The sequence below is a fragment of the Gluconacetobacter azotocaptans genome, assembly GCF_014174355.1.
Lineage (GTDB): Bacteria > Pseudomonadota > Alphaproteobacteria > Acetobacterales > Acetobacteraceae > Gluconacetobacter > Gluconacetobacter azotocaptans.
On record NZ_JABEQF010000008.1, the window covers coordinates 1 to 115,343 of the forward strand.

Sequence of the window (115,343 nt, forward strand, 5' to 3'; positions counted from 1 at the left end):
CATCCAGGATCGCGCGCGTCAGGCCCTGCGTCCGTTCGACCGGCTGGTACGGGTCGGTATTGGTCCCCAGCGCGATGGGGCGGGGCTGGTAGGACGGACGCCGCAATTCCTGTTCCAGCAGCTTCGCCGCGTCGGGCTTGCAGGTCAGGCGGGTCTCGAAATCCAGCCCGGGAGACAGGCCGATCCACGCATGGGTGGGCCGGGCGTAGCAATAGATGCACCCGTGTTCGCACCCCCGATAGGCGTTGATCGAGCGGTCGAACCCGACATCGGGGCTGGTGTTGCGCGTGATGATGGTCCGCGCGGCTTCGAACGCCAGTTCGGTGCGTGTTTCCGCCGGATCCTGCCCCAGTGTGTCCCACCCGTCGTCGAAGGGCGAGGGCGCATGCGCGGCATGGCGGTCGGGCGGCGAGATCGTCGCCCCGCGACCGTGCACGATGCCGGCGACCGTCGTCGATCCGTCGCGCAGGGTCCGCGATGCCAGGCGCGTGGGCTGTCCCCGGCCGATCCGGATAGGGGGCTGGTCTGTCATGCTGCGTTCCGGCTGAAGAGGGGGCAATGGGCGGAATGGTTCCAGAAGCGGCCCCGAAAAACAAGAACAAATTAGGAACGTATCCGGCGGAGCGGGGCGCGGTCCCGTTTGGGTTCCGGCGGGGCCTCTGGTCGTTCCGTCGCGGGTGCTCTAACCCTGCGTCATCGCGGACGCGGAGAGAGGGCGATGGCAGGGCTTTTCGGTGGCGGAACAGGACGAGGGCCGGCGGCGGGGCCGGATGAGGGACGCCGCTTGCGCGTCGGTGTGATCGGCGCCGGTCATTTCGGACGGTTTCACGCGCTGAAAATCGCCGGATCGCGGCGGGAAACCCTGGTCGGCATCCATGACCCGGACCACGAGCGGGCGGCTGCGGTGGGGGCCGAGGCCGGCGGTGCGCCGGCTCTGGCGCTGGACGACCTGCTGGCGCGCTGCGACGCCGCGGTGGTGGCGGCCCCGGCGGAACATCATTTCGCCCTGGCCGAACGCGCCTTGCTGGCCGGCCGCCATGTTCTGGTGGAAAAGCCGATCGCCTCGACCCTGGCGCAGGCCGATCGCCTGGCGGCGCTGGCGACGGAAACCGGGCTGGTGCTGCAGGTGGGGCACCTGTTGCGCTATTCGGCGGAACATCGCGCGATCACCGAACGGATCAGCCGGCCGCTGTATATCGAGGCGACGCGCATCGCGCCGTTCAAGGCGCGCGGCACCGACGTGTCGGTCATCCTGGACCTGATGATCCACGATCTGGACCTGGTGCTGGCGATCGTCGATAGCGAGATCGAGGATGTCGATGCGCTGGGTGCGGCGGTCAGCTCGCAGCACGAGGACATCGCCAATGCCCGGGTGCGCTTCGCCAACGGCTGCGTCGCCACCATCACCGCCAGCCGGATCTCGCTGAAGACCGAGCGCCGGATGCGGCTGTTTTCCGAGGAAGGCTACCTGTCGGCCGATTTCGTCAAACGCGAACTGACCATGATCGGCCGCGACAAGGGCCTGCCGTTGCCCGGCACCGGCGGGTTCCGGCGCGAGGCCGTGACGTGGACCGACCACGATACCCTGATGGCCGAGCATGAAGCCTTCGCCGCTGCCTGCCTGGACGGCGCGCCGGTGCTGGTCGATGCCCAGGCGGGCCGCCGCGCGCTGGCGGCGGCGCTGGCGGTCACGGGCGGCATCGCGGCCGCGCGCGCGCGTATGGAGCAATCGGGTCTGGTTCACCGATCCTGAGTCATGCCGTGAGACCTTCGGCGGGGCACTGCCCCGCACCCCGCCAAAGGCAATCGCCTTTGGAAACCAGTCATTTCAAATGAATCGGGGTCCAGGGCCTCAGGCCCTGGTGGGTTTGGGCAAAGCCCAAAAATAACGATCCCTTAGTGGGGCAGTGTCTCGATCCGCGCCGCCATGATGAAGTCGTTGCGATGCAGCCCGCCGATGGAATGGGTTTGCAACGCAAGGCGGACATAGCCCCAGCCGAACGAGATGTCGGGATGATGATCGGCGGCCTCGGCCAGGGCTGCGATGCGCTCGACCAGGGCATAGGCCGAGGCGAAATCGGGCAGTACGAAATCCCGTAGCAGCGTGGTGCCGTCGGGGGACAGCGTCCAGTTGGGGGCCTGGGGCAGCAGGCTTTCGGCCTCGGCCCGGTCAAGGGCCGGGGTCTTGCGCGGGCAGGGGGCGATTACTTCCCGCGCCAGGTCGGAGGTAGGGCAGTGCGGCATCGTTTTTCCCCTTTTCCGCCGCGCCCCTGGCCCCGGCTCTGCTAGGGGGCTTCCAGCGTCTCGCGCAGCATTTCCAGTTCCAGCCACCGTTCCTCGGCGGCCGTCAGTTCGGCCTCGGCACGTTCCAGCTTCCCCGTTGCCGCCGTGAAGGCCCCCGGGTCGCGGGCATAGAGGCCGCCATCCGACAGGATCGTGCGCAGGCGGCCGATTTCCGTCTCCAGCGCCGCGATCTCGCCGGGAAGGCGATCCAGCGCGTGCCGGTCCTTGTAGGACAGTTTCCGTGCGGGGCCTTTTTCCGGCCGTTTCTGCGCGGCCGGGGCATCCGTGCCGGCGCGCCGCTCCCGGCCGGCCGGGGCGTCGCCGCGCTGGGCCAGCATGTCGCTATAGCCGCCGGCATATTCAACCCATCGCCCGCCCCCTTCGGCCGTCAGCACAGAGGTGGCGACCCGGTCTAGGAAGTCACGGTCGTGGCTGACCAGCAGGACGGTCCCGGAATAGGCGTCCAGCATCTCCTGCAACAGGTCCAGCGTTTCAAGGTCCAGATCGTTCGTCGGTTCATCCAGGACCAGAAGGTTGGAGGGGCGGGCCATCGCGCAGGCCAGCATCAGCCGTCCGCGCTCGCCGCCCGACAGGACGCCGACGGGGGTGCGCGCCTGTTCCGGCCGGAACAGGAAATCCTTCATGTAACCGATGACGTGGCGCTTCTCGCTGCCGACCAGCACCATGTCGCCCCCGCCGCCGGTCAGGGTATCGGCAAGGGTGCGGGTGGGGTCCAGCGCGCGGCGCTGCTGGTCCAGCGTGACGGTGGACAGGGCGCTGCCGATGCGGATGTCGCCGGAATCCGGGCGGTCCTGGCCTGTCAGAAGCCGCAGAAGGGTGCTCTTGCCCGCGCCGTTGGCGCCGACGATGCCCAGGCGGTCGCCGCGCAGCACGCGCAAATCCAGCCGGTCGACGACGACATGCGGGCCGTAGGCCTTGCTGGCCTGTTCGGCGACCGCCACCAGCTTGCCGGACAGGTCGCCCTCGCTGGCCTCGATCTTCAGGCCGGTCGGGGTGCGAACGGCCTCGCGACGGGCCTGGCGCATGGCGGCGAGTTCGCCCACGCGGCGCACGTTGCGCTTGCGCCGGGCGGTCACGCCATAGCGCATCCAGTCTTCCTCGCGCGCGATCTGGCGATCCAGCTTGTGGGCGTCGCGGACCTCCTGCTCCAGAACCTCCTCGCGCCAGGATTCGAAGCGGGCGAAGCCCTGGTCCAGCCGGCGGGTGACGCCGCGATCCAGCCAGACGACGGCGCGCGACAGCGTTTCCAGCAGGCGGCGGTCATGGCTGATGATGACCATCGCCGAGGACAGCGACAGCAGTTCGCGTTCCAGCCATTCGATGGTGGGCATGTCCAGATGGTTGGTCGGCTCGTCCAGCAGCAGCAGGTCGGGTTCCGGCGCCAGGGCCCGGGCCAGCGCGCAGCGCCGGGCTTCGCCGCCCGACAGGGTGGCGGGGTCCTCGGCCCCCGTCATGCCCAGTTCACCCAGCAGCAGGGCGGCGCGATGTTCGGGGTCGCCCGGCCCCATGCCCGCGCGGACATAGTCCAGCGTAGTCGCGAAGCCCGACAGGTCGGGTTCCTGCGGCAGGTAGCGCACCGATGTGCCGGGTTGCAGGAAGCGCGTGCCGTCGTCGGGCAGCAGCTCGCCCGCGGCGATCCGCAGCAGCGTCGATTTGCCGCTGCCGTTGCGGCCGACCAGACAGAGTCGTTCGCCGGCCGAGACGCCGAATCCGGCGCCGTCCAGCAGGGGCGAACCGCCCAGCGTCAGCGTGATGTCCTGAAGCAGGAGAAGAGGAGGCGACATGGTCCGGTTTCTCGCCCAGCCGCAGGCCCAGCGCAAGGAAGATCCGCCGTGCCGGACGAGCGGGCGTCCGCCTCTCGATTCGCTATCCGATCCGCGGCCCGCCGGTGACGGCCTGATAGGTCGCGATGGCCAGGGTCATAGGCTCGAACGGCTTCGTGATGACGAAGGCGGGTTCGACCGTCTCGCCGGTCAGCAGCCGTTCGGGATAGGCGGTGACGAAGATGACGGGGGTGTCGTGGTGACGCAGGATGCTGGCCACCGCCCGCATGCCGTCGCCGCCGGCGCCCAGATTGATGTCGGCCAGGATCAGGCCGGGGCGGGTCCGGGTGGCCAGGGCCACGGCATCGGCCTCGGTCGCCGCGACACCGGCAACCTGATGGCCGCAACGACGGACCAGATCCTCGATATCCATGGCGATGATCGGCTCGTCCTCGATGATGAGGATGTTGGTCTCGGCCACCGTGCGCAGGCTGGCGTGGGCCCGGGACAGGATATCGGTGGCCTGCCGCGGGTCGATATCAAGGGTGCGGGCCGCGTCGGCGAGCGGCACTTCCTCAAGCGACGTCAGCAGCAGCAGCTTGCGTTCGGTCGCGCCCATGCTGCCGCCCCGGTCGGTCGGGGCGGCAGCCTCGGCCGGCATGGCGGTGGCGTCGAAATGGCGGGAAATCCAGCGGTACAGGCTCAGTCGGGCCGGCAAGGCCCCGGTGTCCACCACCGCCAGTTCACGAAGGCTTTCGGCGACCAGCAGGTCGCCGCGGGATTGGCTGCCGGTCAGGGCGCGCGCATATCGCCTGGCATAGGGAAGGGCACGGATCAGATCCTGCCGCCGCGAGAAAGGCATCGGGCGTTCAACTCCCAGAGGAATATGTTACGGTCTGGATCATGACAGTGTTGAAGCTGTCCGCAAGGGTGAAGGGGAAACAAGCTGGCGCCTCCCATCGGTTCGGCAAAGCACCTGACGGTATCGCAACTTCGGCACGAGATCATGTCTCTTTTGCCGGACCTGCGGGGTTTCGCCCGTTTTCTGACCCGCGATGCCTCGTCATCGGACGACCTTGTGCAGGAAACCGTCATGCGGGCGCTGGGCGCGCTGGACCAGTTCCAGGGCGATACGAACCTGAAGGCGTGGCTGTTCACCATCGAGCGCAATATTTTCTTCGAGCAGAAACGGCGGAGGAAGCGCGAACATGAAATCATGACCGATTACGCCGCCCAGTCGTACAGCCAGACCGAAAGCCGGCCCGCCAGTTCCGGTGACGACGTGCGGGATCTCGAAAGTGTGTTCTGGCTTCTGTCCCCGTTGCTGCGCGAGGCCCTGATCCTGGTTGGCGCGCAGGAGATGACGCATGAGGAAGCCGCCGTGATCTGCGGCGTGCCGGTGGGCACGATGAAGGCGCGGGTGTCGCGGGCGCGTGTCCGCCTGGCCGAACTGGTCGCCCATGCGCGGGGTGACGATGTGCCGGCGGACGGCGACTGACGGGCGCGCCGTTCTGCAGGGCGCGGACCGGCAAAATGCATCACCTCACGCTCTCGTTATATCAACTACGCAACCCTGCCATTCGACCGTTCATTGGTGTCGTGTGATGAGGGAAACAAATACCATGACAAGCAACTTCCATGACCAGGTTGTGACCATCCTTCCGCGCCTCCGGGTTCAGGCGCTGGCGCTGACGCGCAACAGAACGATGGCCGAGGATCTGGTGCAGGATGCCGTGTGCAACGCACTGGCCGCCCAGGACAGTTTTATCCCCGGCACAAATTTTTCGGCCTGGATGCATCGCATCCTGCGCAACCGTTTCATTTCCGACCTGCGCAAGCGGCGCGAGACGACGGATATCGAGGACGTGCCGGCGGCGGCGCTGGCCACCGCGGCCGCGCACGAGGACCGGCTGGCGCTGAAGGACCTTGCCGAGGCGTTGGATCGCCTGCCCGAGGATCAGCGCGAAGCCCTGATCATGGTCGTCATCCATGGCATGAGCTATGAGGCGCTGGCCGAAGCAACGGGCTGCGCGGTCGGAACGGCCAAAAGCCGGGTGTTCCGGGCGCGCCGTCAGTTGGAAGCCTGGATGACCGGCGACAGCCATGCCAATGCCGCCCTGCAGGCGCGGGTCGCGCGCGTGAAGGGTATTCTGGCCGAACGCGGTATCGCCGCGGGCCCGGGGATGGCCGAACAGCGGCCTTTATGACCGTGCGGCCCCGGTGATTCCGGCAAATATTTAATTTACATATCGTTAAGATAATGGGAGGCGTCGTCTGGACGGGTCCGCGGGAGGGATTTACTATTACTGCCTTAACGCGATGCAACCGGAGCGCAGGTCCGGGAGTTTGTGGCAGGGTAGTAGTGGACCTCAGGGATCAATGATGACGCCGCCTAAGGATTCTCGTTCCTCAAGGCTGTCGAAAAACAATAAGAAAAACCGACAAGATGACCCGTTCGAGTTGTGGCTCAAGCGAGGATTGCATCAGCTTTTCGATGAGGTGGCGCGCGAGCCGGTTCCGGAGGAGCTGCTGCGCCTGATCGAGGACGACCGCAAGACCAGGGAATAAATGGACCGTCAAACAGGGCACGACCGCCGTCGCGCGTTGCGTGCGGCGTTTTACGCCATGCGTGTCTGGCGCATGTTCGATACGGTCAGTGCCCGCATGATTGTCATCATCCTGCTGTCGGCCGGCCCGATGGCGATGATTGGTGGGCTGCAGGCCTGGTACAGCTATCGCCATACGCTCGCGGCGCCGGCGTTTCGCGCCGACATGGCCGTCGGCCGCATCAATCTGGAAATCCGGCATGACGTCGATCATCTCAGCGCCCTGCTGAACGCGATCAATCTTATGTCGCTGGACGAGCAGGCCATAGGCCGGACCCTGCAACTGGCGCAATCGCTGACCGGGCATTTCTATCCGCAACTGGCGCTGCTGGATGACCGCGGCAACGTCATCGTCGCGGTCGACAACGGCCATACCCTGTCATCGGGCGGCAACGTGCCGGCCGAAGGGCTGCCCCGCTTCAGTGGCGACGTGCGCGTCGAGCCGCTCGACCTGTCGGGCCCGGAACGGGACGGCCGTTCCTATGTCCGGATTTCGATCCAGACGGCGATCGCCGACACGGGTGGCAATGCGGTGCGGCAGGGCTTTTTGACGGCGATCATGCCCCTGGTCTGGAGCCGCCATCATCTGCAGATCGGCGATCCGCGCCTGGATTTCATGCAGAAGGATGGGGCGATCGACGCCTGGATCGTCGGCCGCGATCACAATATCGCCCCGCTCTGCGAGGATTGCTGGGGCATGCGCGTGCCGCCGCCGCAGGTTCTGCAATGGATACACACCCTGTCGCCGGACAGCACCACCCACGCGACCATGAGCATGGGCGATGCCTCCTTCGCCTACGGCCCGGTCGAAGGGGGCGTCGGCGCCCTGACCATGACCCGCCGTAACGTCGCGGAAACCCATGCGCTGGTCATGTTCATCATCTGGCTGTTCGTGATCGTCTCGTTGCTGGGCTGCGGGCTGATCGGCGTGACCAAGAGCGCGAACCTGCTGCTTATCGCCCCGTTGCGGCGACTGACGACGTCGGTCGCCCAGTGGCAGACCAGCGGGGGCGGATTCGACGCGCACTCCACCTGGTCGATGCCGGCCGAGATCCGGCGGCTGGCCAATGCCTTCGCCACGGCCACGCGCACCCTGGCGCGCCACGAGCAACGGCTGGCCCGCGCGTCGGTGCGCCAGGAACTGCTGCTGAAGGAGATGCATCACAGGGTTAAGAACAACCTGCAAATCGTTGCCTCGCTGTTGAATCTTCAGGCCAACCGCATCCGCCAGCCCGAAGCGCGCGAGGAATTTACCCAGGCGCGGGACAGGGTGCGGGCGCTGGCCACCCTGCATCGCTACCTCTATGCCGATGGCGAACTGTTCAGCCTGAACATGGAACATTTCGTCAGCGAACTGTGCGGCCAGATCTTCCAGGCGGTGGGCGAGGGCACCGGTACCCGGATCGCCCTGCAGATCAATGCCGAACGGCTGGAGATGGTGCCGGACCAGGCCGTGCCCCTGGCTCTGATCCTGACCGAGGTCGTCAGCAACGCCATCAAATACGCCTTCCCCGAGGGCCGGCACGGCACGATTTCCGTCGGTCTGGTAAAGGAGGACGGACACATGGCGCGGCTGTGGATCACCGATGACGGGATCGGCCTGTCGGCGGGGCGCCGGCGCGACGCGGAAGATCGTACCGGCATTGGCCTGCAACTGATCCGGGGGTTTGCGCGCCAGCTTGGCGGGACGCTGGAGATCGTCGAGGATGGCGGGACCCGTTTCGAAATGGTCTTCCCCCTGCAGGCACGCGACGATCCGAACGAGAGTCGCCAGACCTCATGACCACGCATAACAGGGATTGCCGGCACGGATAGGCATTCGGGCGGGAACGGGTGTCGCTTGCCCGACGCATCCATTATAGAACGCGGACATGAGCGGTGACAAAACAGTGATGAAGGCCTGGACGCGGGCACAATCGCGTCTTGGCCGTCGGCAGGCGATGCCGATCGTGGGCCTCGGCATGCTGTCCAGCCTGATCGCGGTAGGGCAGGCGTGGTGCATGGCGGCGATCCTGGCCCGGGTTCTGGTGGGGGCTGGTCCGGGGGCGGCCGGCCTGCTGGGCGCGCTGGCGGTCCTGGCCCTGGCGCGCGGGCTGTGCCTGACGCTGGGCGACATTGCCGCCGCGCGGGCCGGGCGGGCGGCCCGGCTGCGGCTGCGCGACGGCGTGCTGTCGGCCATCCTGCGTGGCGGCCCGGCCCTGCTGCGCCAGCAGCACAGTGCGGAACTGACCGCGCTGGCGGTCGACAGGGTCGAGGCGCTGGACGGGTTTTTCGCACGCTGGATTCCGGCGTCGATCCTCTGGATCGCAGCACCCGGGCTGATCGCCGTGCTGGCCGCGTTCGTCCAGCCCGGGTCGGCCGCGATCATGGCGGCCTGCGGGCTGGCGGTGCCGGTCGGGCAGGCCCTGTTCGGCATCGGGGCGGCCGTTGCCTCGCGCAACCAGTTCCTGGCGATGACGCGATTGCAGGCCCGGTTTCTGGACCGGGTGCGCGGCATCGCCACCATCGTCCTGGCCGGCCGGACCGAGGACGAGGCTCATCGCCTGGCCGCTGCCGCCGACGAACTGCGCCGCCGCACGATGAAAATCCTGCGGGTTGCATTCCTGTCATCGGCATCCATCGACTGTGCCATGGTCCTTGCCCTGGTGCTGATCGCGCTGCGCAACGGCGGGGTGGTACTGGGCCTGCATCAGGGCGACATGCCCCCGACCACAATCGCCGACGCGACGATGCGCGGGCTGTTCGTCCTGCTGCTGGTGCCCGAATTCTTCGTGCCGCTCCGCGGGCTTGCGCTGGCCTATCAGGACCGCGCGCATGCCGCGGGGGCTGCATCGGCGATGGCGGTCCTGCCCGACGGGGACACGCGGGCGGCGGGCAATGCGACGGTGCAGGCCGGAGCCGACGGCGTGTCCGTCGCCTTCGAGCACGTCACCTTCGCCTGGGATGCCGCGCGGGGGCCGGTGCTGGACGATCTCAGCTTCGTCGTCCCGGCAGGCCAGACCCTGATCCTGGTCGGTGCTTCGGGATCGGGGAAGTCGACGATCATCGAGATGCTGCTGGGCTTTGTCGTGCCGGGCGGCGGCCGCGTCACCATCGGGGGGGTGGATCTTGCGGCGCTGGCGCCATCCACCCTGTCAGGCCTGGTCTCGTGGATCGGACAGAAGCCGGTGCTGTTCGCCGGCACGCTGCGCGAGAACATCCTGTTCGCCCGGCCGGACGCCAGCGCCGAAGATGTGGGGCATGCCCTGCGCGCGGCGGCGGTCGACACATTTCTGGCGGATCTGCCCGAAGGGCTGGAGACGCGGATCGGCGAGGGCGGGTTCGGTCTTTCGGGCGGGCAGGCGCAGCGGATCGCCATCGCGCGGGCCTATCTGAAGAACGCGCCGCTGCTGCTGCTGGACGAGCCGACGGCGCATCTCGACCCCTCGACCGAGGCCGACATCCTGGCCAGCCTGCGTGGGCTGGCCCGCGGGCGGACGGTGATCCTGGCCAGCCATTCGGCGTCGGTGCATGAATTTACGGGCCAGCGCCTCGATCTCGGCCGCCGCCATCCGGCGCCCGTTCAGGGGGAGCATGAACATGTCGGATAAAACCGAGGGGGGGCTGGCTCCCGTCCTGCGGATCCTGTCCCTGTGGCGGGCGCGGGCGCCCCTTCTGATCGTGGGCGGGACATTGTCGTTGCTGGCCGTGCTGGCAGGGCTGGTGCTGATGCAGGGCGCGGGCATGCGGCTGGCCGGCACGGCATCCGGCGCGCTGGTCGTCGGCGTACTGCTGCTGCGGGTGTCGGGCATCGGCCGCGTGGTCCTGCGTTATGTCGAACGCCTGGTGACGCACGACGCGATGTTCCGGGCCCTGGCGGACGTGCGGGTGTGGTTTTTCCGCCATCTGGCGGGCGGGGCTGCGGCCGGGCTGGGGTTTCGCCGCGCCGGCGACCTGCTGTCGCGCCTGGTTTCGGATGTCGAGGCGCTGGATGCGCTGTATCTGAGGATTCTGGTGCCCCTGGCCGGGGCGTGCCTGATCCTGCCGTTCTTGGTCCTGGCCGTCCTGCCCGTCGATCCGGCGCTGGCGATGGTCGTCGGCGGATTGTTCGTGACGGGCGCGTTCGTCCTGCCGCTGGGCGCCGCCCTGCTGGGCCGGCGGCAGGCAGGTGCGCTGACGCATCGCCTGGCCGGGCTGCGGATCGGGGTGCTGGACCTGGTCAGCGGCCTGCGCGAAATCCGCGCCTTCGGGGCCGAGGGGCGGGTCCTGTCCCAGGTCCGCGAACGCGATGCCCGTCTGTTCGATGCGCAGGCGCAGCAGGCGCGCCTGCTGGCGATGGTGGGTGGGGCGTCCTACCTTTGCGGGCAGGCGGCGATGCTGGCGGTGCTGGCGGCGGCGCTGGGCGTAGGGTTCGGGCCGATCCCGCCGGTGCGCGCCGCCGGACTGCTGTTTCTGGTCGTCGCGGGGTTCGAAGGGATCGGCGGGCTGACACGGGCCGGCGCGCTGGCCGGAGGCGTCAGCCGGGCAGCGGCTCGTGTCATCTCGGTCGGCGGGCAGGAAGGACCGGCGGTGCCGGTCGGCACGCTGCCGGCACCGGCCGACACCCATCTGCGGTTCGAGCAGGTCGGATTTCGCTGGCGCGCCGACCGTGCGCCGGTGTTCGACGGGCTGACCCTCGATATTCCGGCCGGATCGCGTGTGGCGGTGCTGGGGCCGTCGGGAATTGGAAAATCGACGCTGGCCGCACTGCTGCTGAAGGTCGCGGCGCCGACCTCGGGCAGGATCATGCTGGGCGGGCAGGATCTGGCGGACCTCGATAGCGCGTCCGTGCGCCGTCGCGTGGCCTGGCTGTCGCAGGTGACGCATCTGTTCGCCGACACCATTCGCGCCAACCTGCTGCTGGGCCGGCCCGACGCGACCGAGGCCGAACTGTGGGCGGCACTGGAACGTGCGCAGATCGGCGATCTGGTCCGGTCCATGCCCGACGGGCTGGACAGCTGGCTGGGGGAAGGGGGCACCACGGTCTCGGGCGGGCAGGGCCGACGGATCGCCCTGGCCCGGACGCTGCTGTCGGATGCGCCGATCCTGATCCTGGACGAGCCGGCGACGGGCCTCGACGCCGAGACCGAGCGGGATTTCCTGCTGACGCTCAACACCGTCACCGCGGGCCGCACGGTCATCCTGATCGCGCATCGCCTGGTGGGCGTGGAAAGGCTGGACCGGATCTGGCGCCTGTCGGACGGCCGGGCGAATGCCGTCGCGGCATAGGTACGTCATCCGTCGGAAAGGTTGACGGGGAACGGGCCAACAGGCACCAAGGCGACATAAACCTTGGTGCTGAACACTCATGTCGCCGGCGTGTCCGCGGTATCGGCGGCCGATTCATCCATCAGCCGAATGTAAAAAAAAGGGATCTGCCGATGCGTCGCCTGTCACTGGTTCTGGGTCTTTGCCTGCTGGCAGGCTGCGCGACCGGACCGTCCCGGAAGTATATCGTCTTCTTTACCCGGGATTCGACGGTGCTTGACGATCCCGCGCGGCTGGTCGTGGCGCATGCGGCCGAACAGGCGGCGCAATATCCGAATTCGGTCGTCAATGTCGAAGGCTACGCCGCCGCCCATGGCGATCTGTCCGCCGATGCGCTGCTGGCGATCGACCGGGCCAAGCGTGTGTCGGCCCAATTGACGACGGATGGTGTGGTCGGCGGGCGTATTCGCCAGAAGCCGCGTGCCCCCTCGAACGAGGATGGCGCCGTCGGGTCCCGCCGGGTCGAAATCGAGATCACCGCGGGCTGATCGGCGGGCGGGCGATTTCCGGCCATGGCGGCATCCATCATGACGGATAGCGGTCTCGACACGTCCCCGCGTGCCGTCCTGTCCCGTGTCTTCGGCTTTCCCGATTTTCGCGGATTGCAGGAACAGGCGGTGGGCGAGGTCATGGCCGGGCGCGACTGCCTGGTGTTGATGCCCACCGGCGGGGGCAAGAGCATCTGCTATCAGGTGCCCGCACTCAGCCGTCCCGGAACCGGGCTGGTGGTGTCGCCGCTGATCGCGCTGATGGACGACCAGGTGGCGGCGCTGCGCCAGGTCGGCGTCAATGCCGGGGCCCTGCATTCGGAACTGGAACCGGAAGACGCCGCCCGGGTAAGGTCGGACCTGATGGCGGGCCGGCTGGACGTGCTCTATGTCTCGCCCGAGCGCCTGCTGTCGCCCGGCATGCTCGACCGGCTGTCCCGGCTGCCGCTGTCGGTCATCGCGATCGACGAGGCCCATTGCATTTCCGCCTGGGGGCACGAATTCCGTCCGGAATATCGCGCCCTGGCCAGCCTGCCGGACCATTTCCCCGGCGTGCCGCGCATCGCCCTGACGGCGACGGCCGACCCACGGACCCAGGCGGACATCCTGGACGCCCTGGCCATGCCGGACGCCACGGTCCTGCGCGCCAGCTTTCATCGCCCCAACCTGGATATCGCCGTCCGGCCCAAGATTTCGGAATCGCGGCAGTTGCTGGATGTACTGGGCCGGTATCCGGGCGAAGCCGCCATCGTCTATTGCGGCAGCCGCAACAAGACTGAGCGCGTCGCCCGCGCGCTGCGTGAGCGCGACTGGCCCGCCCTGCCGTTCCATGCCGGCCTGCCGCCGATCGAGAAGCGCGCGGCGCTGGCCCGGTTCCGGTCCGGCGAGCCGGTGGTGATCGTGGCGACCATCGCCTTCGGCATGGGGATCGACCGTCCGGACGTGCGCACGGTCGTGCATCTGGACATGCCGTCCTCGCCCGAAGGCTATTACCAGCAGATCGGCCGCGCCGGCCGCGATGGCGAGAAGTCGGAGACCGTCCTGCTGTACGGCGGCGACGATATCGCGCGCGCGCGGCACTGGCTGGAACAATCCAGCGCGCCCGAGGCCCAGCAGCGGATCATGAGTGCGCGGTTGGAAGCCATGATTGCGCTGACCGAAACGACCGGCTGCCGCACGCAGGCGCTGCTGTCCTGTTTCGGCGAGACGCTGGCCGGCCCGTGCGGGCATTGCGACAATTGCCGCAACCCCGTTGCCTCGTTCGACGGCACGGTCGAGGCCCAGAAGGTTCTGTCCGCGATCTATCGGATCGGCCAGAAATTCGGGGCGGTGCATGTCGCCTCGGTCCTGCGCGGCAAGGACAGCGAGATGGCCAGCCGCCACGGCCATGACCGGCTGGGCGTCTTCGGCGTCGGCAAGGACCGGCCCGAGCTGTTCTGGCGCGGGGTGATCCGGCAGCTGATCGCCCGGGGCGCCATTCGCGTCACCGGCGATTACAATGCGCTGGCCCTGAATCAGGAAGTCGCGCGCCCCATCCTGCGCGGCGAGCAGAAGCTGATGCTGCGCGAGGACGCGACCGACGACCTGAAAGCCGGCGGGGCGCGCGCGGCCCGGGCGCCCAGTGGCACACGGCCGGCCGTATCCCTGCCGCCCGAGGCCGAGGCCCCGTTCGCCGCCCTGCGCGCCTGGCGTCTGGGCGAGGCGCGGGAGCAGGAAATTCCGCCGTATGTGATCTTCCACGACGTCGTGCTGCATGACATCGCAATGGAACGTCCGGCGACGCTGGACGCGCTGGGGCGAATCAAGGGGGTGGGCGCGTCGAAGCTGGACCGGTACGGCGCCGCCGTGCTGCAGGTCCTGGCGAAGGCGGGCGAATAGGGCGCCCGGTGCGTGCTCAGGGCGCGGTGTCGGCGGTATCCGGCGCAGGGCGGACCTCAAAGGCCACGGTCCGTGTCGTGCCCCCCAGGAAGTGAAAGATCACGGGAATGCTCCGCCCCGGCTGGAGTGTTCCGTCATAGCCCCGGCAGATCAGGTGATACCCGCCGGGCGGAAACACCAGCGTGGTCTGTGCGGGCAGGGCCATGTGGGTGAACAGCGTGGCGGTTTCGCTGGTGCTTTCCTGTTCGGTATGATGGGCGAACATGTCGCGGCAGGCGGTAGCGGTCACGCCGGTCAGCATATGGGCGTCGGTGCCCCGGTTCTCGATCGTGAAATATCCGCCGGCAATCTGTCGTTCGGGACGGATGATCTGCAACCATGCATCGCGGACCTCGATGTCGCCGGCGGCGCTGGCCTGTCCGGGAATCGACGTCGGCGCCCCGGCCGCCCGGGCCGGCAGGATCGCGCGTGGTCCGGCCAGCAGGGTCAAGGGCAGGAACAGGGCCAGAGCGGGCAGTTGGCCGAACAGTCGGGGCAACCGGCCGTGTCGCGTCATGATGGGTCTCCTTGCCGGTATGTTTTCGCCAAGGGTATCAGCAAGCCCTGGTCGGGCGAAACCCGTGGATCGCACGGCTGGATCGCGGGGGCGGGCTTGCGTCCTGCCGATTTCATGCGCATCTCGGGGCAGGACGAACGCCGGTCAGGATTGCCGTACGCATGCGATGCCCTTTTTGTGGACACGACGACACCCAGGTCAAGGACAGCCGCCCGCACGAGGACGGTGCCGCCATCCGCAGGCGGCGGATCTGCGCGTCGTGCAGCCAGCGTTTCACCACGATCGAGCGGGTGCAGCTTCGCGACCTGTTCGTCGTGAAGGTCGATGGCCGCCGCGTACCCTTCGAGCGTGACAAACTGGCGCGGTCCGTCCGCGTGGCGCTGCGCAAGCGCCCAGTGGACGACGAGCGGATCGAACGGATCGTCAACGGGCTGGTCCGCCAGCTGGAGGCGTCGGGCGAGACCGATATTCCGTCCCGTGATATCGGCAAGCTGGTCATGGACACGCTGCGCGAGGTCGACGTGGTGGCCTACATCCGCTTTGCCAGCGTGCATTGGGATTTTCGTGAAACCAAGGATTTCGCTGCCATTCTGGAGTCGATTCCCGGCACCCTGGTCCGGGACGCTCCGGCCGCCGACGGCACGGCCCTTCGTCCCGTCGTGGCCGGCGGCTATGGACCTGGCGACGTAAAGAGGCGATGAAGCCGCCATTGGCGGAATCGCGGCATGCAGGAGACACGCGTATGAACGGCGCACAGGACGAAGACACGACCCGGCAGAAGCCCCGGTCCCGCACCGCATCGCGCGTCGCGGTCGTGCAGGCGCTGTTCCAGATCGAACAGGGGGGCGACGCCCCCGAGACCGTGATCGCGCAGTTCGTGCGGCACCGCCTCAGCACTGCGCCCGGGACGGCGGAATATGAAGACGGGCAGGTGCCCCAGGCCGACGTGCAATTGTTCGAGCAGGTCATCCGCGCGGCGGTGGCGCGGCAGGAACAGGTCGATGCCCTGATCGTTGATCTGCTGCCGCTCACATGGCCGGTTGCGCGGCTGGACCCGGTCCTGCGCGCCGTGCTGCGCGCCGCCGGGGCGGAACTGGCCGCGGTCGAGGGCGTGCCCACCCGGGTGATCCTCAACGAATATCTCGACATCGCGCACGGGTTCTTCTCGGGCGATGAACCGAAGATGGTCAACGGCGTGCTGGACGCCATGGCCCGCCGCCTGCGTGAGGTACCGGCCGCCCCGGTCCCCGAGACCGACGAGGCCTGATACCAGGGGGTGGCCGATGCCTTCCGACCCTGCCGGGACGCCGGACGCCCCGCTTCCGCCTGAATTCGGGTTCATCCGGCGGCATTTCCAGCCGCTGGCCGGCGAAGGTGCGCTGGGCCTTGCGGATGACGCGGCGCTTGTGCGGCCGCCGGCCGGGCGGGATCTGGTGATCGCCCTCGACACCATGGTGGAAGGGGTCCATTTCCTGCCGGACGACCCGGCGGACACGGTGGGGCGCAAACTGCTGCGCTGCAACCTGTCCGATCTGGCGGCGATGGATGCGACCCCCCTGGGCTATCTGCTGTCGGTCTCGCGGCCGCCCGGCCGGGACGACAACTGGTTCGCAGGATTCGCCGCCGGCCTGCATGACGACCAGGCCCGGTACGGCGTGACCCTGCTGGGCGGGGATACGACCGGCACGGCCGGGCCGTTGGTCCTGTCGCTGACCATCCTGGGCCATGTGGCGCGTGGGCGGGCATTGCGGCGCAACGGCGCCCGCGATGGCGACGGCGTGTGGGTGACCGGCACCATCGGGGACGGGGCGCTGGGTCTGCGGGCGCTGCGGGGCGAACTGGATGATCCGGCGGGCGTGCTGGCCCACCGCTATCGCCTGCCGGAACCCCGGCTGGGCCTGGGACTGGGCGGCATCGCCTCGGCGGCCATGGATATCTCCGACGGGCTGGTGCAGGATCTGGGGCATCTGGCGCGGGAAAGCGGGATCGGGGCAAGGATCGACGCATCGCTGGTGCCGCTGTCCCAGGCGGCCCGTCAGGCCGGGGCGGCGTGGCTGCCGGTCTGCCTGGGGGGCGGCGACGATTATGAGCTGCTGCTGGCGGTGCCCCCGTCGCATGAGGCTGCGTTGCTGCGCGCCGCGGCCGCGCGTGGCGTTCCGGTCACCCGGATCGGGCAGTTCGAGGCCGGCACGCAGGGCGTGGCGGTCCATGACGCATCGGGGCGGCCGCTGACCCTGGATCGGACCGGATGGAGCCATTTCTGATGGGTCTCAGGCCCGGCGGGTCGATCTTCGTGCCCCGAAAAAGCCGACATCCTGCGCCATGTGAGGCCTGCCGGACCTGAAGCAGGCGCGGCCGTGGTCGCCATGGCCGCATATCCCGACGTAATGGAAAGCAGCGAAGGAAGGGGTCCCGATGGCCAGAGCGCGCCCGAACGGCGAAACACGATTCGATCCCACGACGGTCCTCATTACCGGGGCGTCCAGCGGGATTGGCGCTGAACTGGCCCGCTTCTACGCCCGGTCGGATCGGACGCTGATCCTATGGGGACGGGACGCCCACCGTCTGGAGCAGGTGGCCCGCGATTGCCGCGCCCTCGGCGCGGGCGCGCGGACGCGGGTGCTGGACCTGCGCGATGGCGGGGGGGCGATCGCGGCGTTCAGGGCCGACGATGACCGCCACCCGGTCGATCTGCTGGTGCTGGCGGCCGGCCTGGGCGACATGCGCCAGAACGCGGCGCGCACCGAGGATGCCGAGACCGTGCTGGAACTCGGCCTGGTCAATTACGCCACGCCCTCGGCCATCGCCACGGCGGGGGCCGAGCGCATGGTCTCGCGCGGCGGGGGGCATATCGCCATGCTGGGCTCGGTCGCCGCGTTTCATGCCCTGCCGTTCGCCCCGGCCTATTCGGGGTCCAAGGCGGGGCTGATGCGCTTTGCCGAGGCGCTGCGGAACGGCTTGTCGGGCTATGGGGTCGGGGTGACGCTGGTGTCGCCCGGCTTCGTCGATACGCCCATGAGCCGCCGGGTCAGCAGCGCCAAGCCCTTCCTGCAGACCGCGCCGGCGTCGGCGCGGCTGATCGCGCGCGCGATCGAGGAAAACCGGGCTCATCTGGTTTTCCCGCGGCTGTTCTCGGTGCTGCGTTTTCTCGATATCATCATGCCGCGCCCGATCCGCGACGGCATTCTGCGCCGGCTGAAGGCCGATCAGGCGCCGCGTCCGGCATCCTGACACCCCGGCGGCCGCGCCCGGCTGATTCGATTCCGGACTTGACGGCGCGGGACGGGAATCGGACACGGAACGAATAACAATAATGTGCACCGGGCGGCTGCGGCGAAAGGCTGCGCGTCCGACAGAATGATGCCACGGAGCCTGTGAAGACATGAGAGAGATCGTAGCGGTCGATATCGGCGGGACCCACGCGCGTTTCGCCATCGCCACGGTGGATTGCGGGCGGGTGGTCAGCCTGGGCGAGGCCACGACCCTGAGATGTGCCGAGCACGCCAGCCTGCAACTGGCGTGGGAGGCCTTCGCCCGCCAGATCGGCCAGAGCCTGCCGCGCGCGGCGGGGATCGCCGTCGCCTGCCCGGTGCAGGGCGATATTCTGAAGCTGACCAACAATCCGTGGATCATCCAGCCCGCGCAGCTCGGTGCGAAGCTGGGTGTCGACGAACACGTGCTGGTCAACGATTTCGGCGCGGTCGGCCACGCCGTGGCCCAGGTGGATGCCTCGCATCTGCGTCATCTCTGCGGCCCCGATCGTCCGTTCGCGGAATCGGGCGTGACCACGATCGTAGGGCCGGGGACGGGCCTGGGGTCGGCCTATGTCGTGCGGCGGGACGGGCGCTACCTGGTGTGCGAGACCGAGGGCGGGCATGTCGATTTCTCGCCGCTCGACCAGGTGGAAGACCAGATCCTGCAGCGCCTGCGGCGGCGCTATCGCCGGGTGTCGGCCGAGCGCATCGTATCCGGACCGGGGCTGGTCAATCTGTACGAGGCGATTGCCGAGATCGAAGGCCAGTCGGTGCATACGCGCGACGACAAGGAATTGTGGACCCGCGCGTTGGAAGGCCGCGACCACATGGCGTCCGCGGCGCTGGAGCGGTTCTGCCTGGCCCTGGGGGCCGTTGCGGGCGATCTGGCCCTGGCCCAGGGCGGAAGCAGCGTCGTCATCGCCGGCGGGCTGGGCCTGCGGCTGGCGGACCATCTGCCCAATTCCGGATTCGCCGAGCGATTCGTGGCCAAGGGGCGTTTCGAATCGCTGATGGCGGACATGCCGGTGAAACTGATCACCCATCCGCAGCCGGGATTGTTCGGGGCGGCGGCGGCATTCGCCGAACGCTTCGCCTGACGCACGCCGGCAGGGCGTTCGGCGTCGGTGCCAGCGGCCACTCGCTCGGATTCGAATTGAGGGCGCCCTTCGGCGGACTATATTATTTTTTGTGGCGGCGTTGCGTTCTTGGCCGTGTGGCCGGGCCCCGCCTTGCATGTGCGGGCAGGAACCGGGCGTCGCCACGAAGATCCCTCGATCGCGGTGTGTTTCAGCGCGTAGTCGCGCGCGTTCAGGGAACATGATGAATGCGGAAAAAACCCGGGAAACCAGGCTTTCGTCACTATATGCGATGATCTGGGAAGATCGCTTGGAGGTCCGGGCGGGAATCGAACCCACATTCGCGGATTTGCAGTCCGCTGCATCACCATTCTGCCACCGGACCTGACCGGGCGCGTTGGCTATATCCACTCTCTCTTCGGCGCGGTCAAGCCGTTGTGTGCGCACGGCCTGCTAGGCAGACGGGCCGAGCGGCCATAAAACTGTCTTCGCCGGGGAACCTTCGGCCAGGGACGTCGCGCGCGCATGCCGGCGCCGTCGGGACAGCAGTGAAGGGAGTGTCATGAACCAGTCCGCGCTTGAAGAATTCGCCCTCGATTACGACGCCGCGCGGCAGAGGATGGTGGATGCCCAGATCCGCCCGGTCCAGATCAACGATCCGCGGATCATCGCCATCATGCGCGACCTGCCGCGCGAACGCTGCATGCCCGCTCCGCTGCGCCCCTTCGCCTATGCCGACCAGAGCCTGGAAATCGGGGGCGGGCGCGTCCTGACCGAACCGCGGATCGTCGGCCGGATGGTGCAGATCGCGGCCCCGCAACCGGGCCAGCGCGCGTTGGTCGTCGGCGCGGGGACGGGGTACGTGCCGGCCCTGCTGGCCCGGCTCGGCCTTCATGTGGTGGCCCTCGAATCGGATTCGGCCCTTAGCACCATCGGCAAGGCCTTCTGTGCGGCCGAGGCGCCGCAGGTGGTCTGGCGCGACGGCGCCCTGGCATCGGGCGATGCGGCCGGCGCGCCGTTCGATGTGATCCTGATTGACGGCGCGGTGCGCGACATCCCGCCGGCCCTGCCGGCCCAACTGGCGGACAAGGGCCGTATCGTCTGCGTGATCTGGCCCGAGGGCGGGGTCGCCTCGGCCAGCGTCGCCGAACGCACGGCGCACGGCGTAGGCGTCCGGCCGGTCTTCGACGTGGCGCTGCCGTTGCTGCCGGAACTGGTGCCGGCCCCCGTCTTCGCCTTCTGAACTGCCGTATCGCGCGACGATCATGCAAATCCTTTTCCGTGTATCGAAATGTCGTCTACAACCTTGGGTAGCGTAATGGGTGGCGATGGTCGGGACACTGGGAGGGGACGATGAAGCGAACCTGCGGGATCGGGGCCGGAATGGCCGCCCTGCTGTGCGGCGGCACCGCCCTGGCCCAGCGCTATGACGGCAGCGGGTCGCCGACCTTCGTGCCCCATACGTTGCAGGAAGCGCTGGCTGCCGCCTATCTGACCAACCCGACCCTGCAGCGGGAACGCGCGACCCTGCGTGCGACCGACGAGCAGGTGCCGACCGCGCTGGCCGGCTGGCGGCCCACGGTCACCGGCAACATGAACCTGACCTATTTCACCGGCACCAACTCGGTGGCGCGGCAGGAGGGGTATGCCGGATACGATCGCCGCTTCGACGTGCCGGGCTACAACGGCGGGGTCACCATTTCCCAGCCGCTCTATTCGGGCGGCCGTACAACGGCCAGCACCCACAAGGCCGTCAATCAGGTGATGGCCGAGCGGGCGAACCTGATCGCAACCGAGCAGCAGGTCTTCACCGATGTGGTCAGCGCCTATGTGGGCGTGATCGAGGACGAACAGCTTCTGCAGCTGAACATCAACAACGAGAAGGTGCTTCAGGAACAGCTTCGCGCCACCAGCGAGCGTTTTCGCGTCGGCGAGATCACGCGCACCGACGTGGCCCAGGCCGAGGCCGCGCTGGCCAGCGCCCGCGCCGCCCGGCAGGAAGCCGAGGGAACGTTGCAGACCGCGCAGGCGACCTATATGCAGATCGTGGGCATGGCGCCGCCGTCCAACCTGGTGCCGCCGCAACCCCTGGTGCTACCGGTGAAATCGCAGAACGAGGCGATCGCGCAGGCGGTCCAGAACAATCCCAACGTGGTCAATGCGCTGTTTACCGAGGCCTCGCAGAAGGATGCGGTGTCCGTCGCCCTGGCCGCCATCCTGCCCAAGGTGACGGCCGAGGCCGCCTACACGCACGGCAGCAACCAGAGCAGCGGCCGGTCCCTGAACGACGAGAAATACGCGCTGCTGAATTTCCAGGTCCCGATCTATCAGGGCGGATCGGAATATGCGGCCGTTCGCCAGGCACGCCAGCAGGCCACCGAGGCGCATCGCGCCGTCGATATCCAGCGGCGCGCGGCGTTGCAGCTCGCGTCGTCCAACTGGCAGAAGCTGGTGGCCTACAAGGCCTCGATCGACAGCAACCGTACCGCCATCTCATCGAACATCGTCGCCCTGGATGGGGTGGAGCGCCAGGCCATCGTCGGCACCAGCACGACGCTGGAGGTCCTGCAGCAGCAGCAGACGCTGCTCCAGGCCCAGGTGGCGCTGGTGCAGAGCCTGAGCAACCTCGTCACCGCGTCGTACGGCGTGGCGGCGGCCATCGGGCGCCTGACGTCGGTCGATCTGAAACTGGACGTCCCGCGCTATGACGAGACCGCCTATTACAAGGCGGTCAAGGACCGGCTGTGGGGCATCAGCGACCACGCGACGGATCAGCCCGGGCGCTGAGAGTCCGTTTGTGAATCCGGTCTGGCGGCGATCCGACGCGCGTTTTCTGCGCTTCGATGCTCACGGCCAGCAAGGCCGCTCCGCTTCGATGCTCGAAAACACACGACGGACGCGCCCTTTTCAGGGCGCTCTCGCGCCAGACCGGATTCACAAATGGACTCCGAATCCTCCGACCGCCCCGACGATGGCCGGAAAGCCGCGATCGTTTCTTTCGGTCCGGTTTTCGGTATAAGCGGCGGACACGGGGCGTATCCCGCCGGCTATTCATCAAGTTAGGTCTGGCTTTCGCGATGCTGAACAAGTCTTTCTCGCCCGGCGAGATCGAACCGACATTATATGCGCTCTGGGAACGGAATGGCGCGTTCGCCGCCGATCCGGGCAGCGACGCCCAGCCCTATACGATCATGATCCCGCCGCCGAACGTGACCGGCACGCTGCATGTCGGCCACGCGCTGACCATGACGTTGCAGGACACGTTGATCCGCTGGCGGCGCATGCAGGGGCGCGACACCCTGTGGCAGCCGGGCACCGACCATGCCGGCATCGCGACGCAGATGGTGGTCGAACGCACCTTGCAGAAGGAAGGTACCTCGCGCCAGGCGATGGGCCGCGAGGCGTTCGAGCAGCGCGTGTGGCAATGGAAGGCGGAATCGGGCGGCGGCATCACGACGCAGTTGCGCCGGCTGGGGGCCTCGCTGGACTGGCCGCGTGAACGCTTCACCATGGACGACGGCCTGTCGCAGTCCGTGCGCGAGGTCTTCGTCACCCTGTATCGCCAGGGGCTGATCTACCGGGACCGGCGGCTGGTGAACTGGGACCCGGCCTTCCGGTCCGCGATTTCGGATCTGGAGGTCGAGAATCGCGAAATCCAGGGCAGCCTGTGGTACATCCGCTATCCCGTCGAGGGCGAGCCGGGCCGCACCATCACCGTGGCGACCACCCGGCCCGAGACGATGCTGGGCGACATGGCGGTTGCCGTGCATCCCGAGGACGAACGCTATGCCGACCTGATCGGCCGGTCGCTGGTCCTGCCGCTGACGGGCCGGCGCATCCCCGTCGTCGCGGACACGCATTCGGACCCTGAAAAGGGCAGCGGCGCGGTCAAGATCACGCCCGCGCACGATTTCAACGATTTCGAGGTCGGACGCCGCCACAATCTGGCGATGCCCACCGTGCTGGACGCCGACGCCCGCATCACGCTGGCCGAGATCGAGGGCGATCTGCGGGTCGAGGACGGGCTGGCGGATCCGCAGTTCGTGCGGGGGCTGGACGGCCTGCCGCGCGACCAGGCGCGCAAGGCCATGGTCGAGGAACTGGACCGCCTGGGCTGGCTGGAGAAGATCGAGCCGCACCGCAACCAGATCCCGCATGCCGAGCGCAGCGGGGCGGTGGTCGAACCCCGCCTGACCACCCAGTGGTATTGCGATGCTGCGACCCTGGCCGGCCCGGCGATCGCGGCGGTGGAGACCGGCCGCGTGCAGTTCGTGCCGCAGCAGTGGGAAAACACGTTCTTCGCCTGGATGCGTGAAATCCAGCCCTGGTGCATCAGCCGGCAGCTCTGGTGGGGACACCGTATTCCGGCCTGGTACGGCCCGGACGGACATGTCTTCGTGGCGCGGGACGAGGCCGATGCCCAGGCGCAGGCCCAGGCGCATTATGGCTGCGACGAGGCCCTGAGCCGGGACGAGGACGTGCTGGACACGTGGTTCTCCTCGGCTCTCTGGCCGTTTTCCACGCTGGGCTGGCCGGAGCGCACGGCGGACCTGGCGCGCTACTACCCGACCGACGTGCTGGTGACGGGATTCGACATCATCTTCTTCTGGGTGGCCCGGATGATGATGATGGGCCTGCATTTCATGGACGACGTGCCGTTCCGCAAGGTCTTCATCCACGGGCTGGTCCGCGACGAGCGCGGCCAGAAGATGTCCAAGAGCAAGGGCAACGGCATCGACCCGCTGGAGATGATCGACCAGTACGGCGCCGATGCCATGCGCTTTACGATCTGCGCGCTGACCGGCCTGGGCCGCGACGTCAAGCTGGGGCAGAAGCGGATCGAGGAACATCGCTCCTTCGTCACCAAGATCTGGAATGCCGCGCGGTTCTGCGAGATGAACGGGGTGAAGCCGGTCGACGGCTTCCGCCCCCAGGACGCGACGTCGGCGCTCGGCCGCTGGATCCTGGACGAGGCCGCGCGCGCGACCGTCGAGGCCAATGCGGCGCTGGAGTCCTTCCGTTTCGATGAATATGCGGCGACCTGCTACCGCTTCGTCTGGAATTGCTTCTGCGACTGGTTCCTGGAATTCGCCAAGCCCGTGTTCAATGGCGACGATGCGGCGCAGGCGGCGGAAATCCGCGCGGTCGCGGCCCATGTGCTGGGCGTGATCCTGCGGATACTCCAGCCGGTGATGCCGTTCGTCACCGACGACCTGTGGGCGCAGTTCGGGTTCGGCGTGCCCGGCAGCCTGATGGCCACCGCATGGCCCGAAGCCGTCCGCCCGGATGGCGCCGAGGAGGCTGCCGCCGAACTGGACTGGGTCGTGCGGTTCATTTCGGCGATTCGTACCGTGCGCGCCGAAATGAACGTGCCGCCGTCGCGCCTGGCGCCCGTGCTGCTGCGTGACGCCGCGCCGGCGACGGTGGAGCGGGCCGGACGCTGGGCCGAGGCGATCGGCCGCATGGCCCGGGTGTCCGAGGTCACGGTGCTGGCGGGCGAGATGCCGCAGGGCGCGGCGCAGCTGGTGGTGGACGAGGCGACGCTGGTTATTCCGCTGGCCGGGATCATCGATTTGTCGCAGGAGCGCCAGCGCCTGGAAAAGGAGCGCCGGAAAATCGACGACGAAATCGCGAAGGTCGAGCGCAAGCTGGGCAACGCGGATTTCATCGCGCGTGCCAAGCCTGAGGTCGTCGAGGAAAATCGCGACCGCCTGGCCCAGCAGCAGGGCGAGCGCGCCCGGCTGGATGCAGCCCTGGCCCGCATCGCCTGATCGAGGGGGCATTCGTCACCATCACTTCTCTTTTAATCCGGTGCGCGCCATCACATGTTGATGGACGGGCCAGATGATCGGGACGGGGGATTCGGATGACGGACCATACGACGCACGGCGCGTCCCGCCGGGATGTCGCCTATCTGGGCGGGGGATGTTTCTGGTGCATCGAGGCGATGCTGCGGGAACTGGACGGGGTGCTGGACCTGGCGCCGGGTTATGCCGGCGGCATCCGGCCGGACCCGACGTACGAGGACGTCTGCACAGGCCGGACGGGACATGCCGAAATCGTCCGGGTGGGGTTCGATCCGGACATTCTGCCCTATGCGGACCTGCTGCGGATCTTCTTCACCCTGCATGACCCGACGACGCCGGACCGGCAGGGTGCGGATGTCGGCACCCAGTATCGTTCGGTGATCTTCTGCACGGATGCGGCGCAGGAACGCGCCGCCCGCGCCGTGCGGGACGAAATCGCGGCTTCCGGCCTGTGGCCCGACCCGATCGTTACCGAGATCCGTCCGCTGGAGCGGTTCTACGAGGCCGAGCCCTATCATCACGATTATTTCGCCAAACATCCGGAACGCGGTTACTGCGTCGCCGTGATCTCGCCGAAGGTCGCGAAGGTGCGGCGCCTGTTCCACGACCGGCTGGCGCTGGCGCGCCGCTGACCGGCGGGGCGCGTCGCGTCTACGAGGTTTCCTCGTCCAGGAACAACTGATCGGCTTCCTCGTCGAAATCGAACAATTCGGCGTAGCGGGACCAGCCGATCAGCGTCTGCAGCGTCTGCTTGGCGTAGTCGGGGGACATGCTGTCCTCCAGTTCGTCGCGGAAGCGTTCGGCGCTGGCACGATGGTTCGGCCGTTCGTCCAGGACGGCGCGGATCGTGCGGACCAGCGGAATATTGTGCAGCAGGCTGTGCCACAGGATGTGCTTGCGTTCGTCATGTGTGCTCTGGACGAAGCGGGCGCCTTCCTGTGTCAGGATGATGTCGCCGTCTTCCAGTTCGGCGAATTCCAGAAGTTGCAGCGATTCGCCCAGCGGAAACAGGTCGTCCAGCTCCAGTTGCAGCCGCGACGCCAGCAGCGGCAGGTCCGCCCGCCCGTCCAGCGGATCGGCCGCCAGTGTCTCCATCATGCCCACCATGGTGTTGATAGGCAGCGAGGGCAGGGCGATCTGGGCCACCGGGACCGGCAGGGGGCCTTCCTCGCCGGGCAGTTCGGCTTCCGAGACGATGGGCGCGCGACGGGTCATCAGCGCGTAGATCCGGTCCACCACCTGCCGGAAGGCGGGGTCCTCGCGATTGCGGGGATGGGCGAACGGCACCATCAGTTCATGCGCCACCCGTCCCGGATTGGACGAAAAGACCAGGATGCGGTCGCACATCAGCACCGCCTCCTCGATATTGTGCGTCACCAGCAGCACCGATTTGATGGGCAGGCGGCGTTCGGCCCACAGTTCGATCAGGTCGGTGCGCAGGTTTTCCGCCGTCAGCACGTCCAGCGCCGAGAATGGTTCGTCCATCAGCAGCAGGTCGGGATGCACGACCAGCGCCCGGGCCAGGCCGACACGCTGGCGCATGCCGCCCGACAATTCCTTTGGATAGGCGTTTTCGTATCCGCCCAGGCCGATCAGGTCGATGGCGTTTTCGGCCAGGCGTTCGCGCTCGGCCGCCGGCACGCCCTTTGCCTCCAGCCCCAGTTCGACATTCTTCTGCACGGTCAACCAGGGGAACAGCGCGAAGGACTGGAAGACCATCGCGATGCCCGGCGCGGGGCCGTCAAGTTCGCGCCCCTTCCACAAGACCTCGCCCGATGTCGGCGGCAGCAGGCCCGCGATGATGCGCAGCAGGGTGGATTTGCCGGACCCCGAACGCCCCAGCAACCCGACGATCTCGCCGGATCGCAAGGTCAGGTGCACGTCGTCCAGCACCACCAGGTCGGCCGCGCTTTCCTTGTGATAGGCCTGCCGGCAGCCGACGATACGGATCAGTTCGTCATGTTCCTGGCCGGCGGGTGCGGCGGCGGCCAGGGGCATCGCATGGGGCATCACGTGGGGCCTCAGCTGAAGGTGAAATGGCGACGGGCATATTCGGCAAGCGGACGCCAGATCGCGCGGTTGAACAGCAGGACGAAGGCGGCCATGACCGTCATGCCCAGCCCGACATGCGCGGTATCGCCGCGCAGGGTGGCGTGGGCGATGTAGGCGCCCAGCCCGTGGGCCGCCAGATGGACATCGCCCCAGTTGGCGACCTCGGCGGCGATGGCGGCGTTCCAGGCGCCGCCCGATGCCGCGATCGCCCCGGTGATGTAATAGGGGACGATGCCGGGCAGGATCACCCGCAGCCACCACAGGCGCCCGCCCACATGCAGGCTGCGTGCGACCTCCAGCAGGTCGGCGGGGTAGGACGCCGCCCCGGCCACCACGTTGAACAGGATGTACCACTGCGTTCCAAGGATCATCAGCGGCGTCAGCCAGATGTCGCTGGCCAAGTGGAAATGAACGATGACCACCACGAAGATCGGGAAGAACAGGTTGGCGGGAAAGGCCGCCATGAACTGCGCGACGAACTGCGTGCGGCGGGCCCGCGTTGCGTCCAGCCCAAGCCATACCCCCGCCGGCACCCAGATCAGCGAGGCCAGCAGCACCATCGCGATCACCCGGATCAGGGTCAGCCCGCCCAGGCCGATGACATGCCAGATCTCGGCCAGCGGGAACGTGGCGTGGACGTACTGCCAGACCTGCCAGGCCGCGACGGCGCAGAGTCCGGTCAGCAACGTGGCCCACCCCGCGTCCTTCACGCGTTCGGGCACCCGCAATTTGGGGCGGCGGGCATCCGACGGGCGCCGCCCCAGCGGCAGGCCGCCGATCGCCGTCAGCCCGTTGCCGATCGAATCCGTCACCCGCCGCAGCAGGGCGGTGCGGCGCAGCAGCACCAGCATCCAGGGGTCGCCGCCCGAGCGCACGTCGATCGTCGAGGTGGCGAAACGCGACGACCACGCGACCAGCGGGCGGAAGACCAGCTGGTCGTATCCCAAGATGACCACCAGCATCGTGACGATGGCGTAAAGCACCGCCCACAGGTTGCGCTGGGCGATGGCGGTGCCGACATACGACCCGATACCGGGCAGCAGGACGTCGGTATTCCCGACGGTGATCGTCTCGGAATACACCACCATGAACCAGCCGCCCGACATCGATATCATGGCGTTCCACACCAGCCCGGGCACCGCGAACGGGACCTCCAGCCGCCAGAATTTCTGCCAGGATGTCAGGCGGAACCCGCGCGCCACTTCCTCCAGGTCGGGCGGGATGCTGCGTAGGGACTGATACATGCTGAAGGCCATGTTCCAGGCCTGGCTGGTGAAGATCGTGAAGATCGCCGCCAGTTCGGCCCCCATGACCTGGCCGGGGAACAACCCCATGAAGAACACGACCGTGAAGGTCAGGAACCCCAGGATCGGGACGGATTGCAGCACGTCCAGCACCGGGATCAGGATCAGCCCCGCGCGGCGGCTCTTGGCCGCCCAGACGGCGTAGGTGAAGGTGAACAGCAGGGAGGCCATCAGGGCCGCGAACATGCGCAGCGTAGTCCGCACGGCATATCCGGGCAGCCAGGAGGGGTCCAGATGGATGGTCGCCGCGTTGGGCGCGGACAGGGGCGCCAGCATGTGGCGGCCGGCCGAGGCCAGCAGGACGGCCAGCCCCATGAGGCACAGCAGGGCGGCGAGGTCGAACAGGTTGGGGCGGCCCTGGCGGGACGTCTGGGCGGGGAGCGTGCTCGCCGTCATGAACCTAACTTTCCTGCTCTATTGGCGGCGCGCCTGGCCTCAGGCTGCGGGGGCCGCCGTTCCCGTGCTGCCGAATCCGCCGCCCGAGCGCGCCGTTTCATCCAGTGTCCCGACCTCGTGCCAGCCGGCGCGGACGACGGGGGCCAGCACGCCCTGGGCGATGCGCATGCCGCGCTCGATCGTCACCGCCTCGGTGCCGGTATTCAGCAGGATGATGCCGATTTCCCCGCGATAATCCTCGTCGATCGTACCGGGCGTGTTGGGCAGGGTGATCCCGTGCTTCAGGGCCAGTCCCGAACGCGGGCGGACCTGCAGTTCATATCCCGCCGGCAGGGCGATGCACAGGCCGGTCGGGACCAGGACGCGGGTGCCTGGCGCGACGATGACGGGCGAGGCGACCGCGGCCAGGAAATCCATGCCCGCGGCACCGGCCGTCGCATAGGTCGGCAGGGGCAAGCCCTCGGCATGGGGCAGGCGTCGGACGGCGACAGGGACGGTGGGGGCGGTCATGCGGGACTCCGGTCGGGGGAAAAATATTCGGCGATCCGTTGCGCCAGGCGCTGCGCCACGGCCTCTTTCGTCAGTCTGGGCCAGCGTTCGGAGCCGTCGGCGGAGATCAGGACGATCTCGTTTTCCGCGCCACCCATGATACCGGTTTCGGGCCGCACGTCGTTCGCGACGATCCAGTCGCATCCCTTCGCCACGCGCTTCGCCGCCGCGTACCGCTCCAGGTCATGGGTTTCGGCCGCGAAGCCGACCACCAGGGCCGGGCGCGCCGGCCCGGCGGCGGCAAGGTGCGCCAGGATATCCGGGTTGGGCGCCAGGGTCAGGACGGGGGCGGTGGCTCCCGGGGCCTTCTTCATCTTGCGGTCGGTGGGGTTGGCGACGTGCCAGTCGGCGACGGCGGCGGTGCAGACGGCGATATCGCAGGGCAGGGCGGCCCGGCACGCCGCCAGCATCTGGGTGGCGGTTTCGACCCGCCGCACGTCGATGCCCGGCGGCGGCGGCAGATCCACCGGGCCACTGACCAGGGTGACGCGCGCGCCACGCGCGGCCAGCGCGGCGGCGATGGCATAGCCCTGGCGGCCGGACGAGCGGTTGGCCAGGTAGCGCACCGGGTCGATCGGCTCATGCGTCGGCCCGGCGGTGACAAGGGCATGGCGCCCGGCGAGAGAGGGCCCGGCCGCGGCGCCGTGGTCCAGATGCCGGAAGATGGCATCGGCCAGCGTGGGCGGTTCGGCCAGCCGTCCGGGTCCGGTCTCGTTGCAGGCCATCAGGCCGACCTCCGGCCCCACCACCGCTACCCCGCGGGCCCGCAGGGTCGCCATGTTGGCCTGCGTGGCCGGGTGGTCCCACATCCGCACGTTCATCGCCGGTGCGACCATGACCGGCTTGTCGGTCGCCAGCAGCAGCGTGGTGGCCAGGTCGTCGGCCATTCCGACCGCCATCCGGGCCAGGATGTCCGCCGTCGCCGGGCATACCACCAGAAGGTCGCAAGCGCGCGACAGGACGATATGCCCCATCTCGCTTTCGTCGGTCAGGGAAAACAGGTCGGAAAAGACGCGCTCGCCCGTCAGGGCCTGGAGGCTGAGCGGGGTCACGAATTGCGCGCCGGCCGCCGTCAGCACCACGCGCACGCGCACGCCCCGCGCCGTCAGCAGGCGAATCAGTTCCAGGCTTTTATAGGCCGCAATGCCCCCGCAGACGATCAGCAGGACTGACCGCCCGTCGGGTGCGGGGGCGTGCGGCGTCACGGTCAGATCCGCCAGCCCGAATGGATGGCCGCGATCCCGCCCGACAGATTGCGGTACGAGACATGTTCCAGCCCCGCGTCGCGCATCATGCCGGCCAGGGTCTCCTGGTCGGGGAACATGCGGATGCTTTCGGCGAGGTACTGGTAGCTTTCGCGGTCGCCGGCGATCGCGGCCCCCATCCGGGGCAGCACCTGGAAGGACCATGCATCATAGACCGGCGACAGCGCCGCCACCTGCACGCGCGAGAATTCGAGGCAGAGAAACCGCCCGCCCGGACGCAGGACGCGCCGCGCCTCGCGCAGGACCGCGTCCTTGTCGGTGCAGTTGCGCAGGCCGAATGCGATGGACACCCGGTCGACCGAGCGGTCGGGCAGGGGGATGGCCTCGGCGTCCATCACGGCGAAGCGCAGGCTGGAAATCAGGCCGCGTTCCAGCGCGCGGCCGCGGCCGACGGCCAGCATGTTGGCATTGATGTCCGACAGGATCGCCTGGCCGCCGCCGGCCCGCAGCCAGCCGAACGAGATATCGCCCGTTCCCCCGGCCAGATCCAGCAGGGTCAGGTCCGCATGGGCGCCCAGTTCCGTGATGAAGATCTTCTTCCAGGCCCGATGGATGCCCAGCGACATGACGTCGTTCATGATGTCGTACCGCGAGGCCACGCTGTCGAAGACGGCGCGGACCATCGGTTTCTTTTCGGCGATCGGAACGTCGCGGAAGCCGAAATCGGTGGTGTCCGCGTGGGCGGGATGGGGCATTGCGGAGTCCGCAAACGGGGGCTGGATGGTATTGTCGGTCATGGACCAAGGATATAACCTCAGATCCGGTCATGCCGGAACTCCCTGAAGTCGAAACAGTGATGCGTGGGATGCGATTGCATCTCGAAGGCCAGGTGATCGCGCGGGCGATGGTCCGGCGGGACGGGCTGCGTTTTCCGTTCCCCGAGCGGCTGGCCGCGCGCCTGGCCGGGGCCAGGATCGTCGATTTCCGGCGGCGGGCCAAATATATCCTGATGCGGCTGGATCGCGGGGAAACCCTGCTGCTGCACCTGGGCATGTCCGGGCGCGTTCTGCTGTCGGGGCCGGGGGATGCGCCGCCGGACGACCCGGCGCGGCACGAGCACCTGGCCTTCGAGACGGAAAGCGGCGCGCGATTCGGCCTGATCGACCCCAGGCGCTTCGGCGCGGTCGATCTGATGCCCACCGCGGACGAGGACCGGCACCGCCTGCTGGTCCGCCTCGGCCCCGAGCCACTGGGAAACCAGTTTTCGCAACGCTGGCTGCACAAGGTCCTGGCCGGGCGCCGCACGTCGATCAAGGCGGCACTGCTGGACCAGGCCGTCGTGGCGGGCCTGGGTAATATCTATGTGTCGGAGTCGCTGTTCCGCGCGTCGATCCACCCCGCACGCCTGGCCTGCACCCTGGACGAGCGCGAGGAGGCGGCCCTGGTCAGGGCGGTCCGCGCCGTGCTGCGCGAGGCGATCGCGGCGGGGGGATCAAGCCTGCGCGACTATGTCCGGCCGGATGGGGAGCTGGGCTATTTCCAGCATGCCTGGCGCGTCTACGGCCGCGCCGGACAGGGGTGTCCGGATTGCCCGGGCGGGACGGCCTGTGGGGGTGTGGTACGGATCGTCCAGGCCGGACGCTCGACCTTCTTCTGCCCCCGGACCCAGATCCCGGGTGACGAAGAATGATTGTTCCGCGAAGACGTGTCTTGACGAGGGATGAAGCCTTGGACTAGATCGCCAGCCTGATCTGGATGTCCGCACACGTCAGGCGGCGGACTTCGTAACCTGATTTATGCTGAACTGAGAACGATGGCCAATACCGCATCCGCGCGCAAGCGCATCCGTCAGAACGAGCGCCGCAACGCGCGCAACACGGCACGCGTCTCGCGCATGCGCACCTTCATCAAGAAGGTCGAGACCGCGATCGCGACCGGCAACAAGCAGCAGGCGGCCGACGCCCTGCGCGAGGCCCAGCCGGAAATGCAGCGGGCATCGGGCAAGGGCGTCATTCACGCCAACACCGTTGCGCGCAAGCTCTCCCGCCTGTCCGCCCGCATCAAGGCGATCGCCGCAGCGTGATGGGCTGACGACCCGGTATTATTTTCCTTGGGGAAAGTAACGGGTTTGTGGACGGTGAAAATTCAGTAAAAGTCGGGCCAGGCGTTTCGGCGCTGGGCCCGGCTTTTGCTTTATTACGCAAGTTCCTGTCAGTCTGGCTGGCCGGGTTTCGGGTGTTTGGCGCGGCTGGTCCTCCAGTTTTTCGTTGCCTCCGCCCGGCCCGTGACTTACTATTCGCGTCTTCCTGTCGTAATGATTGGTGAAGCGATGTGACCGCACCCGGCAGGGTGTCGGGCAGGTGGAAAACTGTGCCTGTCGAACGGGAATGCCTGCCGGAAGGCGGGCGCTGCGCGATGGGTGATATCTTGGTGTCTGGACACAACCGTGCGGAATTATCCGTGCAACCGGGCAGTCATGTCCTCGAACGGCCGGGAGTTGGGATGACGGGCGAATTGGGTGGATATGATGCCGTCGCGGAGGCTCGGTCGGCCCGGAATATCCTCGATATCCACTGGACCCGGATCTGCGCCCGGCTGCAGGCCGAAGTGGGCGAGGTTGAGTACCGGACCTGGCTGAAGCAGATCACGATCGGCCCCGTCGATGGGGACGAGATCACCCTGAACCTGCCCACCCGTTTCCTGCGCGACTGGGTGCGCAGCCAATATGGCGATCGTCTCAGCACGCTGTGGAATGCCGAAATCCCCGAGATCCGCCGGGTGGAATTGCAGGTCGCCCGCGCCGATGGCCCGGCGGCCGTGTCTCCGTCGCCCTCGGTTGCGGCCGACGTCGCGACGGGCGCCGACGATCGGGGCGCTGCACCGGCTGCGCCGGCGGCCGAGGACCGGGTTCCGGAAAATCGCAACGATCTGGCGGCGCCGCTCGATCCGCGCTTCACCTTCGATACTTTCGTCGTCGGCAAGCCGAACGAATTTGCCTATGCCTGCGCGCGCCGGGTGGCCGAACGGCCGTCCAGCCCGGGATTCAACCCGCTGTTCCTGTATGGCGGCGTCGGGCTGGGCAAGACGCATCTGATGCATGCCATCGGGTCGGAACTGGTGCGGGGCGGGGCGGTGTCGGTCGCCTACATGTCGGCCGAGAAGTTCATGTACCGCTTCATCGCCGCCATCCGGTCGCAATCGACGATGGAATTCAAGGAGCAGCTTCGGTCGGTCGACGTGCTGATGATCGACGATCTGCAGTTCCTGATCGGCAAGGACAACACGCAGGAAGAATTCTTCCACACCTTCAACGCCCTGGTGGATGCGGGCCGGCAGATCGTCGTGTCGGCCGACAAGTCGCCGTCCGACCTGTCGGGGCTGGAGGATCGGCTGCGGACCCGGCTGGGCTGCGGCATGGTGGCCGACATCCATGCCACGACGTTCGAGTTGCGGATTTCCATTCTGGAATCTAAGGCCGCGGCGTCCGGTGTCGCCGTTCCGGGCAAGGTGCTGGAATTCCTGGCGCACAAGATCACGTCCAACGTCCGCGAACTGGAAGGCGCGCTGAACCGGTTGATCGCGCATGCCAACCTGTTCGGCCGGCCGGTGACGCTTGAGGCGACGCAGGATGTGCTGCACGACATCCTCAAGGCCCACGACCGCCGGGTGACGATCGAGGAAATCCAGCGCAAGGTGTCCGAGCACTGGAATATCCGCCTGACCGACATGTCGTCGGCCCGCCGGGCCCGCGCGGTCGCGCGGCCGCGGCAGGTGGCAATGTACCTGGCCAAGCAGTTGACCAGCCGCTCGCTGCCGGAAATCGGCCGAAAATTCGGCAATCGCGACCATACCACCGTCATGCATGCCGTCGCCCGCGTCACCGAGCTGATGGAACGCGACACCGCGTTCGCCGAGGACGTCGAGCTTCTGCGGCGCATGCTCGAGAGCTGATGGCGCGGCCGAGCGCGCGGGGCCTTTCCGCGGCCGCCCGGCGCTGCTAGAGCTAATGCCCCGTCGGGCTGGCCAGGGCGGGTTTATGCCGGGCAAGGAGATTCTGTACCGATGAAGCTGAAGGCTGACCGCGCGACACTGCTCAAGGCGCTCGCCCATATCCAGAGTGTCGCCGAGAAGCGGAACACCATTCCGATCCTGGCCAATGTCCTGATCAACGTCGCCGATGGCCGGCTGACGCTGACCGCGACGGACATGGAAATCGCGGTGGTCGAGGAAATCGGCGCCGAGACCAGCCGGAACGGCGCGGTGACGGCGCCCGCCGCCGTCTTGTACGAGATCGTCCGCAAGCTTCCGGACAGCGTCGCCATCGAACTGGACCACGCGGGCGGCGACGCGCCACTGGCCCTGCGGGCCGGGCGCTACGCCACCAGCCTGAACGTGCTGGACGTGGATGATTTCCCGTCGATGATGGCCGGCACCCTGCCGCATCACTTCACCATGCCCGCCGCCGTGCTGCGGGGCCTGATCGACCGGACGCGCTTCGCGATCTCGACCGAGGAAACCCGGTATTACCTCAACGGGATCTATCTGCATGTCGCGACCGTCGAGGGCGGCAGCATGCTGCGCGCCGTCGCGACCGACGGCCACCGCCTGGCGCGGGTCGAAACCGAGGTTCCGCCCGGGGCCGAGGGCATGCCCGGCGTCATCGTGCCGCGCAAGACGATCGCCGAACTGCGCAAGCTGCTGGACGAGGGGGCCGAGAACGTCACGGTCGCCCTGTCGGATACGCGCATCCAGTTCACCGTCGGCACCGTCACGCTGACGTCGAAGCTGATCGACGGCACCTTCCCGGAATATGACCGCGTGATCCCGCGCGGCAACGACAAGATCCTGCGGGTAGGGAAGCGCGATTTCTCGGACGCCGTGGCTCGCGTCGCCGCCATCAGCCAGGAGCGTTCGCGCCCCGTCAAACTGTCGATCGGCCGCAACCTGCTGACCCTGTCGGCGGTCAGCCCGGACCAGGGGACGGCCAAGGAAGAGCTCGACGACAATCACGTCAGCTACGAATCCGATCCGCTGGAGATCGGGTTCCAGGCCCGCTACCTGAACGACATCACGGACCAGATTGAACGTGATGTCGAATTCGCATTCTCGGACAGTTCGGCGCCGACCATCGTGCGCGACGTGGGCAGCCCGTCGGCATTGTATGTCCTGATGCCGATGCGAGTCTGAGAAGCTGTTTGATAAAATGGGTATGCCGGCGATCCGACGCGCGTTTTCTGTGCTCCGATGCTCACGGCCGTTAAGGCCGCTCCGCTTCGGTGCTCGAAAACACACGCCGGGCGTGCCGCTGCGCGGCACTCTCGCTCGGCCTGCCCACTTTTCAAACAGCTTCTGACCGGGAGTCGTCAGGGTCGCCATGGCGCGTCTCGAACGGCTGGCCCTGACTGATTTCAGGAATTACCGCCATCTGGTCTGGCGGCCGTCTTCGCCTGTGGCGGTGGTGACGGGCGAAAACGGCAGCGGCAAGACCAATTTGCTGGAGGCCCTGTCGCTGCTGGTGCCCGGGCGTGGCCTGCGGGGTGCGCGCAATGCGGAGATCGTGCGGCATGGCGTGTCGGCCTGGGGCGTCGCCGCACGGTTCGGCAGCGGTGCCGCCCTGCCCGTCGATATTGCAACCGGCAGCGACCCGGCCCGACCCGAACGACGGGTCTTCCGGATGGATGGCGAGACACTGCGCAGCCAGGCCGGCCTGTCCGATCATCTGTCCGCCGTCTGGCTGACCCCGCAAATGGATCGCCTGTTCCTGGAGGGGTTGCCCGGCCGCCGCCGCTTCCTGGACCGGCTGGTGCTGGCGCTGGAACCGGGACACGCGCGCGAACTGGCCGCCCACGACCAGGCGATGGCGCAGCGGAACAGGCTGCTGGCGACGGGCCAGGCCGATCCGGCCTGGCTGGCGGCGCTGGAGGATTCGATGGCCCGGCACGCGGTGGCGGCTTCGGCGGCCCGCCTGGCGCTGGTGGCGCATCTGAACGAGGCCGGCGGAAGCGCGGTTCCCGACGGGTTTCCCCCCGCCCGGCTGGACATCGCCTGCGCCATTGCCGAGCGCCTGCGTGATCGCCCCGCCTTGGCGGTCGAGGACTGGCTGCGTGCGCGCCTGGCTGCCGATCGGCCGGCCGATGCCGCGCGCGGCGGCAGCGGCACGGGGGCGCACCGCACCGACCTGGCCCTGTCGGACCGGGCGACCGGCCGTGCGGCGGGGCAGGCCAGCACCGGCCAGCAGAAGGCGTTGCTGCTGGGCGTGATATTGGCGCATGCGGCCCTGATGGCGCGCACCCGGGGCGACGCGCCGATGATCCTGCTGGACGAGCCGCTGGTGCATCTGGACCGCACGCGGCGCGACGCCCTGTTCAGGACCATCGGCAGCTTCGACACCACGGTCCTGATGACTGGTACCGATGCCGAGCAGTTCCTGCCCCTGCGCGACCTTGCTGCGTTCGTGACCCCGCGCGACGATGAACTGCGCCCCCTGTTTCCCCCCGTGTCCTGATTTCGGCCGGCGGATGCTGGTTCGCCGGGCGGTAAGCCTGTATGATCCTGTCCTTCGACCAAGATTCTTGCCTGGAGCATCCGTCCGGTATGTCCGATCAATCCAATCCCGTTCAGAAACCCGATGTGGAGATGAGCGGGATCTCGCCCGACGACTCGGACTACGACGCCGCCTCGATCTCGGTCCTGAAAGGGCTGGACGCCGTTCGCAAGCGGCCGGGCATGTATATCGGCGACACCGATGACGGGTCGGGCCTGCACCATATGTGCTTCGAGATCATCGACAACGCGGTGGACGAGGCCCAGGCCGGCTTCGCCACGAGCTGCATCGTGACCCTGAACGGGGACGGCAGCGTGTCGGTGCGCGACAACGGGCGCGGTATTCCCACCGACATGCATGTCGACGAGGGCATCAGCGCGGCCGAGGTCGTGCTGACCAAGCTGCATGCCGGCGGCAAGTTCAACCAGAATTCCTACAAGGTGTCCGGCGGCCTGCACGGGGTGGGCGCTGCCGTCGTCAACGCTTTGTCGGAATGGATGGAAGTCCGGATCTGGCGGAACGGGCAGGAGCACATGATTCGCTTCCGCCACGGCGAACGCGACGCCCCGCTGGTGGTGGTCGGCCCCAGCGCCGAGCCGCGCGGCACGCTGGTCACGTTCAAGCCCAGCGTCGCGACCTTTACGAAGATCGAATTCGATTTCGCCATCCTGGAACGCCGCGTGCGCGAACTGGCCTTCCTCAATTCCGGCTTGCAGATCGTGCTGCGCGACGAGCGTCACGCCACGACGCGCGAGGACATCTTCCATTACCAGGGCGGGCTGGCCGCCTTCGTCGAATGGCTGGACCAGGGCAAGGCCGCGATCGTCGATCCGCCGATCACCGGCAGCCTGCAGAATGACGAGAACGGCATCAAGGTCGAATTCGCGCTGACCTGGAACGACAGTTTCCACGAGACGATGCTGTGTTTCACCAACAATATCCCCCAGCGCGACGGCGGGTCGCATCTGGCCGGGTTCCGGCAGGCGCTGACCCGCGTGGTCGGCCGTTATGCCGAGGGAAACAGCAGCAAGAAGGACAACCACGCCCTGGTGGGCGAAGACATGCGCGAGGGCCTGACGGCGGTGCTGTCGGTCAAGGTGCCCGACCCGAAATTCTCGTCCCAGACCAAGGACAAGCTGGTGTCGTCCGAGGTCCAGCCGGTCGTGCACGCGGCGGCGTCGGACATGATCGCGCACTGGTTCGAAACCCACCCCAAGGAGGCGCGGGCGATCGTCGCCAAGGTGATGGACGCCGCCGCCGCGCGCGAGGCCGCCCGCCGGGCGCGCGAACTGACGCGGCGCAAGGGGGTGCTCGACATCTCGTCGCTGCCCGGCAAGCTGGCGGATTGCCAGGAACGCGATCCCGCGCGCTCGGAACTGTTCATCGTCGAGGGGGATTCGGCCGGCGGCACCGCGAAGCAGGGGCGCGACCGGAAATTCCAGGCCATCCTGCCACTGAAGGGCAAGATCCTGAACGTGGAGCGCGCGCGATTCGACCGCATGCTCGGTTCGGCCGAGGTCGGCACCCTGATCACCGCGCTGGGCACCGGCATCGGGCGCGGCGACGTGGATCAGGGCGGGTTTTCCATCGACAAGCTGCGTTATCACCGCGTCGTCATCATGACGGACGCCGATGTCGACGGCTCGCACATCCGCACGCTGCTGCTGACCTTCTTCTTCCGCCAGATGCCCGAACTGATCGAACGGGGGCATCTCTATATCGCGCAGCCGCCGCTCTATCGCGCCAAGCGCGGCAATGACGAGCGGTATCTGAAGGACGACGCGGCGCTGGAAAAATACCTGCTGGACAAGGCGCTGGCCAATGCGTCGCTGCGCCTTGGCGACGGGCGCGTCGTCACCGGCGACGAACTGGCGACCGAAATCGCCTTTATCCGCGACGTGACGCGCGCCTTGCAGCGCCTGTCGGTCCGGGCGCCGATCTGGATCCTGGAACAGGCGGCGATTACCGGCGCCCTGAATGCCGACGTTGCCGTCGTCCAGGGCCGGGTCGCCAGCCTGCAGGCCCGCCTGGACGAGGTTTCGCTGCCCAACGAACGGGGCTGGAAAGTCGTCGCCAGCGCCGACGGGCTGGAACTGGCCCGCAGCGTGCGCGGCGTGGGCGAGGTCTATCGCCTGGACCCCGCAACGCTGCGCAGTGCCGAGGTCCGGTGGCTGGCCGAGCGGATGGAGCGGCTGATGGCCGATTTCTCGGGCACGGTGGAACTGACCCTGGACAGCACGACCCGGCCGGTGACCGGCCCCGCGTCGCTGTTCGACCGCGTCCTCGCGCAGGGACGGCGCGGCCTGTCGATCAACCGCTTCAAGGGGCTGGGCGAGATGAACGACGCCCAGCTGTGGGAAACCACGCTGGACCCGGCGATGCGGACCCTGTTGCAGGTCAAGGTCGGCGATGTGGAGAACGCGGCGCAGGTCTTCTCGACCCTGATGGGCGATGTGGTCGAACCGCGCCGCGATTTCATCGTCGGCAATGCCCTGAAGGTGGCCAATCTCGACGTCTAGGACAGGACCCGCGATGATCCGGGCGATCGTTCGCGTCCTGGCACTGGGCGCCGGCCTGGTGGCGGGGCCCGTGCTGGCGGCGGACATGCCGCCGCAGGTCGACCAGACCTATGCCGTGTACAGCCATGGCTTCCGGGTGCTGGCGATCTCGGCGCGTTACAGCATGACGCCCACGGGGTACGCCATTCGCGCGACGATGCAGAGCGGCGGCCTGATGGGGCTGCTGTTCCATATGAACATCACCTCGCAGGCGACGGGCCGGTTCGTCGACGATGGGGTCCAGCCGCTGACCTATGACAGCGCGGGCTTCTCGCGAGGGGCCGACCGGCATGTGGTCATGGCCTATGACGACGGCCGCGCGCGGATTGCCCTGCAAACCCCGCCCGAGACCGGGCGCGACCCGATCCCGGCCGACGACCTTGCCCCGGCGGTGGATTCCCTCAGTGCCCTGATGCGGCTGCAACAGGCGGTGCGGACCCGTCATGCCTGCGACGGGTCCGCCATCGTGTTCGACGGTGTGCGCCTGCTGCGCATGGAGGCCCGGACAGTCGGTGCCGGGCAGATGCCCGACGATTCGCGCCAGCCCTATCGCGGCACGGCGTTCCGCTGCGATTTCAGCGACGTGCAGATCGCCGGGTTTCGCCGGTCGGAGGGACCAGACTCCCCGGCCCGCCGTCCCATCCTGGGCAGCGTGTGGTTCCAGGATGTTCCGGGGATCGGGGAGACCGCCGTGCGGATCGTGTTCGACCATCCGAAGCTGGGTCGGCTGATGGTCATGCTGCGGCCGGAGGGCTGATCGCACCCAGGCTTTACGCCGGCACCAGTTGCGCCGCGAGATGCGGAATTTCGACCATCGCGTCGGCCCCGACGGTGGCCCCGGCTTCCATTTCGGGCCGGCCGTAGCCCCAGCGGGCGAAGACCGAGCCGACATGCGCGCCCGTCGCCGCCAGGATGTCATTGTGATGATCGCCCACCATGATCGCACGGGCCGGCATGCCGTGCGCCAGGCCGATGGTGCCCAGCAGATGCGCGGGGTCGGGTTTGCGGACAGGGAAGCTGTCGCCGCCGCCGATTGCGTCGAACCATCCGTCCAGCCCCAGAGCCGATACGATTCGCCGTGCGGCCTCGACCGGTTTGTTGGTGCAGATCGCCAGCATCCAGCCGTCGGCCTTCAACGTTTCCAGCGCGTAGGTGGTGCCGGGGAAGGGGCGCGACAGTTCGGTGGATCGGGGCGTGTAGTCGGCCATGTAGCGTGCCGCTGCCTGCTGCGGGTCGATCGACGCGGCGGCGTCCCCCGCATGGGCCAGCAGGCGCCGGACCAGGGCCGCGACGCCGTCGCCCACCATCGGGCGCACGATGTCCGGGGTGACGCCGGGCAGGCCGTACGAGGTCAGCAGGCGGTCGGCGCAGGCCGCCAGGTCGGGGAGGCTGTCCAGAAGGGTGCCGTCCATGTCGAACACGGCCAGGCGGGGGGCTGAGGAACGGGGACACTGTAGCGTCATGACGGAAACTCCTGCGGGGCGGTCGATGCAGTATTCCGTAAATCTAAGTGATGGTCATGGTCCCATCATGGATTTGACGCGGCGTCCCCCGCCCGCTACCCGCAAAACATGAATGCCACAGCAGAGTCCGCCCCCGTGAGGGGCACGGCCGCCCATCGTCCCGCCACGGCCGTCATCCTGGCGGCCGGGCTGGGCACCCGCATGAAATCCGACCGGCCCAAGGTCATGCATCCGCTGGCCGGGCGCCCGATGCTGCGTTACCTGCTGGACAATGCGGCGTCGGTCTTCGACCGGATCGTGGTGGTGGTCGGACCGGGCATGGAGCAGGTCGCGTCCCTGGCCGCCCCCCACGCGGTGGTCGTCCAGCACGACCGCCTGGGGACCGCGCACGCAGCCCTGCAGGCGGCCGACCTGTTCGGTGACGGCGACGTGGCGATCCTGTACGGGGACAACCCCCTGATCACCGCCGACACCATGCGCCGCCTGCTGGCCTGCCGGGCCGAGGATGGGGTGGGGCTGGCGCTGCTGGCGATGCGGCCGCGCGATCCGGCCCGCTATGGCCGTGTCGTGACCGAAGGCGGGCTGGTCCGGCGCATCGTCGAATGGGCGGACGCAACTCCGCAGGAGCGGGCGATTGATCTGTGCAACGCCGGGGTGCTGTGCGCCGGGGCCGACGCCTTCGGCGCGTGGCTGCACGCGGTCGGCAACGACAATGCCAAGGGCGAGTATTACCTGGGGGACGTCGTGGCCCAGGCGGTGGCGGACGGACGGCAGGTCCGCGCCGTAGAGGCAGCCGAGGACGAACTGCGCGGCATCAATTCCCGCGCCGAACTGGCCGAGGCCGAGGCCTGCGTCCAGGGACGGCTGCGGGCTGCGGCGCTGGACGGCGGGGCGACGCTGGTCGCGCCCGAGACGGTGTTCCTGTCCGCCGACACGGTGCTGGAGCCCGACGTGACAGTGCAGCCGCATGTCGTGTTCGGCCCCGGCGTGACGGTGCGGCGCGGGGCGGAGATCCGGGCGTTCAGCCATCTGGAAGGCTGCGTCGTCGGGCCGGGGGCGCTGATCGGCCCGTATGCCCGCCTGCGGCCGGGCAGCGATGTCGGGCCCGACGCGCATGTCGGCAATTTTGTGGAATTGAAGGCCGTGACGATGGGGGCGGGGGCCAAGGCCAACCACCTGACATATCTGGGTGATGCCACCGTCGGCCCAGGAACGAACATCGGGGCGGGGACGATAAGCTGTAACTACGACGGGGTGTTCAAGCACCGGACGACGATCGGGGAGGGGTGTTTCATCGGATCGGACTCGATCCTGGTGGCGCCGGTCGCCATCGGCGACGGGGCGCTGGTCGCCGCCGGCAGCGTGATTACCGAGGATGTGCCGCCCGGCGCCCTGGCGCTGGGCCGGGCGCGGCAGACCAACAAGGACGGGCGGGGCGCTGCAATGCGCGCGGCCCTGCGCAAGAAGAAGGAACAGGGCTGATGTGCGGCATTGTGGGTGTCGTCGGCAGCAATCAGGCCGCCCCGGTGATCTTCGGCGCACTGCGTCGCCTGGAATATCGCGGATACGATTCCGCCGGGATCGCTACCCTGGTGGATGGGCGGATCGAACGGCGGCGCGCGGCGGGCAAGCTGGATCATCTGGCGGCGCTGCTGGAGCGGATGCCGCTGGCGGGCATCACCGGGATCGGCCACACCCGCTGGGCGACCCATGGCGCGCCGACCGAAAACAATGCTCACCCCCACGGCACCGCGCGCGTGTCGGTGGTTCATAACGGGATCATCGAGAATTTCGAGGAGCTGCGCCGGGAACTGGAAGCCGCCGGCCAGGTCTTCACCACCGAAACCGATAGCGAGACCATCGCCCAGATGGTCGATTTCCATCTGGCCCGGGGCCTGTCGCCGCGTGACGCGGCCTTCGCCACCCTGCGCCGGCTGGAAGGCGCCTATGCACTGGCCATGATCTTCGCCGGCCACGACGGCCTGGTCATCGGCGCGCGGCACGGCGCGCCGCTGGTCGTGGGATATGGCGAGAACGAGATGTTCCTGGGCTCCGACAGCCTGGCGCTGGCGCCGCTGACGCGCCGGATCGCCTATATGGATGACGGGGACTGGGTGGTCGTGACCCCCGAGGGTGCCGAATTCTTCGACGCGTCGGGCGAGCGGGTGGCGCGCGAGATCCGCGTCACCGCCCTGATCGCCGGCGCGATCGGCAAGGACGGCTACCGCCATTACATGGAAAAGGAACTGCACGAGCACCCGGTGGTGATCGGCCAGACCCTGCAGCGCCTGATCGACCCGGCCACCCGCCGGGTGGTCCTGCCGGACCTGCCCTTCGACATGGCGTCGGTTCCCCGTGCGGTGATCACGGCGTGCGGTTCGGCGTTCTATGCCGGCATGATCGGGCGCTACTGGCTGGAAAGCGTGGCGCGGATTCCGGTCGATATCGATGTGGCCAGCGAAATGCGCTACCGCGACCCGCCGCTGACCCCGGGTGGGATGGGCCTGCTGATTTCCCAATCCGGCGAGACCGCCGACACGCTGGCGGCCCTGCGCGGCATGCGCGCGCACCGCCAGCACATCGTGTCGGTCCTGAATGTCGAGCAGAGCACGATGGCCCGCGAAAGCGACGTCGTGCTGGGGACCGCGGCGGGGCCGGAAATCTCGGTCGCCAGCACCAAGGCGTTCACCGCGCAATTGTCCGTCCTGGCGTGTCTGGCCATCGCGGCCGGTCGCCAGCGCGGCGTCGTGTCGCCCGACCAGGAACAGGCGCTGGTCGCCTCTCTGCTGGACCTGCCCAGCCGCGCCGGCGAGGTGTTCGACCAGGCCGACGCCATCCGCCGGATGGCGGCCGTCATCGCGGGGGCGCGGGATGTGCTTTACCTTGGGCGCGGATCGTCCTTCCCGGTGGCCCTGGAAGGGGCGCTGAAGCTCAAGGAAGTGTCGTACATTCACGCCGAGGCCTATGCGGCGGGCGAGATGAAGCACGGGCCGATCTCGCTGATCGACCAGACGGTGCCGATCGTGGCGACCGTGCCCTCGGGACGCCTGTTCGAGAAGACGCTGTCGAATCTTCAGGAGGCCCGCGCGCGCGGCGGCCGCCTGCTGGTCTTTACCGATACGCAGGGGGCGGAACGCCTGCGGGGCATCGCGGAAATCGTGGTCGCGATTCCGACCGTCGACGAGTTTACCGCACCGGTTTTGCAGACCATTCCTGTCCAGATGCTGGCCTACGAGGTCGCGTTGCTGAAAGGTACCGACGTCGATCAGCCCCGCAACCTCGCCAAATCCGTGACGGTCGAATAAGCGCCCGCGCGGCCATGGCGGCCCGCCCATGCCCGCCGGACAGGTCGGGCATGGGTGCCGGGCGTTGTCATGAACGGCGAGAGGATGTTTCCTCCCTCGGGTTGTCCGCCAGGCGTGACTCGGAAGCCGGCGAGAGGGAGCGACGATGATGGAACACAGCGGATCGGAACAGGCCGGCGCGCGGCCACGGGTCCTGGTCCGGGGGGCGGGGGTGGCCGGCCTGGTCACCGCCGTGACATTGGCCGAGCGCGGCGCCGACGTGACGCTGGTCGAAATCGGGCCGCGGGTCGGGTCGGGGGCGTCGTGGATGGCCGGCGGCATGCTCGCGCCGTGGTGCGAGGCCGAAGCCGCGCCGCCCGAGGTGACGCGGCAATCGGTCGATTCGCTCGATTGGTGGGATGCGCATGTGCCGGGCGTGGTGCGCAACGGCAGCCTTGTCCTGGCCCCGCCTCGCGACGTCGGCGAGATCGCCCGGTTCGCCCGGCGCACCAGCCATTTCGAAACCGTCGACGGGGACGCGATCGCCAGGCTGGAACCCGATCTGGGCGGCCGGTTCGGCAAGGGGCTGTTCTTTCCCGACGAAGGGCACGTCGATCCGCGTAAAGCGCTGTGCGCCCTGCGCGACCGTCTGGTGGATCTGGGGGGGAATGTCCGGTTCGACGCGCCGGCGGACCATTCGGATGCCGGGTACGATCGCGTGGTCGATTGCACGGGAATCGCCGCGCGGTTGCGGCTTGCCGGCCTGCGCGGGGTACGGGGCGAGATGCTGCTGCTGCGCTGCCCCGACGTGACGCTGGACCGGTCGGTGCGCATGCTGCATCCGCGCATCCCGGTTTACATCGTCCCGCGCGCCGACCATCTGTTCATGGTAGGCGCGACGATGGTGGAAAGCGAGAACGCGGGCGGCATGACGTTGCGGTCCATGGTGGAATTGCTGACGGCCGCCTATGTGCTGCACCCCGCCTTCGGCGAAGCTGAAATCGTCGAAAGCGGCGTCGGCCTGCGTCCGGCCTATCCGGACAACATGCCGGCCGTGACCCAGGACGGCCGGACGGTTTATGTGAACGGGATGTACCGGCATGGCTTCCTGCTGTCGCCGGCCCGCGCGCGGCAGGCCGCCGATATCGTGTTCGGCGTCGCCTGAACGCTTCGGCACGGAGGGCGAAGGAGGGGAAGATGAAAATTCTGGTGAACGAGGAAACGCGCGAGGTCTCGACCACCACCCTTGCCGGCCTGCTGGACGAGCTGGGTTATGGCGACGCACGGGTGGCCACGGCGGTGGATGGCGATTTCGTGCCGGCCTCCCGCCGGGGGGGGCATATGCTGGCCGAAGGGGCGCGGATCGAGATCCTGGCCCCCATGCAGGGAGGCTGAGCCATGTTGTTCTACGGCACAGAATTGTCGTCCCGACTGATGCTGGGCACGGCGCAATATCCGTCGCCCGAGATCCTGGCCGACGCGGTGCGTGCGGCCCAGGCCGGGGTCGTCACCGTCTCGCTGCGGCGGGAATCGGCCGGGCTGCGGGCCGGGCAGGCCTTCTGGTCCATGATCCGCGACCTGGGCGTGCCCGTCCTGCCCAATACCGCCGGCTGCCACACGGTGAAGGACGCGGTCACCACGGCCCACATGGCGCGCGAGGTGTTCGAGACCGACTGGATCAAGCTGGAGGTCATCGGCGAGTCCGATACGCTGCAACCCGACATGTTCGCCCTGGTCGAGGCCGCGCGCATCCTGACCGAGGACGGGTTCAAGGTCTTTCCCTACATGACCGAGGATCTGGTCGGCGCGGAACGGCTGTTGCAGGCGGGATGCGAGGTCCTGATGCCGTGGGGCGCGCCGATCGGGTCGGGCAAGGGGCTGAACAATCTATTCGGCCTGAGGGCACTGCGGGCGCATTTCCCCGATGTGCCGTTGGTCGTCGATGCCGGGATCGGCCTGCCGTCTCATGCCGCGCAGGCGATGGAACTGGGATATGACGCCGTGCTGATCAATACGGCCGTGGCGCGGGCCGGCGACCCGGCGGCGATGGCGGGGGCCTTCCGCCTGGCGGTCGAGGCCGGCCGGATCGCCCGCCAGGCCGACCCGATGGAGGAACGTGACATGGCGGTGCCTTCCACCCCCGTCCTGGGCCGGGCGGTGCTGGCATGATCCTGCCGTCGAGGATCTATCCCGTCGTCGACCGTGCCGTGTGGGTGGACAGGCTGGGCGGCGCCGGGGCGCGGCTGATCCAGTTGCGCGTCAAGGATCTGCCGGCCGACGACCTGCTGGCTGAAATCCGGACGGCACGGGCGCTGGCGGCGCGGCATGGCGTATGCCTGGTGCTGAACGATTACTGGCAACTGGCGCTGGATGAAGGGATCGATTTCATTCACCTGGGCCAGGAGGACCTCGACACCGCCGACCTGGCCGCCGTCAGGCGGGGCGGGATCCGGCTGGGGGTCAGCACGCATGCGCCGGACGAACTGGATCGCGCGCTGTCGGTCGGGCCCGATTACGTGGCGCTCGGCCCGGTCTGGCCGACGAAGCTGAAACAGATGCCCTGGGCGCCGCAGGGGGTGGAACGGCTGGGTGAATGGAAGCGCCTGGTCGGGCCGGTGCCGCTGGTCGCCATCGGCGGCATCACGCTGGCCCGGGCCGCGGCCTGCATCGCGGCCGGGGCGGATTGCGTATCGGCTGTGTCCGATTTTATCGGCGCGCCCGACCCCGAAGGGCAGGTGCGGGCCTGGTTGGCGGCTACCGCCGACCCGTCCGAATGAATGCGCCCCGCGACGCCGTAATGTATCGGGGATGCAGCAATACGTGACCATCGGTGCGTTGCCCGATTCCGGCTTGTATGCTTTTTCGGACATGTCGGGATGGCGGAAACGTTAATGTAAAATTCATGCCCGGCACGGGCGGAACCAATGACGGGGCATATCCTTACACCGCTGTTTCGATTGCCGTCTTCATCACGGCGACGGCCCCGCCGGGTGGGGCGGGAGGATGAGGTCGGGTGGCCTTCTGTCCCCGATGTCCTGAAAGGGCCATCATAAATTCATACTTGCCTGCCATAGTAAAACGGTATGGGCGCATGGCGACGAGGAGAGATTAGCGGATGGTGGTGACGGGACTTGCTGCGGTTCTTCTGGCGATCGCCGTGCTGCTGGTGGTCGTCAGCGCGGTACAGCCGATCGCCCGCCGTCTTGAAGTGTCCGAGACCGTCCTGCTGGCCGTCGTGGGGATCGTGCTGGGCGGGACGGCCGATCTGGTGCTGCGCAGTTCCTACACCGACCTGTTCAATGGCGCGGCCGAGACGCTGCTGGATTTCCCGCTGAACAGCGAGGCCTTCCTGCTGATCTTCCTTCCCGCGCTGGTCTTCCAGGGGGCGCTGGCGATCGATGTCCGGCGTCTGGCGCATGAAACGGCGACGGTGCTACTGCTGGCGGTGGTGGCGGTGATCGTGTCCACGGCGACCATCGGGCTGGCGCTGTTTCCGTTCGCGGGCCTGCCGTTGTCGGTCTGCCTGCTGCTGGGGTCCATCGTGGCGACGACCGACCCCTCGGCGGTGGCCGGGATCTTCCGCGATATCGGCGCGACCAGCCGTCTGACCCGGCTGGTCGAAGGCGAGGCCCTGCTGAACGACGCCGCCGCCATTGCCATCTTTTCCATCCTGCTGGCCGCCGTGACGTCGCATCACCAGATCCAGCCCGGCAGCGCGGTCCTGGAATTCCTGGTATCGTTCGTGGGCGCGATCGTCATGGGCGTGCTGTTCGGGCGGCTGACCCTGCTGCTGATCACGACGATCGGCGCCGCGCCGGCCGCCGAAATCACGCTGACGGTCGCGCTGCCCTATATCGTCTATATCGTCTGCGACGAATTCCTGGGCTTTTCGGGCGTGGTCGCGACCGCCGCCGCCGGGCTGACGCTGTCGGTCTACGGGCCATCGACCTTCCGCCCGCAGACCTGGCGCTTTCTGGACGAACTCTGGCAGCAACTGGTGTTCTGGGCGGGGTCGCTGGTCTTCGTCCTGGCGTCGATGCTGGTGCCGCGCCTGCTGGTGGGCATGACGCGGTGGGATTGCGTGCTGATCCTGATCGCGACGGGCGCCGGACTGCTGGCCCGGGGCGCGGTGGTGTTCGGCCTGCTGCCGGTGCTGGCGGCCACGCGCCTGTCCCCGCCGGTGCCGACCCCGTTCAAGGTCACGATGGTCTGGGGCGGGCTGCGCGGCGCGATCACGCTGGCGCTGGCCCTGGCGGTGACCGAGAACGAGCACGTCTCGACCCCGGTCGCGCATTTCATCGGCATCATCGCCACCGGCTTCGTGCTGATCACGCTGTTCGTCAACGGCACCACCCTGCGCTACCTGGTGCTGTTCCTGAAGCTGGACCAGCTCTCGCCGATCGACCAGGCGCTGCGCCATCAGGTGCTGGGCATCGGCCTGGGCGAGGTGAGGGACCGCACCCGCGACATGGCCGACGAACTGGGGTTTTCCCGCAACGTGGTGGGCGGCGTCGTTGGCATGCTGGACGAGCGCGTGGCCGAGGAAGAACAGGCCAATACCTTCGACACCGCGCTGGGCGACCGGCAGCGGGTGACGCTGGCGCTGATCGTCGTCGCCAACAAGGAACGGTCCATCCTACTGGATCTGTTCCGTATCCAGGGCCTGTCGCGGCCGGTGATGGAGACGCTGCTGCGCTCGGCCGAGGCGATGGTCGACGGCGCGCGGCTGGAAGGCCGGTTCGGCTACGTCCGCGCCCTGCGCCGGCGGTTGCGTCCGTCGCTGCGTTTTCGCATCGCCCAGGCGATCCATCACCGGTTCCATTTCGACCAGCCGCTGATGTACTGCATGACCGAGCGGTTCGAGATGCTGATGATCAGCTATTTCGTCTCGCTGTCGCTGATCCGCTTCATGCGCACGCGGATGGAACCCACCCTGGGCAGCCGCATCGGCGAGATCGTGGGCGAGGTGCTGGAACGTCAGCGCAAATTGCTGAACGAGGCCCTGCAGACCCTGCGGCTGCATTATCACGGCTATTCCGAAGCCCTGGAGAGCCGGCTGCTGCAGCAGGTCGCCCTACGGCTGGAGGGCGAGGAATATGATGCGCTGATGTCGGAATCCCTCATCAGCGAGGAACTGCACCGGGAACTGCACCGCGATGTCGAGCGTCGGCGCTCGCAGCTGGATTTCCGTCTCAAATTCGACATCAAGACCGGCATCGAATCCCGGATGCGCGGCCTGCCGGCCTTTCGCGGCCTGCCGGACGCGGTTCTGCACGACCTGTCGAAGCAGATGTCCATCCATTTCACCTCGCCGGGCGAGCGGCTGTATCACCGGGGCCGAAAGGTCCGGACCGTCTATTTCATCAGCGCGGGCGTGGCCGAAACCCATTACGCCGAGCATGATGTCCGCTACGGCGCCGGCGATGTCATCGGGGCGGAGGAAGCCCTGTCCGGCGAGCCGGTCCGCGCCATCAGCCGGTCGTTGCAGTTCGGGCATTTCCTGACCATGAGTGCCCGCCGTTTCCGACGGCTGGTCGGGGAATACCCGGTCATCCTCGAAAATCTGGACAAGCTGGGCCGGACGCGCCAGACCTCCGACAGGTCGGAGGCCCTTCTGCTGCCGGCGGGCAAGGGTGAGGATCTGGCGCCCTCGGACGAGGCGATCGCCCTGGCGACAGCGTCGCTGTCCGATGCATTGCCCGCCTCGATCGACGGCACGGACGGCCGCCAGCCCTAGGCCGGGTTCCCCTTTCCAATAATGTTTTGTTATCAAGACGGGATCGGGTCGGCGTCATCGGGCGCCGGCCACTGGTTCCTGTCCGGAGGATGCATGCTGACATTGCAGGTTAACGGCGTCGCGCATCAGGTCGATGTCCCCGACGACATGCCCCTGCTATGGGTCCTGCGGGATGTGCTGGGCATGCCGGGTACGAAGTTCGGATGCGGCATCGCCGAATGCGGTGCCTGCACCGTGCATGTCGACGGCAAGCCTGTCCGGTCATGTTCGCTGCCGGCGTCGCTGGTGGCCGGGCGGCCGGTGACGACGATCGAGGGGCTGGCCGGCGACATGGTGGGCGAAAGCGTGCAGCAGGCGTGGATGGATATCGATGTCGTACAGTGCGGCTATTGCCAGACCGGGCAGATCATGTCGGCGGTGGCGCTGCTGAAGAGCAATCCGCATCCGACGGACGACGACATCGACCAGGCGATGTCGGGCAATATCTGCCGCTGCGGCACCTACCGGCGGATCCGCGCCGCCATTCGTAACGCCGCCGGGGTGGCATGATGCCCGTGACCATGCTGTCCCGCCGTGGCGCTCTGGCCGGCGCCGGCGGCCTGCTGCTGGCGGCGGTGCTGCCCCATCGTGCCGCCCGCGGCGCCATGCGGATCGTCGAGGACCAGGCCGGTCCCTTCGCCCCCAACGCCTTCGTGCGCATCGCGACCGATGGGACGGTCACGCTGATCCTGCCCAATGTGGAGATGGGGCAGGGGATCTATACCGGCGAGGCGATGCTGATCGCCGAGGAACTGGCCGTCGGGCTGGACCAGATCCAGATCGAGGCGGCGCCGCCGGGCGACCCGTACATCACCAAGGAACTGGGAACCCAGGCGACCGGCGGATCGACATCGACCATCGCCACCTGGACGGGGTTGCGGCAGGCAGGCGCCGCGGCGCGGACCCTGCTGATCCAGGCCGCTGCCGCGCGCTGGTCGGTCGCCCCCGAAACGTGCCAGGCCGGGGCCGGCACGGTGCGCCACATGGACAGCGGGCGCAGCCTGACCTATGGCGAGGTCGCGGCCGACGCCGCGCAGCTGTCGGTGCCGGCGAACCCGGTGCCGTTGCGCGACCCTGCCACCTTCCACCTGATCGGCAAATCGCAGCACCGGCTGGATTCCCCGGCCAAGGTCGCCGGCACCGCGACCTTCGGCATCGACGTGCAGGTCCCGGGCATGCTGGTCGGCACCGTTGCGGCCTGTCCAGTCCTGGGAGGCACGCTGAAGCATGTCGATGCCGACGCGGCGCGCAAGGTGCCCGGCGTGCGCGATGTGCTGACGATCGGCAATGCGGTCTGCGTGGTGGGCGATCATTTCTGGGCGGCCCGCAAGGGGCTGGGAGCGCTGTCGATCACCTGGGACGAAGGGGTGAACGCCGCCGTCACCACCGCGACGATCTATCGCCAGCTTCACGACGCGCTGGAGGGCCCGGCCATCGTCGCCCACACCAAGGGCGATGCCAGGGCCGTCGTCGCGGGGGCCACGACGCGGGTCGAGGCGACATATCAGCAGCCGCTGCTGGCCCATGCGCCGATGGAACCGATCAACTGCACCGTGCAGGTCACGCCCCAGCGTTGCGATATCTGGGTGGGGTCCCAGGTACCCCTGCGCGCGCGCGACGCGGCGGCCGAGATCACGGGCCTGGCCAAGGACCAGGTCCATGTCCACAACCAGTATATCGGTGGCGGATTCGGCCGCCGGCTGGAACATGAATATGTGATCCAGGCGGTCCAGTTCGCGCGGCAGGTGTCCTATCCGCTGAAGATCGTCTGGACGCGCGAGGAAGATCTGACGCTCGACCGCTTCCGGCCGGCCTATGTCGACCGGCTGGTCGGCGGGCTGGACCGGCACGGCAATCTGGTGGGCATCGAACACCGTATTGTCGGGCCGGCGGTGGTCGCTCGCTGGGCGCCCGAGGCGCTGCTGCCGAACGGGATGGATGACGATCTGCTGGTTGCCACGGCGGAGACGCCCTACGCCATTCCCGCGACGCGCCTGGAATATGCGCGGCGCGAGGCCCCGGGCGTGGTGACGGCCTGGTGGCGGGGCGTCGGCGGCACGCGCGGCGTGTTCGTGGTCGAGAGTTTCATCGACGAACTGGCGGCTCAGGCCGGGGCCGACCCGGTGGCGTTCCGGCGGAAGATGACGGGCGACAACCCGCGCGCCCGCGCCGTGCTGGATCTGGCGGCGGAGAAGGCGAACTGGGGCACGCCGCTGCCGCCGCATGTCGGCCGGGGCGTGGCCTTGCAGTACGTCTTCGGGTCCTACCTGGCCACGGTGATGGAAGTCGAGGTGTCCGAGACCGGGGGCGTCCGGGTCCGGCGGGCCATCGTGGCCGTGGATTGCGGACGGGTGGTGAACCCCGATCAGGTCGTGTCCCAGATCGAAGGGGGTCTGATCTTCGGGCTCAGTGCCGCCCTGTATAACGAGGTCACGCTTAGCGGTGGCCGGGTGCAGGAGGACAATTTCCATTCCTACCGGATCCTGCGCATGAACGAATCGCCTATGATCGATGTCCATCTGATCGACAGCACCGAGGATCCGGGGGGCATAGGGGAAACCGGCACGGCGGCGGCGGCGGCGGCGCTGGCCAATGCGATGGCGGCGGCCAGCGGCCGGCGATACCGGACCCTGCCGCTGACAGGGCGGCAGGCATGAGCGCGCGGGCCGAATCGCGTCGCGGCGTCATGCGGCGAACCGTTTATCTGTCTCTCGCCGCCGTCGCGGCGCTGGGGGCCGGCGCGCGCGGGGCACGGGCGGCGGACGCGGACCTGGTTGCCCGGGGGGAGTATCTGGAACGCGCGGCGGATTGCGAGGTCTGCCATACCCGGCCGGGTGGCACCCCGTTCGCTGGGGGCCGGGCCTTCGTCCTGCCGGGGATCGGGACGATCTATTCCCCCAACATCACGCCGGACCGGGAAACCGGGATCGGCACCTACAGCGACGCGCAGTTCGTGTCTGCCGTACAGAGGGGCGTGGCGCCGGGGTGGAAGCATCTGTACCCCGTCATGCCTTATCCGTCCTATGCGCGGATGACGGTCGATGACGTGCGGGCCATTCGCGCCTATCTGGATACGCTGCGCCCGGTCCATGCCCCGGCGCCGGCCAACGAGGTGCGGTTTCCCTACAGTTTCCGGCCGGTGATGATCGCCTGGAACCTGATCAACCTGCCATCGGCGGCCCTTGCCGACGATCCGGGGCAGTCGGCCGACTGGAATCGGGGACGGTATCTGGTCGAGGCCGCCGGGCATTGCGCCGAATGCCATTCGCCGCGCAACATCATGCAGGCGACGTCCCGCGCGCATTCCTATGCCGGCACGGTGACGGACGGGTGGCGTGCCTATAACATCTCCCCCGATCCCGACAGCGGCATCGGGGCGTGGAGCGACACGCAACTGGCCGCCTATCTGTCCAGCGGACATGCCGAGGGCCATGGAACGGCGGCGGGGCCGATGGCCGATGTCGTCAGCCACAGCCTGCGGTACCTGACGGCGCGGGACATCGCGGCGATGGTGACCTATCTGCGCACCCTGCCGGCGCGGCGATCGGACGAGACGGTGGCGAATATCACCCCGGACGCGCTGGCGACGGGCGCCAACAGCAGCAATGGCAGCCGGCTGTTCGCCGGGGCGTGCGCCGGCTGCCATCTGACGAACGGGCAGGGGCGACAGGTGGAGGTTGCCGACCTGTGGGGCGCGCGCTCGCTGGGCGAGACGCAGGGCCCTAACCTGACGAAGCTCATGGTCGAGGGATCGCGGCTCGACACCGCCCAGGGGGCGATGATCATGCCGGCCTTCGGGCCGGAATATCGCGATCAGGATCTGGCGGACATCGCCAATTACGCCATTGGCCACTTCAGCCACCGAATCGGCCATGTCACGGCCCGGGATGTGGCGACCGAGCGGGGGGATGCACCACCGTCGTAATACGGCATCGTGCAGGGCAGGCCCGGATAGGATCCGGGCATGTCGCGCGGAACGGGTACCGCACCGATAATAAAAAAGGGGGAAGACCCGACGGATGGTAGCGGCGGACGGATTTGAACCGCCGACCAAGGGATTATGATTCCCCTGCTCTACCGCTGAGCTACGCCGCCATCGCGTCGGGTGGTTGGGAGATATCGCCCCGGTCGGCCAAAGTCAACCCGTTCGCCGCATGGGACGTGAACCTTGTCATGACGGTTAAAGAAAACTCCCGTTTCCGTTGATATGGCTTTATTCATGCCCGCCCCATTCCCCCGCCTTCGAGACGAGAGACCGGAAACCGTGCCGTTATGAAGACCGAGTTTATTTCCCTGCTGACCGATATCCGCAATCTGCTCGGCTGGCTGCCGGCGCCGGTGGCGTCGATCCTGATGCTGTGTGCGGCCGGGCTGATGGCGGAAATCCTCAGCCGAATCATCACCAAGCTGGTTCTGCGCATTCCCGGGCAGAAGCGCGGGGCGTTCGTGCGGTCCTTCACCCTGGCCATGCAGCGCCCGGCGCGCATCATGCTGGTCATCATCTTCGTGGGCACGGCGCTTCCTGCCTCGGGCTTTTCGTACGCGACGCGGCAGGCGACGGGGCATGGGCTGCTGGTCCTGTTCGTGCTCATGCTGGGCTATGCGGCGATCGTGGCGATGCGCATCCTGTCGGACGCCTATCTGACGCGCATCAGCGGCAAGGACGACAGGGACGACATCCTGTCGCGCACGCACATGACCCAGGTGCGGGTGCTGCGGCGGATGGCCGACATCCTGGTAGGGCTGCTGACGGTGGGGTCGGCCCTGATGACGTTCGAATCGGTGCGCGAATACGGGTTAAGCCTCTTCGCCTCGGCCGGGGCCGCGTCCGTCGTGGTCGGTCTGGCCGCGCGGCCGCTGCTGACGAACCTGATTGCGGGCATGCAGATCGCCATGACGCAGCCGATCCGCATGGAAGACCTGATCATCATCAACGGCGACTGGGCCTGGGTGGAGGAAATCAACGCAACCTATGTCGTGCTGCGGGTCTGGGACTGGCGCCGCCATATCGTACCGATTTCCTATTTCCTGGAAAATCCGTTCCAGAATTGGACGCATAATTCGGCGGCCCTGATCGGGGTGGTATTCCTGCATGTGGATTTCCACGCGCCGATGGACCGCATCCGGACGCGGCTGAACGAAATCGTCCGCGCGACGACGCTGTGGGATGGGAAAGTCTTCGACGTTCAGGTTTCGGATTGCAGTGCGCAGATCATGACCATCCGGATCATCGCCAGCGCCCGCACGGCGCTGCAAAGCTGGGACCTGCGATGTGAAATCCGCGAGAAGATCATCGTCTTCCTGCGCGACGAATGCCCCGAGGCGCTGCCGCGTGAACGCATGGCCCATGTCTCGTCCATGGCAGGCCAGGACGTCCTGACCACCACCGGCATCTTGTCGCCGCTGGTCGACCGGCCGCCGCCGGGGGCCTACACCGGGCCGGGCAGCGCGCCGCCCCCGTCGGTCTCCTGAAAGGCCGGCCTCAGGCCCTGATGGCCGCGTTCTCGCGGCCCAGCAGCGAATGCGACCGGCCATAGAAGGCGTAGCCCAGCACGCCCAGCACGATATAGGTGCCCAGCAGGATGGCGGGCAGGGGGTTTCCGTTCCACAGCGCGCGGATCATGTCCACGAACAGCGGAACCATCATGATGATGCAGAACAGGATACCCAGCGCCGGCGAGACGCCGATCCATATCCCGCCAATCCGCACCCCGCCCAAGGGCACGCTGAACGGGCGGTGCAGGTCGGGCCGGGTGTTCCGCTGCCAGATCACGGTGAAGCAGACGATGCCGAACGCCGTCGCCGTGCCCAGGCTGACCAGGTCGCTGATGATGTCGATGGGCAGCGTCGCGGTCGCCACCGCCACGATCAGGCCCAGCACGATGGTGCCGATCCAGGGCGTGCAGAATTTCGGATGCAGCCGGCAGAACATCGGCGGCAGCAGCCCGTCGCGGGCGATGGTGAAGAAGATGCGCGTCTGGCCGTAGAGCAGGCCCAGAATCACCGAGCACAGGCCGGTCACCGCGCCGATCTTGATCAGGATCGCCAGCCAGGGCTGGCCGATGGTGTCGACCGCGATGGCCAGCGGATCGGCCACGCCGAGCCTGCGATACGGGACGATGCCGATCAGCACCGCGGCCACGCAGATATAGACCAGGGTACAGACCAGCAGGGACCCGATGATGCCCAGCGGCACGTCCCGCCGTGGGTTCCGGGCTTCGGCCGATGCGGTCGACACGGTCTCGAACCCCACATAGGCGAAGAAGATGACCGAGGCGGCGCGAAAGATGCCCGGTACCCCGTAATGGAACCCGCCTTCGCGCGGTGGGATGAACGGCACCCAGTAGGAGGGATGGACGTAATGAATGCCCACCGCCAGGAACAGCATCAGCACGCCGACCTTGATGAAGACGATCAACGTATTGATCCGGGCCGATTCCTCGACACCCAGGACGAGGAAGAACGTGACCAGCAGGACGGATGACGCCCCCACGAGGTCGAGCCGCGGCGCCACCAGAAGGCTGGCGCCATGGGCCGTCGGCACCGTCTGTACCAGGGAGGCGTGGAGGAACGAGGGAACCGTCACACCCAGGTCGTGCAGCAGGCTGGTGGCGTAGCCGGAAAATCCGGCGGCCACGCCCGCGCAGGACACCCCGTATTCCAGCAGCAGCAGCCAGCCGACCGCCCAGGCGGCGCGTTCGCCCATCGACACATAGGCGTAGCTGTATGCCGAGCCCGACACCGGCATCGTCGAAGCCAGTTCCCCGTACGAAAACGCCGTGAACAGGCAGGCCAGGCCCGCCACCAGGAAGGACAGCAGAATGGCCGGCCCGGCATAGTTCGCGGCGGCGGTGCCGGTCATGACATAGATCCCGGCGCCGATCGTCGAGCCGATTCCCAGCATCATGAGCTGGACTGGGCCGAGGGTACGGCGCAGCCCGTGCGTCAGGCTTTCGGACTCGATCTGCTGGATGGACTTGCGAAGCGCCAGGCGCCGGGGCGAGGAGGGAATAGTCGGCATGAAGTGCACCTTAACATGCCGCGCGAAAACTGTATCGCAAGGAAAAGGAATTGCCGTCCCGCTCAACTGTCCGGACGGTCAGTGGCGATGGTCCCCCAGCGCATCGGCGACGGCGGGTTCGATCATGCGGGCGATCGCCTCCTGCGCCGGGGCGGTCGGATGCAGGGGCGGGTCGGGGGGCGTCAGGTGCGGGTCGAGGAACCGCGACCGATCGGGCGCGCCGTCACGTTCCACCGTCGCCCCGGCATCCATGTAGCGCAGCCAGGGACGGCCCCGGCCGATATCATCGTGCAACGTCCGGTTGAGTTGTTGCGTGTTCGCCGTGATCCAGGCCGAGCGGATGGAGGGCAGGACGCCCAGAAGCAGCACGCGGCTGGACGGGAATCGGGCATGGATGGTGTCGACGATCCGGACGATGCCCGGATAGGTCAACCCCGCGTCCGTATGGACGTGACCGAAATTATTGGCGCCGATCAGGACGATGAACAGGCGGGGCGGAGTGCGGAAATCCAGCTCGCCATGGGCCAGGCGCCACAGGACATGGCAGGTGCTGTCCCCCTTGAACCCCAGATTGATGGCATGCCGGTCGCCGTAATACCGCTGCCAGGTCGGGGCGAAATCGCGCCAGGCTTCCGGCCCGTTCCGCTCCCAGTTCTGGGTGATCGAATCGCCCAGCCAGACGACATCGAATCGACCGTGGGCGATTGCGGCCTGCTTTTCGGCGAATCGCTGGTGCCACCAGGGCGTGTCCATGCGCGATACGGGCTGGATCGCGATGTTGGCGCGGATGGCGTGGGCGGGGGCGGCGCCCAGCCCCAGCAGGGCCAGGACGGGCAGGACGGATAGAAGGGGGCGCATAAGGTCGGGTTCCGCAGAGGTCAGTGGCCGAGAAGGACGAAGGCCACGGCCCCGATTCCCAGGCAGTAATAGCCGAACGGCCGCAGCGCCCATTGTTCGTGGCTGTGGAAATAGCGCATCAGGAAGGCGGTGCTGGCCAGCGCGGTGATGGCCGCGATCACCGCGCCGATCGTTGCGATCTGCATCGTGCCGGGCGGGATGTCGACATGGCGCAGATGGAAGGCCTCGCGCACCGTCGCGGCGATGATGACCGGCTGGGCCATCAGGAACGAGAAGCGCGCGGCCCCTTCGTGATTGAGGTTGCGCAGCAGGCCGCCGATGATGGTCGCCCCCGACCGCGAAATGCCGGGCAGAAAGGCAAGGCATTGCCATAGGCCGATCACCGCGGCGTCGGCATAGGTCAGCGCCGCGATGGCCCGGTCGGGGTGGACGCGCTCGCGGCTCTTGATCCGTTCGGTCACCAGCAGAAGGGCGCCGTTCAGGATCAGGAAGATCGCGGCGAATCGCGCTGTGCCGAACAGGGCGCGCAGCCAATGCTCCAGCAGCCCGCCGATGATGACCGCCGGGATGGTGGCGACCACCAGCAGCGCGATGATGTGGATGCTTTCGGCCTGCCGCTGGGTGCCGTCCCGGCCGGTCAGGCCCTGGACGATCGCCGACCAGTCCTTCCAGAAGAAGATCAGCAGGGCCACCGCCGTTCCCAGGTGCAGCATCACCAGGAAGGGCAGGAAGGTGTCGCCATGCGGATCGAGCGACCAGTGCAGCAGGGCGGGCACGATCACGGCGTGCCCCAGGCTACTGACGGGAAACAATTCCGTGGCGCCTTGCAGGATGGCAATCAAGATAGCTTGGATGAGTGTCATTGTCCGGCCGTCCGTGGCGAATTACAATGTTGTCGTGCCCCAGTTTTCGGGGATACCGCAAGCGGATACCGCAGGTGCCCGCGGGATCGGTGCTTCGGGATTAGGAGGAACGTTTGGCGCGAGAAAATGGCAGCGCGGTAATTTTCAGCGGGTTGGTCCTGCTGGTCGCCGGGGCATTCTATGCCTATGCGCGGGCGACGCAGGTTGATCTGAGCCACGATCGCTATGCGCTGGACGCGCGTTTCCTGTCGGCGAACGGCCTGCATGTGGGGGCCGAGGTGCAGTTGGCGGGCGTCCCCGTCGGCCGCGTCGCCGCCATTACCCTGGACCCGGCCAGCTACATGGCCGATGTCCGCTTCACCGTGGACCGCAACCTGTCGCTGCCCGCCGACTCGGGGGTCATGATCGGCAGCGCCACGATGACCGCGGACGACGCGTTGATGATCGTGCCCGGCACGGCGCCTGCGCGCCTGGCACCCGGGGCCGTCATCACCAACGCTCAGGAAGCCGTCAGCCTGGAGCAGCAGGTCAGCAACTACATTTTCGGCAATGGGGGCCTGCCGTCCGATTCGACCCAATAGGGCGGCGCGTCGGGGTGGTCACTGTAGATAAAAAATATAAAGATTAACTCATAAGCATGCACGAGAAGCATGCGATGGCCTGACGGCAACGCCTGATGTTGCCAGGGCCCGGATCGCCCGCCGCCTCTTGCACGGTTCGTTGCCCAGTAGCGTCTCCAGAAACCGCTCTGCGTCCACGCTCTGGCTAGGCCGAATCGCCTTCCGACACGCCATCGGTCTCCGGCCACCGGGCGGGGCCGAGATAGTGCCACGCCGCCATGGCGGGGCCCGCGTGTTTCTGCCGCCAGCGCGACAGGACCCACAGGCGCCGGTGCGCCTCCCACCATCCCCAGATCTTCTCACCCTGCGGGTCGAGAAGCGCGTGGGGACCGCTGGTATCCGGGTTACGCGGAATACCAACATGCTCGGAATCGGGCCAGGCGGGATCGTGCGTCATGTCCGCCAGTCTAGCTGCGCGGCCCCAGACCCCATAATCGGTGACCGCATGCGCGTTATGTGGGAACCGACCCCTCCCTTCATCCTTTGAAGTCGGTCCGCAATGCCCTTACGCCGCCGGGCGGATGTTCTGGTTGACGTGAAACAGGTTGGTCGGGTCGAATTTCGCCTTGAGGGCAGCGAGGTGCGGGTAATTTGCGCCATAGCTTGCCTTGATCCGGCCCTCGCCCTCATCGTCCATCATGAAATTGGGATAGGCGCCCTCCAGGTCGAAGGGGTGTACCGCCGCCCAATACGCTCTCGCCCAGTCCCGCAGCGCGGCGGCCCTGGCCGGATCGGGATCGACGCCGGCGATGACCATGGACCATGTCGCGTCGCGGACGCCCCATGCGGTGTCGCCCTGAGCCTTCGCGTGCACCGCGCCGTCGATCGGGTAGAGATGCATGAGCGACAGCGCGCTGGGGGCCTGGGCGGCATGCGCGATATGGGCCGCGATCGCCGCGTCCGGCAGCGATTTGACGAAATCGCCCTTCCAGTACCATTGCAGCCCCGGCGGGCAGAGCGCGTCGAACAGGGTCTGCAGCACCGGATAGGCAATCGGCCCCGCCCAGTCGATGAGCGGCGTCGGCAGGGCGGCGCGGACAGCGTTGACGGCGGCCTCGGCCCCATCGCCGTTATGCGAGACGAGCAGCACGCACATCCGCTTCCCCCAATGTTCGGGTGGGAAGGGCGCGCTGGGCGGCACCGTCTGCAGGCCGAGAAAGATGTAAAATGCGTCCGATGCCGTCTGCAGGAAATCCCGATACCATCGCATCACCGTCTCCGCGTCCGACAGGTCGAAGATGATCGGTCCGCCATAGAGCCTGTCTGCCGGATGGGTACGGAACAGGAAACTGGTCACCACGCCGAAATTGCCGCCGCCCCCGCGCAGCGCCCACAGAAGGTCGGCGTTGTCGTCTTCGCCGGCGATGACGAAGCGACCGTCGGCCAGCACCACGTCGGCCTCGATCAGATTGTCGATGGCGAGGCCGTATTGCCGTGCCAGATAACCATGGCCGCCGCTCAGCGTCAGGCCGGCGACGCCGGTGGTGGAAATGATTCCGAAGGGCACCGCCTGGCCGAACGCATGGGTGGCGTGGTCGACCTCCCCGGTCGTGCAGCCGGGACCGACCCTGACCGTACGGTTCCGGGGATCGACGCGGATGCCCTTCATGGCAGACAGGTCGATGACCAGCCCGTCATCGACGCTTCCCAAACCGGCCCCGTTATGGCCGCCGCCGCGTATGGCGATGGGCAGGCCCTTGTCGCGGCCGAACGCCACGGCGGTCATGACGTCGGCGGCGTCGGCGCAGCGCGCGATCAGGCGCGGCCGCTTGTCGATCATGGCGTTATAGAGCCTGCGGGCGTCGTCATAGCCCGCGTCATCCGCCCGAATGACGGGCCCGCGCAGGGCTGCCGAGAACCGGCTGATGTCTTCGTCGTCCATGAGGTCTGCTCCCGAGCCGAACCGGCGCCGGCTTTGGACGGGGTGGCCCAGGGGGCGCGTCTCGCCGGGAATTGCCGGATCTGTGGATGGACAGGGAGGTGATGCCGGGCGCGGCCTGTGTCGAGGGGCGACGCGCCCCGCCGGTCGCATTTTCCGCGCGCCGGAGGAGACGGGGCGGGGATCGGCCGGTCCGGCCTCTGGCGCATCAGGTCAAAAATGCAACTGGAGTGCTAATCGTTCAGAGGGTAGGAGGCCAGCAGCCGTTTCTGCAACCGCCAGTAGCGCAGCATCGTGAAGGCGCCGCTGGTGCGCCAGCCCGCCTTCCTTTTCTTGGCGCCGATCCGGAATGTCTCGCGGTAATGCAGGAACTGCGTGGCGTAGGCTTCGCGCAGGGTGGTGCGCGAATCCCAGATATGGGTGGCTTCGGAGCCGACTCCGTTGATCTCGATGATTTCGAACCCGGAGCCCCGGCGCAGGGCGGCGATCGATTCGAATTTCAGGTCGATCCGGCCGAAATGGAAATCGGGCACATCCTGCATGATTTTGTCGACCTGCTCGACCAGCGCCGGGGTGATGTCGTCGGCGCCGTTGCGGAAGATGGACCCCTTGCAATGGTTTCCGGCGAAGACCAGCCGCAGGGGTTCGCCGGTCGGCAGGATGTCGTGCACCCGTTCGCCCAGCCGGGGGAGGTAGAGATGCGGGACCAGGCGCGTGCGCGCGTCGGCGTCGATCAGTTGCCGCACCGTCGAGCGTCCGTCGCCGATCAGCACCGGCGCTTCCTTGTAGGTCAGTGACGTGATGCGCCCCTGCGCCTCGTCGGGATGGCGGATGTAGAAGACGCCGGCCTCATGCTCGAAGGGAATCAGCCGTTGCAGGACCAGGCGTATGCCGCGCGGATACTGGTCCAGCGTCAGGGCCAGGTCGTCGGGGCTTTCGATCAGCTTCACCCCGGTGCCGTTGCAGCCGATATCGGGCTTCAGGACGACGGGCAGGGACAGGCCGGCATGCTCCAGCGCCATGCGCGCCGCCCGGGCGTCGTCGGTCGATCCGGTGACGATGGTGGTGTAGGGGGCGATCCAGCGCCGGGCTTCGTCTCCGGCCATGTCGAGGATCGAGGTCTTGCTCTCCCCGCACAGGCCGCCCGTCTCGATGCGCGGATTCGCCGCCGTCGGCAGGCTGAAATCCCGGTGACGCAGGCCCATCAGGATCCAGTAGAGCACGACCGGGGTATAGAATACCCAGCCCGGCCAGAATTCGAACAGCGACAGCGGCGAGGGCTGGCGTGTCTTGCCGGCGGCCGGCGTCGCGGCGGTCGAGGCCTGGTTCATCGGGACGGACTCCGCACGGTGGCCACGATCCGGCCGACAAGAATGATGGTCAGGACGAATCCCGCCATGCCCAGCCATTTCCATGCGCCCAGATGGTCGATCAGGAACTGGCCGATGCGTAGCGAAACAGCGAACAGCAGCGATGTCCAGATCAGCGTCGCCAGGATCGCCGCGCCGGCGAAGCGGCCGATGCTGGCCCGGAAGAACCCGCAGGCGGTATAAAGCGGCAGGCGCGCGCCGGGGATGAAGCGGCTGATGAAGACGATGCGAAAGACATTCCGGCCGAACCAGCCCTGGCTGTCGGCGCCCTGCGGACCCGTGCCCGGGACGGCGACCCAGCGCCGCGCCGGCGGCCACAGGGCGGCCAGGCGCCCCAGGCCATACAGGCCCAGGTCGCCGACCACGATGCCGATATAGAGGGCTACGAGCGCGACCCCCAGCGAGACCTGGCCGGTCTGGACCTCCATCGCGGTCACGATCGTGGCCGCGTCTTCCAGGATGAAGGTCCCGATGATGATCGCCAGCGCCTGGACGAACGGCGACGTGCCGGCACTGGCGAGCAGGGCGGAAAGGGACGGGAACATGACTGGGACGCGCTGGCGGTCAGCGCCGCAGCGGCGGGGGCGGTAGGGTCACATTCCTCACTTCATCAAGCCTCTTGCCCGTTGGACGGCGCGCCCCGATTCATCCGGCCACCGCGTCCAACTTCAATATTTCGACGCGGACCGGCGTGGCCCGCATCCTCGGCCCGGGCGCGATCTGCCCCGGGTCCGGAGAGGCGGTCCTTGTGGCATGCTTCGCCCCGGCCGACAAATCGCCCCAGTGTGGCAGCGATGATTACGGCAGCGAGGATTGAAAGGCCCCGGACAGATGTGGCACAGCTATCCGTCATGATCGGACGTCGCGCCTTCCTTTTTTCCGCCTCGGCAGCCTGTGCGAGCGGTGGCGCCCTGGTCGGCATGCCGGCCCGCGCCGCGCCTGCCACGTCGTATGCCGCCTTCCTGGCCGGCGTCCGGGCCGAGGCGCTGCGCAATGGCCTGTCGGCGTCGGTTGTGGGACGCGCGCTGGCGCTGCAGGCGCCGAACGACAAGGTACTGCAACTCGACCGTCATCAGCCGGAATTCACGCTGACCTGGGCCCAGTACCGCCAGCGGGTCCTGACCGAAAAGAAGATCGCCGACGGACGCAGCGCCGCACAGGCGCGCCGCGCGCTGCTGGCGGCGGTGGGGCAGCGCTACGGCGTCGATGTGCAGCCGCTGATGGGGATCTGGGGGCTGGAATCCGCATACGGGACCCGGATCGGCACGTTCCGCATCACCGATGCGCTGGCCACGCTGGCCTATGACGGGCGGCGGGCGTCGTTCTTCCGGTCCGAACTGATGAACGCGCTGCGGATCCTCGACCATGGCGACGTCGAACCCGAGCGCATGATCGGCAGCTATGCGGGCGCGATGGGGCAGCCGCAATTCATGCCCAGCGCCTACCTGCGCTATGCCGTCGATTATACCGGGACCGGACGGCGTGACATCTGGACCAGCGAGCCCGACGTCTTCGCCTCCATCGCCAATTACCTGGGCAAATGCGGATGGGTGGCGGGTGAGCCGTGGGGGCAGGCCGTGTCCGTTCCGGCCGGGCTGGCGCAGGAAAGGCTGGGGCGCGACCGGCGTATGACCCTGACCGACTGGATGGGGCTGGGGGTCCGTCGCCTGGACGGCACCGCCTTTTCGCGCGGGGACATCACCGGCGCGGTGATCCGGCCGGACGGGCCGGGGGGCGAAGCCTTCATGGTCTATCGCAATTTTTCGGTCATCCGCCGCTATAACCCGTCCGATTTCTACGCGCTGGCGGTCGGGCTGCTGGGTCGTGACGTGACGTGAGGCGTGTCTGCGCCGTGCTGATGGTGGCGGGGGTAGCCGGCTGCCATCGGCCCGAGGAACCCTCGTTGCCACCGGCCTCGCCCCATTATGTCGTCGGCGCGCCCTACCGCATGGGCGGCGTCTGGCGCTACCCGCAAGAGGATTTTTCCTATCGGGCGACGGGGCTTGCCGTCGCCGATCCGGACCAGACGCCCTATGTGACGACGGACGGCGAGCATTACGACAGCAATGCTATGACCGGCAGCCACGCCACCCTGCAATTGCCGGCGATCGTCACGGTCCGCAACCTGGAAAACGGGCGCGAAACCACGATTCGCCTGAATGATCGCGGTCCGGTTTCGGCGGGGCGGCTGGTTTCGCTGACGCCGCGGGTCGCCGCGCTGCTGGGGATCGGCGCCAACCCGGTCCGGGTGGCCGTCACGGGGATCGAGGGGCTGAACGAGCAACTGGCCGAAACCCTGCCGGGGGGGCAGCATCTGGATGTCAGCGCGGCCCCCGCCGGCCAGGTCCGCGCGGAATCGCTCGATCATCCGGGCACCGGCGGCACGATCGTCGCCGCGCCTTCCGGCGGCAGCGATGCGGTGGATGCGGTAACGGTGATGCGCGACCTGCCCGTGTCGGTGCGTCAGGGCTATGTCGAGGGGGGCCTGCTGTGGGTGGACGCCGGCACATTCTCGACACTTCGCTATGCTGAAATGACCGCCGCCAGAACCGGTGGCCGTGTTGTTCCGGTGCGTGATCGCGGCAAGGCGGCCTGGCGGGTACATGTCGGGCCGTTCATGACCCCCGCCGACGCGGACCGGGGACTGGACCAGGCCATGGGTGCCGGAGTAACCGGTGCCCGGATCGTCGTCGAATAGGGATGAACGTGCAGACCCGAAGGTTCCTTCTTGCCGGATCGGCTTCGCTGGCCGCTTCCGGCTCTCTTGCGTTCGCGGCGCCGCATCGGCACCGCGCCGCGTCGTCCCATGCCCACGCTCCGGCCCCCGCGTCGGACGATGCCGGGGGCGACGGCGATGCCTCGACCGCGCCGGTCGGACCGCCCGCGGTCACCCCGATCGGCCCGCTGGACACGGTGGCGCGCTGGGCCTGCATCGTCGATTACACGACCGGTGCCGTGCTGCTGGAAAAGGCGGCGGACGAGCGGATGCCGCCGTCCTCACTGACCAAGATGATGACGGCCTACATCGTGTTCGGCATGCTGAAATCCGGCCGGTTGAAGCTGGACCAGCCCTTGCCGGTCAGCGAGAAAGCCTGGCGGATGCAGGGCTCGAAGATGTTCGTGCCCCTGGGCGAGAGCATCCCGGTGCAGGACCTGATCCAGGGCATGGTCATCCAGTCGGGCAACGACGCCTGCATCGTGCTGGCCGAAGGCGTGTCCGGGTCCGAGGAGCAGTTCGTCGCCCTGATGAACGACCAGGCAGGGCGGCTGGGCATGACGAATTCCCATTTCATGAACGCCACAGGCTGGCCCGCCGACAATCACTACATGTCGGCGCGCGACGTGGCGACGCTGGCGGTGCGCCTGATCCGCGACTTCCCCGAATATTACCATTTCTTTTCCGAGAAGGATTATCGCTTCAACAAGATCGCCCAGGGCAATCGCAACGTCCTGGTGGACAAGGGACTGGCCGACGGACTGAAGACCGGGCACACCGATGCCGGCGGGTTCGGCCTGTGCGCCAGCGCCGATCGGGGCGGAAACCGCATCGTCCTGGCGTTGAACGGCATGCCGTCCACCAACGCCCGCGCGCACGAGGGCGAGCGCCTGCTGGAATGGTCCTTTGCCAATTTCGAAAACGCTGTCCTGTTTCGCCGCGGCGACGTCGTGGAACACGCTGCCGTCTGGCTGGGCACCGCGCCGACGGTGCCGCTGGTCGCCACCCGGGATATCGTGATGACCCTGCCGCATGGCTGGCGGTCCCGCGCCCATATCGGCGTCGATTACCAGGCGCCCGTGCAGGCCCCGGTCGCGGCCGGGCAGGTGCTGGGCGAACTGGTGATCGCCAATCCCGGTCTGGCCGACATCCGCATGAGCCTGGCCGCCGGCCAGGACGTGACGCGGCTGGGCCTGTTCGCCCGGGCGTCGGCAGTGCTGGGCCAGAAGCTGGGCCGGCACTGAAGGCGGTGCCCGGAGTGTTCATTACCTTCGAAGGCGGAGAGGGGGCCGGCAAATCGACGCAGGCGCAGCTTCTGGAGGTGCACCTGCGCGCGGCGGGGCACGATGTCGTGCGCACCCGCGAACCCGGTGGCACGCCGGGGGCCGAGGCTCTGCGCGATTTCGTGCTGTTCGGCGGGCATGATCTGTCCCTGCGGGCCGAGGTCATGGTCCATTTCGCCGCGCGGTGCGACCATGTGGACCGCCTGATCCGGCCCGCGCTGGCTCGGGGGAAGATCGTGATCTGCGACCGGTTCGTCGATTCCACCCTGGCCTATCAGGGGTATGGGCTCGGCCAGGGAGACCCGCAGATAGTGGACCTGATCCAGGCGTTGGGGACGCGGATGGGGGTCGTGCCGGACATGACCTTCGTGCTGAGCCTGCCGCGCGCGCGCGCGCGGGCACGGCTGGCCGCGCGGGGCCAGCGTTCCGACCGCTACGAGGCCGCGGACGAAGCCTTCCACACGCGCGTCGCCGACGGGTTCGACGCCATCGCGCGCGCGGCCCCGGGGCGGTGCTTGCCCATTTCCGCCGACCGGCCGGCGGATGCGGTCGCGCACGATATCGCGGCGCGTGTCGATGCCTGCCTCGCCGCCCGTGCCGCCACCGACCCTGGGCCGGCGTGATCGTGGCGCCTGCGCCGCGCGAAAATGACCGCCTTGTGGGGCATCAGGCGGCGCAGGCCGCCTTTCTGGACGCCGTACGGGCCGGGCGGCTGCATCATGCCTGGCTGATCACCGGGCCGGAGGGAATCGGCAAGGCGACGTTCGCATTCTGGATGGCGCGGGTGCTGCTGAACGGGGAGGAGCCCGGGTCGGCCACCGCGCGGCGTATCGCCGCCGGCAGCCATGCCGACCTGCTGACCGTCGCGCGCGGAGTGGACGAAAAGCGGCAGAAGATGCGGGCCGAAATCGTGGCCGACGATGTGCGCCCGATCGGTCAGTTCATGCACCGCACGGCGGCCGAGGACGGCTGGCGCGTGGTGGTGGTGGACGGGGCGGAATACATGAACCGCAGCGCCGCCAACGCCATTCTGAAGATCCTGGAAGAACCGCCGCCGCGCGCGATCCTGATCCTGACGTGCGCGGCCCCGGGGCGGCTGCTGCCGACCATCCGCAGCCGCTGCCGCACCCTGTCGCTGGCCCCGCTGGCCGAGCGGGACATGCACGAGGCCATGGGATGGCTTGCCGGCGACATGCCCGGCGCGGATATCGCGCGGATCGTGCCGCTGGCCCAGGGCGCGCCCGGCCGCGCCCTGGCGTTGCTGGCGGGCGACGGGGCGGAACTGGGCGTGCTGGTGGACCGTATCCTGCGCGAACCGGTCGGGGCAGGGGCGATGTACGACATCGCGGAAGCCGTTCTGAAGCGGGAGAATGGTTTTTCGGTCTTCTTCAATCTCCTGTGCGATGCCATATCGGTTCGGACGCGGGATGCGGTGCGCGGGCGGACGCCGTCCGGCGCATCGGCCGACCGCATGGTCGATCTGTGGCGTCGGCTGGTCCATCTGCGGGCTGAGACGGAACGCTTCAATCTGGATAAACATCAGGCCATCCTGACCGGCCTGACACTGGTGAGTGGAATATGACAGGGCGCTACTACGTCACGACACCGATCTATTATGTGAACGGGGCGCCCCATATCGGCCACGCCTATACGTCGGTCGCCGCCGACGTGGTCGCGCGCTTCAAGCGACTGGCGGGATACGACGTCTTCTTCCTGACCGGCACCGACGAACACGGCCAGAAGGTGGAACAGGCGGCCCAGGCGGCGGGGCTGGAGCCGATCGCCTTCGCCGACCGCGTCTCGTCCGACTTCCGGGCGATGTACGACGCCATGAACGTTTCCTACGACGATTTCATCCGCACGACCGAACCGCGCCATATCGCCGGCGCCTCGGCCCTGTGGGAAAGGATCGCCGCGAACGGCCATATCTATCTGGGCGCCTACGAAGGCTGGTACGCCCTGCGCGACGAAAGCTTCTACAATGAGGACGAACTGGTCACGCGGCCCGACGGCACCCGCGTGGCGCCGACCGGGGCGCCGGTGGAATGGGTCCGCGAGCCGTCCTATTTCTTCCGCCTGTCGGCCTTCGGCGACAAACTGCTGGAACTGTATGAAACCCGGCCGGGCTTCGTCGAACCGTCATCGCGCCGCAATGAGGTGGCCAGTTTCGTCCGGCAGGGCCTGCGCGACCTGTCCATCAGCCGCACCAGCTTCCGCTGGGGCATTCCCGTGCCGGGCGACGCCGAGCATGTGATGTATGTATGGGTCGATGCGCTGGCCAATTACCTGTCGGCGGTGGGCTTTCCCGACACCGCCAACCCCCGCTGGGGCTACTGGCCGGCGAACCTGCATCTGGTCGGCAAGGATATCGTCCGTTTCCATGCGATCTACTGGCCGGCGCTGCTGATGGCGGCGGGGCTGGAATTACCCGACTGCGTCTTCTCCCACGGGTGGTGGACCATCGAGGGCGAGAAAATGAGCAAGTCGCTGGGCAATGTCGTCGATCCGCGCGACCTGGTCGGCGAATTCGGCCTCGATCCCGTGCGGTTCTTCCTGATGCGCGAAATGCCGTTCGGCGGTGACAGCGACCTGAACCGCAAGGCCATCATCACCCGGATGAATGTCGAACTGGCCAACGACCTGGGCAATCTGGCGCAGCGCACGCTGTCGCAGGTCGCGCGGAACTGCGGCGGGGTGCTGCCCGAACAGGGCGCGCGGACCGAGGACGACCTGGCCCTGCTGGCGCAGGCCGCCCTGCTGCCGACGGTGATGCATGGGCAGATCGACCGTCGCGCCCTGACCGATGCGCTGGAGGAAGTCTGGCGTGTGGTCCGGGCCTGCAACGCCTATATCGACCGACAGGCGCCTTGGGCGCTGAAGAAGACCGACCCCGAGCGCATGGCGGTGGTCCTGCGGGTGCTGGTCGATGCGCTGCGGGCGGTCGGCACGATGCTGCAACCCTACATGCCCGCCAGCATGGACGCGCTGCTGACGCAGGTCGGCGCCGGCGCGGACGAGCGGAGCTTCGCGGCGCTGGAAACCCCGTTGCCGGCCGGGCGCGTGCTGCCCGCCCCCCAGGGCATCTTCCCCCGCTATGTGGAGCCCGAGGCGTGATGACGGGGCTGATCGATTCGCACTGCCATCTGGACCATTTCCCTGACGAGGCGATCCCCGACCTGCTGGACCGGGCGAAGCAGGCCGGGGTCGAGGGCATGGTGACGATCGGCACCCGCCTGTCGCGGGCGGCGCAGCAGAAGGACCTGACCCGCTTCGACCGGCCGGACCTGCGGGTGTGGTGCACCGTGGGCACGCACCCCGATCATGTCGACGAATGCGTGATTTCCGACCCCGCCGACATCGTGGCGCTGGCCGACGACCCGCGCGTGGTGGGCATTGGGGAAAGCGGGCTGGACTATTTCCATGGCGCGCCCGAAGTACGGCCGCTGCAACAGGCGCGTTTTCGCGCCCATATTGCGGCCGCGCGGCGGATGGATTTGCCGCTGGTCATCCATGCCCGCGACGCCGATTCGGACGTGGCCGAAATCCTGCGCGACGAGATCGCGGCCCATGGCCCGTTCCGCTTCCTGCTGCATTGCTTCGCCTCGGGGCCCGATCTGGCCCGGACAGGGCTGGAACTGGGCGGATATGTCAGTTTTTCCGGCATCCTGACCTTTCCCCGGTCGGACGCCCTGCGCGACATCGCCCTGTCCATCCCCGAGGATCGCCTGCTGGTCGAGACCGACTCGCCCTATCTTGCCCCGGTGCCGCAGCGGGGAAAGAAGAACGAGCCCGCATTCGTCGCCCATACCGCGCGCAGGCTGGCGGAACTGCGGGAGGTGCCGCCCGAGCGGCTGGCGGAGGTGACGACCGCCAATTTCCATCACCTGTTCAGCCGGGCGTCATAAATCATGGAACTGATCGTCCTGGGGTGCGGCGGATCCGCCGGGGTGCCGACGATCGGCGGCCCCGGCGGACGCGGCGACTGGGGCGTCTGCGATCCGGCGGAGCCCCGCAACCGCCGCACCCGTGCGTCGGTGCTGCTGCGCGGCGACGACGGGCGGGGGGTGCTGATCGACACCGGCCCCGACCTGCGCGACCAGTTGCTGGCGCAGGAAATCGACCGGTTCGACGCCATCGTGTATACGCATGCCCATGCCGACCATATCGCGGGTCTGGATGAGGTTCGGGCCATCAATCGCGTCATAGATCGGCCGCTGCCGGTCTATGGGACGCCGCCGGTCCTGTCCGACCTGGAAAACCGCTTCAGCTACGCCTTCCGCCCCTGGTCGCCGCCCGGCTTCTATCGCCCGGTCGTGGTGCCGGAAATCGTCCATGCCGGCCAGACCTACGAGATTGCCGGGCTGACGCTGTCCTTGTTCGAGCAGTTGCACGGCCGCACGCTCTCGCTGGGGGTGCGTTGCGGGGCCCTGGCCTATTCGACGGATGTGGTGGAACTGCCCGAGGACGCGTTTGCGGCCCTTGAGGGGGTCGACACCTGGGTAGTGGACTGCTTCCAGCGCGCGGCCGCCCACAGTGCGCATGCCTGGCTGGAACGGGTGTTGCACTGGCGGGCGCGGATCCGTCCCCGCCGGGTGATCCTGACCCATATGGGCGGTGACATGGACTGGGCCTGGATGCAGGCCAACCTGCCCGAAGGGGTCGAGCCCGCCTTCGATGGCATGCGCCTGAAATTCAGTTAATCCGGGCGGGCGCCGGCGGCGGACATGCGCCAGGCATTTGAAAAAAAACGTTGAGGCCGGAGGGAAGTGTTTACGCCCTCCACGCGATTTAGGTTGAATCGCGACAGTCCGCAGCGATACCCTTCGATCAGACGACCCTGAAAGTCCGGTGCCCCGCCATTTCACGATACAGCGATGCTGTCGTACGGGCCACGGACTGCGGCGTGCCTGCCCATGTGAAAGGGCCATCTGAAAAGGGGACAAGCATTGGTATGGTAGAAATACGCGAACGCTAGTCTGACGTTTCTCCCCGGACGGGGAACGGTCTCCGCCCGGGAATTTTGTCCATGATGCATGGTCGCCCAGGGTTCATGACGGATCCCGGCGACGGATCGGAGACATCTGTCGATGGCTTCTTCTGATATCAACGTGTTTTCCCTGGCTACCGCGATGCGGGACGGGCGTCGCGAAGTTGAGATGAGCCTGTCCGACTATCTCGAATCCTGCCGGACGGACCCGTCGTGCTACGCGACGGCGGCAGAACGCATGCTCAAGGCGATCGGCGAGCCGCGCAGCGTCGATACCTCCCGCGATCCCCGCCTGTCGCGCATCTTCATGAACCGTACGTTGCGGATCTATCCGGCGTTCTCGGACTTCTTCGGCATGGAGGAGACGATCGAGCAGATCGTCGGCTTCTTCCGCCACGCCGCCCAGGGCCTGGAGGAGCGCAAGCAGATCCTCTACCTGCTCGGCCCCGTCGGCGGCGGCAAATCGTCGTTGGGCGAACGGCTGAAGGCCCTGATGGAAAAGGAGCCGATCTATGCCCTGAAGGCCGGGCGGCATATCAGTCCGGTGTTCGAAAGCCCGCTGGGGCTGTTCGATCCGGATCGCATGGCCGACGCCCTGGAAGGGCGTTACGGCATCCCCCGCCGCCTGCTGACCGGTATCGCAAGCCCCTGGGCGCTGAAGCGGCTGGAGGAGTTCGACGGCGACCTGTCGCGCTTCACGGTGGTCAAGCTTCATCCCTCGCGGCTGCGGCAGATCGCCATCGCCAAGACCGAACCGGGCGACGACAACAACCAGGACGTCTCGGCACTGGTCGGCAAGGTCGATATCCGGCAGTTGGAGCATTACAGCCAGAACGATTCCGATGCCTACAGCTTCTCGGGCGGGTTGAACCGCGCGAACCAGGGGCTGCTGGAATTCGTCGAAATGTTCAAGGCGCCGATCAAGATGCTGCATCCGCTGCTGACGGCGACGCAGGAAGGCAATTACGTGGGCACCGAGAATATCGGCGGCATCCCGTTTACCGGCGTGATCCTGGCCCATTCCAACGAGGCCGAGTGGCAGACCTTCCGCAACAACCGCACCAACGAGGCCTTCCTGGACCGCGTGTGCGTCATCAAGGTGCCGTACTGCCTGCGCGTGACCGAGGAGACCAAGATCTATGAGAAGCTGGTCCAGTCCTCCAGCCTGTCGGAGGCGCCGTGCGCCCCCAACACGCTGGAAATGCTGGCGCGCTTCGCCGTCCTGTCGCGGCTGAAGCCGCATCCGAACTCGACGCAGTTCGCCAAGATGCGGGTCTATGACGGCGAGAATATCCGCGAGACCGACCCCAAGGCGCGAACCATGCAGGAATATCGCGACGCGGCCGGGGTGGACGAGGGGATGGAAGGGATTTCCACCCGCTTTGCCTACAAGGTGCTGTCGGCGACCTTCAATCACGATTCGAACGAGATTTCGGCCGATCCCGTGCATTTGATGTATGTGCTGGAGCACGCGATCCGGCGCGAGCAGTTCCCGCCCGAGGTCGAGGCCACATACCTGGCGACCCTGAAATCGGAACTGGCGGGGCGCTATGCCGAATACCTGGGGCACGAGATCCAGAAGGCCTATCTGGAGAGCTACAACGATTACGGCCAGAACCTGTTCGATCGCTATCTGGATTACGCCGACGCCTGGATCGAGGACCAGGATTTCAAGGACCCCGATACCGGCCAGATGCTGAACCGGGAATTGCTGAATGCCGAGCTGACCAAGATCGAGAAGCCGGCCGGGATCGCCAACCCCAAGGATTTCCGCAACGAGGTCGTGAAGTTCTCGCTGCGCGCCCGGGCCGGCAATGGCGGGCGGAACCCGTCGTGGACGTCGTACGAGAAGATCCGCGACGTCATCGAGAAACGGATGTTCAGCCAGGTCGAGGACCTGCTGCCGGTCATCAGCTTCGGGTCGAAGAAGGATGGCGAAACCGAACGCAAGCACGACGAGTTCGTCGAGCGGATGGCGTCGCGCGGGTACACGGAACGACAGGTCCGCAGGCTCGTTGAATGGTACATGCGCGTGAAGCAGTCCGCCTGAAACGGGAATGGTGTCGCCCAGTGGATATTATCGACAGACGTCCCAATCCCCATGGGAAGAATATCGAGAACCGGCGCCGCGTGCTCGAAAGGGCGCGTGGCGCGGTGCAGAAGGCGGTGCGCGATTCGGTCGCGCGGGGCAAGATTCGCGAAATCGGGCAGGGCAACGCCGTCTCCGTGCCCTCCGACGCGCTGCATGAACCGACATTCCATCGCATCTTCACCGAGGGCACGCGCGAAATCGTCCTGACCGGCAATCGCGAATTCTCGCGCGGCGACCGGTTGCAGCGCCCCCCCTCGACGGGCGGGCCGGGCAATGGCGGCGGCCCGGGGCAGGGGGGCGAGAAAGGAGGGGCCGAGGATTCATTCCGTTTCGTGCTGAGCCGGGATGAGTTCCTGGACCTGTTCTTCGACGATCTGGAACTGCCGGACCTGATCAAGCGCGAGATCTCGACGACCGAGAACAGCGTGCCCAGCCGCAGCGGCCTGAGTAACGAAGGGGCGCCGTCGCATCTCGACCTGGGCCGGACGATGCGCCGGTCGGTCGCGCGGCGCATCGGGCTGGGCCGCCCGAAACCCGACGATCTGCGCGAAATCGACGAGCGCATCGCGGAACTCGAGGCCCGGCGGCCGCTGGACGCCGAGGAGATCGAGGAACTGGAACGCCAGCGCGAGCGGCGGTCGATGATCCGCCAGCGCATGGCGCGCATCCCCTGGGTCGATCCGGTCGATCTGCGGTTTCGCCGCTATACGATGACGCCCCAGCCGTCGACCCGGGCGGTCATGTTCTGCATCATGGATGTCTCGGGCTCGATGACCGAACGGATGAAGGATCTGGCGAAGCAGTTCTTCCTGCTGCTGCACGTCTTTCTCGAACGGCGCTACAAGAAGGTCGACATCGTCTTCATCCGCCACGCCGAAAGCGCCGAGGAAGTGGACGAGGAGACGTTCTTCCACGATCCGCGCACTGGCGGCACCATCGTGTCGTCCGCGCTGGAACTGATGCGCGGCATCCAGCGCGAACGCTATCCATCGGGGAGCTGGAACATCTATGTCGCGCAGGCGTCGGACGGCGACAACGCATCGTCGGACACCCAGCGGACGGCGTCGCTGCTGCAGGACGATATCCTGCCGGTGGTCCAGTACTACGCCTATATCGAGGTCTCGGGATCGGGCGCGGTCATTCGCGGGGAAACCGACCTGTGGCGCAGCTATCGGACGATTGCCGAGCAGAACGGCCATCTTGCGATCCGCCAGGTGGGCGACCGCAAGGAGATCTTCCCCGTGTTTCGCGATCTGTTTTCCCGCCAGCATGACCATGCGGAGGCCTGATGGACCAGATTGTTCCGGGTGGGGCGTCCGCGACGCCGGGCGGCCTGCTCTATTCCGGTAATGACTGGAATTTCCAGATCATCCGGAACTGCTACGACGCAATCCAGGAGATCGCGGACAAGGAACTCGGCCTGGAGATCTATGCCAACCGGATCGAGATCATCACGTCCGAGCAGATGCTCGACGTCTACACCTCGCACGGCATGCCGCTGGGCTACAAACACTGGTCGTTCGGCAAGCGCTTCATCGGGCACGAAAGCGCCTATCGGCGCGGACTGATGGGGCTGGCGTACGAAGTCGTCATCAATTCCGACCCCTGCATCAGCTATCTGATGGAAGAAAATTCGGCGACGATGCAGGCGCTGGTCATCGCGCACGCGGCGTTCGGCCACAACCATTTCTTCCGCAACAACCGGCTGTTCCGGGAATGGACCGACCCGTCGCAGATCCTGGACTATCTGGAATTCGCCCGGGGCTTCATCGCGCGGTGCGAAGAACGACATGGACAGCGGGCGGTGGAACGCATCCTCGATGCTGCCCACGCCCTGCAGAACCAGGGGGTCCACCGTCATTCCGGCGCACGCAAGCTGGACCTCAAGGCCGAGCAGCAGCGGGCGCGCGCGCGCCGCGAATACGAAGACAGCATGTTCAACGATCTGTGGCGGACCCTGCCGTCCGACGTGGCAGGCGAGAAGGACGGCCTGCAGGATTCCGCGACCCGGCGGCGGTTGGGCCTGCCCGAGGAAAATCTGCTCTATTTCCTGGAAAAGAACGCCCCCCGCCTGGCACCGTGGGAGCGGGAGATCATTCGCATCGTTCGGATGGTGGCGCAGTATTTCTACCCGCAGCCCCAGGTCAAGATGATGAACGAGGGCTGCGCCACCTGGGTCCATGCCTACATCATGCGCCGCCTGCACGAACTTGGGCGGATCGACGACGCCGCGTATCTGGAAGTCATCCATTCCACGTCGAACGTCATCAACCAGCCCGGCTTCGAGGCGGGCGGCGGGCCATCCTTCAATCCCTACGCATTGGGCCATGCGATGATGACCGACATCGCCCGGATATGCGTGGAACCCTCCGATGAGGATCGGCGCTGGTTTCCCGACATTGCCGGCAATGGCGATCCGGTCGGCACCCTGCGGCACGCCTGGGCCGAGTATCGGGACGAGAGCTTCATCCAGCAATTCCTGTCGCCCAAGGTGATCCGGGATTTTCGCATGTTCCGGCTGCGTGACGACACCACCCAGCCCTATCTGCTGGTCGATGCCATTCATGACGAGGCCGGTTACCGGGATATCCGTCGCAGCGTGGCCCTGACCTACGATCCGGGGACATTCTATACGGAAATCGAGATCGTCGATGTCGACCTGCTGGGCGACCGGACCCTGGTTCTGGAACATCGCAGCCGGAAGGGGCAGATGCTGCAACCCAGCGACGCCCGACAGACGTTGGATTACCTTGTGACATTATGGGGTTACGGTGTGGTTTTGAAGGAAATCGACAGCCAGACCGGCGAAGTCGTCACCACGCATGCGGTCAATCCGCCCGGTTAGAACCGGTCGCGTTCGGACGGCAGGGGCGATGACATCGTCCCGTAAAGATAATTTTATAATCAACGTCCAAAGGCCCTTTCCCGATACCGCATAGCTGGGAATTCGTCCTCTGGTCCCGCTTGACCAGAGGATGACGTGGGCTGGTCACGTCCCGAAAAAATTTGTATCGAAAGATTATTGAATCCGGCCGATGCGGGGCGGGTCGACGTCCCGCGTGTGACGCTGCCACGCCGGACGAGTGATGGTTGGTGGAGCGAAAGATAAGGTAACAGGATGAATATATTATCCTATCCTGGGGGCAGGCGGGCTCATGGCGGTTGAACGACGTCGTGGCATGGCTCGCGCTCTGGCCGCTCCCCTGACGCTTCTGGGCGCCCTGTCCGTTCTTGCCGCCGGGCCGGTCCGCGCGGCGGATCCTATCCTGCAGACTGAAGAAAGCGACATCGTGAAGCTTCCGCCCGGCGGTCCGCATCGGATCCTGGTGGAAGATGCCGTATACCGTCACAACAAGGACGGGCGCGTCTATGTGGTCGATACCGACAGCGGCAAGCTGCTGGGCATGGTCCAGGCCGCCTATAACGCCAATGTCGCCGCCGACCCGTCCGGCCGGGCGTTCTACGTCGCCGAAACGACGTGGGAGCGTGGCAATCGCGGCAAGCGGCATGACATGCTGGCGGCCTACGACCCCCAGACGCTCGAACCGACGATGGACATCGACCTGCCAAGTCGTGCCCTGGTGACGCCCAAGAAGCCCGACCTGGCGGTCGGCGCCGACGGGCATTACGTCTATGTCTACGACACCAGCCCGACCAATTCGGTTCATGTGGTGGATACCGCGAAGAAGGCGGTGGTGCAGACCGTCGACGTTCCGGGCTGCGCGCTGATCTATCCGTGGGGGACATCGGGCTTTTCGTCGGTCTGCGGCGACGGTTCGCTGGCCAACGTCAGCCTCGACGCATCGGCCAAGCCCACCGTTACCCATTCCGCGCCGTTCTTCGTGCCTGACCAGGACCCGGTCTTCGAGCATAGTCCGGGCGTTGCGGCCAGCGGACATGTCTGGTTCGTCTCCTTCAGCGGCCTTGTCTACGACACGGTGCTGGACAGCGACGCGCGAATCAGCAAGCCCTGGTCCCTCCAGGAAGCCGCGGGCCTGAAGCCTGCGTCCGACGCCCATGCGCCGTTCGATGTCACCTGGCGTCCGGGCGGCTGGCAGCTGGCGGCGGTGCGTGCCCGGGATTCGCACCTGTTCATCCTGATGCACAACGGCACGTTCTGGACGCACAAGGAGCCGGGGACCGAGTTGTGGGAAGTCGACCTGACGACCCGCAAGCTGGTGCGCCGCATTCACCTGGCCACCCCCAGCACCATGGTCGGCGTCACCCAGGACGCGGCGTCGCGCATCTTCCTGACCGACGAGGCCGGCGATCTGAACGTCCTGGATGGTGCCACCGGCAAGATGGTGCGGCCGATCAGGAAACTGGGCGAATCGCTGATCTTCACGGTCGCGCCGGGGGAATGATGGCGATGAGACGAAACATGACCGGCCGCCCGTCCCCCGCGACGGGCGTCGACCGCACCCTTGCCCGCATGATGGAGGCATTTCATGGCCAATCCTGAAAATGGGGCCAATCCTGAAACCGGACGAGGCGCGACGATGGGCCGCGATGGTCTTGACCGCATGGCCGAACGGCTGACCCGCCGCCTGGCCGGACGATCGTCGCGGCGCAGCGCGCTGGCGCGGCTGGGGGCGTGGGCGGCCGCGATCCCGGCTTTCCCGGTACTGCCCGTCTGGCGCGGCGATGCCCGCGCGGCCACCTCCACGGCCCGCGCCCCGTCACCCTTTTCCGCCAAGGCGCAGGTCAAGGACGACACCAAGTGCGATTACTGGCGGTATTGTGCGATCGACGGCAATCTGTGCACGACCTGCGGCGGTGGCGTTCATAGCTGTCCGCCGGGCACCCGGCCGTCGCCGACATCGTGGATCGGCACATGCTTCAACCCGCAGGATCGCCGATCGTACCTGATTGCCTATCGCGACTGCTGTGGACAGGATGCCTGCAACGAGCAGACCTGCCTGGGTACGGATGGCGATCTGCCGACCTACCGTCCGCAGGCCAATAACGACATCATCTGGTGTTTCGGAACGGGCTCGCTTCTCTATAATTGTTCGACTGCCGTAATCGTAGGAACCGCCGAATGAAGAAGATCCTGACCCTGGCCCTGTGTCTTGCCGGGGCAACGCCCGCCTTTGCCGCGCCTGACGGAATGGCCCTCTATGGCGCCAATTGCGGCATCTGCCATCAGGGCGGCGGCGTGGGCGCGCCGGGACAATTCCCGCCGCTGGCCAACCGTATCGACAAGATCGCGTCGACGCCGGAAGGCAAGAAGTATGTGACCCAGGTGCTGATCAACGGCCTGGCCGGGTCGATCCAGGCGGGGGGCGCGACCTATGTCGGCTTCATGCCCAGCTTCAAGAGCCTGCCCGACGATCAGATCGCGGCGATCCTGACCTATCTGTCGTCGCTGGGTTCGACCAAGCCGGCCCCGGTCTTCACGGCGGCCGACCTGGCTGCCTCGCGTGCGGCGCCGATGCCGTCGTCGGCCGTCGCCGCCGCCAGGAAGGCCCTGAATGCGGCACATCCGCTTCCCTAAGGTCGCGCGGGCCGCAGGGTCGGCTGTCGTTCTTCTGGCGCTGGCCGGCCTCGTCGCATCGCCGCGGCCGGCCAGCGCCCTGGACGGAACGCGCACGACCTATCTGGTCAAATGCGGCGGATGCCACGGGATCGAGGGACTGTCCGGACAGACCTATATCCCGGTGCTGCGCGATCGCGTGGGCAGCCTGACGTGCACGCCGGAGGGCCGGTCCTATCTGGTCCAGGTACCGGGCGTGTCGATGTCGCTGATCCGCGATGACGCGGAGATGGCGCGGGTGCTGAACTTCGTCGTGTTCGACCTCGGTGGCTCAAGCACACCGAAGGGCACCCGTCCCTATACCGCCGAGGAGGTGCACGCCCTTCGCAGCCATCCGCTGCGGGCGACCGACCTGCCGGAGTTGCGGGCGGGGGTCTGGGGCCGCGCGCTTACGGCCTGCGCTGCGCAGGCCGGTCATGCGGCCGGCGCCTATTGAACGGCAGCGCGGCCGCAAACGAAGGTCGGGATCTGCCCTTGCCTTCGTATCAATCGGCCTGCAGGCGCGATGCCAGGTCGGTGATCGCCAGGTGGAAGGCCTCGTAGAAATCGTCATGCACGGCGATGACGCCGCCCGACAGGCGGATGAAGCCTTCGACCATTCCGTTTTGCAGCATGCCGTCCGAATGGGCCAGGATACCGTCGCCATCCTCGACCGCGCCCGACCCGACCGGCGCGTCGTAGGTGGTGCGCGGGCGCAGATCGTCCCCCCACGCCGCGCGGCGATAGGCCCGGACTTTTTCGGGATACAGCCGTCCGTCCGTCGTATAGCCGGCCAGGGGCTTGCCCTGCGCCATCATGTACCCGATTTCCACCGCCGTGCCGGGGTCCATATCGGCGGATCGGCGGAATGGGTCGATGCAGAAGATCCCGCCGTCACAGCGATCCATCAGGTCGCGATCGGCCTGGACGATCTTCAGCGTGGTCTCCAGCCCCTGCGGCAGGGATTCGATGCCGGCCTGGCCGTCGAACGGCGCCACGCCGGTAACGCCGGCCGCATCGCACAGGGCGCGCAGGCGATCGAAGATCGCGATCGCGCCGGGCCGAAACACCAGGTCGCCTGCCAGATAGACCGTTCCGCGCGTCGTCATGTTCATTCACCCTCTGTCGCAACAGGGACCGGATAGGCCATCGACGGCCCCGGCCCCCAGGTTTTTCGGTGGCGCGCGTCTTTTTCTTGCCACGCTCCGATTCGCATCTTATGTGGAAGCGCCAACGGTCGGGTACCCGAGGCACAGGGACCCCTGCAACGGTTGAAGAGGGTCCAGCAGCATGTCTTCATTCAATAATCCGGCGTCCACCGCGCGCGTTGACGATCGTATCCGCGAGGCCCTGGCGTTCGACGATGTGCTGGTCGTCCCGGCCCAATCCAGCGTCCTGCCCGGCCAGACTTCGACGAAGACGCGCCTGACGCGTCGGATCGAACTGAATATCCCGCTGATTTCCTCGGCCATGGACACGGTGACCGAAGACCAGATGGCCATCGCCATGGCCCAGCAGGGCGGCATGGGCGTGATCCACAAAAACCTGACCGTCGAGGAGCAGGCCGAGCACGTGCGGCGCGTGAAGCGCTTTGAATCCGGCATGGTCGTCAATCCGGTCACGGTTTCGCCCGACCAGACGCTGGCCGAGGTCAACGCGATCATGTCCCGCCACGGCATCAGCGGCCTGCCGGTCATCGAGCGGGAAACCAAGCGGCTGGTCGGCATGCTGACCAACCGCGACGTGCGTTTCGCCACCGATCCCGAGCAGCGCGTCTACGAACTGATGACGCGCGAGAACCTGGTCACCGTGCGCCACGATGTCGGCCGGGACGAGGCCCGGCAGCTGCTGCATCGTCACCGGATCGAGAAGCTGCTGGTCGTGGACGATGAGGATCGCTGCATCGGCCTGATTACGGTGAAGGACATGGAAAAGGCGGTCCTGCACCCGCTGGCCAACAAGGACGAGATGGGCCGTCTGCGCTGCGCCGCCGCCACCGGGGTGGGCGAGGACGGGTACCGCCGTGCCCTGGCGCTGATCGAAGCCGGGGTGGATGTCGTGGTCGTCGATACCGCCCACGGCCATTCGTCCGGTGTCCTCGACACTGTCGCCCGGGTCAAGGCGGCGGATGACCGCATCCAGGTGGTTGCCGGCAACGTCGCGACGCCCGAGGCCGCGCTCGCCCTGATCGAGGCCGGCGCCGATTGCGTGAAGATCGGCATCGGCCCGGGGTCGATCTGCACCACGCGCGTCGTCGCGGGTGTGGGCGTGCCGCAGTTCTCGGCCGTTCTGGAAACCTCGGCCGCGTGTCATGAACGCGATATTCCCGCCATCGCGGACGGCGGGATCCGGACGTCGGGCGACATCGTCAAGGCGATCGGGGCGGGCGCGGATGTCGTCATGATCGGTTCGCTGCTGGCCGGCACCGAGGAAGCACCGGGCGAGGTGTTCCTCTACGAAGGGCGGTCCTACAAATCCTATCGCGGCATGGGCAGCCTGGGCGCCATGGCCCGGGGATCGGCCGACCGGTATTTCCAGCAGGAAATCAAGGAAACCCACAAGATGGTCCCGGAAGGGATCGAAGGACGGGTGGCCTACAAGGGCGGAATGGACGCCGTGGTGCATCAGCTGGTCGGCGGCCTGCGGGCGGGCATGGGCTATACCGGCTCGGCGACGGTCGCGGACCTGCAGACGCGCGCGCGTTTCCGACGCATCACCGGCGCGGGCCTGCGCGAAAGCCATGTCCATGACGTGGCGATCACCCGTGAGGCGCCGAATTACCGCCGCGACTGATCGGAGCCGCCACCGACCGCCGATATAAGGTCCCGGATCCGGGACGCTGGACGACAGACAGGACGATCATGACCCCCAGTGCGCGGCTCGCCGCCGCCATCGATCTGCTGACGGCGATGGAGGCCACGCCCCGTCGCCCGGCGGATGCCGTTGCCAATGCCTTCTTCCGCGAACGCCGCTATATCGGCGGGGGCGACCGCCGGGTCGTCTCGACACGGGTGTGGTCCGTGCTGCGCCAGTGGCGACATGTCGAATGGTGGCTGGACCGCGCCGGCGTCCCCGCCACGCCGCGCAGCCGCATCATCGCGATGCTGGCCCTGTCCCCGCGACCGGGCGAGGCCCCGCAGGATCTGTTTGCCGGCGACCGCTACGCGGCGGCCCCGCTGTCGGCGGCCGAGCGCGACCTGGCCGCGCGGTTGCGGGGGCAGGACCTGATCCACCCCGACATGCCGCGCGCGGTAGCGCTGGAGGTTCCCGACTGGCTGCTGCCGCGGCTGGAGGCGATGTTCGGCGACGATCTGGCGCGGGAAATCGAGGCCCTGTCCGGCGAGGCGACGCTTGATCTTCGCGTCAACCTGCTGAAGACCACGCGGGCCGAGGCGCGGCGATCGCTGGCCGCCGACGGCATCATGGCCGAAGACACCATGCTGTCCCCCTGGGGGCTGCGCGTTCCGGGCCGGCAGCCCGTCACCGCGACGGCGGCGTTCAAGGCCGGCCTGGTGGAAATCCAGGACGAAGGCAGCCAGGTGGTGGTGGCGGCGGCCGACGCCCGGCCGGGCATGCGGGTACTGGATTACTGCGCGGGTGCCGCGGGCAAGACGCTGGGCATGGCCATGACCATGCAGAATCGGGGCCATATCGTCGCCTGCGACGTGTCCGAGGCCCGGCTGGACGGCGCGGTCCGCAGGCTGCGGCGGGCGGGCGTGCACAATGCGGAACGCCATCTTCTGGTGCCCGGCGACCGCTGGGCCAAGCGGCGTGCGGGCAGTTTCGACCGGGTGCTGGTCGACGCGCCATGCACCGGGACGGGCACCTGGCGCCGGAACCCGGACGCGCGCCTGCGCCTGACGGAGCAGGACCTGGCCGAACTGACGGTCAAGCAGGCCGAAATCCTCGATACGGCGGCGACGCTGGTCCGGCCGGGCGGTCGGCTGGTGTATGCGACCTGTTCCATCCTGCGTGAGGAAAACCAGGACCGCATCGAAACCTTCATGCGTGCGTCGCCGCATTTTCGCCGGGCCGAACCCGACGCAGAATGCGGCCTGCCGGCGGGAGTGGCGCATGAGGGCATGATCGCGCTGTCGCCCTTGCGCGACCGGACCGACGGGTTCTTTGCCGCGATCCTGGAACGGACGGCCTGAAGGGCGCTTTTTTCTGGTTAACGGACTGGTTTCGCCCGATTATCGGTTTTGCCATCGTCATAGTATGATGGGGTTGCCCGAGCTGGCGGGCCAACAGTCCGGGAAACAGGAATGCAGGATAATCTGGCCATCGGGATCTTGTGCGTGCTGGGGGGCGGCATCGGCGCCCAATGGGTGGCCTGGCGTTTCCGGCTGCCGGCCATCGTCCTGCTGTTCGGGTTGGGTCTGATCTACGGTCCCGGTCTTGGCCTTCTGCATCCGTCGGCGGCGATCGGCCGCTATTTCCACCCGATCGTCTCGCTTGCCGTTGCCTTCATCGTGTTCGAGGGCGGGCTGGCGCTGGATTTCCGGCAATGGCGCGCGTCGGGCGAGGGCGTGCTGCGCCTGACGGCGGTGGCCCTGCCGATCAACTGGGTCCTGGGCGCACTGGCCGCGCATTTCGTCGGCCATATGCACTGGGGGGCGTCGTGGCTGTTCGGCGCGATCATCGTCGTGACCGGCCCCACGGTCGTGCTGCCCCTGCTGCGCCATACCAAGCTGCGGCCGCGCGTGGCGGCGTTCCTGCGCTGGGAAGCCATCCTGAATGATCCCGTAGGGGCCATCCTTGCCACCCTGGTGCTGGAAATCCTGGTGATCCAGGGCAACCGCCATTCCGGCATGTTCATGGTCGAGATCGTGCCGCACCTGCTGTTCAGCACGATGATGGCCATCGGGTTCGGAATATTTCCCGCTATTCTGGTCCGCTTTCTGTCGGCTCGGGATCTGGTCCCGGAAATCCTGCGCATTCCCATCATCCTGACCCTGGCGATGAGCGTCTTTTCGGTCTGCAACTTCATTATGGAAGGCGCCGGGCTGATGGCGGCGACCGTCTTCGGCATGGCGCTGACGAACATGCATGTGACCGGCATGTCCGAATTGCGCCGTATCAAGGAATCGCTGGGGGTCCTTGTCGTGTCGTGCCTGTTCGTCATGCTGACCGCCGACCTGCATCGCGAGGTGCTGGAACGCCTGTCCCTGCCGATCGTCGCGATGACGCTGACGGTGCTGTTCGTGGTGCGGCCCGTCGGCATCCTGCTGTCGACCATCCGGTCGGACCTGTCATGGCAGGAACGCCTGTTCGTCGGCTGGATCGCGCCGCGCGGCATCGTCGCCGCCGCCGTCGCGGGCGTCGCCGGCCTGCAACTGGGCGAGGCCGGCTACCCCAGCGCCGACTTGGTGACGCCGGGCGTGTTCGCCCTCATCGCGACCACCATGATCCTGCATGGATTTTCGCTTCGCCCCGTGGCGCGGGTCCTGCGCCTGACCCTGTCGGACGAGCCCGCCCTGGCGATCGTGGGCGCCAGCGGATGGTCGACCGACCTGGCCGGTGTCGTGCATCGCCTGGGTTGCCCGGTCGTGCTGGTCGATACCTATGCCGGCGCGCTGGCGCCGGCGGCCCGGGCCGGCATCCCGACGCTGAAGGCCGAACTGCTGTCCGACGAAGGGCTGGAAAGCCTGGAAGAACGCCCGGCGGACTATCTGATCGCCGCGACGCCGGATGCGATCTACAACGGACTGGTCTGCGCGCGCCTGGCGCCGGATTTCGGACGGCAGCGCGTGTTCCAGGTCAGTCCGGGGGTGGCGCGCCTGGACCTCTATCGGGGGCTCAGCCGCGATTCACGCGGCAAGGTGCTGGGTGATCCAGCCTGGAACTTCACCCTGATCGACACGCTGTTCGAACGCGGATGGCGCTTCAGGAGCCTGCCGTTCGGCGGTGGCGTGCAAGGCGATGGGGTCGCCCAGGAGGGAAACCGCCTGAACATCATGACGATCCGCAGGGGAACGGCGATATGGATCCGCTCGGTCGAGGACGAAGCCCCGATCGAGCCGATATCGGGCGATACCATCATCGCGATGGTGTCGCCCGACGCCGCAATCGCCATGTAGGTCTGGGATGCGGCCTGTCAGGCTGGCGGCAGGATCTCGATTTCCGTCAGCCCGGCGGCCAGCAGACGACGCAGGTCCGCTTCGCGCAGGGCGACGCATCCCTCCGTCGGGCGCCCGTCGGGCGATTGCAGATGCAGGAAGATGGCCGATCCACGCCCCGGAATCGGAGGGGCGTCATTATACCCCAGCTCTATCACGATATTGTAAACGTCATCGTCGCGCCACATCCTCTCGTGGCGGGCAGGGTGGGGCAGGGTGACGCGCCGGTTGTAATCGGCGTGGGAAGGGTCGTCGCACCATCCGTCGGCCGGCGCCAGGGGCTCCAGCGGCAGGGCGCAGACTGGGGCCGGGACGCGGTCGGCGCGGTACATAACCCGTCGTAACGGCAGAATTCCGGTCGGCGTGGCGTGATCGCCTTCCTCCTTGACGCGCCGGACGCCCGCGGCCCCGATGATCGCAGGGATTTTCTGATCCATGCAATGCAGTTGTGCATCCGGGCCGGTATTCGTTCTCAAAACTGCGCGTATCATGAAGGCCTCCAAACGGGTCGCCTTTTGCTGGGATTCGGGCTTAGACTGGACGATACCAGTACGGCCATGGGAAGAGGTCGTGTGCGGGCGAGTCCGGACGCTGCCGTTTCCGCTTCGGGAATGATATAGGATACCCAGCCCTGCACACGGGGTTGAGGTCAAAAAATAAAGAGGGTTCGATGGCAGGTGCGCGTCCCATTCTGATAGTGGATGACGATCAGACGTTACGTCATATGCTCGTCGAACAATTGCAGCTCGAAGGGGAGTTCCTGGCGACCGAGGCGGAATCGGTCGCCGATGCCTGGGACAAGCTGAATGCGCCCGGCGCGCGCTTCGATGCCATCATCCTCGACGTGACGCTGCCCGACGGTGATGGTCGTGATTTCTGTGCCGACCTGCGCCGCCAGGGCAAGCGCATCCCCATCATCATCCTGACGGGTTCGGACGATGAAACCGATGTGGTGCGGGGCCTGGATGCCGGGGCCAACGATTATGTCGCCAAGCCCTTTCGCATTGCCGAACTGCTGGCGCGCCTGCGCGCGCAGATGCGGATCTTCGAGAACAGCGAAGACGCGGTTTTTTCCATCGGGCCCTACGTCTTCCGGCCGTCGGCGAAGCTGTTGCAGGAACCCACGCGCAACCGCCGTATCCGGCTGACGGAAAAGGAGGCCGCGATCCTGAAATTCCTGTATCGGGCGGGCACCCGGCCGGTACCGCGCCAGGTCCTGCTGAACGAGGTCTGGGGCTACAACGCCGCCGTGACCACCCATACGCTGGAAACCCACATCTATCGCCTGCGGCAGAAGATCGAGCCCGATCCGACCAATGCGTCGCTGCTGGTGACCGAGGGCGGGGGCTATCGCCTCGACCCGGAAGGCGGATTGCGGGCCAGCTGAGACGGATTGCGCCCGGGCCTTCCGGCCTCAGGCGCCGTCGCCCCCTGGCTGTGATCAGGGGGCGAAATCGACCACCACGGGCACATGGTCCGATGTGGTCGGCCAATCCCGGGTTTCACGCAGCACCATCATGTCCTTCAGCGAGGTCGTCAGGTCGGGCGTCACCCAGACATGGTCCAGTCGGCGCCCGCGTGTCCATCGGTCCGGGTTGCTCTCGGTCCAGTTGCGGTTGCGATAGGACCACCACGTATATAATTTCTCGTCCGCAGGGACGAAATGCCGCATGGCGTCGACGAAGCCGCAGGCCTGCCAGGCCAGCAGGCGGGCGGTCTCCGGCGGAGTATGGCTGACGACTTTCAGCAACTGCCTGTGATTCCAGACATCCTGTTCCAGCGGGGCGATATTCAGGTCGCCGACCAGGATCGCGCGGCGGTTGTCCCGGCCTGTGAACCAGGCATGGGCCTCGTCGACGAATGCCAGCTTGTGCGCGAATTTCGGATTGGCCTCCGGGTCGGGGATGTCCCCGCCGGCAGGGACATAGAAATTATGCAGTTCGACCGGCTGGCCGCCCATGTCGAATGACGCCGCGATATGGCGGCAGTCGCTGCGGGTGCACCAATCGGGCGTATCGTCCAGCGGGATCAGCGCGACGCGGGACAGGATGGCGACGCCGTTATAGGATTTCATTCCCCGGTGGTGGATATGGGCGAAGCCCAGCTTGCGCACCGCATCGGCCGGGAACAGATCGTCGGGCACCTTGGTTTCCTGCAGGCAGACGATATCGGGCTGCAGTTCCGCGCATAGCCGTGCCAGAAGCGGCAGCCGTAGGCGGAGCGAATTGATATTCCATGTGACGATACGCATATGGGGGGCATTGCCCATCGCACGAATCCTGGCAAGGGGGATTCGGCTGGCGGGCGCCGATATGGAAATTAATCGATATCGTAACGACGAACAAAACAGGATCGAGTCGCCGGGAAGGGCAAAGGCGATTCGGGCGGATTTTGTCCACCTTTGGGATTGACTTCCTTATTTTCCAAAGGATTGCTGGAATTTCACAGGCATCCGCCCGGACAACTCCAATATAATTATTTAATATCAATAGGTTATTTGTTGTGCTTCTTTTTTGGGCAATTCAAGCGGGGAGCAGGGAAACTGCCAGCCGCACGATTCTGTCAGCGGCTGTTCCACAGACTTATCCACATGATCGGTGGATGAACGGATGGGGCCGCTGATGGACGGCGACATGCCGGCCGTGGTGGCGGTCAAGGGGGTCGCGGCCATCCAGCAGGCCTTGCAGACGATGCCGCTTGCCCCCGGCGTCTACAGGATGATCGGCGAAAGGGGGGAGGTACTGTACGTCGGCAAGGCCCGCATCCTGAAGCGGCGCGTGACGTCGTACACCCAGTTCGGGAAACTGCCGGAACGCCTGCGGCGCATGGTGTCGGAAACGGTCACGATGGAAATCGTGACGACCCATACCGAGGCCGAGGCCCTGCTGCTGGAAGCCAACTATATCAAGCGGATGAAGCCCCGTTTTAACATCCTGCTGCGGGACGACAAAAGCTATCCGTGGATCATGATGACGGATGCCGACCTGTTTCCCCAGGTTACGAAACACCGTGGCAGACCGGCGAAGGGGGCGTCCTACTGGGGGCCGTTCGCCTCGGCCTGGGCGGTGAACCAGACCCTGAACCTGATCCAGAGGGTGTTCCTGCTGCGATCCTGTTCCGATTCCGTCTTTGCTTCGCGCACCCGTCCGTGCCTGCTGTTCCAGATCAAGCGGTGCTCGGCCCCCTGTGTCGAACGTATCGGCCAGGAGGATTACGCGCACCTGGTCGAACAGGCGCGCGCCTTCCTGTCGGGGCAGCGGACCGGTATTCGCGACGAACTGGTGCGGGAAATGGAAGCGGCGGCGGAGTCGCTGGAATTCGAACGCGCCGCGACGATCCGCGATCGCATTCGGGGCTTCGCGTCCATGCAGGATTCGTCGGTGATCAATCCCGCCTCGCTGGAGGACGCGGACGTGGTCGCGATCCGGCAGGCGGCCGGCCATTGCTGCATCCAGGTCTTCTTCATCCGCGGGGGCGGGAACAACGGCAATCGCGCCTTTTTCCCGGCCCACGCCAAGGATGAGGACGCCGCCGATATCCTGACGGCCTTCCTGGCGCAGTTCTACGACGACAAGCCGCCGCCGCCGCAGATCCTGCTGAACCACGAGATCGCGGAAAGCGAACTGGTGGCCGATGCACTGAGCATCCGCCGGGGCAAGAAGGTGGAAATCCTGGTCCCCAAGCGCGGCGAGAAGAAGGCGGTTGTGGACCATGCCGAAACCAACGCGCGCGAGGCCCTGGAGCGAAAGCTGGCCGAAAGTACGGCGCAGGCGCGCCTGCTGGACGGCATGGCCGACCTGTTCGGCCTGGATACGCCACCGAAGCGGATCGAAATCTACGACAACAGCCATATCATGGGCAGCAATGCCTATGGCGTCATGGTCGTGGCCGGCCCGGAGGGCTTCGAGAGGCGCGCCTATCGCAAATTCTCGATCCGTGGCCCCGTCACGCCCGGCGACGACTTCGCGATGATGCGCGAAGTGCTGGAACGGCGATTCAGCCGCGCTCTGCGCGACCGCCAGGAACAGGTGAATCCCGGCGACTGGCCGGATGTCGTCCTGATCGATGGGGGCGCGGGCCAGTATTCGGCGGTCCGCGCAGTGCTGGATGGCCTGGGCGTGACGGACGTGACGCTGGTGGCCATCGCCAAGGGGCCGGACCGCGATGCGGGGCGGGAATGGTTTCATGTGGCGGACCGCCCGCCGTTCCAGTTGCCGCCGCGCGACCCGGTCCTGTACTACTTGCAGCGCCTGCGCGACGAGGCCCACCGATTCGCCATCACCACCCATCGGGCCGGCCGGTCGAAGGCGCTGGTCAAGTCGGAACTGGACGAGATCCCCGGTGTCGGCGCCGCGCGGAAGCGCGCGCTGCTGAACCAATTCGGCTCGGCGCGCGGCGTGAAGCAGGCGGGGCTGGCCGAGCTGGAGGCCACGTCGGGGATCAACCGGGAAACGGCGCGGATCGTCTACGGTCATTTCCACCCCGGCTGGTCCGGGGAATGAGCCGTGAGCAAATTCGTCATCAGACCGTCGTGATGAGGCGTTCCTGTTCCCTCTATCTTGTTGTATTCTGTGCGTGATGCTGACCGACCTGCCCAATATCCTGACCTTGTCGCGGATTGTGGCGATTCCCGTTCTGGTGGCGCTCGTGGCGATGGGGGCGCCCGGGACGGACTGCGCAGCCTGCGTGCTGTTCATCGCCGCGGCCATTACCGACTACCTGGACGGCAAGCTGGCCCGTGCGTGGCATCAATATTCCGACCTGGGACGGATGCTGGACCCCATTGCGGACAAGCTGCTGGTCGGCGCGTCGCTGATGGTCCTGGCGGGGTCCGATCGTCTGCCGTTCGGAGCGCTTTATCCGGCCATCATCATCCTCAGCCGGGAAATCCTGGTCAGTGGCCTGCGTGAATTCCTGGCCTCCACCCGGGTCAGCCTGCCGGTGACGCGCCTGGCGAAATGGAAGACCGGGTTCCAGATGACGGCCATCGGTTTCCTGCTGGCCGGCGACAGTACGGGGAAGCTGCTGCATCTCGACGGGCTGCCGGTCAGCATGCTGGGGGCGATCATGCTCTGGGTTGCCGCCATACTGACGATCGTCACGGGGTGGGATTATCTGGCGACGGGCCTGCGCCATGTCGGTCGCAACGGCGAGACGGCATCAAAAATCGCGTCCTGATTGTGTCAGATCGTTTCACGCCACTTGAGGTTGCGTTCTCGGGCAGGCACACTCCGTTTCGGTGGCGGACGGTGTGGCCGGCCAGGAGAGGCATGATGCGGAACGCGGCGCTGTTGTCGTCACTGGTCCTGATCAGCGGGTGCGCGGGTTTCGGTAAGCTGGCGGGCGACGGCATGGGGTTTCCGGGGGGTAATCCCAACGCGCCGGGTGGCGAGGCCGAAAATTTGCGCCGTGCGCGGGGCGAGGCAGCGGCAGAACTGCCGATCCTGCCCGCGGCGGGAAATCTGTGGCCCGGACCGCCGGCGCCATTGCCGACCCTGGGCGATGTATCGAAGGATCGCGGCCGGTTGGGCGATGCCCTGCCTGCCGATGCGGGCGGGACGGAATTGCCCGAGGGCGGCAGCATGAGCGCCGGCGAGCAGGCTGAGATCCGGGGCGGAATCCAGGATTTTTCCAGTGGCGGGCTGCCCTCCGTGGTACGGGACGACGCCGCGCATTATGGCGCGGGGCAGCGGGCCGCGACCATCGTCATTCCCAACGGGGATGGAACCAGCACCGTCATCGCGCCCGATGGAACGGTCAAGACGGTTAAAGATTCGCCGACTACCCCCAGATAAGGGTAAGACCTGCCGGCTGAGGACACCGGATGGAAGGCGTGCCTGTGATCACGATCCTGTACTTTGCCTGGCTGCGCGACCGGCTGGGGCGGTCGAGCGAATCGATGCCGTTGCCCGAGGGTGCATGGTACGTGGGCGACGTGATCCGCACCCTGGCGGAGCGGGATGGCGATTACCGGCTGGTTTTCGGGCCGCAGGGGGGCGCCATCCGCTGCGCGGTCAACCAGGAATTCGCGGGTCCGGACGACGGCGTGCGGGAAGGGGACGAGGTCGCGTTCTTTCCCCCTGTTACCGGGGGATAGGCCGCCGTGACGATTCGCGTCAGCGTACAGACCGCCGCCTTCTCGATGGACGCGGAACGTGCCCGCCTGATGCAAGGCGCGCACGAAGCCGGGGGTGTCGGCGCCTTTCTGGGCGTCGTACGGGGCGGGGCAGGGCTGCGCGCCCTGACGCTGGAACATTATCCCGGCATGACCGAATCCATGATCGGGCGAATCGCGGCCGAGGCCCAGGCGCGATTCGGCCTGCTGGGCTGCACGATCATTCATCGTGTCGGACGCCTGGGGGTGGGCGAACCCATCGTGCTGGTCCTGTGCCTTGCCGCGCATCGCGCGGCGGCGCTGGACGCCACCGCGTTCGTCATGGACTGGCTCAAGACACGGGCGCCGTTCTGGAAGCGCGAGGAATTCGAGGACGGACGGACCGCCTGGGTCGACGCGCGCGAGGCGGACGATGCCGCCGCAGCCCGCTGGGCACGGGACGGCCGGGCCGGCTGACCGGCGCGAGTCGGGCGAGGGGAATTCTGCGGCTGGTCATCCGGGTGAGAAAAAAAGATTTTCCTTGATTTCCGAAAGCCGAGGAAACTCCTTCCCCGTCAACGGGATCGCGCTCTTGCTGTCTGCCGTGATTCATATATCTAGTGCGCTTCGATTGCCCGGGCGCGATATATAGGGGCATAATCAGAATGTGGGGACAGCGAAGCGCAGCCCTGTCCCAGCGATTTCACGGAGATGATGGATGAGCCTGGACGACGTATCCGGAACTGTGTCTGATCGTCCCGTCGACGACCGGGGTCCTTTTCAGGATCGCGATGTCGACCAGACCCCCGACATGTTCGACGACGTTGTCCAGCTTCCCGGCCATCATCCGGTCCGGGTGAACCGCTCACGCGATGCGCTGCTGACGCCGTTCGGCAAGGCGACGCTGGATAACCGCTATCTGCTGGAGGGCGAGAGCTACCAGGACCTGTTCGGCCGCGTGGCGTCCTATTATGGCGCCGATGCCGGCCATGCCCAGCGTCTGTACGACTATATTTCCCGCCACTGGTTCATGCCGGCGACGCCGGTCCTGTCGAATGGCGGGACGACGCGGGGCCTGCCCATCTCCTGCTTCCTGAACGAGGCGAACGACAGCCTGCGCGGCATCGTCGATCTCTGGAACGAGAATGTCTGGCTGGCGTCCAAGGGGGGCGGCATCGGTTCGTACTGGGGCAACCTGCGATCGATCGGCGAGAACGTGGGGCGCAACGGCAAGACGTCGGGCGTCATTCCCTTCATCCGCGTCATGGACAGCCTGACCCTGGCCATCAGCCAGGGCTCGCTGCGTCGCGGGTCCGCCGCCGTCTATCTGCCGGTCTGGCATCCGGAAATCGAGGAATTCATCGAGATCCGGCGCCCCACCGGCGGCGATCCGAACCGCAAGGCCCTGAACCTGCATCATGGCGTGCTGGTGTCCGACGCCTTTATGCGCGCGGTCGCTGAGGACGCCGAATGGGCGCTGCTGTCGCCCAAGGACGGCGCGCATGTCCGCAAGATTTCGGCCCGGTCGCTGTGGATCCGCATTCTGACTGCCCGGATGGAGCAGGGCGAGCCCTACATCATCTATTCGGACCATGTGAACAACGCCCGGCCCGAGCATCACAAGATGGCGGGGCTGGAGGTCAAGACCTCGAACCTGTGCGCCGAGATCACCCTGCCGACCGGCATGGACCATCATGGCAAGGAACGTACGGCGGTCTGCTGCCTGTCGTCCCTGAATCTCGAGACCTGGGACGATTGGAAGGACGATCCGCTCTTCATCCAGGACGTGATGCTGTTCCTCGACAACGTGCTGCAGGATTTCATCGACCGCGCCCCTGACGACATGGAGCGCGCGAAATATGCCGCCGCCCGCGAACGGTCGGTGGGCTTGGGGGTCATGGGCTTCCATTCCTTCCTGCAGGCGAAGGAGATTCCCTTCGAAAGCGTGATCGCGAAGGTGTGGAACAAGCGGATTTTCAAGCATATTCGTGAACAGGCCGATGCAGCCTCGCGCACGCTGGCGGAACTGCGCGGAGCGTGCCCGGATGCCGCCGAATACGGCATCATGGAGCGCTTTTCCAACAAGCTGGCCATCGCGCCCACGGCGTCGATCTCGATCATCGCGGGCAATGCCAGCCCGGGGATCGAGCCGATCGCGGCGAATGTCTTCCTGCAGAAAACCCTGTCCGGATCCTTTACCGTCCGCAACCGGCATCTGTTGAAGCTGCTGATCGACAAGGGCAGGAACACGGACGAGGTCTGGTCGTCGATCACCCTGACCAAGGGCAGCGTCCAGCATCTCGACTTCCTGACGCAGCAGGAAAAGGACGTGTTCAAGACCGCCTTCGAACTGGATCAGCGCTGGGTGGTCGAACATGCGGCCGATCGCGCCCCGTTCATCTGCCAGGCCCAGTCGATCAACCTGTTCCTGCCGGCGGACGTGCATAAGCGCGATCTGCACCAGATCCATTACCTGGCGTGGAAGCGGGGGGTGAAATCCCTGTACTACTGCCGTTCGCTCTCGATCCAGCGGGCGGACACGGTCAGCAATATCCTGGGCAAGAGCGACGTCATGGAACAGGAAGGTACGCCCGCCGCGCCGGCCAGCGTACCGGCGACGTCGTCCTCGACCGACTATGACGAATGCCTGGCCTGCCAGTAACGGCCCACGGGTCCGGCGCCGTTCCGTCCTGAACGGGACGTGCGCCTGGGCCACGCCCGATCGGGCGCGTACCGGCGCCTTCCGCCTCCCGGAGAATACGACATGAGCGAAACTTCACAGCAGCCCCAATCCGGGGCCGAGCCGCATTTCGACCTGTTGACCGCCAATCCGGTCTACAAGCCGTTCCGCTATCCGTGGGCCTATGATGCGTGGCTGACCCAGCAGCGTGTGCACTGGCTGCCCGAGGAAGTGCCCCTGGCCGACGACGTGAAGGACTGGCACCGTACGCTGACTGAAAGCGAGCGCCACCTGGTCACGCAGATCTTTCGCTTCTTCACGCAGTCCGACGTGGAAGTGAACAACTGCTACATGAAGCATTACAGCCGGATCTTCAAACCGACTGAAGTGCTGATGATGCTGTCGGCCTTCTCGAACATCGAGACAATTCATATCGCCGCCTACAGTCATCTGCTCGATACCATCGGCATGCCCGAGAGCGAATATTCGGCTTTCCTTAAATATAAGGAAATGAAGGATAAATATGACTATATGCAGAGCTTCTCGGTCGACAGCAAATACGAGATCGCCCGGACTCTGGCGGCGTTCGGCGCCTTTACCGAAGGGCTGCAGCTGTTCGCATCCTTCGCCATCCTGCTGAACTTCCCGCGCTTCAACAAGCTGAAGGGCATGGGGCAGATCGTCTCGTGGTCGGTGCGGGACGAGACCCTGCACTGCCTGTCGATGGCGCGCCTGTTCCGCGTCTTCATCCAGGAGAACCCGGAGATCTGGACCGAGGCCCTGCAGGAGGACATCCGCCAGATCTGCCGCGACATCGTCGAGCACGAGGACGCCTTCATCGATCTGTCGTTCGAAATGGGGCCTGTCGAGGGGCTGGATGCGGCCACGGTCAAGACCTACATCCGCTTCGTCGCCGACCGGCGCCTGAATCAGTTGGGGCTGGACGCGCTGTATAATGTGCCCAGCAATCCGCTGCCCTGGCTGGACGATATGCTCAACGCCGTCGAGCACACCAATTTCTTCGAAAACCGCTCGACCGAATACAGCCGGGCGTCCACGTCCGGTTCGTGGGAAGAGGCGTTCGAGGAAAGCGTCTTCCAGTAAACACCCGCGGGCAAGGGCCAAGGCCCTTGCCTTCGCCGAGGCCGGCCTTCAGGCAAGGGTACTTCCATCGCGCAGGACCGATGTCGCGCGCGGGGTAAAGCGTCCGTCCTCCTCGTGCAGCACCAGGCCGGGCAGGATGGCGGCGTCCCCTTTCGATCCGATTCTCCCTTGCACCAGTACGATCCGGGCCGGCCGCCCGACCTTGGGCCAGAACGGGAAAATGGAGATTGCGCCGATCCCGTGGTCGCGCATGGACGCGACCGCCACGTCATGAAGGGCGGCCGGCAGGGCGAGCGTCAGCGTACCGCGACGGCGGACCTGCCGCCCCAGGCTGCCGACCCAGGCGGCAATGGTCTCGGCCGATGCGAGACGGCGTGCCAGATCCCGCCGTGCGTCGGGCGAGGCGGTGGCGTCGTGGCGATGCCATGGCGGATTGGCGAAAGCGTGGTCGAACCATCCCCCCTCGGGCGGAAACATGGCGCTAGCGGGCAGGGCGGGCAGGGTGGTCTGCGCGACATTCAGGCGGTCGAACCCGTTATCGGCGAAATTGGCCTGCGCCAGGCAGGCGGTCCGCGCATCGTGCTCAAGGCCCAGCCCCGTCACGTCCGCGACCCGATGGGCAAGGCACATCAGACCCGCGCCGGCGCCGCATCCGCCTTCCAGAACCCGGTCCCCCGGGCGCGCGGGCACATGCGCCGCCATCAGGACGGGTTCCAGGCCGGTGCGGTATCCCTGCCGGAACTGCCGGTAGCGAATACGGCCGTCCAGCAGGTTTCCCGCCGTGGTCGCGTCGCACTCCGGGTTGTCCGCCGGGCATGCCTGATCCGGCGGGATCTCATCTATCGTGCCCTTCGGCTTGACCGTCATTCCTGCGCCGCTCATATGTTCAGCAGACCAACCCTACGGAGCCGGGGAGTTTAACCTTTTGGGCGTTGCAGTCACCCTGCCGGAATCCGAACGAACGGCAAGCGCGAAAGACAGAGGAGCGACCAATCCGATGGCGGACGGAACGGAAGCGGCGCTGCGGGAGCTGTCGGATTATCTTGGCGACGACATGGCGGCCTGCAACCGCGCGATCGTCGAACGGATGGACAGTCCGGTGGCCCTGATCCCGCAGCTTGCCGCCCATCTGGTCGCGGCGGGTGGGAAGCGCCTGCGCCCGCTATTGACCCTGGCGTCGGCACGCCTGTGCGGATACGAGCCCGGACCGGCCCGCCAGCGTCATGTCTCCTTGGCTGCGTGTGTGGAATTCATTCATACGGCGACCCTGTTGCACGACGACGTGGTCGACGACAGCCTGCTGCGGCGCGGGCTGGCCAGCGCCAATGCGGTGTTCGGCAACAAGGCGTCGGTCCTGGTGGGCGATTTCCTGTTCGCCCGTTCGTTCCAGCTGATGACGGACGACGGGTCGTTGAAAGTCATGGCCATCCTGTCCTCGGCGTCCGCGACGATCGCCGAGGGCGAGGTTCTGCAGATGTCCACCCAGAACGATCTGTCGACGTCGGTCGAACAGTATCTGGAGGTCATTCACGGCAAGACCGCGGCATTGTTCGCCGCCGCGTGCCGCGTTGGCGCGGTCGTCGCGGACCGGCCCGAGGCCGAGGAACTGGCGCTGGAATCCTACGGCACCAATCTGGGCATGGCCTTCCAGCTGGTCGATGACGCGCTGGATTACGCCGCCGACCAGGCGATCCTGGGCAAGACGGTCGGGGACGATTTCCGCGAAGGCAAGATCACCCTGCCGATCCTGGCGGCCTATGCCGCCGGCAGCGACGAGGACCGCATCTTCTGGCGCCGCGTCATCGAGGACAGCGAGCAGAGCCCGGAAGACCTGGATCGGGCCCTGTCGCTGATCGAATCTACCGATGCGATCGAGACCACGCTGAACCGTGCCGCCGTCTATGCGCAGGCGGCACGCGACGCGCTGGAGATCTTCCCCGAAAGCCGCCTGCGCCGCCTGTTGCAGGATACCGCCGGCTATACCGTCAGCCGCGCCCGGTAAGGCGCGCCGGTCCCCAGGCCCGATCATGGGTGATCGTCGTCCTATCCTCTTTTTCGATTCGGGCGTCGGGGGGCTGTCGGTCCTTGCCCCCACGCGCGCGCTGCTGCCCCGCGCGCCCATTGTCTATGTGGCCGACAACGCTTTCTTCCCTTACGGCCTGAAATCCGAGGCCGAAATTGCCGGCCGCGTTCCCGCCCTGCTGGGCAGGCTGGCGGCGCATTATCGCCCCCGTCTGATCGTCAATGCCTGCAACACCGCCTGCACCATCGCGCTGGCGACGATGCGGGCGGTGCTGGACCTGCCCGTGGTGGGTACCGTGCCTGCGATCCGTCCCGCGGCGCAGGTCTCCCGCACCCGTGTGATCGGCGTGCTGGGCACCGACGCCACGGTGCGCCAGCCCTATGTGGACCGGCTGAGTGCCGATTATGCCGCCGATTGCGTGGTCCTGCGCCATGGCTCGGCGCGACTGGTCGAACTGGCCGAAGCCCATCTTCGCGGCGAGGCCACGCCGGACGACGCCTATCGCGAGGTCCTGGCGGGCCTGCTGGGCCAGCCCGGCGGCACGTCCCTCGACACGATCGTCCTGGCCTGCACCCATTTTCCATTGGTCGCCGATCGCCTGGCGGCCGTCGCCCCGCGACCGCTTGCCTTCGTCGACGGGGGCGCCGGCATCGCACGTCGCGTGGCCCATCTGACCGAGGGGCAGTCCTGGCCCGATGCCCCCCCGCCAGGGATTGCCGTTTTTACCGGACCTTTTGATCCGACACCCGCCTTTCGGGGGAGCCTGGCGCGTTTTGGGCTGGATGCGTTCGAACAGTTTTGAAGCCCAAGGGGCGTGGCCCTTGAACCCCATCAAAGGCGCGCCTTTGAATCCAGCCGTTGAAGCGGATCAGCCCTGGGCTTGCACGCCTTTGAACGCAAGGGCCTCTTCGGCGCTGCCGACGCCACCGTGGCGCGCGGACCATGCGCAGGGGTCTTCCAGGAAGCGCCGCACTTCGGCCGCGGCTTTTTCCGAGAAATAGGGCCGCCCCGCACAGGCTTCCAGCACGTCCCACCATGTGCACAGGGCATGCAGCGAGATGTTCATGTCCGCAAGGGTGCGATGCGCGCCGGGGAACACGCCGTAGAAGAAGACTACGAACGTATGGTCCACGATCGCGCCGGCATCGCGCAGCGCCTTGGCGAATCGGACCTTCGACGACCCATCCGTCGTCAGGTCCTCGACCAGCAGGGTGCGCATGCCTTCGGGCACGTCGCCCTCGATCTGGGCGTTGCGGCCGAAACCCTTGGGCTTCTTGCGGACATAGGCCATGGGCGCCATCATCCGGTCGGCGATCCAGGCGGCAAAGGGAATGCCGGCGGTTTCGCCGCCGACCACCGCGTCGATGCTTTCATAGCCCACATGACGCCCGATCTTCTCGACGCCCAGTTCGACGATCTTGGCGCGGGCACGGGGGAAGAAGATGATGCGCCGGCAATCGATATAGACCGGCGATTTCCACCCCGACGTCAGGGTATACGGGTCCTCGGGCCGGAAATTGACGGCCTTGATTTCCAGCAGCAACTTTGCCGTCGTCAGGGCGGCATCCCGGTCCCAGGCTGTGGAGCCCGTCGAGAGACCCGCCCCGTTTCCTGTCATGTCGCTCATGCCGCCTGTGTCTCCGGATTGTTACGTACCTGGTGGGTGAGGCTTAGCGGGAACAGGCCGGAAAATCCATGCTCGGGAAAAGGTCGGGCAGGGGACGCTGCTCATCCTACGGCGAATGTCAGGGGCGCGTTCCAGCGGCAGGGGTTTTTCTTGCCTGCCCATGATGAAGACGCTATCATTACGTAAATGCAAATCGTTCGCAAGTAGGGGTTTAAGCTAGTGGGTGTCGAAACCGGCAGGATTGCGCGGAATTGCGAGCGCGCGGTGGTGACCGCCTATCAGGAGCTGCGCGACGTTGGGACCGGCGACATGTCGGCATTCCATGCGTGCACGACCCTGTATCGCATCCACCATCCCGAAGCCTCGTTGAACGAGGCGCGGCGTCTGGTGTCCGAATGGATCGACCATCATGTCGTACGCCGCGACCAAGGGCCGACGGCCGGATGCCTGTGCGACTGATTCGGGCGCGCTTTACGCCCTGAACGTGACTTGCTCTACAAACCGCGCCAGCGCCATTCACCGTCCGTTTTGGCGTAAACCAGGGCCACAAAGCCCGCCAGCAGGACGCCATCGGCAATCCATTGCCCCAAGCCACGAAGGCTAAGCGTCGCGGCGATAAAAACGACGACGAAAATCGCCGTTGCAAGCCATCCCTGCCATGAAGCAGGAGATGCGCCGAACCCGAATGTCTTGGGCTTGAACCAGGCCCGGTTCGAAATTTTCCCCATGTTCTGCCCCTGTTCGGATCATTGGCGTCGACCGCCGACATTCTGCCGCTTACCCCCATCTATCGGGTAGATAAAAAAAGCCGGCCCCCGAAGGTGCCGGCTCTTCTGCCGAAGGGGCGGCCTCGCCACCGGCCCCTCCGGGTTGGCATTCGCGCTCAGCCGCGCTGGTCGAAAGACGGGAAGTCGCGCTGGGGCGATCCGGTGTAAAGCTGGCGCGGACGGCCGATGCGCTGGCCGGGTTCCTCGATCATCTCCTTCCACTGGCTGATCCAGCCGACAGTGCGGGCGACGGCGAACAGCACGGTGAACATGCTGGTCGGGATGCCCATCGCCTTCAGGATGATGCCCGAATAGAAATCGACGTTCGGATACAGGCTGCGCTTGACGAAATATTCGTCGTGGATGGCGATTTTTTCCAGTTCGACCGCCAGATCCAGCAGCGGGTCGTCCTTGATGCCGAGTTCGCCCAGGACTTCGTGGCAGGTCGCCTGCATGATCTTCGCGCGCGGGTCGAAGTTCTTGTAGACGCGGTGGCCGAATCCCATCAGGCGCACGCCGCTGTTCTTGTCCTTCACCTTGGCGATGAAGTCCGGAATATTGTCCTTGCTGCCGATTTCGGCCAGCATCTTCAGCACCGCTTCGTTGGCGCCGCCGTGGGCGGGCCCCCACAGGGCGGCGATGCCGGCCGCGATACAGGCGAACGGATTGGCGCCGGTCGAACCCGCCAGACGCACCGTCGAGGTCGAGGCGTTCTGTTCGTGGTCGGCGTGCAGGATCAGGATCCGGTCCATCGCGCGCGCCAGGACGGGATTGACCACGTAGGGCTCGGACGGATGCGCGAACATCATCGACAGGAAGTTTTCGGCGTAGTTCAGGTCGTTGCGCGGATATACGAACGCTTCGCCCTGCGTGTATTTATAGGCCCAGGCTGCAATCGTCGGCAGCTTGGCGATCAGGCGCATGGCCGACAGGTTGCGGCTGGTGGCGTTCGAGATGTCGGTGCCTTCGTGATAGAAGGCCGACAGGGCGCCGACGGTGCCGCACAGGATCGCCATCGGATGGGCGTCGCGGCGGAAGCCGTTGAAGAAATTCCGGATCTGCTCGTGCAGCAGCGTATGCGACTTGATGGTGGCGACGAACGCATCGTTCTGCGCCCGGGTCGGCAGTTCCCCGTTCAGCAGCAGGTGCGCGACCTCCATGAACGTCGCCTGTTCGGCAAGCTGCGAGATCGGATATCCGCGATGCAGCAGCACGCCCTTGCCGCCATCGATGAATGTGATCTTGCTCTCGCACGATGCCGTTTCGCCGTAGCCGGGATCGAACGTGAAGACACCCAGGTCGGCAGCGATCTTGCGGATGTCCAGGACGTCAGGCCCCAGCACTCCGGACAGGACCGGCAGACTGGCGGTTTTGCCTTCTAGCGAGACGGTGGCCACTTTTCCTGACTCGGTCATCAAACTCTCCTCTTGGTCGTTCGCCGCCCTGTGGTGCGACAGATCTCATCCCAAACCTGCGGGCACCCCTGTCCTCTATGTGACAGTTCGCGCGTGGCCCATTGCTGCATCCCCGCTTCGGGACGGCAGGCATGCGCCGAGATAAGGACGAAACGACAAATGTGGCAACTCCGCCGACGCGGGGTCCGTCATGCCGTCAGGCGCATAGCACCAGGGAAAGAACTGCCCGTCTGGCCGTCAGTTCGTGCCACGGACCGTCGATGCGGAAGCAGGCGAGGGACGCGGTGGGAAAGCCCCGGCTCAGAATGGATTTGTCCGGGTCGTCGATTGCCCGTCCCGCCAGGTCCAGAACCAGGTGATACAGGTCCGGATTGTGGCCTATAACTATGATATTATTGAATATATCTGGCGTCAGCCGAATGATGTCGAGAAGAGTGTCCGGGCCGGATTCATAAAGGCCGGCCTCCTGCACCACGGTGGGGGCCGGGGCGGCGGGAAAGGGGCCGAGGGCCGTATAGGTCTCGCTGGAACGGATGGCCGGGCTGACCAGGACCAGGTCGGGATGGAAGCCGATCTCGCGCAGTTGTGTTCCCCGCTGCCCCGCCCTGCGGCGTCCCGATGGCGTCAGGGGGCGGGACAGGTCGCTGGCCCGGCCCAGATCGCCATGCGGGGCGTGGAAGGCCTCGGCATGCCGCATCAGGACCAGCATGCGAGCATCCGGCGACGGGTCGTGGTGTTTCGGCATATCCTGCATCAGGAGGCGCCGTTGCCGGCGGTCTTGCGGGCGATCGCCTCGTGATGGCGGATGACTTCCTTGATGATGAAGGCCAGGAACTTCTCGGCGAAGTCGGGATCGAGCTGCGCCGCCGCCGCGAGGTCGCGCAGCCTTCGGACCTGTCGCGCCTCACGCTCGGTATCGGCGGCCGGCATGGCGTGGCGGGCCTTCAGTTCGCCCACGGCCTGGGTATGGCGGAATCGTTCCGCCAGCATGTAGATCAGTGCGGCGTCGATATTGTCGATGCTCCGGCGCAGAGCCAGCAGGGTTTCCCGCGCGCCGTCCTGTACCGGTGGCGAGACTGTCGTATCGATGGCCGTGCTGTCGCTCACGTGAACATGCTCCTGAATGTTGATCGGCAACATCATATCATCATACAGGTTTTCAGGCGTCGTCGGGCAGGTCGATCCATGCCAGATGCCCGCCTTTGCCAGCGCCCGTATCGGTAAAGACCGAACTGCCCCCCGCGCGGCCCACGCGAACCCACGGGCGTCCATCCGTCGACCGCCGGTCATGCCCGCAATAGACCGTGTACCCCGCCGGAATATGGTCGACCCAGTTCAGGCGGCGTTCGGGATAGCCGTCCTTCTGTATGCGTCCCGTCGTTTCGCCGAACAGGGCCCGCGACAGGATGGGGGTGACCAGGCCCAGCCCGGATGAGGGCAGTTCGGTCAGCATGCGGGAATGAAAGCCGCCATGCACGAAGATCCGCCGTCCAAGCACCAGCCAGGGCGGGGCCTGGGCGATGTCGCGCCACGCCCTGCGGCGCACGTCCTCGTTCTCGGGCGCCTGGAACTGCCGCAGTGTTTCCGTCAACGGCGCGTCGCGGCGCAGCTTGTGGCCCGCCAGCGCACGGGCCAGCTTGCGATCGTGGTTGCCAAGGATGAACAATCCGCGTCCCTCGTCCAGCAGGCGCTGCATGAGGCGGAACGTTCCCACGCTGTCAGGCCCGTGATCCACAAGGTCGCCTAGCTGGATCACGAAACGGTCGGTGGCCACCGCATGGCGAAAGGCGCGCAGGTCGCCATGGACGTCGCCCACCACCCGAATCGGGCGTCCCGCGATCAGGCGTTCGACGATGGCGTTGTCATAAGTTGCCGACACCGGATCATGCGGCGCGAAAGGCGGCATGCCGGGCGACCGAAGATCGTCGGCGGCATAGGGCGGCGCGGGTCCGGAAGGCTGACTGCGGTCCAATCGAATGTCCGTTTCTGGTGACAGAGGGGCGACGCTATGGTCCATCCCATGACATTGGTATGGACATCCCCCTTTGCCATGTCCGGGCCCTCAAATGGTGGAGGAAGCGGAAAGGGGCGTGGTCCGGGATGATGGGAACAGAGTGCCGCGTCACCTCGTCGATGGACAGAAAAATAGAAACGGGTTTTGCATGTCTGCCATTCATTTTTGGTTGGGCAGGCCCATCCAGCCGGGATGGTTCTGTTCGATATAGACCAGTCCCCGGTCCACGCTGCGACGCAGGACCGCGATGTCCTCGGACAGCAGCAACAGCCCCAGCGGCAGCATCCAAAGCCCCAGAAACGGTAGAATGAACAGGAAACCACCCAGAATCAGCAGCCCACCCGACAGCAGGCGCCAGTGCCGGCGCGAGGGCACCCGCAGCCATGCCACCGCCCGGCGCAGGCGGTCCGGCGCCCGCCCCAGAAGCAGGGCGATCCGGCGCTCGCGTTCGGTCACGGCAGTCAAAACGACGGAACAGGTCATCGCTGTAACACTCTTTTGTTGTGACGGGCTGCTCGGGAAAGAGAAGAGATTGTGCGTCATAAAAGGAACGAGCGGGTTGGGGCCGCCAGTCAGAGACTACCGGTTGGATGAGGACCGGAACAGGCGTTGCCGCCGAACGTGGGACAAGGGATTTCTACATTCTACCCACGGCATAAAATGAAAAGACACGAGGAAAGGTTCCATGATCGATCACAGCCGAATCCGGAATGCGGCCTTCCGGGCAAAAGTAACGACTGCCGAGGAGGCTGCTTCTTATATTCATCCCGGCGCCATGGTCGGCATGAGCGGCTTTACGGGGTCGGGTTACCCCAAGGCCGTCCCCCAGGCGCTGGCGGCGATCATGGGTGTCGAGCACGACAAGGGAAATCCGTTTCGCATCCGCCTGTTCACCGGCGCTTCGACGGGCCCGGAACTGGATGGCGCGCTGGCGAAGGTCAACGGCATCTCGTTCCGCATGCCCTACAATTCGGACGCCACGCTGCGCGGCCTGATCAACAAGGGTGAGGCCGAATATCTCGACATGCATCTCAGCCATGTCGCCCCCATCGTCTGGCAGGGTTTCTGCGGCGAAATGGACGTCGCGGTCATCGAGGCCGTGGCCATCCGCGAGGACGGCAGCATTGTCCCGTCATCGTCGGTCGGCAACAACAAGACATGGGTTGAATCCGCGCGCCAGGTGATTATCGAGGTCAACAGCTGGCAGGATGCGGCGCTGGAGGGCATGCACGACATCTGGTACGGCACCGCCCTGCCGCCCGAGCGTCAGCCGATTCCCTTGCTGCGGCCGGACGACCGGATCGGCCAGACGACGCTGCGCGTCGATCCGTCCAAGGTCGTTGCGGTCGTCGAGACCTTTGCCCCGGATCGCAACGCCCCGTTCTCGCCCCCCGACGCGTCGGCCAAGGCGATCGCCGGCCATCTGATGGAATTCTTCCGCCACGAGGTCGCGCGCGGGCGGCTGCCGCAGTCACTGCTGCCCCTGCAGTCCGGTGTGGGCAACGTCGCCAATGCGGTGATGGGGGGGCTGGAGGAAGGCCCGTTCGAGGACCTGACAGCCTTCACCGAGGTTATTCAGGACGGCATGCTGGGCATGCTGGAATCCGGCAAGATGCGCGTCGCATCGGCCACGGCGTTCTCGCTCAGCCCCGAGGCCGCCGAATCGCTGAACGCGCGCATGGCCGAATTCCGCTCCAAGATCATTCTGCGGCCGCAGGACATCAGCAATCATCCCGAACTGATCCGTCGCCTGGGATGCATCGCAATGAACGGGCTGATCGAATCGGACATCTACGGGCACGTCAATTCGACCCAGATCATGGGGTCGCGCGTGCAGAACGGCATCGGCGGTTCGGGCGATTTCGCGCGCAACGCCTACATTTCGGTCTTCATGACGCCGTCCACCGCCAAGGGGGGCAAGATCTCGGCGATCGTGCCGATGGCGTCGCATGTCGATCATATCACGCAGGATTCGCAGGTGCTGGTGACCGAGCAGGGCCTGGCCGACCTGCGCGGCCTGTCGCCCAAGCAGCGGGCGGAAACCATCATCAGGAACTGCGCGCATCCCGATTACCGGCCGATGCTGCAAGATTACTTCAAGCGGGCGAAGGAAGGCTCCTACGGGCTGCAATCGCCGCACCTGCTGAAAGAATCGCTGTCGTGGCACCAGCGGTTCATCGAAACCGGTTCGATGCTGCCGACCTGACGGATGGCGTTCCCCCGACCCATGCGGGTCGGGGGTTGATCCGGGGGGCCAGGGCCTCAGGCCCCTGGCGGCTTTTTACGCCGGGGCGTCGGCCCGGGCCTGTCCGGCCATGGTCGAGGCGTGTTCCAGATCGACCGACAGAACACGGCTGACTCCGCGTTCCTGCATCGTCACGCCATAGAGCCGGTCCATGTGCGCCATCGTCAGCTGATGGTGCGTGACGACCAGGAAGCGCGTGCCGGCCTCGGCCACCATATCGCCCAGCAGGGCGCAGAACCGGCCCACGTTGGCGTCGTCCAGCGGCGCATCCACTTCGTCCAGGACGCAGATCGGCGCGGGATTGCAGCGGAACACCGCGAAAATCAGCGACAGGGCGGTCAATGCCTGCTCGCCGCCCGACAACAGCGAGAGGGTCGCCAGCTTCTTGCCGGGTGGCTGGGCATAGATTTCCAGCCCCGCCTGCAACGGGTCGTCGTTGCCCACCATGCCCAGATGCGCGCGGCCGCCATTGAACATGCGGGCGAACAGGGCCTGGAAATGCTGGTCCACCTCGGTGAACACCGCCAGCAGCCGCTCACGTCCCTCGCGGTTCAGGGCGCCGATCGACCCGCGCAGGCGGGCGATGGCGGTTTCCAGCTCGTCCTTTTCGTTCTGGATAACGGCGATGCGGGTTTCGGCCTCGTTGGCTTCCAGTTCGGCGCGCAGATTGACTGGCCCCATGTCCTCGCGTTCGCGCGTCAGGCGGGCGATTTTCCGACGCAGGCTGCTTTCGGCCGCTTCCGTCAGGTCGGGCGGCACGACGCCTGGCGGTTCGGGCGTCTCGGTCAGAAGCTGGGCCAGGATGGCTTCGGCCTGTTCGTGCCGTCCTTCGGCGCGCAGCAGGCCCTCGCGGGCGGTCGCCAGGGCCGCGTCGGCGTCCCGCCGGCCCGCCTGCGCCTGGGACAGGGCGGTCTCGGCCGCCGCAAGCGCGCCGGTGGCCGCCTCATGGGCGGCCTCGGCCCGCAGCAGGGCCTCGCGCGTCGTCTCGCGCGTGCGGACGACTTCGTCGGGCAGGGCCGACAGGCGCGCATGTTCGGCACGGGTGGCATCCAGCCGGGTGGCGCTTTGCCCGGCCTCGGCGGCGGCGGCGTCGAGCCGGGCGGACCAGTCCGCGATGGCGTCCCGCAGGCCGGCAAGGCGCGCCTGCGCCGTCTGGTCCTCGCCGGCCAGGGCGGCGCGGCGTTCGCGGGCGGCATCCTCGGCCTGGCGGGCCGCCGCCAGCCCCTCGCGCAGGGTCCGGATCTGTTCGGCGATCGCATCCGGGTCGGGCAGGGTCGCCTGTTCCGCGACGATCCGCGCCAGGGTCTGGGCCGCGTCGTCCCGCTCCTCGGCCAGCGTGGCCAGCCGCGGCGCCTGGGCCTCGATCGCGCTGCGGGTTTCGATCAGCGTGGTCTGAAGGGTGGATTGGGCGGATTGCGCCTGTTCCAGCGCCTGCTCCGCGTCCAGCCGGCGTTGTCGCGCGGCATCCAGCGCCTGCGTCGTCTGCGCCACCAGCGACTGGGCGGCCGTCAGTGCGGTTTCGGCGCCCTGGACCGGAGGCAGGCCGGACAGCGCCTGCTCAGCCGCCTGCCGGGCGGCTTCGGCCTGCTCGGCCTCGTGGACGATGCGTTGCAGTTCGGGGGCGATCGTGGCCAGGCGGGTTTCGGCCTCGTCATGGCGGGCGGTGGCCTCCCCCGCGTCGCGCCGTGCGGACTCCAGCCCTGTCTCGGCCTGACGACGGGCAGCACGGGTCGCGCTTTCCGCAGCCTGCGCCGCCTGTTCCCGCTGGCGCGTCGCCTCATGGTCGTGCCGCAACCGGGCTTCGTCCGGAAGGTCGGATAGGGCCTGTCGCGCGGCGGCCAGCGCGGCCTCGGCCTCGGTCCTGGCCTGGACGGCCTGTTCATGCTGCGGCAGCACGGTGTCCAGCCGCGCGCGGACGGTGGCGTCCAGCCGGCTGATCTCGGCTTCGTCGGCGCGGGTCTGGCGCAGGATGGCCTCGATCCGCGTGCGATCGGCGCGGGCCTGCGTTACGGCCTCGGCGGCCTGTGCGCGGGCGGATTCGGTCGCGGCCTGATCGGCCTGCGCCGCCGGCAGGTCGGCGCGACGGGCCGCCAGTGCCGCCGTGGTTTCGCGCAGGCGGTTGCGCTGTTGCAGCAGCAGCGCCGCGCGGCTGGGCAGGCCCGGCGCCAGGCGATAGCCGTCCCAGCGCCAGAACGCGCCATCGCGGCGCACCAGGCTCTGACCGGGGTGCAACTGCACCTGCAACGCGGCGCCATCCACCCCGTCCGCCAGCAATCCGACGGCCTCCAGCGCCCGGGCCAGCGCCGGCGGGGCCGTGACCAGCGTGGAGAGCGGGACGGTGTCGTGGCCCGGAGGCACCTGCGTTGCCAGGTCGGGCAGGCGATGCCACAGGCGCGGGGCATCCGGCTGGATCGAGGCATCCAGCCCGTCGGCCAGGGCGGCGGCCAGGGCGGTTTCCAGCCCGTCCGGCACCGTGATGTCGTCCACGACCCCACGAATACCGGCATCGCCGTCGTCGGCTGTCAGCGCCTGTGTCAGCCCGTCGGCCTGGGCCTCGAGCCGCGACAGGTCGGCTTTCAGGTCCGACAGGCGCTGCGCCGCCATGTCGCGTGCGGTCGTGCGGGCGGCCAGATCGGTCTCGGCGGTGTCCAGAGCCTGTCCGGAGCGGGCGACGTCCTGTTCGGCCTGCTCGCGGGCGACGCGTGCGGCCGCCAGCCTGTCAGGATCGACCGCTCCGGCACGGGCCTGCGCCAGATCACGGTCCAGCGCCTGGAACCGCGTCACGGCGCGGGCATGTGCCGATTCGGCGCTTTGCAGGGCGGAAGCCAGGCCGGCGCGCCGGGTTCCGGCCTCCTGCACACGGGCACGGGCCTCGATCTGCGCGGCCGAGGCGGCCTGGCGTTCCAGTTCCGCCTGCTCCAGGTCAGTGCGGGCCGTTGCCAGGGCCGTTTCGGCCGCAGTCAGCCTGTCGCGCAGGGCGTCGCGCCGATCCTGCGCCACGTGCTGCGACAGCGCTTCGGCCTGGCGGCGCTGCAAGGCCTCCTGCTGCTTGTGCAGGGCGGTCGCGCGTTCCGCTGTCTGGACCAGGCGCTGTCGCGCGTCGTCCTGCTGGCGCCGAGCCTCGGCGGCGGCGTTGCGGGCCAGGTCGGCCGCCAGCACGGCGTCAGCCTGCGCCTGAGTGGCCTGTTCCAGCCCGGCGCGCGCCAGCGCCAGTGTTTCGGCCGCTTCGGCCAGCGCCGAGGCGTGGGCGTCCAGCGTGTCCTGGTGGGGAAGGGCCTGGTGCAGCGTGTCCAGTTGCGCCGCCAGTTGGCCGTACTGTGCCTCCAGGCGCTGATGGCGGGCCAGGGCGTCCCGGTGGGCCTCGGCGGTCTGGCGGATGCGGCTGTGCGTGGTGCCGGCGTCGGCGGTGGCGCGTTCCAGCGTGTCTTCGGCGCTGCGGACGCTTGCCGTCGCCGCCTGCAATGCCGCATCGGCGTCGGCGATGTCGGCCGGCAGGGCGGCCAGCCGCGTCTCGAGGGCGTGACGTTCCGCCTGAAGGCGCGACACATTGTCCTGCGCGTCGGCCTGCCGGGCCTGGGCGGCCTGATGATCGCTTTCGCCCTGGTGGAGGCGTTTGGCGGCGGCGGAGGCTGCCTCGGCGGCGCGGTGTTCTTCCTGCGCGATGCCTTCGGCGATCAGTTTCTGGCGTTCCAGCACCGTACGGCTTTCGTCCGTTCGGGTCCGCAGGGCGGGAATGTCGCGATTGGCCTCGAATTCCGCGATGACGGCGCTTTCGGCCGTTTCCTCGGCCTGTGTCAGGGCCTGACGGGCCTGACGGGCCGTCGCTCCCGCACGTTCGACCGCCAGCCGGGCGCGGGCGTGCAGCAGGGCCAGCAGGGTGGTTTCGGCTTCGCGCAGGCCGGAGGATATCTCGCGATAGCGGCGAGCCTGCTGCGACTGGTCGCGCAGATTGTCCAGATGGCCTTCCAACTGCACGCGCAGATCGTCGGCGCGCGACAGATTGGTTTCGGTGGCGCGCAGCTTCAGTTCCGCCTCGTGCCGGCGGGCATGCAGGCCGGTAATGCCGGCGGCTTCCTCCAGGATCGAACGCCGTTCCTCGGGCCGGGCATTGACCAGGGCCGACACGCGCCCCTGGCTGACCATGGCCGAGGACCGCGCGCCGGACGCCAGGTCGGCGAACAGGGTCTGCACGTCACGCGCGCGGATGGGCTTGCTGTTGACGCGGTAGTCGCTGCCAGCCCCGCGTTCGGCGCGCCGGCTGATCTGCAATTCGTCCTGATCGTGCAGCGGCGGCGGGGCGATGCCGGTCGTGCCTTCCAGCGTCAGCGTGACTTCGGCCAGGTTGCGCGCCGCACGGGCCGCCGTCCCGGCGAAGATCAGGTCGTCCATTTCCCCGCCGCGCAGCGACCGGGCGGAGGATTCGCCCATCGCCCAGCGCAGGGCCTCGACGACGTTCGACTTGCCGCACCCGTTCGGGCCGACGATGCCTGTCAGCCCCGGCAGGATTTCGACCGAAACCGGGTCGGCGAAGCTTTTGAACCCGACGATACGCAGGCGGACGAAACGGGCAGTCATGGAGCCAGGAGCCGGATCAGGTGGCCGAGGCGACCTGTTGGGCGAAGGCGTCATAGGTCATTTCCTGCCCGATCTGAACCTTGTCGTTGAAGCGGAAGGTCGGCGTGCCCTCGATCTTGTAGAGCGCCTGTGCGCGGTTTTCCTCGTCCATGATGGCCTGGCGCAGCGTGTCGTCGGCGACCGTTTTCTGGAACAGGTCGGCCGGCATGCCGGCCAGAGCAGCCATTTTCTGCAATTCGTCCTGCGGATTGATGTCGTGCGCGAAGGCCCAGCGATCCTGGCTGGACAGCAGCGACAGCACGAAGGGCTCGTACCGTTCCGGCGGCAGGGTGCGGGCGACCATGGCGGCCATCAGGGCGATCTGGTCGAGGGGGAAGTCGCGGAAGATGTAATAGACCTTCCCGGTGTCGATCAGCTTGGTCCGGACCTCGGGGAAGACTTCGGACGCAAAGCGCGCGCAATGGGTGCAGGTCAGGGAAAACCATTCCTCGACATGAACGCGGGCGGCGGGGTTGCCGGCGGCACGGACCGACATGCGCGGATCGGTGGCCGCCCGGGCTGTGCCGGCGACCAGCTGCGGCCCGAACAGCAGGGCAGGGGTCGCGGTTGCAAGCAGGGTACGGCGCGTAACGGACATGGCTGAACGGTCTCCGGTAGGCTGGGACGAAGGGGTCGCGTGAAAGGCGACAGAGCCCACAAAGCGCGTGAACGTCAAGGTGCGCGCGTAACGGCGGCCGGCGACGGCGCGGCGTCACCGGTCGGCCGTCCGGCCCACCATGCCGACAGGACGGAGCCCGAGATATTGTGCCACACCGAAAAGATCGCCCCCGGTAACGCGGCGAGCGGGCCGAAATACAGGCGTCCCAGGGTGGCGGCGAGGCCTGAATTCTGCATGCCGACCTCGATCGCCAATGTCCGGCAGGTGCTTTCGTCCAGACGCAGCAGACGGCCGCCCCAATAACCGCCCAGCAGACCGATGCCGTTGTGCAGCACCACGGCCAGCAGGACCACCGGCCCGGCGAAGGCCAGCGCCGGGCGCGTCGCAGCGACGATGGACCCGATGATCGTCATGATCGCCACCATGGCGACCAGCGGCAGGGCGGGTTCGACGCGCCGGACCAGGCGGCCGGCGAAGGCGTTGACCGCGACGCCGCCGATGACGGGCAGGGCGACCAGTTCGACGATGCTGCGCAGCAGGCCCCAGACATTCACCGCGACGTCGGTCGAGACATAGAGGCGGGTCAGGAACGGGGTGGCGACGATGCCCACCAGGGTCGAGAGCGTGCTGATGCTGACCGACAGCGCGACATCCCCCCGGGCCAGATAGATCATGACGTTCGACGCGGTCCCGCTGGAGACGCTGCCGACCAGGATCATGCCGACGCGGAGGGCGGGCGGCATGTCCAGCAGCCACGACACCAGCCATGCCGCCAGCGGCATGACGGTGTAATGCAGCCCGATCCCGGCCAGGACCGGCGCGGGGCGCACGGCGATGCGGCGGAAATCCGCCGCCGTCAGCGTGACACCCATCGTGAACATGACGAAGGCCAGCAGCGGCGTGATCGCGGGCGACAGGGCCAGGAACGGCTCCGGCACGCCGATCGCGGCGGCCGAGACCAGGATCGCCCACAGGGGAAACAGGCGGGTGAGGATCTGCAAGAATGAAGGGTCCGCGTGCGGCGGCCGGCCGGGCATGCTGCCCGGCCGGCCATAAGGGGTCAGGGGGACGGGGCGGGCGTGGGAAGCCGGACGCGCACCTTGCGGATATGCAGCGAATCGGCATCCAGCACCCGGAAGACCAGGCCGCTGCCATGGGTCAGCACTTCGCCGCGCGTCGGCACGTGTCCCGCCAGGAAGAAGACAAGTCCGCCGACCGTCTCGATCTCGGCCTCGCGTTCGGCTTCGGTCAGGATCGGGCCCATGCGGGCCTCGAACTGCGCCACCGGCATCCGGGCATCGACGTCGAACGTGCCGTCCGGCCGTTCCTGTATCAGTACGGCGGTGGGTTCGTCATGTTCGTCGGAAATGTCGCCGACGATGGTCTCCACCAGATCCTCGATCGTCACCAGACCATCGACGCCGCCATATTCATCGATGACCAGCGCCAGATGGACGCGCCGCTGGCGCATCTGCAACAGCAGGTCCAGCACCGGAATCTGCGGCGCCACCATCAGGGGCTGGCGCAACAGGGATTCGACATTGAAGGCTTCGCTGGTGCCGGCGTAGGCGATCAGATCCTTCACGTGGATCATGCCCACGATGTCGTCCAGCTGTTCGCGGTAGACAGGCATGCGGGAATGATTTTCCCGCCGCATCAGCGCCAGCGCATCGTCCAGGCTCAGGGCCACCGGCATCGCCACGATGTCGGCGCGCGGGATCATCACGTCGTCAGCGGTGATCCCGCGCAGGCGCAGGACATTGGCGATCAGCGCGCGTTCCTGACGGTCCAGCTCCGAGGCCTCGCCGTTGCCGTCGCCTTCAGCCTCGTCGGCTTCCTGCACCAGGGCGGCTATCGAATGGCGCAGCCCCTGTTCGACCCGCCGTCGCCCGAACAGCGCGCGCAGGCCGCGGCTGCGCGGTCTGGCGGCCGGGGGGGGCTCGTCGGCCCGGGCCGACCCGTTCTCGGGTGGCGCCGGGTCGGGTGAAGGGCGGCTCATTGGTCGCCTCCGGCCATGCCGGTCCGGTTTTTCCATGGATTCGGGACGGCGAGACGTCCGAGAATCCGGGATTCCTCCATTTCCATCTGTCGCGCCTCGCCGGCCTGGTGATGGTCATGGCCGCGCAGATGCAAGATCCCGTGGACCACAAGATGCATCAGATGGTGGCGGATCGGGCGGCCGGCGGCCCGGGCCTCGCGCCGGACGGTGTCCAGCGCGATCATGACGTCGCCCCCCGGCTGGCCGGCCGGGTATTCGAACGTCAGCACATTGGTCGGCTTGTTCTTGTTCCGGTGCCGGGCGTTCAGCCGACGGATGGTGCGATCGCTGTCCAGCACGATGGTGATGGGGGCCTGTCCGCTGGCCTCCCATGCCGCCCGGGCGGCACGCTGGACAAGCGCCCCCACCCGGGGGACGGCGCCATGCCAGCGCGGATCGGCCACGATCACGTCGACTTCCGCCTCGTCACGAGGCAAAGGGGAGGAAAGGCCGACGGCCGGACCGGCCATCGGCGATATTTCCGGGACTCCGTCAGGACGGGCGGAGTTCTGGCTACTTCGAGGTTCCATTGTTCTCCCGGCGCGCCCTGCTGCGGGACATGTCCCTTTCGGCCGCCGCCCGCTGATCATAGGCGTCCACGATGCGCGCGACCAGCGGGTGCCGCACGACGTCGCGGGATTCGAAGCGCGTGATGCCGATTCCCGGCAGGCCCTCCAGCGTATCCACCGCATCGCGCAGGCCCGACGGCACCCCATGGGGCAGGTCCACCTGGCTGAGGTCGCCGGTCACCACCATGTGCGTGCCCGTGCCCATGCGGGTCAGGAACATCTTCATCTGCGCCGAGGTGGTGTTCTGCGCCTCGTCGAGGATGACGAAGGAATGCGCCAGGGTGCGCCCGCGCATGAAGGCCAGCGGCGCAACCTCGATTTCGCCGGTGCCCATGCGGCGCACGACCTGGTCGCCCGGCATCATGTCGTGCAGGGCGTCGTACAGCGGGCGCAGATACGGGTCGATCTTGTCCTTCATATCGCCGGGCAGGAAGCCCAGCCGTTCGCCGGCCTCGACGGCGGGACGGGACAGCACGATCCGGTCGACCTGCCCGGCCTGGAGCATCGCCACCGCCTGGGCCACCGCCAGATAGGTCTTGCCGGTGCCGGCCGGCCCGATGCCGAACACCATTTCGGTCTGGGCCAGCATTTCCATGTAGGCGGCCTGGCCGGCCGAGCGCGGGGCGATGGCGCCGCGCCGCGTGCGAATCGCGGGAAGATTGGAGAGGGACAGCAGGTTCGTGCCTTCGGGGGACATGCTCGGCCTTCCTTCCGTCGCCGGATGGGACACAGGAGAACGGGAGGGGGTGGCCATGCGGATGGCGGCCTCGATTTCGGCGGTATCCAGCCTGGTCCCGGATTCCAGCTTGCGATAGAGGCCGGTCAGGGCCAGGCGGGTACTCTCGACACGTCCGGCCTCGCCGTTGATGGCGATGCGGTTGCCGCGGCAGGACAGCCGCACGCCGAATCCGCGTTCGAGAAGAAGAAGATGACGGTCATGATCCCCGACGAGCATCGCCAGCAGGGCGTTGTCGTCGAACTGAAGGGTAATCGTCCGCATGGCGTCGGCACCATGGCGTGACGGATCCTGAGGGAGGGGGGTGCCTGTCGGGCGCTGGCCGGACAGGACCGGTGATACCGTCTGTTCTCTCAAGCGAAGGCTCTCTCCTGCACGAGTGTTCCACTCAGTGAATTGGTCAATCTTTCAGCGATCTCCACGTCTGTGATCTGGCCGATCAGGCTGTCCGGTCCGTCGACGTGAACGGCTTGCAGATAAGGCGAGCGGCCGGAAATCTGACCCGGCTTGCGTCCGCGTCCCGTGAACAGGACCGGAAGGGTGCGCCCCACCGTCGCGTCGTTGAAGGCGTCCTGCTGCGTGCGCAGCAGGGCCTGCAGGGCCTGCAGGCGCGCATCCTTCACCGGCTCGGGCACCTGAAGGGCGGCGCCGGCGGCCGGCGTGCCCGGACGGGGGGAGTATTTGAACGAGAACGCCTGCGCGAATCCGACATCGCGGATCAACTGCATGGTCGCCTCGAAATCCGCATCGGTCTCGCCGGGATGGCCGACGATGAAGTCCGACGACAGGGCGATATCCGGCCGGGCTTCGCGCAGGCGGTGCACCAGTTCCAGATACTGCGCGGCTGTATGGCCCCGGTTCATCGCATCGAGGATCCGGTCGGAGCCGGACTGCACGGGCAGGTGCAGGAACGGCATCAGCGCCGGCAGGTCGCGATGGGCCGCGATCAGCGCGTCGTCCATGTCGCGCGGGTGCGAGGTGGTGTAGCGGATGCGCGCCAGCCCCGGGATGGCCGACAGGGCCTCGGCCAGCCGGGCCAGGCCCCACACGCGCCCGTCCGGCGCCGCGCCGTGATAGGCGTTGACGTTCTGGCCCAGCAGCGTGATTTCGCGGGCGCCGGCATCGACCATGCGCCGGGCCTCGGCCAGGACCGACGCCACGGGGCGGCTGGCTTCGGCCCCGCGCGTGTAAGGCACGACGCAGAACGAGCAGAATTTGTCGCACCCTTCCTGGATCGTCAGGAAGGAGGTGACGCCGCCGGGCGTCTGCGGGGCCTGGGTGTCGGGCAGGAAGTCGAATTTCTGTTCAGCCGGGAAGTCGGTGTCG

Annotated in this window: 102 protein-coding genes, 2 tRNA genes and 1 pseudogene (1 of these 105 running past the window's edge); 67 read left to right on the forward strand and 38 right to left on the reverse strand. The window is 67.1% G+C overall.

Features of this window, described 5'->3' with window-relative positions; genetic code table 11:
• Positions 1-532 (reverse strand): annotated as a pseudogene (locus HLH34_RS11775) (PA0069 family radical SAM protein); the annotation flags it as partial.
• 186 nt (positions 533-718) lie between these two features.
• Between HLH34_RS11775 and HLH34_RS11780 the strand changes: the two are divergent.
• Positions 719-1,753 carry a Gfo/Idh/MocA family protein gene (locus HLH34_RS11780; protein ID WP_244959897.1) on the forward strand — a complete coding sequence of 345 codons (1,035 nt, stop codon included), beginning with the start codon at positions 719-721 and terminating at the stop codon, positions 1,751-1,753.
• A gap of 143 nt (positions 1,754-1,896) precedes the next feature.
• Here the strand turns inward: HLH34_RS11780 and HLH34_RS11785 are convergent, their stop codons facing one another.
• The 3 genes from HLH34_RS11785 to HLH34_RS11795 all read right to left on the reverse strand — a co-directional run bounded on the left by HLH34_RS11785 (position 1,897) and on the right by HLH34_RS11795 (position 4,929).
• Positions 1,897-2,244, reverse strand: coding sequence for a 4a-hydroxytetrahydrobiopterin dehydratase (locus tag HLH34_RS11785; protein WP_183119783.1), 348 nt, complete (start codon positions 2,242-2,244; stop codon positions 1,897-1,899).
• 41 nt (positions 2,245-2,285) lie between these two features.
• The gene (locus HLH34_RS11790) at positions 2,286-4,088 is read right to left on the reverse strand and encodes an ABC-F family ATP-binding cassette domain-containing protein (protein ID WP_183119784.1); all 1,803 of its coding nucleotides are present in this window, start codon (positions 4,086-4,088) and stop codon (positions 2,286-2,288) included.
• An 82-nt stretch (positions 4,089-4,170) separates the two neighbouring features.
• Entirely contained in the window at positions 4,171-4,929 is a 759-nt protein-coding gene (locus HLH34_RS11795; protein ID WP_183119785.1) for a response regulator, read from the reverse strand.
• 144 nt (positions 4,930-5,073) lie between these two features.
• Between HLH34_RS11795 and HLH34_RS11800 the strand changes: the two genes are divergently transcribed.
• From HLH34_RS11800 to recQ, 8 genes are all read left to right on the forward strand, one after another.
• On the forward strand, positions 5,074-5,565 hold the full coding sequence (locus HLH34_RS11800) for a sigma-70 family RNA polymerase sigma factor (protein WP_183119786.1): 492 nt from the start codon (positions 5,074-5,076) through the stop codon (positions 5,563-5,565).
• Between the two features lie 124 nt (positions 5,566-5,689).
• Positions 5,690-6,274, forward strand: coding sequence for a sigma-70 family RNA polymerase sigma factor (locus HLH34_RS11805; protein ID WP_183119787.1), 585 nt, complete (start codon positions 5,690-5,692; stop codon positions 6,272-6,274).
• A gap of 172 nt (positions 6,275-6,446) precedes the next feature.
• The gene (locus HLH34_RS11810) at positions 6,447-6,635 is read left to right on the forward strand and encodes a hypothetical protein (protein WP_183119788.1); all 189 of its coding nucleotides are present in this window, start codon (positions 6,447-6,449) and stop codon (positions 6,633-6,635) included.
• Positions 6,636-8,456: a sensor histidine kinase gene (locus tag HLH34_RS11815; RefSeq protein ID WP_183119789.1), complete on the forward strand. Its 1,821-nt coding sequence runs from the start codon at positions 6,636-6,638 to the stop codon at positions 8,454-8,456.
• An 88-nt stretch (positions 8,457-8,544) separates the two neighbouring features.
• Entirely contained in the window at positions 8,545-10,263 is a 1,719-nt protein-coding gene (gene cydD / locus HLH34_RS11820; RefSeq protein WP_183119790.1) for a thiol reductant ABC exporter subunit CydD, read from the forward strand.
• Positions 10,253-11,920 (forward strand): thiol reductant ABC exporter subunit CydC, encoded by a 1,668-nt coding sequence (gene cydC, locus HLH34_RS11825; RefSeq protein WP_244959899.1) that lies wholly within the window; start codon positions 10,253-10,255, stop codon positions 11,918-11,920. The genes cydD and cydC overlap by 11 nt, the downstream gene beginning before the upstream one ends.
• Before the next feature lie 152 nt (positions 11,921-12,072).
• A complete protein-coding gene (locus HLH34_RS11830) occupies positions 12,073-12,447 on the forward strand; it encodes an OmpA family protein (protein WP_183119792.1) in 375 nt (124 codons plus the stop codon).
• A 39-nt stretch (positions 12,448-12,486) separates the two neighbouring features.
• The gene (gene recQ, locus HLH34_RS11835) at positions 12,487-14,325 is read left to right on the forward strand and encodes a DNA helicase RecQ (protein WP_183119793.1); all 1,839 of its coding nucleotides are present in this window, start codon (positions 12,487-12,489) and stop codon (positions 14,323-14,325) included.
• Positions 14,326-14,341: 16 nt separating this feature from the next.
• Here recQ and HLH34_RS11840 read toward each other — a convergent pair whose 3' ends face one another.
• A complete protein-coding gene (locus HLH34_RS11840) occupies positions 14,342-14,881 on the reverse strand; it encodes a copper chaperone PCu(A)C (RefSeq protein WP_183119794.1) in 540 nt (179 codons plus the stop codon).
• 161 nt (positions 14,882-15,042) lie between these two features.
• Between HLH34_RS11840 and nrdR the strand changes: the two genes are divergently transcribed.
• The 5 genes from nrdR to glk all read left to right on the forward strand — a co-directional run bounded on the left by nrdR (position 15,043) and on the right by glk (position 19,232).
• A complete protein-coding gene (gene nrdR, locus HLH34_RS11845; RefSeq protein WP_183119795.1) occupies positions 15,043-15,582 on the forward strand; it encodes a transcriptional regulator NrdR in 540 nt (179 codons plus the stop codon).
• 41 nt (positions 15,583-15,623) lie between these two features.
• Positions 15,624-16,148 carry a transcription antitermination factor NusB gene (gene nusB, locus HLH34_RS11850; protein ID WP_183119796.1) on the forward strand — a complete coding sequence of 175 codons (525 nt, stop codon included), beginning with the start codon at positions 15,624-15,626 and terminating at the stop codon, positions 16,146-16,148.
• Positions 16,149-16,164: 16 nt separating this feature from the next.
• Entirely contained in the window at positions 16,165-17,145 is a 981-nt protein-coding gene (gene thiL, locus HLH34_RS11855; protein ID WP_183119797.1) for a thiamine-phosphate kinase, read from the forward strand.
• A 151-nt stretch (positions 17,146-17,296) separates the two neighbouring features.
• Positions 17,297-18,112 carry an SDR family NAD(P)-dependent oxidoreductase gene (locus tag HLH34_RS11860; RefSeq protein ID WP_183119798.1) on the forward strand — a complete coding sequence of 272 codons (816 nt, stop codon included), beginning with the start codon at positions 17,297-17,299 and terminating at the stop codon, positions 18,110-18,112.
• 151 nt (positions 18,113-18,263) lie between these two features.
• Entirely contained in the window at positions 18,264-19,232 is a 969-nt protein-coding gene (gene glk / locus HLH34_RS11865) for a glucokinase (protein ID WP_183119799.1), read from the forward strand.
• 290 nt (positions 19,233-19,522) lie between these two features.
• Here the strand turns inward: glk and HLH34_RS11870 are convergent.
• Positions 19,523-19,596, reverse strand: a tRNA-Cys gene (locus tag HLH34_RS11870).
• A 177-nt stretch (positions 19,597-19,773) separates the two neighbouring features.
• On the opposite strand from HLH34_RS11870, the gene HLH34_RS11875 reads away from it, so the two are divergent.
• The 4 genes from HLH34_RS11875 (at position 19,774) to msrA (ending at position 25,650) form a co-directional block, all read left to right on the forward strand.
• Positions 19,774-20,454 carry a protein-L-isoaspartate O-methyltransferase family protein gene (locus tag HLH34_RS11875; protein WP_183119800.1) on the forward strand — a complete coding sequence of 227 codons (681 nt, stop codon included), beginning with the start codon at positions 19,774-19,776 and terminating at the stop codon, positions 20,452-20,454.
• A gap of 110 nt (positions 20,455-20,564) precedes the next feature.
• Complete coding sequence (locus HLH34_RS11880) at positions 20,565-21,998, forward strand: TolC family outer membrane protein (RefSeq protein WP_183119801.1); 1,434 nt, start codon at positions 20,565-20,567, stop codon at positions 21,996-21,998.
• 290 nt (positions 21,999-22,288) lie between these two features.
• Positions 22,289-24,982, forward strand: a complete 2,694-nt coding sequence (locus HLH34_RS11885) for a valine--tRNA ligase (RefSeq protein ID WP_183119802.1) — start codon at positions 22,289-22,291, stop codon at positions 24,980-24,982.
• A gap of 95 nt (positions 24,983-25,077) precedes the next feature.
• Positions 25,078-25,650: a peptide-methionine (S)-S-oxide reductase MsrA gene (gene msrA / locus HLH34_RS11890; RefSeq protein ID WP_183119803.1), complete on the forward strand. Its 573-nt coding sequence runs from the start codon at positions 25,078-25,080 to the stop codon at positions 25,648-25,650.
• A 19-nt stretch (positions 25,651-25,669) separates the two neighbouring features.
• Here the strand turns inward: msrA and HLH34_RS11895 are convergent, their stop codons facing one another.
• Genes HLH34_RS11895 through HLH34_RS11915 form a run of 5 tightly spaced genes read right to left on the reverse strand, consistent with a single transcriptional unit; the run spans position 25,670 to position 31,321 of the window.
• Positions 25,670-27,028, reverse strand: a complete 1,359-nt coding sequence (locus HLH34_RS11895; protein ID WP_244959908.1) for an ABC transporter ATP-binding protein — start codon at positions 27,026-27,028, stop codon at positions 25,670-25,672.
• An 11-nt stretch (positions 27,029-27,039) separates the two neighbouring features.
• A complete protein-coding gene (locus tag HLH34_RS11900; RefSeq protein ID WP_183119804.1) occupies positions 27,040-28,770 on the reverse strand; it encodes an ABC transporter permease in 1,731 nt (576 codons plus the stop codon).
• 39 nt (positions 28,771-28,809) lie between these two features.
• Complete coding sequence (gene dut, locus HLH34_RS11905) at positions 28,810-29,280, reverse strand: dUTP diphosphatase (RefSeq protein WP_183119805.1); 471 nt, start codon at positions 29,278-29,280, stop codon at positions 28,810-28,812.
• Complete coding sequence (gene coaBC, locus HLH34_RS11910; protein ID WP_183119806.1) at positions 29,277-30,524, reverse strand: bifunctional phosphopantothenoylcysteine decarboxylase/phosphopantothenate--cysteine ligase CoaBC; 1,248 nt, start codon at positions 30,522-30,524, stop codon at positions 29,277-29,279. The genes dut and coaBC overlap by 4 nt, the downstream gene beginning before the upstream one ends.
• A 2-nt stretch (positions 30,525-30,526) precedes the next feature.
• A complete protein-coding gene (locus HLH34_RS11915; RefSeq protein WP_183119807.1) occupies positions 30,527-31,321 on the reverse strand; it encodes a class I SAM-dependent methyltransferase in 795 nt (264 codons plus the stop codon).
• Positions 31,322-31,350: 29 nt separating this feature from the next.
• On the opposite strand from HLH34_RS11915, the gene mutM reads away from it, so the two are divergent.
• From mutM to HLH34_RS11950, 7 genes are all read left to right on the forward strand, one after another.
• Complete coding sequence (gene mutM / locus HLH34_RS11920; protein ID WP_183119808.1) at positions 31,351-32,214, forward strand: bifunctional DNA-formamidopyrimidine glycosylase/DNA-(apurinic or apyrimidinic site) lyase; 864 nt, start codon at positions 31,351-31,353, stop codon at positions 32,212-32,214.
• Positions 32,215-32,337: 123 nt separating this feature from the next.
• Positions 32,338-32,607, forward strand: a complete 270-nt coding sequence (rpsT, locus tag HLH34_RS11925; protein WP_183119809.1) for a 30S ribosomal protein S20 — start codon at positions 32,338-32,340, stop codon at positions 32,605-32,607.
• Positions 32,608-33,026: 419 nt separating this feature from the next.
• Complete coding sequence (gene dnaA, locus HLH34_RS11930) at positions 33,027-34,475, forward strand: chromosomal replication initiator protein DnaA (RefSeq protein WP_183119810.1); 1,449 nt, start codon at positions 33,027-33,029, stop codon at positions 34,473-34,475.
• A 111-nt stretch (positions 34,476-34,586) separates the two neighbouring features.
• Positions 34,587-35,711, forward strand: coding sequence for a DNA polymerase III subunit beta (dnaN, locus tag HLH34_RS11935; protein ID WP_183119811.1), 1,125 nt, complete (start codon positions 34,587-34,589; stop codon positions 35,709-35,711).
• Positions 35,712-35,898: 187 nt separating this feature from the next.
• A complete protein-coding gene (gene recF / locus HLH34_RS11940; RefSeq protein WP_183119812.1) occupies positions 35,899-37,029 on the forward strand; it encodes a DNA replication/repair protein RecF in 1,131 nt (376 codons plus the stop codon).
• A gap of 131 nt (positions 37,030-37,160) precedes the next feature.
• Positions 37,161-39,587 carry a DNA topoisomerase (ATP-hydrolyzing) subunit B gene (gene gyrB, locus HLH34_RS11945; RefSeq protein WP_183119813.1) on the forward strand — a complete coding sequence of 809 codons (2,427 nt, stop codon included), beginning with the start codon at positions 37,161-37,163 and terminating at the stop codon, positions 39,585-39,587.
• 13 nt (positions 39,588-39,600) lie between these two features.
• Positions 39,601-40,383, forward strand: a complete 783-nt coding sequence (locus HLH34_RS11950) for a DUF3108 domain-containing protein (RefSeq protein WP_183119814.1) — start codon at positions 39,601-39,603, stop codon at positions 40,381-40,383.
• Positions 40,384-40,396: 13 nt separating this feature from the next.
• On the opposite strand, the gene HLH34_RS11955 is transcribed toward HLH34_RS11950, so the two are convergent.
• Positions 40,397-41,089: an HAD-IA family hydrolase gene (locus HLH34_RS11955; protein WP_240161431.1), complete on the reverse strand. Its 693-nt coding sequence runs from the start codon at positions 41,087-41,089 to the stop codon at positions 40,397-40,399.
• 108 nt (positions 41,090-41,197) lie between these two features.
• Between HLH34_RS11955 and glmU the strand changes: the two genes are divergently transcribed.
• From glmU to HLH34_RS12005, 10 genes are all read left to right on the forward strand, one after another.
• Positions 41,198-42,571, forward strand: a complete 1,374-nt coding sequence (gene glmU, locus HLH34_RS11960) for a bifunctional UDP-N-acetylglucosamine diphosphorylase/glucosamine-1-phosphate N-acetyltransferase GlmU (protein WP_183119815.1) — start codon at positions 41,198-41,200, stop codon at positions 42,569-42,571.
• Positions 42,571-44,394, forward strand: a complete 1,824-nt coding sequence (glmS, locus tag HLH34_RS11965) for a glutamine--fructose-6-phosphate transaminase (isomerizing) (protein WP_183119816.1) — start codon at positions 42,571-42,573, stop codon at positions 44,392-44,394. Before glmU ends, glmS begins: the two co-directional genes overlap by 1 nt.
• Positions 44,395-44,542: 148 nt before the next feature.
• Positions 44,543-45,538, forward strand: coding sequence for a glycine oxidase ThiO (thiO, locus tag HLH34_RS11970; protein ID WP_183119885.1), 996 nt, complete (start codon positions 44,543-44,545; stop codon positions 45,536-45,538).
• Positions 45,539-45,570: 32 nt separating this feature from the next.
• Positions 45,571-45,768, forward strand: coding sequence for a sulfur carrier protein ThiS (gene thiS, locus HLH34_RS11975; RefSeq protein WP_183119817.1), 198 nt, complete (start codon positions 45,571-45,573; stop codon positions 45,766-45,768).
• Positions 45,769-45,771: 3 nt separating this feature from the next.
• Positions 45,772-46,542: a thiazole synthase gene (locus HLH34_RS11980; protein ID WP_183119818.1), complete on the forward strand. Its 771-nt coding sequence runs from the start codon at positions 45,772-45,774 to the stop codon at positions 46,540-46,542.
• Positions 46,539-47,150 (forward strand): thiamine phosphate synthase, encoded by a 612-nt coding sequence (locus tag HLH34_RS11985; RefSeq protein ID WP_183119819.1) that lies wholly within the window; start codon positions 46,539-46,541, stop codon positions 47,148-47,150. Before HLH34_RS11980 ends, HLH34_RS11985 begins: the two co-directional genes overlap by 4 nt.
• 338 nt (positions 47,151-47,488) lie before the next feature.
• Complete coding sequence (locus HLH34_RS11990; RefSeq protein ID WP_183119820.1) at positions 47,489-50,110, forward strand: cation:proton antiporter domain-containing protein; 2,622 nt, start codon at positions 47,489-47,491, stop codon at positions 50,108-50,110.
• Positions 50,111-50,203: 93 nt separating this feature from the next.
• On the forward strand, positions 50,204-50,659 hold the full coding sequence (locus HLH34_RS11995; RefSeq protein WP_183119821.1) for a (2Fe-2S)-binding protein: 456 nt from the start codon (positions 50,204-50,206) through the stop codon (positions 50,657-50,659).
• Between the two features lie 11 nt (positions 50,660-50,670).
• Entirely contained in the window at positions 50,671-52,806 is a 2,136-nt protein-coding gene (locus HLH34_RS12000) for a xanthine dehydrogenase family protein molybdopterin-binding subunit (protein ID WP_373318598.1), read from the forward strand.
• Positions 52,803-54,074, forward strand: coding sequence for a cytochrome c (locus tag HLH34_RS12005; RefSeq protein WP_244959901.1), 1,272 nt, complete (start codon positions 52,803-52,805; stop codon positions 54,072-54,074). The genes HLH34_RS12000 and HLH34_RS12005 overlap by 4 nt, the downstream gene beginning before the upstream one ends.
• A gap of 95 nt (positions 54,075-54,169) precedes the next feature.
• Here HLH34_RS12005 and HLH34_RS12010 read toward each other — a convergent pair.
• A tRNA-Met gene (locus HLH34_RS12010) sits at positions 54,170-54,244 on the reverse strand.
• Positions 54,245-54,421: 177 nt separating this feature from the next.
• On the opposite strand from HLH34_RS12010, the gene HLH34_RS12015 reads away from it, so the two are divergent.
• Entirely contained in the window at positions 54,422-55,621 is a 1,200-nt protein-coding gene (locus tag HLH34_RS12015) for a mechanosensitive ion channel family protein (protein ID WP_183119822.1), read from the forward strand.
• Positions 55,622-55,631: 10 nt separating this feature from the next.
• Here HLH34_RS12015 and HLH34_RS12020 read toward each other — a convergent pair whose 3' ends face one another.
• The 3 genes from HLH34_RS12020 to HLH34_RS12030 form a co-directional block, all read right to left on the reverse strand.
• Positions 55,632-57,170, reverse strand: a complete 1,539-nt coding sequence (locus HLH34_RS12020) for an amino acid permease (protein ID WP_183119823.1) — start codon at positions 57,168-57,170, stop codon at positions 55,632-55,634.
• Between the two features lie 78 nt (positions 57,171-57,248).
• Positions 57,249-58,028 carry a GDSL-type esterase/lipase family protein gene (locus HLH34_RS12025; RefSeq protein ID WP_183119824.1) on the reverse strand — a complete coding sequence of 260 codons (780 nt, stop codon included), beginning with the start codon at positions 58,026-58,028 and terminating at the stop codon, positions 57,249-57,251.
• Between the two features lie 20 nt (positions 58,029-58,048).
• On the reverse strand, positions 58,049-58,891 hold the full coding sequence (locus HLH34_RS12030) for an undecaprenyl-diphosphate phosphatase (protein ID WP_183119825.1): 843 nt from the start codon (positions 58,889-58,891) through the stop codon (positions 58,049-58,051).
• Between the two features lie 113 nt (positions 58,892-59,004).
• Here HLH34_RS12030 and HLH34_RS12035 point away from each other — a divergent pair, with 113 nt between their 5' ends.
• Positions 59,005-59,472, forward strand: coding sequence for an MlaD family protein (locus HLH34_RS12035; protein ID WP_183119826.1), 468 nt, complete (start codon positions 59,005-59,007; stop codon positions 59,470-59,472).
• A gap of 184 nt (positions 59,473-59,656) precedes the next feature.
• On the opposite strand, the gene HLH34_RS12040 is transcribed toward HLH34_RS12035, so the two are convergent.
• The 4 genes from HLH34_RS12040 to HLH34_RS12055 all read right to left on the reverse strand — a co-directional run bounded on the left by HLH34_RS12040 (position 59,657) and on the right by HLH34_RS12055 (position 63,305).
• Positions 59,657-59,908, reverse strand: a complete 252-nt coding sequence (locus HLH34_RS12040) for a hypothetical protein (RefSeq protein ID WP_183119827.1) — start codon at positions 59,906-59,908, stop codon at positions 59,657-59,659.
• Between the two features lie 108 nt (positions 59,909-60,016).
• On the reverse strand, positions 60,017-61,393 hold the full coding sequence (locus HLH34_RS12045) for an FAD-binding oxidoreductase (protein ID WP_183119828.1): 1,377 nt from the start codon (positions 61,391-61,393) through the stop codon (positions 60,017-60,019).
• A gap of 230 nt (positions 61,394-61,623) precedes the next feature.
• Entirely contained in the window at positions 61,624-62,721 is a 1,098-nt protein-coding gene (locus HLH34_RS12050) for an ATP-grasp domain-containing protein (protein WP_183119829.1), read from the reverse strand.
• Complete coding sequence (locus tag HLH34_RS12055) at positions 62,718-63,305, reverse strand: DedA family protein (RefSeq protein ID WP_183119830.1); 588 nt, start codon at positions 63,303-63,305, stop codon at positions 62,718-62,720. Before HLH34_RS12055 ends, HLH34_RS12050 begins: the two co-directional genes overlap by 4 nt.
• A gap of 306 nt (positions 63,306-63,611) precedes the next feature.
• Here HLH34_RS12055 and HLH34_RS12060 point away from each other — a divergent pair, with 306 nt between their 5' ends.
• From HLH34_RS12060 to HLH34_RS12130, 15 genes are all read left to right on the forward strand, one after another.
• Positions 63,612-64,598 carry a lytic murein transglycosylase gene (locus HLH34_RS12060; RefSeq protein WP_183119888.1) on the forward strand — a complete coding sequence of 329 codons (987 nt, stop codon included), beginning with the start codon at positions 63,612-63,614 and terminating at the stop codon, positions 64,596-64,598.
• Positions 64,595-65,458: an RlpA-like double-psi beta-barrel domain-containing protein gene (locus HLH34_RS12065; protein WP_264784325.1), complete on the forward strand. Its 864-nt coding sequence runs from the start codon at positions 64,595-64,597 to the stop codon at positions 65,456-65,458. The genes HLH34_RS12060 and HLH34_RS12065 overlap by 4 nt, the downstream gene beginning before the upstream one ends.
• Before the next feature lie 2 nt (positions 65,459-65,460).
• On the forward strand, positions 65,461-66,720 hold the full coding sequence (locus HLH34_RS12070; RefSeq protein ID WP_183119831.1) for a D-alanyl-D-alanine carboxypeptidase family protein: 1,260 nt from the start codon (positions 65,461-65,463) through the stop codon (positions 66,718-66,720).
• A gap of 5 nt (positions 66,721-66,725) precedes the next feature.
• On the forward strand, positions 66,726-67,382 hold the full coding sequence (gene tmk, locus HLH34_RS12075) for a dTMP kinase (RefSeq protein ID WP_183119832.1): 657 nt from the start codon (positions 66,726-66,728) through the stop codon (positions 67,380-67,382).
• 2 nt (positions 67,383-67,384) lie between these two features.
• Complete coding sequence (locus HLH34_RS12080; RefSeq protein ID WP_183119890.1) at positions 67,385-68,341, forward strand: DNA polymerase III subunit delta'; 957 nt, start codon at positions 67,385-67,387, stop codon at positions 68,339-68,341.
• Complete coding sequence (gene metG, locus HLH34_RS12085; protein ID WP_183119833.1) at positions 68,338-69,873, forward strand: methionine--tRNA ligase; 1,536 nt, start codon at positions 68,338-68,340, stop codon at positions 69,871-69,873. The genes HLH34_RS12080 and metG overlap by 4 nt, the downstream gene beginning before the upstream one ends.
• Positions 69,873-70,664, forward strand: coding sequence for a TatD family hydrolase (locus HLH34_RS12090; protein ID WP_183119834.1), 792 nt, complete (start codon positions 69,873-69,875; stop codon positions 70,662-70,664). Before metG ends, HLH34_RS12090 begins: the two co-directional genes overlap by 1 nt.
• Positions 70,665-70,667: 3 nt before the next feature.
• Positions 70,668-71,459, forward strand: a complete 792-nt coding sequence (locus tag HLH34_RS12095; RefSeq protein WP_183119835.1) for an MBL fold metallo-hydrolase — start codon at positions 70,668-70,670, stop codon at positions 71,457-71,459.
• Positions 71,460-71,846: 387 nt separating this feature from the next.
• Complete coding sequence (locus HLH34_RS12100) at positions 71,847-73,796, forward strand: PrkA family serine protein kinase (protein WP_183119836.1); 1,950 nt, start codon at positions 71,847-71,849, stop codon at positions 73,794-73,796.
• Positions 73,766-75,127, forward strand: a complete 1,362-nt coding sequence (locus HLH34_RS12105; protein ID WP_220792156.1) for a YeaH/YhbH family protein — start codon at positions 73,766-73,768, stop codon at positions 75,125-75,127. Before HLH34_RS12100 ends, HLH34_RS12105 begins: the two co-directional genes overlap by 31 nt.
• Positions 75,127-76,683 (forward strand): SpoVR family protein, encoded by a 1,557-nt coding sequence (locus tag HLH34_RS12110; protein WP_183119838.1) that lies wholly within the window; start codon positions 75,127-75,129, stop codon positions 76,681-76,683. Before HLH34_RS12105 ends, HLH34_RS12110 begins: the two co-directional genes overlap by 1 nt.
• A gap of 310 nt (positions 76,684-76,993) precedes the next feature.
• Positions 76,994-78,202: an amine dehydrogenase large subunit gene (locus HLH34_RS12115; RefSeq protein WP_183119839.1), complete on the forward strand. Its 1,209-nt coding sequence runs from the start codon at positions 76,994-76,996 to the stop codon at positions 78,200-78,202.
• 135 nt (positions 78,203-78,337) lie between these two features.
• Entirely contained in the window at positions 78,338-78,883 is a 546-nt protein-coding gene (locus tag HLH34_RS12120; protein WP_183119891.1) for a methylamine dehydrogenase light chain, read from the forward strand.
• Positions 78,880-79,335, forward strand: a complete 456-nt coding sequence (locus HLH34_RS12125; RefSeq protein WP_183119840.1) for a c-type cytochrome — start codon at positions 78,880-78,882, stop codon at positions 79,333-79,335. The genes HLH34_RS12120 and HLH34_RS12125 overlap by 4 nt, the downstream gene beginning before the upstream one ends.
• Entirely contained in the window at positions 79,313-79,810 is a 498-nt protein-coding gene (locus tag HLH34_RS12130) for a c-type cytochrome (RefSeq protein WP_183119841.1), read from the forward strand. The genes HLH34_RS12125 and HLH34_RS12130 overlap by 23 nt, the downstream gene beginning before the upstream one ends.
• Positions 79,811-79,859: 49 nt before the next feature.
• Here HLH34_RS12130 and HLH34_RS12135 read toward each other — a convergent pair whose 3' ends face one another.
• Positions 79,860-80,462, reverse strand: coding sequence for a nucleoside 2-deoxyribosyltransferase (locus HLH34_RS12135; protein ID WP_183119842.1), 603 nt, complete (start codon positions 80,460-80,462; stop codon positions 79,860-79,862).
• 181 nt (positions 80,463-80,643) lie between these two features.
• Here HLH34_RS12135 and guaB point away from each other — a divergent pair, with 181 nt between their 5' ends.
• From guaB to HLH34_RS12150, 3 genes are all read left to right on the forward strand, one after another.
• A complete protein-coding gene (guaB, locus tag HLH34_RS12140) occupies positions 80,644-82,146 on the forward strand; it encodes an IMP dehydrogenase (protein ID WP_183119843.1) in 1,503 nt (500 codons plus the stop codon).
• A 68-nt stretch (positions 82,147-82,214) separates the two neighbouring features.
• Entirely contained in the window at positions 82,215-83,507 is a 1,293-nt protein-coding gene (locus HLH34_RS12145) for an RsmB/NOP family class I SAM-dependent RNA methyltransferase (RefSeq protein ID WP_183119844.1), read from the forward strand.
• A 111-nt stretch (positions 83,508-83,618) separates the two neighbouring features.
• A complete protein-coding gene (locus HLH34_RS12150) occupies positions 83,619-85,433 on the forward strand; it encodes a cation:proton antiporter (RefSeq protein ID WP_183119845.1) in 1,815 nt (604 codons plus the stop codon).
• A 17-nt stretch (positions 85,434-85,450) separates the two neighbouring features.
• Here HLH34_RS12150 and HLH34_RS12155 read toward each other — a convergent pair whose 3' ends face one another.
• The gene (locus tag HLH34_RS12155) at positions 85,451-85,909 is read right to left on the reverse strand and encodes a L,D-transpeptidase family protein (RefSeq protein WP_244959902.1); all 459 of its coding nucleotides are present in this window, start codon (positions 85,907-85,909) and stop codon (positions 85,451-85,453) included.
• 233 nt (positions 85,910-86,142) lie between these two features.
• Here HLH34_RS12155 and HLH34_RS12160 point away from each other — a divergent pair, with 233 nt between their 5' ends.
• Entirely contained in the window at positions 86,143-86,859 is a 717-nt protein-coding gene (locus tag HLH34_RS12160) for a response regulator transcription factor (protein WP_183119847.1), read from the forward strand.
• Positions 86,860-86,913: 54 nt separating this feature from the next.
• Here HLH34_RS12160 and HLH34_RS12165 read toward each other — a convergent pair whose 3' ends face one another.
• Positions 86,914-87,723: an exodeoxyribonuclease III gene (locus HLH34_RS12165; RefSeq protein ID WP_183119892.1), complete on the reverse strand. Its 810-nt coding sequence runs from the start codon at positions 87,721-87,723 to the stop codon at positions 86,914-86,916.
• A 358-nt stretch (positions 87,724-88,081) separates the two neighbouring features.
• Between HLH34_RS12165 and uvrC the strand changes: the two genes are divergently transcribed.
• From uvrC to HLH34_RS12200, 7 genes are all read left to right on the forward strand, one after another.
• On the forward strand, positions 88,082-89,974 hold the full coding sequence (gene uvrC / locus HLH34_RS12170) for an excinuclease ABC subunit UvrC (protein ID WP_183119848.1): 1,893 nt from the start codon (positions 88,082-88,084) through the stop codon (positions 89,972-89,974).
• 76 nt (positions 89,975-90,050) lie between these two features.
• Positions 90,051-90,650, forward strand: a complete 600-nt coding sequence (gene pgsA, locus HLH34_RS12175; protein ID WP_183119893.1) for a CDP-diacylglycerol--glycerol-3-phosphate 3-phosphatidyltransferase — start codon at positions 90,051-90,053, stop codon at positions 90,648-90,650.
• Positions 90,651-90,745: 95 nt separating this feature from the next.
• The gene (locus HLH34_RS12180; RefSeq protein WP_183119894.1) at positions 90,746-91,267 is read left to right on the forward strand and encodes a hypothetical protein; all 522 of its coding nucleotides are present in this window, start codon (positions 90,746-90,748) and stop codon (positions 91,265-91,267) included.
• Between the two features lie 44 nt (positions 91,268-91,311).
• Positions 91,312-91,569 (forward strand): molybdopterin converting factor subunit 1, encoded by a 258-nt coding sequence (gene moaD / locus HLH34_RS12185; RefSeq protein WP_183119895.1) that lies wholly within the window; start codon positions 91,312-91,314, stop codon positions 91,567-91,569.
• Positions 91,570-91,575: 6 nt separating this feature from the next.
• Positions 91,576-92,043 carry a molybdenum cofactor biosynthesis protein MoaE gene (locus tag HLH34_RS12190; protein ID WP_264784326.1) on the forward strand — a complete coding sequence of 156 codons (468 nt, stop codon included), beginning with the start codon at positions 91,576-91,578 and terminating at the stop codon, positions 92,041-92,043.
• Between the two features lie 241 nt (positions 92,044-92,284).
• Positions 92,285-94,228 carry a ribonucleoside-diphosphate reductase subunit alpha gene (locus HLH34_RS12195; protein ID WP_183119849.1) on the forward strand — a complete coding sequence of 648 codons (1,944 nt, stop codon included), beginning with the start codon at positions 92,285-92,287 and terminating at the stop codon, positions 94,226-94,228.
• A 102-nt stretch (positions 94,229-94,330) separates the two neighbouring features.
• Complete coding sequence (locus HLH34_RS12200; protein WP_183119850.1) at positions 94,331-95,350, forward strand: ribonucleotide-diphosphate reductase subunit beta; 1,020 nt, start codon at positions 94,331-94,333, stop codon at positions 95,348-95,350.
• Positions 95,351-95,398: 48 nt separating this feature from the next.
• Here the strand turns inward: HLH34_RS12200 and HLH34_RS12205 are convergent, their stop codons facing one another.
• Positions 95,399-96,217, reverse strand: a complete 819-nt coding sequence (locus HLH34_RS12205) for a tRNA1(Val) (adenine(37)-N6)-methyltransferase (protein ID WP_183119897.1) — start codon at positions 96,215-96,217, stop codon at positions 95,399-95,401.
• 130 nt (positions 96,218-96,347) lie between these two features.
• Here HLH34_RS12205 and HLH34_RS12210 point away from each other — a divergent pair, with 130 nt between their 5' ends.
• On the forward strand, positions 96,348-97,352 hold the full coding sequence (locus HLH34_RS12210) for a polyprenyl synthetase family protein (protein WP_183119851.1): 1,005 nt from the start codon (positions 96,348-96,350) through the stop codon (positions 97,350-97,352).
• Between the two features lie 25 nt (positions 97,353-97,377).
• On the forward strand, positions 97,378-98,175 hold the full coding sequence (gene murI, locus HLH34_RS12215; protein WP_183119852.1) for a glutamate racemase: 798 nt from the start codon (positions 97,378-97,380) through the stop codon (positions 98,173-98,175).
• A gap of 66 nt (positions 98,176-98,241) precedes the next feature.
• On the opposite strand, the gene HLH34_RS12220 is transcribed toward murI, so the two are convergent.
• Entirely contained in the window at positions 98,242-99,000 is a 759-nt protein-coding gene (locus tag HLH34_RS12220; protein WP_183119853.1) for an orotate phosphoribosyltransferase, read from the reverse strand.
• 219 nt (positions 99,001-99,219) lie between these two features.
• Here HLH34_RS12220 and HLH34_RS12225 point away from each other — a divergent pair, with 219 nt between their 5' ends.
• Positions 99,220-99,459, forward strand: coding sequence for a hypothetical protein (locus HLH34_RS12225; protein ID WP_183119854.1), 240 nt, complete (start codon positions 99,220-99,222; stop codon positions 99,457-99,459).
• A gap of 35 nt (positions 99,460-99,494) precedes the next feature.
• Here HLH34_RS12225 and HLH34_RS12230 read toward each other — a convergent pair whose 3' ends face one another.
• The 6 genes from HLH34_RS12230 to HLH34_RS12255 all read right to left on the reverse strand — a co-directional run bounded on the left by HLH34_RS12230 (position 99,495) and on the right by HLH34_RS12255 (position 103,679).
• On the reverse strand, positions 99,495-99,728 hold the full coding sequence (locus tag HLH34_RS12230; protein WP_183119855.1) for a hypothetical protein: 234 nt from the start codon (positions 99,726-99,728) through the stop codon (positions 99,495-99,497).
• 155 nt (positions 99,729-99,883) lie between these two features.
• On the reverse strand, positions 99,884-101,182 hold the full coding sequence (gene gltA / locus HLH34_RS12235) for a citrate synthase (protein ID WP_183119856.1): 1,299 nt from the start codon (positions 101,180-101,182) through the stop codon (positions 99,884-99,886).
• Positions 101,183-101,378: 196 nt separating this feature from the next.
• On the reverse strand, positions 101,379-101,891 hold the full coding sequence (locus tag HLH34_RS12240; protein WP_240161427.1) for a SixA phosphatase family protein: 513 nt from the start codon (positions 101,889-101,891) through the stop codon (positions 101,379-101,381).
• Between the two features lie 44 nt (positions 101,892-101,935).
• Positions 101,936-102,271 (reverse strand): chorismate mutase, encoded by a 336-nt coding sequence (locus HLH34_RS12245; protein ID WP_264784327.1) that lies wholly within the window; start codon positions 102,269-102,271, stop codon positions 101,936-101,938.
• 70 nt (positions 102,272-102,341) lie between these two features.
• Positions 102,342-103,088, reverse strand: coding sequence for a metallophosphoesterase (locus tag HLH34_RS12250; RefSeq protein WP_183119899.1), 747 nt, complete (start codon positions 103,086-103,088; stop codon positions 102,342-102,344).
• Positions 103,089-103,355: 267 nt separating this feature from the next.
• A complete protein-coding gene (locus HLH34_RS12255; RefSeq protein ID WP_183119858.1) occupies positions 103,356-103,679 on the reverse strand; it encodes a hypothetical protein in 324 nt (107 codons plus the stop codon).
• A 202-nt stretch (positions 103,680-103,881) separates the two neighbouring features.
• On the opposite strand from HLH34_RS12255, the gene HLH34_RS12260 reads away from it, so the two are divergent.
• Positions 103,882-105,402: an acetyl-CoA hydrolase/transferase family protein gene (locus HLH34_RS12260; RefSeq protein ID WP_183119859.1), complete on the forward strand. Its 1,521-nt coding sequence runs from the start codon at positions 103,882-103,884 to the stop codon at positions 105,400-105,402.
• 75 nt (positions 105,403-105,477) lie between these two features.
• Here HLH34_RS12260 and HLH34_RS12265 read toward each other — a convergent pair whose 3' ends face one another.
• The 7 genes from HLH34_RS12265 to miaB all read right to left on the reverse strand — a co-directional run.
• Entirely contained in the window at positions 105,478-110,016 is a 4,539-nt protein-coding gene (locus tag HLH34_RS12265) for an AAA family ATPase (protein ID WP_183119860.1), read from the reverse strand.
• A gap of 16 nt (positions 110,017-110,032) precedes the next feature.
• On the reverse strand, positions 110,033-110,653 hold the full coding sequence (locus HLH34_RS12270) for a thioredoxin domain-containing protein (RefSeq protein WP_183119861.1): 621 nt from the start codon (positions 110,651-110,653) through the stop codon (positions 110,033-110,035).
• 74 nt (positions 110,654-110,727) lie between these two features.
• Entirely contained in the window at positions 110,728-111,669 is a 942-nt protein-coding gene (panS, locus tag HLH34_RS12275; RefSeq protein WP_408871325.1) for a ketopantoate/pantoate/pantothenate transporter PanS, read from the reverse strand.
• Positions 111,670-111,734: 65 nt separating this feature from the next.
• Entirely contained in the window at positions 111,735-112,673 is a 939-nt protein-coding gene (locus tag HLH34_RS12280; RefSeq protein WP_183119863.1) for a hemolysin family protein, read from the reverse strand.
• Positions 112,670-113,182, reverse strand: a complete 513-nt coding sequence (gene ybeY, locus HLH34_RS12285; RefSeq protein ID WP_244959904.1) for an rRNA maturation RNase YbeY — start codon at positions 113,180-113,182, stop codon at positions 112,670-112,672. Before ybeY ends, HLH34_RS12280 begins: the two co-directional genes overlap by 4 nt.
• A 43-nt stretch (positions 113,183-113,225) precedes the next feature.
• The gene (locus HLH34_RS12290; protein WP_373318611.1) at positions 113,226-114,374 is read right to left on the reverse strand and encodes a PhoH family protein; all 1,149 of its coding nucleotides are present in this window, start codon (positions 114,372-114,374) and stop codon (positions 113,226-113,228) included.
• Positions 114,371-115,343, reverse strand: the 3' portion of a protein-coding gene (gene miaB, locus HLH34_RS12295; protein ID WP_240161438.1) for a tRNA (N6-isopentenyl adenosine(37)-C2)-methylthiotransferase MiaB. The gene runs 407 nt beyond the window's last position; only the last 973 of its 1,380 coding nucleotides appear in the window; its start codon lies off the right edge, out of view; it ends in the stop codon at positions 114,371-114,373. Before miaB ends, HLH34_RS12290 begins: the two co-directional genes overlap by 4 nt.

Coding starts and splice junctions, on each gene's coding strand:
- HLH34_RS12205 (WP_183119897.1), bottom strand. CDS start 96,217: ATGACGGTCAAGCCGAAGGGCACGATAGATGAGATCCCGCCGGATCAG.
- HLH34_RS11800 (WP_183119786.1), top strand. CDS start 5,074: ATGTCTCTTTTGCCGGACCTGCGGGGTTTCGCCCGTTTTCTGACCCGC.
- HLH34_RS12155 (WP_244959902.1), bottom strand. CDS start 85,909: ATGGATCAGAAAATCCCTGCGATCATCGGGGCCGCGGGCGTCCGGCGC.
- HLH34_RS11830 (WP_183119792.1), top strand. CDS start 12,073: ATGCGTCGCCTGTCACTGGTTCTGGGTCTTTGCCTGCTGGCAGGCTGC.
- HLH34_RS11805 (WP_183119787.1), top strand. CDS start 5,690: ATGACAAGCAACTTCCATGACCAGGTTGTGACCATCCTTCCGCGCCTC.
- HLH34_RS11950 (WP_183119814.1), top strand. CDS start 39,601: ATGATCCGGGCGATCGTTCGCGTCCTGGCACTGGGCGCCGGCCTGGTG.
- cydD (WP_183119790.1), top strand. CDS start 8,545: ATGAGCGGTGACAAAACAGTGATGAAGGCCTGGACGCGGGCACAATCG.
- HLH34_RS12160 (WP_183119847.1), top strand. CDS start 86,143: ATGGCAGGTGCGCGTCCCATTCTGATAGTGGATGACGATCAGACGTTA.
- HLH34_RS11790 (WP_183119784.1), bottom strand. CDS start 4,088: ATGTCGCCTCCTCTTCTCCTGCTTCAGGACATCACGCTGACGCTGGGC.
- HLH34_RS12180 (WP_183119894.1), top strand. CDS start 90,746: ATGCGGAACGCGGCGCTGTTGTCGTCACTGGTCCTGATCAGCGGGTGC.
- recF (WP_183119812.1), top strand. CDS start 35,899: ATGGCGCGTCTCGAACGGCTGGCCCTGACTGATTTCAGGAATTACCGC.
- HLH34_RS12105 (WP_220792156.1), top strand. CDS start 73,766: ATGGTACATGCGCGTGAAGCAGTCCGCCTGAAACGGGAATGGTGTCGC.
- glmU (WP_183119815.1), top strand. CDS start 41,198: ATGAATGCCACAGCAGAGTCCGCCCCCGTGAGGGGCACGGCCGCCCAT.
- HLH34_RS12100 (WP_183119836.1), top strand. CDS start 71,847: ATGGCTTCTTCTGATATCAACGTGTTTTCCCTGGCTACCGCGATGCGG.
- pgsA (WP_183119893.1), top strand. CDS start 90,051: ATGCTGACCGACCTGCCCAATATCCTGACCTTGTCGCGGATTGTGGCG.
- HLH34_RS11990 (WP_183119820.1), top strand. CDS start 47,489: ATGGTGGTGACGGGACTTGCTGCGGTTCTTCTGGCGATCGCCGTGCTG.
- dut (WP_183119805.1), bottom strand. CDS start 29,280: ATGACCGCCCCCACCGTCCCTGTCGCCGTCCGACGCCTGCCCCATGCC.
- HLH34_RS12005 (WP_244959901.1), top strand. CDS start 52,803: ATGAGCGCGCGGGCCGAATCGCGTCGCGGCGTCATGCGGCGAACCGTT.
- HLH34_RS12025 (WP_183119824.1), bottom strand. CDS start 58,028: ATGCGCCCCCTTCTATCCGTCCTGCCCGTCCTGGCCCTGCTGGGGCTG.
- HLH34_RS11780 (WP_244959897.1), top strand. CDS start 719: ATGGCAGGGCTTTTCGGTGGCGGAACAGGACGAGGGCCGGCGGCGGGG.
- HLH34_RS11875 (WP_183119800.1), top strand. CDS start 19,774: ATGAACCAGTCCGCGCTTGAAGAATTCGCCCTCGATTACGACGCCGCG.
- guaB (WP_183119843.1), top strand. CDS start 80,644: ATGTCTTCATTCAATAATCCGGCGTCCACCGCGCGCGTTGACGATCGT.
- HLH34_RS11860 (WP_183119798.1), top strand. CDS start 17,297: ATGGCCAGAGCGCGCCCGAACGGCGAAACACGATTCGATCCCACGACG.
- HLH34_RS12015 (WP_183119822.1), top strand. CDS start 54,422: ATGAAGACCGAGTTTATTTCCCTGCTGACCGATATCCGCAATCTGCTC.
- HLH34_RS12060 (WP_183119888.1), top strand. CDS start 63,612: ATGATCGGACGTCGCGCCTTCCTTTTTTCCGCCTCGGCAGCCTGTGCG.
- HLH34_RS11995 (WP_183119821.1), top strand. CDS start 50,204: ATGCTGACATTGCAGGTTAACGGCGTCGCGCATCAGGTCGATGTCCCC.
- HLH34_RS11900 (WP_183119804.1), bottom strand. CDS start 28,770: ATGACGGCGAGCACGCTCCCCGCCCAGACGTCCCGCCAGGGCCGCCCC.
- HLH34_RS12125 (WP_183119840.1), top strand. CDS start 78,880: ATGAAGAAGATCCTGACCCTGGCCCTGTGTCTTGCCGGGGCAACGCCC.
- HLH34_RS12120 (WP_183119891.1), top strand. CDS start 78,338: ATGGGCCGCGATGGTCTTGACCGCATGGCCGAACGGCTGACCCGCCGC.
- HLH34_RS12030 (WP_183119825.1), bottom strand. CDS start 58,891: ATGACACTCATCCAAGCTATCTTGATTGCCATCCTGCAAGGCGCCACG.
- metG (WP_183119833.1), top strand. CDS start 68,338: ATGACAGGGCGCTACTACGTCACGACACCGATCTATTATGTGAACGGG.
- murI (WP_183119852.1), top strand. CDS start 97,378: ATGGGTGATCGTCGTCCTATCCTCTTTTTCGATTCGGGCGTCGGGGGG.
- cydC (WP_244959899.1), top strand. CDS start 10,253: ATGTCGGATAAAACCGAGGGGGGGCTGGCTCCCGTCCTGCGGATCCTG.
- HLH34_RS11810 (WP_183119788.1), top strand. CDS start 6,447: ATGATGACGCCGCCTAAGGATTCTCGTTCCTCAAGGCTGTCGAAAAAC.
- HLH34_RS12195 (WP_183119849.1), top strand. CDS start 92,285: ATGAGCCTGGACGACGTATCCGGAACTGTGTCTGATCGTCCCGTCGAC.
- HLH34_RS12070 (WP_183119831.1), top strand. CDS start 65,461: ATGAACGTGCAGACCCGAAGGTTCCTTCTTGCCGGATCGGCTTCGCTG.
- HLH34_RS11915 (WP_183119807.1), bottom strand. CDS start 31,321: ATGACCGACAATACCATCCAGCCCCCGTTTGCGGACTCCGCAATGCCC.
- uvrC (WP_183119848.1), top strand. CDS start 88,082: ATGGGGCCGCTGATGGACGGCGACATGCCGGCCGTGGTGGCGGTCAAG.
- HLH34_RS12055 (WP_183119830.1), bottom strand. CDS start 63,305: ATGTTCCCGTCCCTTTCCGCCCTGCTCGCCAGTGCCGGCACGTCGCCG.
- HLH34_RS11785 (WP_183119783.1), bottom strand. CDS start 2,244: ATGCCGCACTGCCCTACCTCCGACCTGGCGCGGGAAGTAATCGCCCCC.
- HLH34_RS11795 (WP_183119785.1), bottom strand. CDS start 4,929: ATGCCTTTCTCGCGGCGGCAGGATCTGATCCGTGCCCTTCCCTATGCC.
- gltA (WP_183119856.1), bottom strand. CDS start 101,182: ATGACCGAGTCAGGAAAAGTGGCCACCGTCTCGCTAGAAGGCAAAACC.
- HLH34_RS12220 (WP_183119853.1), bottom strand. CDS start 99,000: ATGAGCGACATGACAGGAAACGGGGCGGGTCTCTCGACGGGCTCCACA.
- HLH34_RS12200 (WP_183119850.1), top strand. CDS start 94,331: ATGAGCGAAACTTCACAGCAGCCCCAATCCGGGGCCGAGCCGCATTTC.
- HLH34_RS12250 (WP_183119899.1), bottom strand. CDS start 103,088: ATGCCGCCTTTCGCGCCGCATGATCCGGTGTCGGCAACTTATGACAAC.
- dnaA (WP_183119810.1), top strand. CDS start 33,027: ATGACGGGCGAATTGGGTGGATATGATGCCGTCGCGGAGGCTCGGTCG.
- glk (WP_183119799.1), top strand. CDS start 18,264: ATGAGAGAGATCGTAGCGGTCGATATCGGCGGGACCCACGCGCGTTTC.
- HLH34_RS12265 (WP_183119860.1), bottom strand. CDS start 110,016: ATGACTGCCCGTTTCGTCCGCCTGCGTATCGTCGGGTTCAAAAGCTTC.
- HLH34_RS12230 (WP_183119855.1), bottom strand. CDS start 99,728: ATGGGGAAAATTTCGAACCGGGCCTGGTTCAAGCCCAAGACATTCGGG.
- thiO (WP_183119885.1), top strand. CDS start 44,543: ATGGAACACAGCGGATCGGAACAGGCCGGCGCGCGGCCACGGGTCCTG.
- HLH34_RS11985 (WP_183119819.1), top strand. CDS start 46,539: ATGATCCTGCCGTCGAGGATCTATCCCGTCGTCGACCGTGCCGTGTGG.
- HLH34_RS12040 (WP_183119827.1), bottom strand. CDS start 59,908: ATGACGCACGATCCCGCCTGGCCCGATTCCGAGCATGTTGGTATTCCG.
- HLH34_RS11980 (WP_183119818.1), top strand. CDS start 45,772: ATGTTGTTCTACGGCACAGAATTGTCGTCCCGACTGATGCTGGGCACG.
- HLH34_RS11840 (WP_183119794.1), bottom strand. CDS start 14,881: ATGACGCGACACGGCCGGTTGCCCCGACTGTTCGGCCAACTGCCCGCT.
- glmS (WP_183119816.1), top strand. CDS start 42,571: ATGTGCGGCATTGTGGGTGTCGTCGGCAGCAATCAGGCCGCCCCGGTG.
- HLH34_RS12145 (WP_183119844.1), top strand. CDS start 82,215: ATGACCCCCAGTGCGCGGCTCGCCGCCGCCATCGATCTGCTGACGGCG.
- HLH34_RS12210 (WP_183119851.1), top strand. CDS start 96,348: ATGGCGGACGGAACGGAAGCGGCGCTGCGGGAGCTGTCGGATTATCTT.
- HLH34_RS11815 (WP_183119789.1), top strand. CDS start 6,636: ATGGACCGTCAAACAGGGCACGACCGCCGTCGCGCGTTGCGTGCGGCG.
- HLH34_RS12020 (WP_183119823.1), bottom strand. CDS start 57,170: ATGCCGACTATTCCCTCCTCGCCCCGGCGCCTGGCGCTTCGCAAGTCC.
- thiS (WP_183119817.1), top strand. CDS start 45,571: ATGAAAATTCTGGTGAACGAGGAAACGCGCGAGGTCTCGACCACCACC.
- HLH34_RS12130 (WP_183119841.1), top strand. CDS start 79,313: ATGCGGCACATCCGCTTCCCTAAGGTCGCGCGGGCCGCAGGGTCGGCT.
- HLH34_RS12115 (WP_183119839.1), top strand. CDS start 76,994: ATGGCGGTTGAACGACGTCGTGGCATGGCTCGCGCTCTGGCCGCTCCC.
- HLH34_RS11885 (WP_183119802.1), top strand. CDS start 22,289: ATGCTGAACAAGTCTTTCTCGCCCGGCGAGATCGAACCGACATTATAT.
- mutM (WP_183119808.1), top strand. CDS start 31,351: ATGCCGGAACTCCCTGAAGTCGAAACAGTGATGCGTGGGATGCGATTG.
- HLH34_RS12095 (WP_183119835.1), top strand. CDS start 70,668: ATGGAACTGATCGTCCTGGGGTGCGGCGGATCCGCCGGGGTGCCGACG.
- HLH34_RS11895 (WP_244959908.1), bottom strand. CDS start 27,028: ATGCCCCATGCGATGCCCCTGGCCGCCGCCGCACCCGCCGGCCAGGAA.
- HLH34_RS12090 (WP_183119834.1), top strand. CDS start 69,873: ATGACGGGGCTGATCGATTCGCACTGCCATCTGGACCATTTCCCTGAC.
- dnaN (WP_183119811.1), top strand. CDS start 34,587: ATGAAGCTGAAGGCTGACCGCGCGACACTGCTCAAGGCGCTCGCCCAT.
- recQ (WP_183119793.1), top strand. CDS start 12,487: ATGACGGATAGCGGTCTCGACACGTCCCCGCGTGCCGTCCTGTCCCGT.
- thiL (WP_183119797.1), top strand. CDS start 16,165: ATGCCTTCCGACCCTGCCGGGACGCCGGACGCCCCGCTTCCGCCTGAA.
- msrA (WP_183119803.1), top strand. CDS start 25,078: ATGACGGACCATACGACGCACGGCGCGTCCCGCCGGGATGTCGCCTAT.
- HLH34_RS12270 (WP_183119861.1), bottom strand. CDS start 110,653: ATGTCCGTTACGCGCCGTACCCTGCTTGCAACCGCGACCCCTGCCCTG.
- HLH34_RS12165 (WP_183119892.1), bottom strand. CDS start 87,723: ATGCGTATCGTCACATGGAATATCAATTCGCTCCGCCTACGGCTGCCG.
- HLH34_RS12260 (WP_183119859.1), top strand. CDS start 103,882: ATGATCGATCACAGCCGAATCCGGAATGCGGCCTTCCGGGCAAAAGTA.
- gyrB (WP_183119813.1), top strand. CDS start 37,161: ATGAGCGGGATCTCGCCCGACGACTCGGACTACGACGCCGCCTCGATC.
- HLH34_RS12050 (WP_183119829.1), bottom strand. CDS start 62,721: ATGAACCAGGCCTCGACCGCCGCGACGCCGGCCGCCGGCAAGACACGC.
- HLH34_RS12280 (WP_183119863.1), bottom strand. CDS start 112,673: ATGAGCCGCCCTTCACCCGACCCGGCGCCACCCGAGAACGGGTCGGCC.
- HLH34_RS12000 (WP_373318598.1), top strand. CDS start 50,671: ATGCTGTCCCGCCGTGGCGCTCTGGCCGGCGCCGGCGGCCTGCTGCTG.
- HLH34_RS12255 (WP_183119858.1), bottom strand. CDS start 103,679: ATGACCTGTTCCGTCGTTTTGACTGCCGTGACCGAACGCGAGCGCCGG.
- HLH34_RS11880 (WP_183119801.1), top strand. CDS start 20,565: ATGAAGCGAACCTGCGGGATCGGGGCCGGAATGGCCGCCCTGCTGTGC.
- nrdR (WP_183119795.1), top strand. CDS start 15,043: ATGCGATGCCCTTTTTGTGGACACGACGACACCCAGGTCAAGGACAGC.
- nusB (WP_183119796.1), top strand. CDS start 15,624: ATGAACGGCGCACAGGACGAAGACACGACCCGGCAGAAGCCCCGGTCC.
- HLH34_RS12240 (WP_240161427.1), bottom strand. CDS start 101,891: ATGCTGGTCCTGATGCGGCATGCCGAGGCCTTCCACGCCCCGCATGGC.
- HLH34_RS12150 (WP_183119845.1), top strand. CDS start 83,619: ATGCAGGATAATCTGGCCATCGGGATCTTGTGCGTGCTGGGGGGCGGC.
- HLH34_RS12110 (WP_183119838.1), top strand. CDS start 75,127: ATGGACCAGATTGTTCCGGGTGGGGCGTCCGCGACGCCGGGCGGCCTG.
- HLH34_RS11955 (WP_240161431.1), bottom strand. CDS start 41,089: ATGACGCTACAGTGTCCCCGTTCCTCAGCCCCCCGCCTGGCCGTGTTC.
- HLH34_RS12045 (WP_183119828.1), bottom strand. CDS start 61,393: ATGGACGACGAAGACATCAGCCGGTTCTCGGCAGCCCTGCGCGGGCCC.
- rpsT (WP_183119809.1), top strand. CDS start 32,338: ATGGCCAATACCGCATCCGCGCGCAAGCGCATCCGTCAGAACGAGCGC.
- ybeY (WP_244959904.1), bottom strand. CDS start 113,182: ATGGCCGGTCCGGCCGTCGGCCTTTCCTCCCCTTTGCCTCGTGACGAG.
- HLH34_RS12135 (WP_183119842.1), bottom strand. CDS start 80,462: ATGACGACGCGCGGAACGGTCTATCTGGCAGGCGACCTGGTGTTTCGG.